The sequence below is a fragment of the Micromonospora sp. WMMD708 genome, assembly GCF_049315245.1.
GTDB classification, from domain to species: domain Bacteria; phylum Actinomycetota; class Actinomycetes; order Mycobacteriales; family Micromonosporaceae; genus Micromonospora; species Micromonospora wenchangensis.
Map to the genome: position 1 here is coordinate 2,928,587 of NZ_CP186060.1, position 88,914 is coordinate 3,017,500.

The window sequence follows — 88,914 nt, forward strand, 5'->3', positions numbered from 1 at the left end:
GGCGACCCCGTGCCGTCGGACCCGACATCGACGTCCGCGGTTACCGCCACGGTGGACATCCCGGCACCGCTGCCCTAGCGTTCAGGAGATATGCGCAGGATGCTGCTGGGGGCCGGACTGGCCCTGTCGCTCGTCGCCACCGGCTGTGCCCAGGCCACCCCGACGGATCGGGCCACCCCGACGGATCGGGCCACCCCGACGGAGTCGACCCGGACCGGCCCTGCGTCGGCGTCGGCGAGCCCGCCGCGCGCCTCCCGGCAGGACCCGGAGCAGGCCCGGCGGACGCTGGACAGCCTGCGCAAGGTCGACGACCTGCCGCTCTACGAGATGACCTACGTCGGCGGCTACGACCCGACGGTGGGCACCGACGCCCGGCCGGACACCGGCCCGTTCGGCTGCTCCCTGTTCGCCGCCTCCGGTGACCCGGCCCGACCGTTGTTCGCCCGCAACTTCGACTGGGACGCCAACCCGGCGATGGTGCTGCGCACCGACCCCCCCGAGGGGTACGCCTCGGTCTCCCTGGTCGACCTGTCCTACCTGGGGGTGGGCCCGGACCCGACCGGTGACCGCCGGCTGCTCGACGCGCCGCTGCTGCCCTTCGACGGGATGAACGAGCGGGGGCTGGCCGTCGGGCTGGCCGCCGACGACACCGCGACGGCGAAGCCGGTTCCGGGCCGGCCCACGGTCGGGTCGGTGCGCATCCTGCGGCTGGTGCTGGACCGGGCGGCCACGGTGGACGAGGCGGTGGCGATGTTCGGCCGGCACAACCTCGACTTCGACGGCGGGCCGCCGCTGCACTACCTGCTCGCCGACGCGGGCGGCCGGTCGGCGGTGGTCGAGTTCGTCGACGGGACGATGCGGGTGCAGCGGGGGCAGGGGCGGTGGCAGGCACTGACCAACGTGCCGGTGGTCGACGTACCCGAGCAGCAGCGTCGCCGCGACCACCGGTACGGCGTCCTGGCGACGGCGCTGGACGCGGCCGACGGCCGGGTGGACCCGGCGGCGGCGCTGCGGCTGTTGGGCCAGGTCCGGCAGGGGCACACCCGCTGGTCGGTGACGTACGGGCTGCGCGACGGTGAGGTCCGGCTGGTTCCCGTGGCCGGTGGCGGTCAGGAGCGCCGCTACCGGTTGCCGATCCGCTGACCCCTCACCCGACAAACGGCCCGGCCCCCCGACGCGCGGGGGCCGGGCCGTCGCCGGTCGGCACTACCAGCTGAGGTAGCCGGCCTGGGTCTGCGCGTTCAGTTCGGGCACCCGGACCAGGTCGGCCGTCCAGGTCCGCCAGTCGTTGAGCTTCAGCACGTCCAGGCCCTTCTGGATGTCGCTGGAGTAGATGTGCCCGTTGTAGTAGTACGTCGACCAGGCGCCGCCGGTGGTGAGTTGGGTGTCCGACAGCGGCCCGCGCTCCCAGAAGCCGATCTCCTTCGGGCGGGTCGAGTCGGTGAAGTCCCAGACCGAGACCCCGCCCTGGTACCAGGCCTGCACCATGATGTCCTTGCCGAGGACGGGGATCAGCGAGCCGTTGTGGGCCACGCAGTTCTCGGTGTCGGCGTTGGTCCGGGGGATCTTGTAGTAGCTGCGGAAGACCATCGTGCGGGCGTCACCCCGGCCGGTGATGTCGTAGACGGCGTCCGCGCCCCGGTTCGGGCCGACGACCTCGTTGCAGGTGGCCGCGCCGCCGCCGCCGAGTTCGTCGGTGAACACCACCTTGGTCCCGGCGTTGTTGAACGTCGCCGAGTGCCAGAACGCGAAGTTGACCGTGTCCCGCACCCGGTTGATCACCCGGGGCGCCTCCCGGTTGCGGATGTCCAGCAGGACGCCGTCACCCATGCACGCGCCGGCGGCCAGGTCCTTGGCCGGGTAGGCGGTGATGTCGTGGCAACCGGTGGTGGCCGAGGTCTGCCCGGGGATGCCCTCGTAGCCACCGTCGGGGAAGAGGTTCGGGGTGGCCACCACGGTCGCCTCGGTGGGCTTGTGCACCGGGACCTTCACGATGGAGATCGAGTCGTGCGGCGGTTGGCAGTCGGGGAAGTCGGCCCGTGGGCTGTACGACGACACGTACAGGTAGACCGTCCTGCGGTCCTTGCCGGGGACGAGGGTGTGGGTGTGTGAGCCGCAGGCGGTCTCCACCGACTTGATGTAGCGCGGGTTGGCCTTGTCGCTGATGTCGAAGACCTTGATGCCCTCCCATGACTCCTTCACCGTCGCCGGTTGGCTCGCGCTGGCGCACGAGTCGTCGGTGCGCGACGAGTCGGTGGAGAGGAAGAGCAGGTCGCCGTAGACGGAGATGTCGTTCTGCGAGCCGGGGCAGAGCACCTGCGACACGATCTTCGGGGCGCTGGGCCGGGCGATGTCGTAGACGACGAAGCCGTTGTAGTTGCCGACGAAGGCGTACCGGCCCTGGAAGGCCATGTCGGTGCCGAGCGCGCTGGTGGTGTCGAACGGCGCCTGCTTGGGCAGGTTGGCGACCTGACGCAGGTTGGGGCTGCTGGAGATCTCGTCGACGGCGAGGCCGGAAGCCGCCGGCGTCCCGCCCTGGGTCGCGGTGGCCGGTGCGGCGACGCCCGCCGGGCTGGTGGCGACGCTCGCCACCATCAGGCCGGCGGCGACCACGCTGACGATCTTCAACTGCCGTGCTCGGGGCAGGGAGAACCTGATCATCGGCGGAACCCTTCGAAAGGGGACGATGCGTACCAGGCACCTTACCGGGCAGTGATGAAAGTTGATGTGATTCGCATCACATCTATCGGTGGCAGTGAATGGATACGATCGCGGCGACCTCGACCGGAGGGGGAGTCGCATGACCGGCCGACGTGGGCGCATCCTGCTCGCCGTCACAGTCGTCGCCGCCGTCGCGGTGCCGGTCGGGCTGGCCCTGCGCCCCGACGCACCGCCGACCCCGACGGCGTCCGCCCCCACGACGACGCCGACCGCGACCGGGTCGCCCGACACCCCGGGGGTGATCGTGCCCGGCCGGCCGGGGGAGCCGGCCGCGACCCGGCCGGCGCAGGAGGTCCGCGCCCCCGGCATCCCCCGGTACAACACCCCCGACGTCTGGTTCGTGCGGATGATGATCCCGCACCACCAACAGGCCCTCCAGATGGCCGAGCTGGCCCCCGACCGGGCCGCCAGCGCCCAGGTCAAGGCGATCGCCGCCCGGATCAGGGGCACCCAGGAGCCGGAGCTCGGCCTGCTGCGCGGCTGGCTCGCCGCCCGGGGCTTGGCCGCCGTGGAGCCCGGCCACGACCACGGCCGGATGCCGGGCATGCAGACCCCCGAGGCGCTCCGGCAGCTCACCGACGCCCGCGGCGTCACCTTCGACCGGCTCTTCGTCCAGCTGATGACCACTCACCACACCGGCGCGGTGGAAATGGCCACCCAGCTGCTCTCCGCCGGCGTCGACCAGCAGCTCAACGAGTTCGCCAACGCGGTGGCGACCGAACAGACCGTCGAGATCGCCCGGCTGCGCGAGCTGGTCTGAGCCCCGGTCGACCCACGGGCCCGCATCGACCCCGAACGGGGCACTACGCTCGGTCACCGTGAGCCGTACCCTCTTCGGTCGCCCGCTGCGCAGCGTCGCCTTCGACGTCTGCGTCAGCGCGCTGGTGGTGCTCTTCACACTGGTCACGGCGGCGGCCCAGCCCGGCCTGTCGGCCCAACCAGGTGGCTGGCCGTCCGCGCTGGTCGGCCTGGGCATGGCGGTGGCCCTGCTGTTCCGGCGCGGCCACCCGTCGCTGGTCGCGACGGTCGTCGCCGGGCTGGCGTTGATCCAGGTGGTCGCGGGCTGGGGGCCGCTGGCCTACGACGTCGCCGTGCTCATCGCCCTCTACAGCGTGGTCAAGTACGCCGACCGGCTGCGCGACGGCATGCTGGCCGGGGTCGTCGCCGCCGTCGGGGTGCTGCTGGCCGCCTCGCAGGCCCGGACCGCCGTCGCCTGGTGGGGCCCGGCGATCTACTTCGGCCTGATCACCGGCGGGGTGTGGCTGGCCGCGCTGAACGTCCGCACCCGCCGCCTCTACGTGCTCAGCCTGGAGGAGCGGGCGGCCACCCTGGAACGGGAACGCGAGGCCGAGGCCCGCGCGGCCGTGGTCGGGGAACGCGCCCGGATCGCCCGCGAGCTGCACGACGTGGTGGCGCACAGCATGGCGGTGATGATCGTGCAGGCCGACGGGGCCCGGCTGATGTTCGACCGGGACCCGGACACCGCCAGGAACGCGGTCAAGGTGGTGGCCGACACCGGCCGGCAGGCCCTGGAGGAGATGCGCCGGCTCGTCGACGTGCTGCGCGAGCCCGACCCGCCGGAGCCGACGACCGGCCCCGGCGCGGACACCCCCGGCACCGAACCGGAACGCCGCCGCGCCACCGTCGCCGAACTGCCCGCGTTGGTGGGCCGGTTCCGCGACGCCGGCCTGCTGGTCGGGTACCGGGCCGGGGAGGTGCCGGCCGCCCTGCCACCCGGGCTCGACCTGACCGTCTACCGGGTGGTGCAGGAGGCCCTGACCAACACCCTCAAGCACGCCGGGGTCGGCGCGCACGCCACGGTCGTGCTCGGCGTCGACGACGGGCTGGTGGTCCGGGTGACCGACGACGGGCGTGGCCGGCCACCGGCCCGGCCGGCCCCCTCCGGCGGGCACGGCCTGGTCGGCATGCGCGAGCGGGTCGGCGTGTACGACGGCCGCCTCACCGCCGGCCCCCGCACCGGTGGCGGGTGGCAGGTCGAGGTACGGCTGCCGCTACCGTCGACCCCGGAGGCGGAGGTGATCGCGGCATGACCGTACGAGTGGTGATCGTGGACGACCAGGCGCTGGTCCGGGCCGGCTTCCGGATGGTGCTCGACTCCCAACCCGACCTGGCCGTGGTCGGCGAGGCGATCGACGGGGCGGACGCGCTGCGGGTGCTGGGCCGGGTCGAGGCCGACGTGGTGGTGATGGACCTGCGGATGCCGACCATGGACGGGGTGGAGGCGACCCGCCGGATCTGTGCCGCCTCCACCGACGGCCGGCCCCGGGTGCTGGTGCTCACCACCTTCGACACCGAGGCGGACGCGTTCGCCGCGCTGCGCGCCGGGGCCAGCGGGTTCCTGCTCAAGAACGTGCCGCCGGAGGAACTGCTGGCGGCCATCCGGGTGGTCGCCGAGGGCGACTCGGTGGTCGCCCCGTCGATCACCCGCCGGCTGCTCGACCGGTTCGCCGACCGGCTCGGCCCGGCCCCCGCGCAGGACCCGCGACTGGCCCAGCTCACCGACCGGGAACGGGAGATCCTGCTGCTGGTCGCGCAGGGGCTGGCCAACGCCGAGATCGCCGCCCGGGTGCACGTCGCCGAGGCGACAGTGAAGACCCACGTCGGGCGGATCCTGGCCAAGCTCCAGCTCCGCGACCGGGTCCAGGTGGTGGTCCTGGCGTACGAGAGCGGCCTGGTCACCCCGGGCGGCTGAACCCGGGGTACGACCTGGGTCGTACGGGTCACCCCGGTCGGGGTCGACCTGTGGCGCAGCCGGGTCGCGCGTGCGGGTGGACGCGGGCCGCCGGGGCGCTGCCTAGCGTCGGAGGGGACCCGTACCACGCCGACCGGGAGTCCCCATGTCCGTCCTTGCCGCGCCCCGCCCACCCCGCCGTCCCGCAGCTCCCCGGGCCGGCCGCCGCCGGTGGGGGCGGTGACCGGGATGTGGCGGTTGACCCTGCGTACGCTGCGCGCGGACGCGCTGCGCCTGCTGCTCTCCTCGGTGGCGATCGTGCTCGGTGTCGCCTTCGTCGCCGGCACGCTGATGCTCACCGACGGCATGCAGGCCGGGGCGTACGAGCGGGCCGGCGCCTTCGACAGGCACACCGACCTGGGCGTCTACGCCGACCGGACCACCCTGCCGCCGTCCCTGGTCGACCGGGTGCGCACGGTCGACGGGGTGGCCGAGGCAGCCGGGGAGCTGACCGCCCTCGTCGGGGTGGTCGGCATCGACGGCCGGCCGGTGCCCGGTGTCGGGATGCTCGCCGCGATCCCCACCGGACCCGCGTTGCGCTCCTACCACGTGGTCGCCGGTCGGCTGCCCGACCGTCCCGGCGAGGTGGTCCTCGACGCGCCCACGGTCGCCGCGCAGGGGTTCACGCTCGGCGGCCCGGTCGGCGTCGGCGGCGCGACCGACGCGGCCCGCCCGTACACCCTGGTCGGTACGGTCGACGTGGCCGGCAGCACGCGCGACGTCGGCGGCCCGTTCGTCGGGGTGGTCGGCACGGACGCGCTGGCCGTCAGCGGGAAACCGGGCTACGACCGGATCATGGTGGCCGCCGCCCCGGGGACGGCCGCACCGGCGCTGGCCGACCGGGTGGCCGCCGTGGCCGGTGGGGACGCCACGGTGAAGTCGCGGCAGCGCATCCTCGACGAGGCCGTCGAGGACGGGGTGCGTGACCTCGACCAGTTCCGCCTGGTGCTGCTCGTCTTCGCCGGGGTGGCGGTGGTGGTGGCGGGGTTCGTCATCGCCAACACCTTCGCCATCGTGCTCGCCCAGCGGACCCGGCGGACCGCGCTGCTGCGGCTGGTGGGGGCCCGTCGGGGGCAGGTCTTCCGGGCCGCCGTGCTGGAGGCGGCGGCGCTCGGGCTGGCCGGCTCGGCCCTCGGGGTGGTGTTCGGGGTCGGGCTGGCCGCCGGGGCGGCGGCCCTGGTGCCCCGGCTCGACCTGCCGCTTTCCGCCGCCGGCCTGACGGTGACCGCCCGGACGGTCGGGGTCAGCCTGCTGCTCGGCACCCTGATCACCGTCGGGTCCGCGCTGCTGCCCGCCTGGCAGGGCACCCGGGTGCCGCCGGTGGCCGCCCTCACCGCCGCCGCCGGGCACCCGGCCCGGGGTGCCGGGCGGGTCCGGCTGACCCTCGGCGCGCTGGTCGGCCTGGCCGGTATCGCCGCGCTGGCCGGGGCCGCCGCCGTCGGGCAGATCGTCCTGGTCGCCGTGGGTGGGGTGCTGTCCTTCTTCGGGATCGTCCTGTTCGGTCCGCTGCTGGTGCCGGTGCTGGTCCGGTTGCTCGGCCGGCCCCTGCGGCCGGTGTTCGGGGCCACCGCCGCGCTCGCCGTGGCCAACGCGGCCCGCAACCCGCGCCGGGTGTCGGCGACCGCCACCGCCCTGGTGATCGGCATCGGGTTGGTCTCGGCGTTCGTGGTCGGCGCCGGCAGCGTCAAGGTGGGTATCGAGCGGGCGGTCGACGCCCGCATCGGCGTCGACTTCGTGGTCACCGGCGTCGGTGTGGAGCTGCCCGCCCCGCTCGCCGGGGAACTGGCCGCCCGACCCGAGGTGGGGGTGGTGCACGAGCACCGCAACCGGGTCGTCGACGGCGTCGAACTGCGGTCGGCGCACCCGGCGCTGGCCCGGCGTACCGTCGACGGGGTCGACGCCGGGGACGTCGCGGACCTGCGGCCGGGGTCGGTGCTGGTGCACCGCGAACTGGCCGCCGCCCGGGGCTGGCGGGTGGGGTCGACGGTCACCGTCGGCGGGCGTCCGTTCCGGGTGGCCGCCGTGGTCGCCGCCGACGGCCCCACGTCGCAGGGGGTGCCCGCCGGGCACGTGGTCGACCTGGCCGACAGCGACTTCACCGCGCTCTACCCCGACGAACGCGGCCAGCTGGCCGAGGTCGAGCCGGCCGACGGGGTGTCCGCCGCGCAGGCCCGCGCCGCCATCGGGACGGTGCTCGCCCGGTACCCGACGGTGAACCTGCTGGACCAGGCGGCCTACAAGAAGATGCTCACCGGCACGGTGGACATGCTGCTCGCCTTCGTCACCGCGCTGCTCGGCCTGGCCGTGGTGATCGCCCTGGTCGGTGTCGCGAACACGCTCAGCCTCGCGGTGGTGGAACGGACCCGGGAGAACGCCGTGCTGCGCGCCGTGGGGCTGTCCCGGGGGCGGATGCGTCTGCTGCTGGCCATCGAGGCGGTGCTGACCGCCCTGGTCGGTGCGTTGCTGGGCACCGCGCTGGGGGTGGCGGTGAGTGCCGGCACGGTGGCCTTCGTCGCCCGGCTCGGTGGCGGCTTCACGCTGGTGCTGCCCTGGGGCCGGCTCGGGCTGACCCTCGCCGTGGCGGTGCTGGCCGCGCTGGCCGCCTCGGTGCTGCCGGCCCGGCGTGCCCTGGCCCGCCCGGTGGTCGAGGCGCTCGGCGAGCAGTGACCCCGGCCGTCGCCCCGCCGCCCGGCCTGCCCGCCGGACGGCGGGGCGACGGTCAGAGCCGCTCCACCATCGCGCCCCGGCACCGGTCCCGGGTGTCGAAGACGTACCGGGCGTGCCGGGTGACCAGGTCGTAGTCGAAGCTGTCGTGGTCGGTCACCAGGACCACCGCGTCGGCCGCCGCGACCTCCCGCGCGGTCAGGTCGACCAGCACCACACCGCCGGGGATGTGCTGCGGCTCGGCGTACGGTTCCACCGCGTGCACGTCCGCGCCGAGCGCCTGCAACCGGCGGGCCACGTCGACCGCCGGCGAGTCGCGCATGTCACCGGTGTTCTTCTTGTACGCCAGCCCGAGCAGCAGCAGCCGCGCCCCGTTGACCGGCCGGCCGATCCGGTTCAACCCGGCCATCACCCGCTGGGCCACGTGCTCGGGCATCTGGTGGTTGATGTCGTCGGCCAGCTCGATGAACCGGAAGGGTCGGCCCAGGGTGCGCTTGACCTGCCAGGACAGGTAGCACGGGTCGATCGGCAGGCAGTGCCCGCCGACCCCCGGGCCGGGCCGGAACGGCATGAACCCGAACGGCTTGGACGAGGCGGCCTCGATGGCCTGCCAGGCGTCGATGCCGAGCTGGTGGGAGGCCATCGCCAGCTCGTTGATCAGGGCGATGTTGACCTGGCGGAAGGTGTTCTCGATCAGCTTGGTCAGCTCGGCCACCCGGGTGGAGTCCACCGGCACGGTCCGCTCGACCAGCCGCCGGTAGAAGCCGTCCACCCGCTCCAGCGACGCCGCGTCCACCCCGGACACCACCTTCGGGGTGTTCTCCAGCCGCCACGTCGGGTTGCCCGGGTCGATCCGTTCCGGGCTGTAACCGAGGTGGAAGTCACCCGGGCTGCGCAGCCCGCTCGCCGCCTCCAGCAGCGGCCGGAGCAGGTCCTCGGTGGTTCCCGGGTAGGTGGTCGACTCCAGCACCACCGTGCAGCCGCGTCGCACGTACGGGCCGACGGCGGTACCGGCCTGCTCGACGAAGCTCAGGTCGGGGACCCCGTCGCGCAGCGGGGTGGGTACGGTGATCACGCAGATGTCGAAGCCCTCGGCGTCCGGGTACTCGGTGCTCGGCCGGTACCGTCCGCTGGCCAGGGCCCGGCCCAGCCGGTCGGCCGGAATGTCCTCGACGAATGACTCGCCGGAGGCCAGCCGCTTGACCCGGTCGGCGTCGACGTCCAACCCGACCACGTCCAACCCGGCCTCGACGGCGCGCATGGCCAGCGGCAGTCCGACGTATCCCTGACCGATGACGACCAGCTTCTGTGCGTTCATCCGGGCTCCCTGCATGCGTGTCCTTGCAGGGAGCCTAGATGGCGATATAGCGATCTACGTCCGTTTTGGTATTCCTGGGGCCTGCGGTGTTCCCGGTGGCCGGTGACGACCGGTCAGGTGCCGGCCGGCGGCGGGTTGTTGCCGCCCCCGCCGCCCGTCTCGGTCGTGGTCGCCGTCGGCTCGCCCGCGGTCGGCCCAGTGGTGGGCGTACCCGTCTGGACGGGCTCGCTGGTGGCCGGCTCCGACGGGGTGGGCGGCGTGGAGTTCGTCGGCGGCGTCGAGGGCGGGCCGTCCGGCAGCGGCGTCGGACTGACCGAGACCGACGGCGACGGCTTCTCGTACTGGTTGGTCGGCCGGGGCGGACGCGGCGCCTCGTCGGAGCCGGTCTCCTCGACCACCGCCGGGATCTCGGAGCGGTCGGTGGGCGCCACCGCCGGGCCGGTGCTGCGGATGTTCGGCACGCCGCTGTCGAGCGACTTCGAGGCGCCCAACGCGGCACCGAGCGCGGTCAGGGCCACCAGCACCGCGGCCAGCGCGCCGACCAGGGAACCCCGGCGACCCCGCCGTGACCCCGAGCCGACCACCGTCCTGGACGTCCCCGCCGGGTCGACCCGCACGCCGTCGGCCCGGGACGGGTGGCGCAGCGGCGGCGTCACCAGCGCGGTGGCGGCGGTGTCGTCACCGGCGGCGGCGCGGGCGGCGGTGGCCATCTCGGCGCCGGTGGCGAAGCGGTCCGCCGGGTCCTTCTCCAGCGCCCGCGCCACCAGGGCCCGGACCGCCACCGGGATGTCGGCGGGCAGCTCCGGCGGCTCGTCGTCCAGGTGCCGCACGGCCACCTGGAGCGGGTTGTCCCCGGTGAACGGCGGCTGCCCGGTCAGGCAGCAGTACGCCACCGCGCCGAGGGCGTAGATGTCGGTGGCGGCCGACACGGGCCGGCCGGACGCCTGCTCGGGGGCCATGTAGAGGGCGGTACCCGGCACCGCGTTCGTGCTGGTGATGCTCGTCACATTGGTGGAGCGGGCGACGCCGAAGTCGACGAGCACCACGGTGCCGTCCTCCTGCACCAGCAGGTTGCTCGGCTTGACGTCGCGGTGCACGATGCCGCCGGCATGCGCCGCGTGCAGGGCCTGGGCGGCCTGCGCCACGACCGACATCGTCTCGTCCACGTCCAGGTGGCCGGCGGACTCGATCCGCCGCGACAGCGGTTCGCCCTCGACGAACTCCATGACCAGGTAGTCGGCCCGGCCACCGTCGGCGAGCCGGTCCTCACCGCAGTCGAAGACCTGCACGATGCCGGGGTGGCGCAGCGCCGCCATGATCCGTGCCTCGGCGCGGAACCGGGCGATGAAGTCGGGGTCCGAGACGAGCGCCGGCAGCAGCACCTTCACCGCGACCTGGCGACCCAGCACCAGGTCGGTGGCCCGCCACACATCGCCCATGCCGCCGGTGGCGACACGTTCGTCCAGGCGGTAGCGACCGCTGAGCACGACCTCGGATGACAACACCCCCATACCGTACCCAGGGTCCTCCCGTCCGGCAGACGCCGATATCCCTTCCGGCTTTTCGTGGGACGAACTGTCCAGGTCCCGGTGGGGTCGGCCCACCGGCCGGTCGCCGCTGGTCGTCGTCCGGTCACCGAGGGTGCGTGGTGACGTCATGGTCGGGACGGGGGCGTCATGGGGAGCGTCCGGAGGGTGAGCGGTGTTACTCCGACGCGCCGCCAGCGAGATTGATCTATCTCACCTTTTCCGCCCCGTTGACCGCTTGCCTGCGCCCGGCTCCGGCTCCTAGTGTTGCCCCCTCTGGCCCGTCCCGGTGCCGGTACCGCGCCCAGACCCGACGCCGTACTCTCCCGGCGGCGTCCAGACGGGTCACCCGACCTCCGGCGTCGGGTGCGAGCGGGGCAGCGGGGGGGCTGAAGGTGCGCGAAGGGGTCCGCTGGTCGGGCCGGGGTGGCGGCGTGTCCGTCGGCCGCCGGTCCGGGTCGGTCGACGGGGCGGCCCGGCGGTGACCGATGACCTGACCGGGGCGGTCTTGGCGGCGCAGGCCGGCGACGAGGAGTCGTTCCGCGTCCTCTACCGCAGCCTCCAGCCGGGCCTGCTGCGCTATCTCACCGCGCTCGTCGGCGCGGACGCCGAGGACGTGGCCTCCGAGACCTGGTTGCAGATCGCCCGGGACCTGTCCCGCTTCACCGGCGGCGAGTTCCGCGCCTGGGCGGTGACGATCGCCCGGAACCGGGCCATGGACCACCTCCGCCGGCAGCGTCGCCGCCCGTCGCTGCCGGTTCCCGTGCAGGACCTCAGCGACCTCGCCGGCGACGCCGACACCGCCGAGCGGGCCGGCGAGTCGATCGGCACCGAGTCCGCGCTGGCGTTGATCTCCACCCTGCCGCCCCGGGAGGCCGAGGCGGTGCTGCTGCGGGCGGTGATGGGACTGGACGCGGAGACCGCCGGTCGGGTGCTCGGCCGGCGGCCGGGCGCGGTCCGCACGGCCGCGCACCGGGGGCTGCGCCGGCTGGCGGCGATGCTGGAACGCGGGGACGCCCCCCGGTCGTCCGACGACGAGCGGGTCGTCCCACCCCGCCCCCGGCCGACGCCGCACGCGTCGCGGGCCGAGCCGGCGGACGGCTGACATGAGGGGAGACTGGATGAACCTGCGCCGGTCGGCCCGTCGTCGGCCGGTGAGCCGGGCCGAGGCCGAGCGGCTGCTCGACTCGACCGGGTCGGGGACCGCGCCGTCCACCGACGATCCGCTCACCCGGTTGCTGGCCGCGGCCGCCGCACCCGCCCGGGTCGACGAACTCGCCGGTGAACAGGCGGCGCTGGCGGCGTTCCGGGCCGCCCGGGGCGCGGCGGCACCCGGGCCGGCCCCGGCCGCCCGGCGGCGTCCCCGGCTGTCCACCGGTGTGGTGGCCTGGATCGCCGCGCTGGCCGCCACCGCCACCGCCGGGGTGGCCTTCGCCGCCGCGGCCCTCGACCGTCCCGCCGAGCGGGCACCCGGACCTGTCCCGTCCACCACTGCCACGGCCACCGGTGACGCCACCGACCGGCCCTCCCCGTACCGGTCCGAACCGCAGCGGCAGAGCCCGTCGCGGCGGCCCGGCGGTACCGCGCCCGGGGGCGGCCCCCCGGCATCGCCCGCGCCGCCCGGACACGGCGGGCCGGCGAATACCGGCAAACTGGTCGGGCAGTGCCGGGCCTACCTGGCCAAGTCGCCCCCGCAGCGGGCGAAGGCGTTGACCAGGCCCGGGTACGCCGACCTGGTGGCCGCCGCGGGCGGAGCCGACCAAGTGGAGGCGTACTGCCGCACCCTGGTCCCGCAGCGCACGCCGGCCAAGCCGTCCGACGCCGCCGGCGCTCCGGCCAGCCCAGGCGGGGGGCCCGGCCCCAGGAACTAGTCGAAAAGGCTTCACAATTATTTCTTCCCGTCGGGTCTGCGGGATCGGTCCCCGGGGCAGAAGATGGAGGACGGGACGGCCCATGCCGGCCGTGCCCACCGGCCGGCATGGCCGGACCCTGCGTCGGGAGGAAACCGTCTCGTGGTGACGTCGCCCGGGCTGGACCGGTCGACCGTGCTCGGCGAAGTCGCCGGGGCGGCCGGGCATCTGGCCCGCATCTGTTTCAAAACCGGCCCACCCACCCTCACCGGCGTCGAACTGGAATGGACCGTCCACGACGCCGCCGATCCCGCCCGGCCACTGGACCGGGCGCGGCTCCGAGCGGCACTCGGGCCACACAGCCCACCCACCCTGGACGACACCAGCCCCGCCCGCCCCCTGCGGCACGGCAGCACCGTGACCGTCGAGCCGGGCGGCCAGGTGGAGGTGTCCACCGCGCCGCGATCCTCGGTCGCCGCGCTCGTCTCGGCCACCCAGGCCGACATCGACGAACTTGACGCCCTGCTCGCCCGTGCCGGCCTGGTGCGCGGGCAGACCGGCATCGACCCGTGGCGGGAGCCCCGCCCGGTGGTCGACACCCCGCGCTACCGCGCCATGCGCTGCGTCTTCGACCGGCGCGGCCCGGCCGGGCAGACCATGATGTACAGCACCGCCGGCCTCCAGGTCTGCCTCGACGTCGGCCCGGCCGCCGGCCTGGCCGAGCGCTGGGCGGCGGTGCACGCGGTCGGGCCGCCACTGGTGGCGGCCTTCGCCACCGCCGACCGGCACGCCGGGCGGCCCACCGGCTGGGCGTCCGCCCGGATGGCTGCCTGGCTGGACATCGACCCGGCCCGCACCGGCCCGGTCTGGTCGGCGCACCAACCGGACCGGGACCCGGTCGCCGCCTGGACGGAGTACGTCCTCGCCGCACCCCTGCTCTGTCTGCGCCACGACGGCCCGGACTGGACACCCCCGCGCGGGGTCACGTTCGCCGACTGGATAGCCGGGGCACTGCCCGACCCACCCACCACCGACGACCTGGACTACCACGTCAGCACCCTCTTCCCACCGGTACGCCCGCGCGGCTACCTGGAGGTCCGCTACCTCGACGCCCAGCCCGGCCGGGACTGGACGCTCCCCCTGGCCGTGCTGACCGTGCTGCTGGGCGACGAGCGGACGGTCCGGGCGGCCCGGACGATCGCCGCGCCGGTGGCCGACCGCTGGCGCACCGCCGCCCGGTGCGGGCTGGCCGACCCGGCCCTGGCCACGGTGGCCGCAGCCCTGCTCGACCTGGCCCGGGAGGCGCTGCCGACGCTCGACCTACCGACCGACGTCCACCACGAGATCGACCGCGGGATCCGCCGACGGATCGCCGCAGCGCAGAGGGGAGACCGGTGACCACCACCGAGCAACCGGGCGCGCAGCCTGAGGCGTTGCGCAGCCGGATCGCCGCCGAATTCGCCCGGACCCGGGCCCGCACCGATGCGTTGACCAGCGCGGTCGACGACGACGACCTGGTCCGGCAGCACTCGACGCTGATGTCCCCGCTGGTCTGGGACCTCGCCCACGTGGGCAACCAGGAGGAACTGTGGCTGGTCCGGGACGTCGGCGGGCGGGAGCCGGTGCGGCGCGACATCGACGACCTGTACGACGCGTTCAAACAGCCCCGTAAGGACCGCCCCTCCCTGCCGCTGCTGCCCCCGAGCGAGGCGCGGGCCTACGTGGCGACCGTGCGGGACAAGGTGCACGACCTGCTCGACGGGGTCCGGTTCTCCGAGCGGCCGCTGGTCGCCGACGGTTTCGTCTTCGGCATGATCGTGCAGCACGAGCAGCAGCACGACGAGACCATGCTCGCCACCCACCAGCTGCGATCCGGCCCACCGGTGCTCGACGCGCCCCCACCCCCCGAGCCCCGGGCCCGGGTCGCCGCCGAGGTGCTGGTGCCGGCGGGACCGTTCACCATGGGCACCTCGACCGACCCGTGGGCGCTGGACAACGAACGCCCGGCGCACACCGTCGACCTGCCCGCGTACGTCATCGACGCCACGCCGGTCACCAACGGCGCGTACCGGGAGTTCCTCGCCGACGGCGGGTACGACGACCCGCGCTGGTGGAGCGCGGCCGGCTGGCGGCACCGCACCGAGGCCGGGCTGACCGCGCCGATGCACTGGCGACGCGACGGCGACGGCTGGGCGTACCAGCGGTTCGGCCGGTGGGCCCCGGTACGTGACGACGAGCCGGTGGTGCACGTCTGCTGGCACGAGGCGCAGGCGTACGCGCGGTGGGCCGGTAAGCGGCTGCCGACCGAGGCGGAGTGGGAGAAGGCGGCCCGCTGGGACCCGGCGACCGGCCGCTCCCGGCGCTGGCCGTGGGGCGACGACGAGCCGACCGCCGAGCACGCCAACCTGGGGCAGCGGCACCTGTGGCCGGCACCGGTCGGGGCCTATCCGGCGGGGGCCTCGCCACTCGGCGTGCACCAGCTCATCGGTGACGTCTGGGAGTGGACGGCGAGCCCCTTCCACGGTCATCCCGGCTTCACCGTCTTCCCCTACCCGGAGTATTCGGAGGTGTTCTTCGGCGGCGACTACCGGGTGCTGCGCGGCGGCTCGTTCGGCACCGACCGGGCGGCCTGCCGGGGCACCTTCCGCAACTGGGACCACCCGATCCGGCGGCAGATCTTCAGCGGATTCCGCTGCGCCCGCGACGCCCGGCCCGAGGAGGCCCACGGGTGAGAGGCGGCCCACGGGTGAGAGACGGCGTCGCCTGATGTGCCGGCACCTGGCGTACCTCGGCCCCCCGGTGACCCTGCGGTCGCTGCTGTACGACCCGCCGCACTCGCTGGTCCGGCAGTCCTGGGCCCCCCGGGACATGCGCGGCGGTGGCACGGTCAACGCCGACGGCTTCGGCGTCGGCTGGTACCCCGGCACCGACGGGCCGGGCGGGGACGACGGTCGCGGCGGGGCCCCGGTGCGGTACCGCCGGGCCGGCCCGATCTGGTCCGACCCGACGCTGCCCGAGCTGGCCGCGGTGACCGCCTCCGGCGCGGTGCTGGCGGCGGTGCGCTCGGGCACGGTGGGCATGCCGGTGCAGGAGAGCGCCGCCGCGCCGTTCGCCGGGGGGCGGTGGTTGTTCAGCCACAACGGGGTGGTGCGTGGCTGGCCGGACTCGGTCGTCGGAGCGGCCGGCGGCCTGCCGGTGCGGGACCTGCTCACCCTCGACGCGCCGACCGACTCGGCGCTGCTGTGGGCGCTGGTCCGGCACCGGCTGCGGGCCGGCGCGTCGCCGACCGGGGCGGTCACCGCGACCGTCCGGGAGGTCGCCGCCGCGGCCCCGGGATCACGGCTGAACCTGCTGCTCACCGACGGCGTGTCGGTGGTGGCGAGCGTGTGGGGGCACGCGTTGTCGGTGCGCGCCGACGACGGTACGGCGCTGCTGGCCTCCGAGCCGGTGGACGACGCGCCCGGCTGGCGGGAGGTGCCGGACCGGCGGTGGGTCCGGGCGGGACCGGACGGCGTGCACGTAGGCGAGCTGGAGTGACAGGACCCTTTTCGATGCGGGAGAGGACGACATGAGCGCGGAACCGCTGGAGATCTACCTGGAGGAACGGGACCTCGACCGGGCGTTGCGGTTCGACGTGCGGACCGGGCTGGCCGCCGACCCCAAGTGGCTGCCCCCGAAGTGGTTCTACGACGCCCGGGGCAGCGAGTTGTTCGAGGAGATCACCCGGCTGCCGGAGTACTACCCGACCCGGGCGGAACGGGCGGTGCTGGCCGAACGGGCACCCGACATCGCGGCGGCGACCGGGGCGAAGACCCTGATCGAGCTGGGCTCCGGTTCGTCGGAGAAGACCCGGCTGCTGTTGGACGCGTTCACCCGGCACGGCGGGTTGGGAACCTTCGTGCCGCTGGACGTGTCGGTGAGCGCGCTGCGGCAGTCCACCGCGCAGATCGCCACGGACTATCCGGCGCTGCGGGTACGCGGCATCGTCGGGGACTTCACCCGGCAACTCGACCGCCTGCCGACCGGTGGTCGCCGGTTGGTGGTCTTCCTGGGCGGCACCATCGGCAACCTGGTGCCGGCCGAGCGGGCCGACTTCCTGGCCGCCATGCGCACCGCCCTGGAGCCGGGCGACCACCTGCTCGTCGGCACCGACCTGGTCAAGGACCCGGCGGTGATCGTGCCGGCGTACGACGACGCGGCCGGGGTCACCGCCGAGTTCAACCGCAACGTGCTGCGGGTGATCAACCGGGAGCTCGACGCCGACTTCGACCCGGACGCGTTCGCCCACGTCGCCCACTGGGACCCGGCGCGGGAGTGGATCGAGATGCGGCTGCGGGCCCTACGCCCGATGCGGGTCCGCATCGACGCGCTCGACCTGACCGTCGAGTTCGCCGCCGACGAGGAACTGCGTACGGAGGTGTCGGCGAAGTTCCGGCCGGCGGGGATCGGCGCGGAGCTGACGGCGGCCGGTTTCCTGCCGACGGAGTTCTGGACCGACCCGGACGGCCTGTTCGGGGTCACCCTGGCCCGCGCCGCCTGACCGCCGACCGGCCGGTGCGTCGGGGCGTCGACGGGCACCCTGGGGGGTGACCTGGCGCACCCGGCGCACCGGCCGGTCGGGCCGGTCGGTTAGGCTGGCAGGCGCGAAGGGGAGTAGCCCCCAATGTCGTGGTCGACACACTGGTGCGTTCCGCACCCGGCCACGCGGCCCCACCAGCGGTGGGGCGGGCGAGACCTTCGACTCAGGCTGTCACACAGCCGGGTCGAGGTCGCCCCGTCACCTCCTCCCGGCCTGATCGGGAAGGTTCCTCATGGACGGTTTCCTCGTCGCGCTGGTCGTCAGCTTCGGCGTCATCTTCGTCGCCGAGCTGGGGGACAAGTCCCAGCTCATGGCGCTCACGTTCGCCACCCGGTTCAAGACGGTCCCGGTGCTGATCGGCATCACCGTCGCCACCGCGATCGTGCACCTGGCCTCGGTGGCGATCGGGGTCGGCCTGAACGCGGCCCTGCCCACCGGGTGGATCTCGCTGGTCGCCGGCCTGGCGTTCCTCGGCTTCGGCGTCTGGACGCTGCGCGGGGACAAGCTCACCGAGGAGGAGAAGCGCAAGGCGGAGAAGACCGGCAAGTCCGCCATCGTCGCCGTCGGTGTCGCGTTCTTCCTGGCCGAGCTGGGCGACAAGACGATGCTCGCCACCATCACCCTGGCCACCAAGTACGGCTGGTTCGGCACCTGGCTCGGCTCGACGCTGGGCATGGTGGCCGCCGACGCGTTGGCCATCCTGGTCGGCCGACTGCTCGGCCGGCACCTGCCGGAGCGGACCATCCGGTACGGCGCGGCGGTACTCTTCGCCATCTGTGGCCTGTGGCTGATCCTGGAGGCGGTGCGCGAGCTGTCCTGACTGCACGCACCGGCCTGACCCCGACTAGCCGGGGTGCGGGCGGGTAACGCCACCCGGTGAGGGTGGACGAGTTGCTGCGCCACGGCGACGCGGTCGTGGTGGGGGTGGTGGAGACCATCGGGGCGACCGTCATCGTCGTCGGTGCGCTCTGGGCGGCGCTGCGGTTCGTGGTCGAGGGGCTGCGGCACCGCAGCGCCGCCGTGTTCACCCCGATCCGGCTCTCCCTCGGCCGCTTCCTCACCCTCGGCCTGGAGTTCCAGCTGGCGGCGGACATCCTGCGGACCGCGGTGTCGCCGACCTTCGCCCAGCTCGGTCAGCTGGCGGCGATCGCCACCATCCGGACCGCGCTGAACGTCGTGCTGCGCCGGGAGATCGCCCAGGAGAAACGGCAGGTGGACGCCGGTGACCGGGCGCACCCCGAGCCACAGCCGGTCCCGGTCGGGGACGGCGGCGGGCCGGCCCGGTGACCGGGGTCGCGGTGCTGCTCGCCACCGGGGTGAGCGCGCTCGCCCTCGGCGTCGGCGCGGTGGCGCTGCTGACCACCCGCTCCTGGCGGACCGCCCTGCGGGTGCTGCTCGACCTGCTGGTCGCCGCTGGCCTGCTGCGGCTGGCCGGCGGCCGGAGCTGGTCGGCGCTGGCGACGGCGGCGGCGGTCGTGCTGCTGCGTCACCTGCTCGGGGCCGGGCTGACCGCGCCACCGCCCACCGCGCCACCGACTACCGACCCCCGGACGTGGGTAAGCCGAGCACACCCCCACCGGGGGCCAGCAGGGCACGAACCGACCGTGACGGGAAGGATTCCCCTATGAGCCGGCACGACGAGCCGAACGAGTACGGCTTCGCGGGCGGGGCCACCGCGCCGCAGCCCACACCCGGTGGCCGCCCCGACGAGCAGGACCGGGCCGAGGCGGTCGCGGTGCCGGGTGACGACCTGACCGGGTCGGTCACCGAGGCCCTGGAGGAGACCGAACCGGACGGACGGGACGACGACGCCCGGCGTCACCGCTGAGCGCTCACCACCGTCCGCCCGGCGGGACGTCGGGCGGACGGTGGGTTCAGCGTGGTGACGGCAGGGTGGACAGCCGGGCGGTGTCGTCGACCCGCACGAGGCGGTCGTCGCAGCAGGCCGCCAGCCGTTTGACCAGCTCGTCCGGGTCGCCGTACGGGTCGAGCCCGGCCAGCTCCGCCGGGTCCAGCGCGGGGACCCGAACGTGGGAGATGAGCGGGTGCAGCGGCCGGCTGTCGATCTCGTCGACGCCGAACAGGTCCTCGTGCAGCTTCTCCCCGGGGCGCAGGCCGGTGTAGACGATCTCGGGTGGCTGGGCCGCCTCGGCAGCCAGCCGCTGGGCCACCTCGGCGATGCGTACCGGCTCGCCCATGTCCAGCACCAGCGCCTCCCCGCCCCGGCCGACGACGGCGGCCTGGAGCACCAGGTGCACCGCCTCCTGCACGGTCATGAAGTACCGGGTCACGTCCGGGTGGGTCACGGTGATCGGCAGCCCGGCCCGGACCTGGGCCTGGAACGCGGTGAGCACCGAACCCCGGCTGCTGAGCACGTTGCCGAAGCGGACGCTGAGGAACGCCCCGCCGTACCGCTCGGCGTAGTGCGCGGTCAGCCGCTCGGTGATCCGCTTGGAGTAGCCGAGGACGCTGATCGGGTTGGCCGCCTTGTCGGTGGAGATGTTCACGAACTCGGCGACGTCGCGGCACGCCTCCAGCACGTTGAGCGTGCCCTGGACGTTGGTCTTGACCGCCTCGCCCGGGTGCCGCTGCAACAGGGTGAGGTGTTTGAGGGCGGCGGCGTGGAAGACGATGTCGGGCCGCCGTTCGGCGATGATCCGGGCGATCCCGTCGGCGTCGCGGAGGTCGGCGAGGATCAGTTCCGGCCCGTCCAGCAGCGCCCGCCCGTGCAGGGACATCTGGAGCGCGTGCAGCGCCGACTCGTCCCGGTCGAGCATCATCAGCTCGCCGGGGTCGCAGCGGGCGATCTGCCGGCACAGCTCGGAGCCGATCGAGCCGCCCGCGCCGGTGACCAGCACCCGGCGTCCGGCGAGCCCGTTGCGCTCCACGGGTAGTTCGGCCACCCGCTGGGCCCGTCCGAGCAGGTCGGTGAGCTGCAGGTCGCGGACGGCGTGCGCGGTGACCGGGCGGTCCAGCAGCTCGCGTACGGGCGGCAGCACCTTGAACGCGGCGCCGGCCTGGAGGGTGCGGCTGCGCACGTCACGCATCAGCTCGGCGTCCGAGCCGTTGATCGAGAAGATCACCGTGCCGGCCCGGGTGGCGCGGACGGCCTGGATCAGTTGCTCCCGGCCGCCGAGCACCCGGAGCCCGGCCACCCGCAGCCCCTGCCGCTCGGGGTCGTCGTCGAGCAGCCCCACCGGCAGGTATCCGCTGGTCGGGTCGCCGAGCAGCACCCGGACGAGGCGTTCGCTGGCCGCGTCGACCCCGTAGATCAGGGTCCGGTCGGCCGAGCGGGCGGGCCGGGCGTCGCGGTCGCGTCGCCACCGGTAGGTGACCCGACCGGCCCCCATCAGCAGCAACGCGACGGCGGCGCCGAGGATCGGCACGCTGGCCGGGACGGGTCGTTCGGCCATCGGCAGCAGCGCGGCCAGCGCCACGGCGGCGGCCAGCACGACCGTCCCGCCCAGGTCGCGGGCCTCACCGACGCTGCCGACCGGGTGCCGGCCCCGGGCGGTGAACCGGACCTGTTCGAGCGCCGCGTGGATGACCGCGCACACGACGGCGGCGCCGAGGGCCAGGGCGCACTGCCGGGGGGTGATGCCGAACTCGTACCGCGCCCAGGAGGCGACCAGGAAACCCGCGCACCAGGAGGCGGTGTCGAGCGTTAGCAAGGACAGGGCCTTCGCGCGTCGCGTGACCCAGTCGCGCCGCTGGCTGGGGTCGTCGTCGGGCTGGGGGTCTACGTGGTTCATTGGCGTCCTCTGCTTTTTGATCCTTGATTGCGAGGATTCGGCACTGGCAAGCGGTTTGCATCGTATACGTTGTTTTTGCAACTTAAGGGGCTACTCGCAGCGTTTAGACACTCTCATGCGCTTATAGGAACCTAGGGAGACTTCGTGCTTTTTCACCAGCTGGCCGTTCCGCCGGAACGGAGGGTGTGATGGACGTCCGCACCTGCCTGCGCCTGGTCCGCCGACACTGGTGGATCGTCCTGGTCACGCTGATGCTGACGGTCGGCTCGGCGGCGCTGGTCACGGTCCGCACGGCGCCCCGCTACGTGGCCTCGGTGACCTTCTTCGTCACCGCCCCCAACCAGGGCGTGAGCAACGCCTACCAGGGCGAACTCTTCCTCCAGCAGCGGGTGAAGTCCTATGCCGACCTGCTGCGCAGCGACCGCCTGGCGCAGGCCGTGGTCGCCGACTCCGGCCTCGGCCTCACCGCCGACGACATCCAGCGCCGGGTCGCCACCTCCACCGAACCGGGCACCGTGCTGCTGCGGGCCAGCGTCACCGACACCGACCAGACCCGGGCCATGAAGGTCACCGAGGCGCTGTCGGCCAAGTTCGTCGATCTGGTCAAGAAGATCGAGACCACGTCGGACGGCAAGGCCGGACCGACCCGGATCGAGGTGGTGGGTGGCCCCCGGGTCAGTGCCAGCCCGGTCTCCCCGCAGCCCAACCGCAACCTCGCCCTCGGTGTCCTGGTCGGCCTCCTGCTCGGCGTGGCGCTCGCCGTGCTGCGCGGCATGGTCGACGTACGGCTGCGGGACGCCGCCGGTCTGCAACGCGCCACCGGCAGCCCACTGCTCGGCGACATCCCGTTCGACCAGGGGGCCAAGTCGGCGCCGCTGATCGTCGGCGCGGCGGCGACCTCGGCGCGGGCGGAGGCGGTCCGCAAGCTGCGGACCAACCTGCGGTTCGTGGACGTGCACGAGCCGGCCCGGGTGATCGCGGTGACCAGCGCGTTGCAGGGGGAGGGGAAGACCACCCTGTCCTGCAACCTGGCGATCGCGCTGGCCGAGGCGGGCTGGCGGGTGCTGCTGGTCGACGCCGACCTGCGTCGTCCCAAGGTCGCCGACTACCTCGGGGTCGACGGCGGCGTCGGGCTCACCGACGTGCTCGTCGGCGACGTCCAGGTCGGTGACGTGGTGCAGCGTTGGGGCGACAAGTCCCTGCTGGTGCTGCCCAGCGGCTCGACCCCGCCGAACCCGAGCGAGCTGCTGGGGTCCAAGTCGATGGCCGACCTGCTCCTGTCGCTGCGTGAGTCCGCCGACATCGTGGTGATCGACACCGCGCCCCTGCTGGCCGTCACCGACGGCGTGGTGGTGGCCGTGCAGGCAGACGGCGCGTTGCTGGTCACCCAGCAGGGGCGTACCTCGCGTGCCCAGGCCGCCGCGGCGGCCCGGTCCCTGCACTCCGTGTCGGTGCGGCTGCTCGGGTGTGTGCTCAACATGGCCAAGGTGGCCCGCGCGGACGCCTACCAGTACGAGGCGTACCGGATCGCCACCGCGTCGCCGGCCTCGGTGCCGGCCGACCGCGCCACCGCCGCCCACCGCGACGACCAGGGGCTGCACCCGGCCGGCGACCGGACCCAGGAACTCACCCGGCTGCCGCGATGAGTGTCGCCGCGGGTCCGTCCGTCCGTCCCGCCCTGTCCGCCACGGGCGGGGCGGCGACGGCGGCCCGCGGGTCGGGGGCGGCGGTGCGCCGTCGCCCCCCGGCCCTCGACCGCGTCGGTCGACGACCCGTCGGCGGTACGCGGAGGGGAGCGCGGCGATGAGGGTGGGAATCCTGTCGTACCACTTCCCGCCGGAACCGGCGTTCATCCCCGGCAGCCTCGCCGAGGAACTGGCCCGGCGCGGACACGAGGTGCGGGTGCTGACCGGCTTCCCGGACTATCCCGGCGGCCACGTCTATCCCGGGTGGCGGCAGCGCTGGCGGCATGTGACCCACAGCGAGCGGTTGACCGTACGCCGGGTGCCCCGCTACGCGGGCGGCGACGCCTCGCCCACCGCCCGGATGGCCGGCTACCTCTCCTTCGCCGGCAGCGCGGCACTCGCCGGACGGCGGTACCTGGCCGGCGTCGACGTGCTCTACGTCTTCCAGTTCCCCGCGACCAGCTTCGCCGCCGCCGGGCTGCTGCGGCTGCTCGGCCGGGTGCCCACCGTCCTGCACGTGCAGGATCTCTGGACCGGGGAGGTCGCGACCGATCCGCAGCGGCCCGGCCGGATCACCACCACCATGCGCCGGGTGCTGCGGGCGGCCGACGCGGTGGCGGTCACCGCCCCTTCGATGCGGGACCTGGTGCTCGCCGACGGGGTCGCCGGGGACCGGGTGCGTACCGTGCCCAACTGGACCGACGAGCGGATCTTCCAACCGGTGCGCGCCGGCCGGGCCGCCCAGGCGCTGGTCCGCGGGGACGCGCGCTGCGTCGTCATGCACGCCGGCACGATCGGCGAGCGGCAGGGCCTGGAGACCGCGGTCCGGGCCGCCGCGGCGCTGCCCGACCGGATGGACCTGGTGCTGGTCGGCTCCGGGGCGCAGGAGCGGCGGGTACGGGGCCTGGCCAGCGAACTCGGGGCCGGCAACGTGCGGTTCCTCGACCGGCGGTCGCCGGGGGAGATGCCCGAGCTGTACGCCGCCGCCGACTACCAGCTGGTGACCCTGCGGGATCTGCCGGAACTGAACGGGACGGTGCCGAGCAAGGTGCAGTCCGCGCTGGCCTGTGCCGCCCCGCTGGTGGCCTCGGCCGGGGGCGACACCGCGGCGCTGGTGGAGCGGGCCCGGGCCGGCCTGTCCTGCCCGCCCGAGGACTGGGCCGCGCTGGCCGACCGGTTCTGGCTGGCCAGCACGATCCCACCGCCCGCGCGGGCGGACATGGGGCGGCGGGGGCGGGAGACCTACCTGCGGGAGATGTCGCTGCGGGCCGGGGTGGACCGGATCGAGTCGCTGCTGCGGGACGTGGCGTCCCCCCGGGTGCCGACCCGGCAATCCCGCGCGAACTAATCCAAGTACGAAAATTCGGTAACAGCCTGACAGTGGTATTTGTCATGCTACAAAGCTCATGAACGGTCATATCGCCCGAAAGGGAGAGTGGAGCAGCGGGTGGCGGAGAGCGGTAGGTCGCGCAGCGGCCGACGGAGACTGCGGCGGCGGACCCGGCGACGGATCCGCCGGGTCCTGCTGGTCTGCCTGGTCGTCGGGTCGGTGCTGTTCGGTGCCGCCGGCTGGGTGGGGTTCCGTGGCTGGCAGGCGCGCGCCCACCTGGTCAACGCGGCCGGGCTCGCCCGGGAGTTGAGCACCCAGGTGCTCGGTGGCGACCTCGACCGGGCCCAGCGCACCCTGGCGGCGTTGCAGGAACAGGCCGGGGCGGCCCGTACCGCCACCGGGGACCCCGGCTGGGCGCTCGCCCGGCACGCCCCGTACGCCGGGGACGACGTCGCGGCCGTCCGCACCATCGCGGTGGCCATCGACGACCTGGCCCGGGAGGCGTTCCCGGCGCTGCTGCGCACCGACCTGACCACGCTGGTGCCGACCGAGGGACGGCTGGACCTGGCCCGACTGCGGGCCGCCTCGGCGGACCTCACCGCCGCCGACGCCGCGGTGCGCAGGTCCCGGGCCGGCCTCGAGGCGGTACCCGCCGAGGACCTGGTCAGCCAACTCGGCACGGCGTTGACCGAGCTGCGGGCGGAGATCGACCGGCTGGCCGGGCTGACCGGAGCGGCGGACCGGGGAGCCCGGGTGCTGCCCGCCCTGCTCGGCGCGGACGGACCACGCAGCTACCTGCTGCTCTCGCAGAACCTCGCCGAACTGCGCGCGACCGGCGGGATGTTCGGCGCGTACGCGGTGATCCACGCCGACGACGGGCGGATCCGGATGCGCGAGCAGGGCACCAGCGCCCAGTTCGGGCGGTTCACCCCCGCGCTGCGGGTGGACGAGGAGGTGCGTCGGCTCTACACCGACCTGCCGGGCATCTACCCGGCCGATGTCAACCTGAGCCCGAACTTCCCCGCCGCGGCGAAGCTCTACCGGGAGATGTACCGACGGCACAGCGGCGTGACCGTCGACGGGGTGCTGACTGTCGACCCGGTGATGCTGTCCTACCTGCTCCAGGCCACCGGCCCGGTGCAGGTGCCCGGCGACGCCACCCTGGTCAGCAGCCAGGTGGTGCGCACCCTGCTCAGCGACGCCTACCAGGGCCGCGACGACACCGGGCAGGACGCCTTCTTCGCCGCGTCGGCCTCCGCCGTGTTCGACGCCTTCCTCACGAAGAAGGTCAACCCAAGAGTGCTTTTGTCGGCTTTAGACCGCTCCATCACGGAAAGACGGATACTGTTCTGGAGTGCCCGATCCACGGAACAGCGGACGTTCGCCGACACCCGGCTCGCCGGTGCGCTCCCCGAACAGGAGGCCACCCCGACCGTCGGGGTCTTCCTCAACGACGGCAGCGGCGCGAAGCTCGGCTACTACCTACGGCCGACGGCGACCCTCACCACCGGCGACTGTGCCGACGAGGGGCGGCGGCAGCTCAAGCTGCGCTTCACCCTGCACTCCTCGGCCCCCGACTCGGGTCTGGCCAAGTCGGTGCTCGGCCTCGGCATGGCCGGCGACCCGTACACGGCACGGACCCTGGTCTCCGTCTACAGCCCGGCGGGCGGCACGGTGCTCAGCGCCCGGGTCGACGGAAAACCGACCCCGCTGGGCAGTGGGATCGAACGTCGCCGGCAGGTGGTCATCGCCACCGTCGACGTCGCTCCCGGGGCGACCCGGACCCTCGACGTGGACCTGCTGACCGGCAGGAACACCACCGGCACCGCCGAACTCTGGCACACACCGACCGCCACCCCATGGACCACCCAAGTAGTTCCCGCACCTAGCTGCAAACAGTAGGAGGAGACCATCATGCGGCTATCCCGCATTCTCATGGCGCTGACGGTCGGTCTGGCCATCGTGGCCGTGCCGACCGCCGCGGGGGCTGCTCAGCCGCAGCCACCCGCCGACAGCACGCCGCAGCCGCCACCGTACCCGCCCGTCACGCCCTCGCTGACGGCCAACCCGACGACCATCTTCCTCGGCGAGACGGTGGTGCTCACCGGCACCGGCTTCGGGCCGAACGAGATCGTCGACATCGACGTCACCGTGGCGCCCCTCGCCGCGGCCGTGCCGGGGCAGGCGCCGGCCCGACGCAGCGACGGCACCACCGTCGCCATGGTGAAGGTGGACTACTCGCAGCCGCAGCCCGCGCCGCGGCACTTCACGGCGCAGACGGACGCGAACGGCAACTTCACCGTGAGCTACCGGCCGAGCGACATCGGGCGGATCACCTTCACGGCGACCGGGCGCACCTCGGGGCGTACGGCCAGCACGACGATCACCGTGCTGCCGAAGAAGAAGCCGCACCCGCACCTGCCGGTGACCGGTGACAACCTGAGCACGCCGCTGAAGGTCGGCGGCGGCCTGGTCGGCGCCGGTGTGGTGCTGATGCTCACCGCGTTCGGCTGGCGGCGTCGCCACCGGTTCGGCATGACCCGCTGACCCGGAACCCCTGCGGTACCCGGTGCCCGTCGGACCCTGCGGTCCGACGGGCACCGACCGTTGCCGGTACGCCGCCGAGGGCCCCCGGGCGTGGATCGTCACCCCCGTCCGGTTCACTGGACGGGTGGACGAGGTGATCTGGAACGCGGCCCGCGCCGCCCGCGCCTGGCTGGACGCCACCAACGGCACCGACCAGACCGAGCTGACCTGCCGCATCCTCAAGCTCAGCGAGGAGGCCGGGGAGGCGGCCGGAGCCTGGATCGGCGTGCTCGGCCAGAACCCCCGCAAGGGGGTCACCCACACCCGTGCGGAGGTGGCCGCCGAGCTGGCCGACGTGGTCTTCACCGCCCTGGTCGCCATCGAGAGTCTGGGCCTGGACGCCCGGTCGGTGGTGACCACCTGCGCCGCGAAGGTCGAGTCCCGGATCACCCCGTGACGACCCGGCCGCCCCGGATGGGCGGAACGGCTCCCGGCACCGGTGCGACGGTTGTCCGGTGTCGCCCGGTCCGACCCCGGTCGCCGTGACCGGCGGCACCCCCCGGCCGGAATCCCGACCCCGCCCCCGGCGTTACACCCTCCGTACGACCGCAGCAGCGCCCGGCCGACCCCGTACTACCTGCGGGAATGGCCCCGGACCCCCGGTCGTTACACCTGACCCCGGCACGAGCGGCCACCACCCCGGCCGGGAACCCCCCGAACCTTCCCTCCCCCGCATGAGCGCCCCGACGTGGTGCCCACGCCCCCCTGCGCCGCCCACCCACCACGGGCACACCCAGCCCGCCACGGGCCAGGGACGGGGCGTCTACCCCCGAAGGAGCAACCCCTATGAACACCACCATCACGAACACCACCATCCTGCGTAAGAGCATCCTCGGCATCGCCGGTCTCGCCGTCGCCGCAGGACTGGCCGCCGGCCCGCTCAACCACGACACCCCCACCATCGACACCCACCCCGTCGCCGCCGTCCAGGCCGACAAGCCGGCCGTGGACACCGGCAAGCTGATCCCCCACGGCGTACAGGGCGACCAGTCCCACATCGACCTCGACGACGAACAGACGAGCAACGTCAAGGCGATCATCGCGGCGACGAAGAAGGCCGGCATGGACGAACGGGCCGCGGTCGTGTCGATCGCCACCGCCCTACAGGAATCGAAGCTGGAGAACCTCGGCCACCTCGGCGACCGCAACGACCACGACTCGCAGGGCCTGTTCCAGCAGCGCCCCTCCAGCGGCTGGGGCACCGTCGAACAGATCACCGACCCCGAGTACGCCACCCTGGCCTTCCTCAAGGGCCTCAAGCAGGTCGACGGCTGGCAGGACATGCCCCTGACCAAGGCCGCCCAGACCGTCCAGGTATCGGCCTACCCCGACCACTACGCCCAGTGGGAACAGCAGGCCGCCGACCTCGTCACCCAGCACTGGAACAGCTGACCCGCGTACCCCGGGTGAGCACCAACGCCCGAACTGGCCGGACCCCGCACCGGGGTCCGGCCAGTTCGGCGTCCGACGGCCCGCGCACGGGGTGTAGTCCGCCGTGCCCCGGTTGCGTACCCCGGCGAGGATGGGACCCATGTCTACATGGGACAGCTGGCGGTTCCGCCTGGGCACGGTCCTCGCTACGGTCGGGCTCTGGGTGTTCGTACCGGTCATGGCCCGGGCATCGTCGGGCAGCGGCGAGATCGTGGTGCGGGCGGGACAGAACGCCCGCCCCGCCAAGGCCGGGTTCGGGGGCTTCGACTGCTGCCTGATGGCGGTTTTCGGCATCGGTCTGCTGGTGGTGCTGCTCCTCAAGCTTGCCCGCCAGCGCCCGCCGGACTGACACCGCCATCGCCCACCCGCAGACACCACATCCGACATACCCGGCCTGCCGACGAGTGGCGGGGGTCACCGCAGGGCGGGGAAGGAGCGTGGGGGGTCCCGCGTTGTGCAGGGTGTCGGTGTGTCCGGTGTCCCCGGGCCTCACCTGAAATAGCCGTCGCGGAGTTCCGTTCGGCTGGAGCCGCGTCGCGCCACGCGCCGAGAGGCGACCCGCACATCGACGCGCGCCGCCCCCGACCCCGAAGGTCGGGGGCGGCGCGCTGTGTGCGTACCGGGCAGAATCACGGGGTGGACTGGTCCAGCACGGCCGGCGTGGTCACCCTGCCCAGCGGCGCGACCGTACGCGGGCGACGGGTGGCCGACGCGGTGTCTCCGGCCGACTTCGCCCTGATCCTGGCACCCGGCCCGACCCCCGCCTGGGCGCACCGGCGCATCCGGTGGCCCGACTTCTGGTTGCCGACCGACCGGGCCGACGCCCTGGACGCCTTCCGTGAGGCGTTGCGCCGCGCCCGGGCCGGCGACCGGGTGGAGGTGGCCTGCCGGGGCGGGATCGGCCGGACCGGCACCACCCTCGCCGCCCTGGCGATCCTCGACGGGGTGCCGGCCCGCGACGCCGTCCGCTGGGTCCGCGACCGCTACCATCCGAAGGCTGTGGAGACCCCCTGGCAGCGCGCCTGGCTGCGCCGGCTCCCCAGCCACTGACCGGCGATCCCGACCGCGCCGACCCGCCCCCGACCGCGCCGACCCGCCCCCGCCTGCGGCCGGCCACCGGCGGGGGCGGGGGAGCGGCCCCGTTCAGCGGGGGGCGACGTACTCGCGCAGGTGTCGGGCGGTGAGGGTGTCGCCGTGGGCGACCAGGTCGGCGGGGGTGCCGGTGAAGACGATCCGGCCGCCGTCGTGGCCGGCACCGGGACCCAGGTCGACGATCCAGTCCGCGTGCGCCATCACCGCCTGGTGGTGCTCGATGACGATCACCGTGTTGCCGGCGTCGACCAGCCGGTCCAACAGGGCGAGCAGTTGGTCCACGTCGGCCAGGTGCAGGCCGGTGGTCGGCTCGTCCAGGACGTAGGTGGCCGCCTTCTCCGCCATGTGCACGGCCAGCTTGAGCCGTTGGCGTTCCCCGCCGGACAGGGTGGTCAGCGGCTGCCCCAGCGTCAGGTAGCCGAGGCCCACCTCGGTCAGCCGGTCCAGCACCACCCGGGCCGGGCCGGACGGGAAGAAGTCCCGGGCCTCGGTCACCGACATGCCGAGCACCTCGCTGATGTTGCGGCCGCGCAACGTGTAGGCCAGCACCTCGGGGGTGTACCGCCGCCCCTCGCACGCCTCGCAGACGCTGGCGACGGCCGCCATCGTCGCCAGGTCGGTGTAGACCAGCCCGATCCCCTTGCAGGTCGGGCAGGCCCCCTCGGAGTTGGCGCTGAACAGCGCGGCCTTCACCCCGTTGGCGCGGGCGAACGCGGTGCGGATCGGGTCGAGCAGGCCCGTCCAGGTGGCCGGGTTGCTGCGCCGGGAACCCCGGATGGGGGACTGGTCGACCACCACGACGCCGTCGCGGCGGGGCAGCGAACCGTGGATCAGTGAACTCTTGCCCGAGCCGGCGACGCCGGTGACCACGGTGAGCACCCCCAGCGGCAGGTCGACGTCGACGTTCCGCAGGTTGTGCAGGTCGGCCCCCCGGATCGTCAGGTGGCCGGTGGGCCGGCGGAACGTCGTACGCAGGCTCGCCCGGTGGTCGAGGTGCCGGCCGGTCAGGGTGTCGGAGCGGCGCAGCCCGGCGACGTCGCCGGTGTAGCAGATCCGCCCGCCGGACGAACCCGCGCCCGGACCCAGGTCGACGACGTGGTCGGCGATGGCGATCGTCTCCGGTTTGTGCTCGACGACCAGCACCGTGTTGCCCTTGTCGCGCAGCCGCAGCAGCAGGCCGTTCATCCGGGCGATGTCGTGCGGGTGCAGCCCCACCGTCGGCTCGTCGAAGACGTACGTCACGTCGGAGAGGCTGGACCCGAGGTGGCGGACCATCTTCACCCGCTGCGCCTCACCACCGGACAGGGTGCCGGACTCCCGGTCCAGGCTGAGATAGCCCAGGCCGATCTCCACCATCGAGTCCAGGGTGTCGCGCAGGTCGGCCACCAGCGGGGCCACCGACGGCGCGTCGATCCCGCCGACGAACTCGGCCAGGTCGCTGATCTGCATGGCCGCGCACTCGGCGATGTTCCGGCCGGCGATCGTCGAGGACAGTGCCGCCGCGTTGAGCCGGGCCCCGCCGCAGGCGGCGCAGGTGGCGAAGGCGACCGCACGGTCCACGAAGGCCCGGATGTGCGCCTGCATGGACTCCCGGTCCTTGGTCAGGTAGAGCCGGCGGACCTTCACCACCAGCCCCTCGTACGTCCAGCTGTTGGCGCCGACCTTGATCTTCGTGGCCGGCTTGTGCAGGAAGTCCTCCCACTGCTGCGGGGTGAAGTCCTGGAGCTTCACGTCCGGGTCGAACAGGCCGGAGCCGACGATGGTCTGCCAGTACCAGGAGTCCACGGCGAAGTTCGGCACCAGGATCGCCCCGTCGTTGAGCGAGCGTTCCACGTCCACCATCGCCGACACGTCGAGGTCGGAGACCCGGCCCAGCCCTTCGCAGGTCGGGCACATGCCCTCGGCGAGGTTGAAGCTGAACGCCCCGGCCCCGCCGACGTGTGGCTCGCCGAGCCGGCTGAACAGGATGCGCAGCAGCGCGTACGCGTCGGTGGCGGTGCCGACGGTGGAGCGGGAGTTCGCCCCCATCCGTTCCTGGTCGACCACGATCGCCGGGGTCAGGTTCCGTAGCGAGTCGACGTCGGGGCGGGACAGGTTCGGCATGAACGACTGGAGGAAGGCACTGTAGGTCTCGTTGATCAGGCGGCGGGACTCGGCGGCGACGGTGCCGAACACCAGGGACGACTTCCCCGAGCCGGAGACCCCGGTGAAGACGGTGAGCCGTCGCTTGGGTATGTCGACGGAAACCCCGGTGAGGTTGTTCTCCCGGGCCCCCCGTACCTCGATCACGTCGTGGCGGTCGGCGGCGGACTGCGCTGGTTGCTCCATACCTTCGATTTTCTCATTAATGTTCCTATAGAGACTTTCTCCGCATGCCCGGCCTCAGCTGCTCGACTATGCGTGAGAAGTCTCAAACCACGTGACAACCGCTAGGGTGGGCGGGAACGCGAGTGGTGGGGGAGGGGCCCGGGTGACGGGGGAGCGACGGTGGCGGCTGGTCGACGTCGCGGCCGGCGCCGGCATCTCCACCCAGCAGGTGCGCAACTATCTGGCCGACGGGGTGCTGCCGCCGACCGACCGCACCCCGAGCGGTTACCGGATCTTCACCGACCGCCACGTCCGGGCCCTGGCGGTGGCCCGCCGGATGGCCGAGGGGCACGGCTGGGCGCGTACCCGGGAGGTGCTGGCGGCCGTGCACCGCGGTGAGCTGCCGGCGGCGCTCGCCGCGCTCGACGCCGGGCACGCCGAGCTGGACCGCGAGCGGGCCGAGATCGCCCGGGTGCTGGGCGCGTTCGAGACCGTGCTGGGCAGCCGGCCGGCGGCCGTGCCCCGCCGGGACGCCCGGATCGGCGAGGTGGCGGCCCAGGTGGGGGTGCGGACCTCGCAGCTGCGCCTGTGGGAGCAGCGTGGCCTGCTCCGCCCGCACCGGCAGCGGGGCACCGGTTACCGGGTGTACGACGTGGTCGAGGGACGGGCGGCGCAGGTGGTGGCGCTGCTGCGCCGGGGCGGCTATCCGTTCGACATCATCACGGCCGTGCTCGACGAGCTGCGCAGCACCGGCCGGCCGGACCGGGTGCGCGCCGAACTCGCCCGGCGGGAGCAGGAGCTGAACCGTCGCAGCCTGCGCCGGCTGCGGGCCTCCGCCGCGCTCTACGACTACCTGGACGCCACCGGCACCTGAACCGGGCGGTCCCGGGGACCGCCCGCCCGCTGCCGGGCACCTGCGCGCACAGCCGGACGGCCCGGCGGATCATCCGCCGGGCCGTCGGTGTGTGTCAGGGTCAGTTCAGCCCGCAGGCGGCGAAGTTGTCCAGGTTGGGACGCTGTGCGCCGACGCGGTTGAAGGCGATCTCGATGCGGTCGAGGGCGGCCTGGCGCTTGTCCTTCAGCGGGCCGAGGATGGCGTTGTTGATGAAGTTGGCGCCGCCCTGGGGGTTGGCGGCCTGCTGGGCGAGGCGGGCGTTGGCCTCGCTGATCTGCTTGTCGAGGTTGGCCAGTTCGGCCTGGACGTTCGCGGCGGCCTGGGCCGGCACGGCGGGGATCTGCGGCGTCGGGCAGTTCACCGTCCGGGCGGCACCGGCGTTGCCGTTGCCCGCGTTGCCGTTGCCCGCGTTGCCGTTCCCCGCGCCCGCGTTGCCGTTGCCGGCGTTGCCCGCACCCGCGCCGTTCAGCCCGCAGGCGGCGAAGGCGTCGAGGTTGGGACGCTGTGCGCCGACGCGGTTGAAGGCGATCTCGATGCGGTCGAGGGCGGCCTGGCGCTTGTCCTTCAGCGGGCCGAGGATGGCGTTGTTGATGAAGTTGGCGCCGCCCTGGGGGTTGGCGGCCTGCTGGGCGAGGCGGGCGTTGGCCTCGCTGATCTGCTTGTCGAGGTTGGCCAGTTCGGCCTGGACGTTCGCGGCGGCCTGGGCCGGCACGGCGGGGATCTGCGGCGTCGGGCAGTTCACCGTCTGCGCGGCGGCGGTGGTGTTGTTCCCGCCGGTGGCGGCGTTGCCGGCCTTGACGGAGCTGTTCAGCGCGCTGGCCACGCCCGGGGCGTTCAGGCCGCAGGTGGCCAGGCTGTCCAGGTTGGGTCGCTGGGCGCCGGCCCGGTTGAAGTTGATCTCGATGCGGTCCAGCACCGCGACCCGCTTGCTCTTCAACGGGCCGAGGATGGCGTTGTTGATGAAGTTCGCGCCGCCCTGCGGGTTGGCCGCCTGCTTGGCCAGCCGCTCGTTCTGCCGGGCGATCTCCTCGTCCAGATTGGCCAGTTCCCGCTCCACCCCGGCGGCGGCCGACGCGGGGATCGCCGGCAGCTTGTCCCGTACCGTCGGGCAGTTGACGGTCTGCGCGGCGGTGCTGCCGGTGTTCTCACCGGCGGAAGCGAGTTGCAGACCGCCGCCCAGCAGCAGCACCGCCAGGGCGCCCACTCCGCCGAGCTTGAGGACGGCATTCTTCCGCATTGGCCTGGCCATGTACCTCTCCTCTGATCTCCGGCGGGTCGTCGACGGCGTAGCGTCCGTGGCCCGACGGTGGCTGGGGTCAAGGCGGACCGGATGTCCGACGCCCGGCATTGGCGTCCGCCCCGATCCGTCCTTGCGGCGATGGATACGGGGACCGGCAGAAGATCGTTCAAGAATTTTCGTGAGCTTCCGGTTTCGCTCCGTGGCAAACACAGAAATTCGCAGCTCAGAGGGGGTGGGAGCGGTTCCGGCGGCGTGCGGCGGAGGCGATTTCAGCTACGGAAGGTCACTGATCGATTATCCGTGGTCATGAAAGGGTCGATCGCGCCCCTGGGGAACCCGGTTCCCGCCTCGGTAGGGTGCCTCACCATGAGAGCCCGGGTCCTGGCCGCCGGCGTCGCGGCCGTACTCCTCACCGGCGTGCCGGCCACCCCCGCCACCGCGGGCGGTGTGGCCCGCGCCGGGTCTGCCGCCGCCGTCGTGCCGTGCCCGAAGCTGCCGACGCCGAAGGTGACCCGACCGCCCCGGCCCACGCCGCCCCCGGCCGTACCCGAGCAGCAGCGGGTGGGCGGCGAGGCGCTGGCCACCCCCGGGCTGACCGTGCCGGCCGGGGCCCCCGCGCCGCCGCCGGTCACCGCGACCTCCTGGCTCGTCGCCGACCTGGACACCGGGGCGGTGCTCGGCGGCTGCGGCCCGCACGAGTACGGCACCCCGGCCAGCGTGCAGAAGCTGCTGCTGGCCGCCACGATGCTGCCGAAGCTGAACCCGAAGCAGGTGGTCACGGTGACCCGCGCCGACCTGGACATCGAGCCGGGCAGTTCCGCCGTCGGCCTGCTCGACCGCGGCCGCTACTCCGTCGAGACCGCCTGGCTCGGCCTGCTGCTCCAGTCCGGCAACGACGCGGCGAACCTGCTGGCCCGCCTGGGCGCGGGCAGCGCCGCCGCCGGGGTCCGTGAGATGAACGCCGAGGCCCGCCGGCTCGGGGCGTGGCAGACCCGCGCGGTCACCCCGTCCGGCCTCGACGGGCCCGGCCAGTTCACCAGCGCGTACGACCTGGCGCTGATCGCCCGGGTCTGCTTCGCCGACCCCACCTTCCGCCGGTACGCCCTGACCGAACGCACCCAGATCCCGGCCCAGCCGGCGCTACGCAAACCCGGCTTCCAGATCCAGAACGAGAACCAGCTCATCTACCGGTACCCGGGAGCGCTGGGCGGTAAGACCGGCTTCACCGACCTCGCCCGGCACACCTACGTCGGGGCCGCCGAGCGCGGCGGGCGACGACTCGTGGTGACCCTGCTCGGGGCGGAGGCCCGCCCGGTGCGTGGCTGGGAACAGGGGGCGCGGCTGCTCGACTGGGGCTTCGGCCTGCCCCGGGACGCCTCGGTGGGGCGACTGGTCGAGCCCGGTGAGCTGACCGCCGCCAGCCCGTCGGCTGCGCCGTCCGCCCCGGTGGCCGCCGCGCCCGCCGCGCCCCGCCCGACGCCCGGCGCACCGCACTGGCTCGGCGGGGCGGTGGTCGGCGGGGCGGCCGGACTGGTCGGCCTGCTGGCCGTCCTGCTCGCGGTCGGCCGTCGGCGGCGGACCCGCCGCCGGGTCCGGCGGCGGGTCGCCTGGGACTGACGGCGAACCGTTCCGCCCGGGACCGCCGGCGCCGCGCGTCGACGGTCGCGACCCGCCGGATCGGCCGGCGTCGACAACCGGTGCGAGCCTCCATAGACTCCGGTCGTTCCGGTACCCGCCGTCTCTCCGGTACCACGAGTCCAGGAGGACCATCAGTGTCGAGTGAACCCCGACCGTCCGCCGCCGGGTCGCGCCCCCACGGCCGGCTGGCCCGCCTCGCCGGGGCGGCCCTGGCCTCGGCCGCGCTGGTCGTCGCCGGTGGCACCGCCGCCGTCGCCGCACCCGCCGACGGGCCGACCGCCGCCCGGACCACGAAGGGACCCTGCGCGTACACGTCCACGCCCGACGAGCCGCCGGCCCGGCCGGTGCCGCTGCCGCCCGACCCGCGCCGGACGCCCGACGACGGCACGGTCCGGGTCACCCTGCGTACCAGCCAGGGACCGATCGGACTGACCCTGGACCGCGAACAGGCACCGTGCACCGTGCAGAGCTTCCTGCACCTGGCGAAGCACCGGTTCTACGACTGGACGCCCTGCCACCGGCTGACCGCGTACCCGACGCTCAAGGTGCTCCAGTGCGGCGACCCGTCCGGCACCGGCGAGGGCGGGCCGGGCTACCGCTACCGCGACGAACTGCCCACCGACCTGCCGCCCGCGCCGACCGACCCCACCGGGGTACGCCGGCTCTACGCCCGGGGCACGCTCGCCATGGCCAACGCCGGGCCGGACACCAACGGCAGCCAGTTCTTCCTGGTCCAGTCGGACTCGGCGCTGCGCCCCAACTACACCGTCTTCGGCAGCATCGACGCGGCCGGGCTGAAGACCCTGGACAGGATCGCCGCCGGTGGCATCGCACCCACCCCCGAGGACCCCGCGCCGGTGGACGGCGTCCCGGCCCTGCCGGTGCAGATCCACCGCGCGATCCGGGGCCACTGAACGACACCGGCCGGCCCGTTCGCGGGGCCGGCCGGGGTGACGCCGGGTGGGGGCGGTCAGCCGCCCCCACCCGACGGTCAGCCCTGCTCGCCTGCCGCCCGGGCCCGGTCGGCGTCCGCGTCGGCCGCACCGACCGGCACGCCGTCGCCGTCGCGGGCGACGTCGGACAGGTCCACCTCCGCGCCGGCCCGGGCGGCGTCGGCGCGGGCGTCGTCCGCACCCACCACGGGACGGGTGTCGACATCGTCGACGTCGACCAGGTCACCACCGGCCGCGAGGCCGATCGGGGCGTAACGGGGGTCGGTCATGGTCTCCTCCTTCACCGGGGCCTACCCTCCGCTACCCCCATCCACCCCCGTCGACACCTCCCGCCGGCCGGCGGCATGCTAGCGGCCGGTCCGCACCCACCGGGTGGGATTCGCCGGATCGCCGGACCGGCGGGGCGGGCGTCACTACCTTCGGCAGCGTGAGAGTTCGGGGACGTACCGCCGCCGCCATCGCCGCCCTGCTGCTGTCGCCGGTCGTCGCACCCGCCGGTGCGGCGGACGCCGCCGGGGCCGTCACCACCGGCCCGTGCGCGCCGGTGCCGGCGGTGTCCCGGCCACCCCGACCGGTCCCGCCCCACGCCGACCCCGCCGACCGCGTGGTCGGTGGCCCCGCCCTGGCCACCACGGGGCAGGTCCGGCCGGCCGGGACACCCCGACCGCCCGCCGTGCCGGCCGTCTCCTGGCTGGTCGCCGACCTGGACAGCGGCGACGTGCTCGGCGGCTGCGGCCCACACGAGTACGGCACCCCGGCCAGCGTCCAGAAGCTGCTGCTCGCCGCGACCGTGTTGCCGAAGCTCGACCCCCACCGGACCGTCACCCTCACCGACGGCGACCTCGACATCGAGCCGGGCAGTTCCGCCGTGGGCTTCGCCGAGGGCGGCCGGTACCGGATCGAGACCCTCTGGTTGGGTCTGCTGCTCAGGTCCGGCAACGAGGCGGCCAACGCGCTGGCCCGCCTCGGTGGTGGCCCCGACGGGCTGCCCGGTGGGCTGCGGGCGATGAACGAGCACGCCCGGCGGCTCGGCGCGTTGCAGACCCACGCGGTGACCGCGTCCGGGCTCGACGGTCCGGGCCAGTTCACCAGCGCCTACGACCTGGCGCTGATCGCCCGTGCCTGCTTCGCCGACGCGACCTTCCGCCGCTACGACACCACGCGGGAGGCGATGATCCCCGCCCAGCCGGCGCTCGGCGAGAAGGCGTTCCCGATCCAGAACGACAACCAGCTCCTCGACCGCTACCCGGGGGCGCTGGGCGGCAAGACCGGCTATACGGACCTGGCCCGGCACACCTACGTCGGGGCCGCCGAGCGGGGCGGCCGACGGCTGGTGGTCACCCTGCTCGGCGCGGAGGTGCTCGACAGGCGGGCTTGGGAACAGGGGGCGGCCCTGCTCGACTGGGGATTCGGGGTGCCCCGGGGCGCGTCGGTCGGCCGGCTGGTCAACCCGGGCGAGCTGACCGCCGGCCCGTCCGCGTCCGCTACGGCCACCCCGCCCGCGCTGGCCGCCGCCGGTGGGCCGGCCCGGCTCGACCCGGACGGTCACCCGTGGTCGCGTCCGCTGCTCGCGGTCTCCCTGGCCGCCGTCGTGGCCGGGCTCGCCGGGCTGCTGTTCGCCCTGCGGCACCGACCCCACCACGGACGCCGACAGCGGTGAGAGCCGGCGCGGACCGTCCACGACGGGTGCTGCTCCGGTTGCTGGTCGCGGCGGTGGTGCTCGCGACGGCGGGCTGTGGTCGGCCGCCGCAGCCCGCGCCGGTGCCGAGCGCCGTCGTGCCCAGCCCGACCGGGTCGCGCGCCCCCGCCGACGTGGTGCTGCTGTCCGAGGTCGACCCGAGCATCGTCGTGGACATCCGCTACGCCGGCCCGCACAACTTCGTCGGCCGCCCGGTGGACGGCTACGACGAGCCGCTGTGCCTGCTCGCCCGGCCCGCCGCCGAGGCGCTGCGCCGGGTGCAGGACGCCGCCCGCGCCCAGCGGCTGAGCCTGCGGGTGTACGACTGCTACCGGCCGACCCGCGCCGCCGACGAGTTCGTCCGCTGGGCGAAGGACCCCGCCGCGCAGCAGACGAAGGCGGAGTTCTATCCCCGGGTGGCCAAGTCGAGGCTGTTCGCCGACGGCTACCTCGGCACGCCCACCGCGCACAGCCGGGGCAGCACCGTCGACCTGACCCTGGAGCCCCGCCCGGCCCCGCCCCGCGCCTCGTACTCCCCGGGCCAGTCGCTGGTGGCCTGCACCGACCCGGCCGACCGGCGGTTCGCCGACGGCACCCTCGACATGGGCACCGGATTCGACTGCTTCGACCCGCTCGCGCACACCGCCGACACCCGGGTCACCGGGGCCGCCCGGGCCAACCGGCAGCTGCTGGAACGCCTGATGACCCAGGAGGGTTTCGTCAACTACGACCGGGAGTGGTGGCACTACCGGTACGCCGACGAGCCCTACCCCGACACCTACTTCGACTTCCCGGTGGCCCGCGCGTCCCTGCCCCGCTGACCGGCCCGGTCGACGCCTCCGGGGCGGTCCACCGCCGGTCGGTGAAACTCCGGTGGGTCGGCAGCCGCAGACCGCTAGGCTGCCCGACGGCTCCCGGCCGCCCGCCCGGGGCGACCCCGTCCCCCGGAGGACCCTCGCCATGACCACCGAACGGATCGGCCCGCCGCTGCGCGCGGGGGAGCGGGAGACGCTGCGCGCCTTCCTCGACTTCCACCGGGCCACCCTCGCGATGAAGTGCGAGGGGCTGACCGACGAGGAATTGCGCCAGCGGGCCGTCCCGACGTCGAACCTGACCCTGCTCGGCCTGCTGCGGCACCTCGCCGAGGTGGAACGCGCCTGGTTCCGGCGGGTGATCGACGCGCAGGACGTCCCGCTGCTCTGGTCGCAGGACGGCGACTACCAGCAGGCGTACGACCCGACCGGGTCGACCGGCGCGGAGGCGTTCGCGGCGTGGCAGCGGGAGGTGGAGCACTCCCGGCGGATCGAGCGGGCGGCGGCCTCGCTCGACGTCACCGGTCACCAGGCGCGCTGGGGCGAGGACGTGTCGCTGCGCCTGGTGATGCTGCACATGATGCACGAGTACGCCCGGCACAACGGCCACGCCGACCTGCTGCGGGAAGCCGTCGACGGCAGCGTGGGCGTCTGACCCGCCGACCCGGCCGTGCTCGCTCCCCGGTCCGGCTGTTCAGCCGGCGGCCGGCCGGGTGCACAGCGGCAGCCAGGCCAGCACGTCCCGGATCGTGGCGTCCCAGTACGGCCAGTCGTGGTCGCCGGGGGAGAAGTCCACGGTCACCGGCACGCCCCGGTCGCGGGCGGCGGCGACGAAACGCTCGTTGTCGTCGTAGAGGAAGTCCTCGGTGCCGCAGGCGACGTAGAGCGGGGGAGTGTCGGCCCCGGCCCGGCCCACCAACGCCACGGTGTCGTCGTCGGGGCCGGCCGTCGGGGCGTCGCCCCAGACGGTGTGCCAGACGTCCGGGTCGAGCGGACGGTCCGGGGCGTGCCGGCGGTGGGCGACGTTGAGCGCCCCCGACAGGCTGGCCGCGGCGGCGAACCGTTCCGGGTGCCGCAGCGCCCACTTCACCGCGCCGTAGCCGCCCATCGACAGCCCGGCGACGAAGGTGTCCTCCCGGCGGTCGGAGAGCCGGAAGAACGACCGGCAGACCCGGGGCAGTTCGTCGGTGAGGAACGTCCAGTACCGGTTGCCGTGCGTCTCGTCGGCATAGAAGCTGCGCCCCGCCTGGGGCATCACCACGGCCAGCCCCAGGGCCGACACGTAGCGTTCGAGGCAGGTCTGGCGGGTCCAGGCGGTGTCGTCGTCGCTGAGCCCGTGCAGCAGGTAGAGCACCGGCGGGCCCGCGTCAACCGGCTTCGCCGGGTCGGGTTGCGGCAGGATCACCGTCATCGACGTGCTCATGCCCAGGGCCTCGGAGTCGAACGCGCACCGCATCAATGCCATGGCCATGGACCGTACCGCCTGCCGGCCGTACCGGACACGACATCGCCGTCGGCGGCCCTAGGCTGTCGCCATGCCCGCCGAGGACGCCGTGATCGACCTGGACGCGCACCGGAACGAACCCGTCGGGCCGACCACCGGCCGCGTCCGGCGTACCGCCCGGCCCGGGGCAGTCCTCGGCCTGGTGGCCGCCTTCGCGGCCGGCGTCATGCTGGGCGGCTGGGGCGTCGACCGGTCGCGGGAGGCCCGTGCCCGGCAGGAGCGGGACGCGACGGTCGCGCTGGTGGCCGTCCCCGCCGGAACGGGCGGCGGCGGCGTGAACTCCGGGGGCCGGGCCCGGATCGAGGGGTCGCTGGCCGTGGTCAACGCCGGGCCGGCCCCGATCACGGTACGGTCGGTCCAGGCGGAGACCCCCACCGTGCTCGTCCGCGATCTCGGCCGGACCCGGCTGATCCGGCCCGGCGGCACCGGCTGGATCGACGTGGTGGTGCTGTTCCAGTGCGGGGAGCCGTTCGCCGCGGAGCCGCTTTCGGTGCGGTTCGCCGTGCAGACCGCCGACGGGCAGGTCAGGGAGGCCCGCTACCCGGTCGCCATCGTCGGCAGCACCTGGCTCGACATGCTCTCCGTGATCTGCGGGTCTCGATAGCCGGAACGCCACGCGAGCGTCGATATCCGTTTGCGGCGCTGCCGGTGTCCGCCTAGGTTCAACGGCAACGCCACACCGACCAACCGGGAGCACACCGTGTCGCCGTACCTCAGCACCGAGACCACGCGGCCCCTGCCGCGCGGCGGCGTGCTGTCGCCGGCCGGCGAACGAGCCCGGGGGTGTCGGTGGCGATCGGGGTGGCGGCGCGGATAGCGCCGGCGCGACTGCGCAGCCGCCCACCCCACCAGGGGACCGGGCGGCTTTTTCGATTCCCGACACCCGCCGAGGGGTGTAGCTCAACGGGTAGAGCACCGGATTCCAAACCCGACGGTCGCAGGTTCGAATCCTGTCACCCCTGCTCCCACGAACGAGGAGAACGACCATGGCATTCACCCCGCTGCCGGGCACCAAGGCGCCGGTACGGGTCTGGACCGACCCGTACGCCATCGAGCCGCAGGCCGCGCAGCAGTTGCGCAACATCGGCGCGCTGCCCTGGGTGCAGGGCGTCGCCGTGATGCCGGACGTGCACTTCGGCAAGGGCGCCACCGTCGGCTCGGTGATCGCCATGCGGCAGGCCGTCTCGCCGGCCGCCGTCGGGGTGGACATCGGCTGCGGGATGAGCGCGGTCCGCACCTCGCTCACCGCCGCCGACCTGCCCGACGACCTCGCGTCGCTGCGGTCGGCGATCGAGGCGGTGGTGCCGGTCGGCTTCGCCAAGCGGGACGACCCGGTCGACCCGCGTCGGGTGCGGGGTCTGGAGCAGCGCGGCTGGGACGACTTCTGGGCCCGGTTCGCCACCCTGGACCGGAAGGTGGCGCAGCTGGAGAGCCGGGCCCGGCACCAGCTGGGCACCCTCGGCGGCGGCAACCACTTCATCGAGGTCTGCGTCGAGCAGGACGGCCCGGACGCCGGGCAGGTCTGGCTGATGCTGCACTCCGGCTCCCGCAACATCGGCAAGGAACTGGCCGAGCGGCACATCGGGGTGGCCCGTGCTCTGCCGCACAACGCTGACCTGCCCGACCGGGACCTGGCGGTGTTCCTCGCCGGCACCCCGGAGATGGACGCCTACCGGCGGGACCTGTGGTGGGCGCAGGAGTACGCCCGGCGCAACCGGGCGGTCATGCTGGCCCTGCTGTGCGGCGTGGTGCGGGACGCCTTCCCGCAGGTCAGCTACGGGGAGCCGATCTCCTGCCACCACAACTACGTGGCGGAGGAGCACTACGACGGGGTGGACGTGCTGGTGACCCGCAAGGGGGCGATCCGGGCCGGCCGGGGGGACCTGGGCATCATCCCGGGGTCGATGGGCACCGGGTCGTACATCGTGCGGGGCCGGGGGAACCCGGACGCGTACTGCTCGGCGTCGCACGGGGCCGGGCGGCGGATGTCGCGGGCGCAGGCGAAGCGCACGTTCGACACCGCCGACCTGGTGCGGCAGACCGCCGGGGTGGAGTGCCGCAAGGACGCCGGGGTGGTCGACGAGATCCCCGGCGCGTACAAGGACATCACCGCGGTGATGGCGCAGCAGGACGACCTGGTCGAGGTGGTGGCCCACCTCAAGCAGGTGGTGTGTGTGAAGGGTTAGACCGGCCGACGCCCCCGGGCGTCGGCCGTGAGCCCCGGTGGCGCAGCGGACAGCGCGCCGGTCTACGAAACCGGAGAGCCCAGGTTCGAATCCTGGTCGGGGCACAGGTCGGTCACTAGGGGGCGAGGTCACGCCGCGTCGAGTTTGTAGCCGACCCCGCGTACGGTGCGCAGCAGCCGGGACGCGGCCGGGTCGTGGTCGACCTTGGCCCGCAACCGCTGCACCGCCACGTCGACCAGGCGGGAGTCGCCGAGGTAGGAGTGCCGCCAGACCCGGTCCAGCAGCAGTTCCCGGGTGAACACCTGGCCGGGCCGGCGGGCCAGCTCCGTCAACAGCCGGAACTCGGTGGCGGTGAGGGCCAGCTCCCGTCCGTCGCGGCGGGCCACGAAACGGACCGGGTCGACCTCCAGCGGCCCGACCGTCAGCACGGGCTCGGTGGGCACGGCGTGGCCCCGGCGCAGCACCGCCCGGACCCGGGCCACCAGTTCCGACAGGTCGAAGGGCTTGCGCAGGCAGTCGTCCGCGCCGCACTCCAGGCCGACCACCACGTCGATGGTGTCGGCGCTGGCGGTGAGCATCAGGATCGGCACCTGGCTGCTGCGTCGGATCTCCCGGCAGACCTCCAGCCCGTCCAGGCCGGGCAGCAGCGCGTCCAGGACGATCAGGTCGACCGGTCCGGCCCGCCAGGTGGCCAGCGCGGCCCGGCCGTCGGCGGCGGTGCTGACCCGGAATCCGGCCCGGCGCAGACCGAGGGCGGTGGCCTCCCTGATGGAGGCATCGTCCTCGACCAGCAGCACCCGGCCGTCCATGGTGTTTCCAGGGTAGCCCCGGGACGGCCGGTCCCGACCCGGCACAACGGCCCGTGCCGGGAGCCGATCGTCGTCGGCCCCGGCCCGTCGGGCGGTCACCGTCGCCGTCACTCCTGCCACTGGTGTGCCACGTCGAGGACGATCCGACTGTGCGTGCCGGGGCCGGCGAGCAGCAGCACCCGGAACGGCAACTGGGCCCGGACGCCCACCGCGAAGGTGCTGTAGCCCTCGAAGGTGCCCCCGTAGACGACGTCGCGCAGGGTGCGGTAGCCGAGCACCGTCGCCACGTGGTCGCCGGCCCGGTACGGGTAGCCGGTCGCCGGCTCCCGCAACTGCACCCGCAGCACCGCCCCACCCGCCGTGTACGGCGACACCGCCAACCCCTTCCCCTCGGTGAACACTTCGCCGTAGCCGACCGAGTACCCGTCGGCGGACCCGTCGAACTCGAAGACCAGCCGGTCGTAGCAGTCCTGCTGCCCGGTACGGGTGGTCAGCAGCGGAGCCGGGTTCAGGTCGCCCCCGGCCTTCCCGGCGCTGCCCCAGGTGATCCCGCAGTAGGGTGCGGCGGCGGTGCGGAGCCGGCCGGCGGCGGTCGCCGTACCGACGGTGGTGAGCAGCACGGCCAGCACGGCCGTGACCGCCATCAGGGTCCTGGTGGAACGCATCGTGTCCTCCCGGCCGACGGTGTCCGGCCACGGTGGCCGGTCGAGGTCGACGGTGCGCCACCCGTGCCACAGTGCCCGCACCGCGACGTAACAACGGAGCAACAACCGCCGGCGGGTGGTCGGTTTACCACACGGTGCCCTTCATGTCGATCCTCCAGACTGGAGTTGCGGGAGTAGCGCCTGCGCCACCATGTGCCGGCAGCAGGCTGGATCGTTCAATGTGGATCTGGTCAGCATGATCAGGGCAACCGGTTCCGGGGACGTCGTGACGTCCGCGGGCGGAGTGGGTCACCCGCTCCGTCCGTCCCGGCCGGCCGCCTGCTGCCGGAGTGTCAGCGGGCAATCGGGTACGTGCCCTGAATGGAGAACATCGTGCGTAAACCATCGGCACTGCGGCGGGTGGCCCTCGCGGCCATGCTGTCCCTGACCATGCTCGGCGGCGCCTTCGGCGTGGCCCAGCCGGCCAGCGCCGTCATCGGCGGGAATTCCGCCGGGCACCTGCGCGGCCAGGTGCAGATCTTCGTCAACGACTCCTACAAGTGCACCGGCACGCTCATCGCCAGCAACTGGGTCCTCACGGCCAAGCACTGTTTCGACAAAACGGGCGGCAACGTCAACAACAGCTATATCGTCGCAGGTGAACGCGCGTTCGGACGGGGCCACCTGATGGGAATCGCCGGAATCTACCGGGAGCCCTTCCAGGACGCGATGCTCCTCAACCTCTGGCAGGATGTCCCGAACTGGTCCCGCATCGTCGTGGGCTACTCGGGGGCGTATCCCCCCATCAACTCCACCCCGGCGATCAGCGGTTGGGGGAGCACCACCCGTGGGAGTTACACTACGCCCTCCACCCTGCAGATCTGCGGTATGCGGGTGACGGACTACGGCATTCACCACGACCTCGTGGGGGCCGGCAACAGCGCCATGCGCCTGGTCAGCTATGGAAGCGGCGTGACGGCGACCGGTGATTCCGGGGCGGGGGTCCACTGGGGCGACAAGATCTACGGTATCCACATCGCCGACAACGAGACGGACGTGGCCTACGCCCTGACGACCCACTTCATCACCGGGTGGATCCAGGCCGTGAGCGGCGTCGGACCCAGCTGATCGTCGGGGTGGCCGGTCCGGGCACCCGGGCCGGCCACCCCGGCCGCACCCGGCCACCCGGGGTTCCGACCCCGGACGCTCCCCGGCCCGGCACGCCCGGGGCGGACCCGGCTCCCCTGACCCGTCCGGTCAGGGGCGGGTCAGCCCGATGGTGGCGGCGAGGCGGGCGACGTCGGCCGGGGTGGGGCCCGCGCGGAGCACGGCGGTCAGGGCGACGCGGGCGGCCGGGCGGGTGCGGGTCTCGCCGGGGGCGGTGCGGTCGGCGGTGAGCAGGGCCCGCCCGGCGGCGTCGGGGTCGCCGAGGTCGAGGTGGCTGCGGGTGATGTCGATGAGGTGGGCGGCGCGGTGCTCGGCGGGGAGTCCTCGCCAGCCGTCATGCCCGGTGGCCCGGCGGTGCAGGGCGACGGCCCGATGGTGGTCGCCGAGGTGGGTGGCGGCCAGGGCGCGGGCAAGCTCGACGCTGGTCGGGCCGAACGTGATGCCGTCCGGGCCGGGTGGCTCGTCGGCGGTGGCGAGTGGGGCGGCACGCTCGGTCAGGTCGTGGGCGGTGGCGGCGTCGCCGTAGCTGGCGGCGGCGAGGGCGGCCTCGATCAGCAGCGCCCCGGTCAGGGCCAGCGCCGGCGGGTCGCCCTGCGCCGCCGCCGGGTCCAGCTGGCGTACGGCGGTGAGCGCGGCGGTCACGGCCAGCCGGCCCCGCCGCAGCGTCCGGAGTACCTGTGCCAGGGTCACCGCCGCCCGGCCGATCCGCACCGGGTCACCACGGGTGGCGGTCATCATGGCCCGGTCGGCGGCCAGCCAGGCCAGGTGGGCGTCCCCGAGCTTGACCAGCGTCTGGGCGGTGAGCCGGTGGACCCGCACCAGCAGATCGAGGACGGGCGGGTCCACCGGACCGCTGTGGCCGGCGTGGCGGCTGTCGGCGAGCAGGTCGGGCAGCATCCGCAGCACCTGGGGGTGCTGCCCGTTGCGGTACGCCGCCCAGGCATATCCGGCCTGGTCGTCGAGCCGCCGCAGCAGGGGGCCGGCCGGGACGGACGCCGGGGGGTCGTGCCGGGCCAGCGCGGCCCGGACCCGTTCCAGGCCGGCTCCGACGTCGGTGACCGGTGCCGGCGTGCGGCCGGCGAGCAGGAGTTGCGGCGCGACGCCGAGCGCGCCGGCCACGGTGTCGATGACGGAGAGCCGATCGAGGGTACGCACCCCCCGTTCGACCTTGTCGACCCAGCTCTTCGACTTGCCGATCCGGTCGGCGAAGACCTGCTGGCTCATGCCCCGGCGGGCCCGTAGCTCGGCCATCCGCCGTCCGATCGCCGGCTCGGTGCCGGTGCGCTGCCGCCCGGGGCCGGTCACCGGTCGTGCCCCGGCACGGGCATGGTGTGGGTGGACCCGCCGCAGCGGGGACACCACCGGGACTTGACCCGGAACGCGAGCAACCCGAGCAGGAAGCCCGGCACCAACCCCCCGAACAGGACCGACAGGACCTGGGAAATCATCTGCACTCTCGCCTTCTGACGCGCCTTCGGGAGGCAGGGTGACCATTGCGTCGGTCACTCGCTGTTCCATAGGGTCTACTCGCAGTAAACGGACATGCTGAGGTGCTCGGAAGTCGTACCGGGCATCGTTGGTGTTGAACGCGTGGAACGCAGCCGCAACGGGGAAGGCCACCGATGGCAGTACGGCGACGCAACGAAAAACTGCTGGCCCTCGTTCGCGAGTGCCGGTGGTCGTATGACGCCTGTGCCGCAGCGGTACGTGCCGTCGCACTGGAGAACGGGGGCGCGCTCCCGTCCTGTGACCGTTCCCATGTGGGGCACTGGATCGCCGGAGTGAAGCCCACCGAGACGACCTCCCGCTATCTGGCCGAAGCCCTCTCCCGTCGGTTGGGCCGGATTGTCGGTCCGGCCGATCTCGGGCTTGTCGTCGGCGATAGCCTGGACCCTGATCTGACCGGCCTGGATTGGTGGAAGCATGACCCGGCCACTGATCTCCTGACGCTCGGGAGAGCCGACGTGGAACGACGGGCGTTCGGATTCACCGCCCTGTACTCACTGGCTGCGCTTGCCGTTCCGCTGGACTCCTGGGAGGACATTGCGGAGCGGGGTCGACGGGCACGGGGCGGGGGCGCGGCGGTGGGCCGCCGCGAGATCGATGCCGTGCGCGACATGCTCGCGGTGTTCAGCAGGGCCGACGAGCGGTTCGGTGGCGGGCATGCGCGGCTCGCCGTGGTCCAGTACCTCACCTCCGACGTGGCCGGCTACCTCCAGGGCACCTTCGCGTCCGACCAGGATCGTCGGGCCATGTTCAGTGCCGCCGCCGAGTTGACCTATCTCGCGGGATGGAAGGCGTTTGACTCGTCTCTGCACGGGGTGGCCCAGCGGTACTACCTCCAGTCGCTGCGGCTGGCCAACGAGGCGGACGATCGGGCGTTGGCCGGTTTCACGCTGCGGGCGATGGCGCATCAGGCTGTCGACCTGGGACACGGTGCGGAGGCGTTGCGACTCGCCACCTCGGCCCTCGCCTGGTCGAGGGGAAGGGCGACCCCGGCGGCGACCGCGCTGTTCACCGTTCTCACCGCCCGGGGGCATGCCGCGACGGGCGACCGGGCCAAGACGTCGGCGGCGCTCAGGGCCGCCGAAGCCCACCTCGAGAAGGCGTCCCCGGGCGACGAGCCGACCTGGATCCAGACCAGCGGTTTCACCGCCACCTCGCTGGCGAGTCAGGCGGGTCAAGCGCTTCGCGACCTGGGCGATCATCCCGCTGCGGAAGCCGAGCTGCGCCGCTCGGTCGCCACCCGCGACACCGAGGCGTACCGGCGGATCCACACCCTGACGCTGGCCAACCTCGCCGACGTCCAGTGTGTCCGTGGACGGCTCCGTGAGGCGACCGAGAGTTGGAACGACGCCCTGGACTCGATGGTCGGCGTCCGGTCCGGCCGGGCCACCGTGGCCGTGAAGAACATCCGTACCCGGCTCAGCAGCTTCGGCCCACGCCTGCCTGCATTCGCGAAGCAACTCGACCAGCGGGCCGCAGCCCTCCTCGTCGCCCCTTGATACCGCCCCGCTCGGCCATCCGCTCGCGCGGGCCTGCCGGGTGGTCGCCCAATCCACCTGCCAGCACGGGTGCGGGGACAACCGCGCCCAGCGCACCCGATACCCGACGCACGAGCCGTCGAGCCCGTGAGGGTGAACCGGGAGGACCATCTGCACCGCACTCCTGGTCACCGCTCACCGTCCCCGGGTCGGTGGCCGTGCTCGATCGGAAGCCGGTGCCGGGCATGGCAGGGCAGGTCGGCTCCACACCGGCAGATGCGCCGCCATCGCCGAAGTTCGATACTCATCGTCATGTGGCCGACCCTCCGTCGTCAGGACGCGGAGGACATCTGTTGATGTGCCTCGTCCCGCGTCCGGCTCCAGTGAGGTTCAGCGTTACGCCCGGCTCGCCGCCGATCCAGAGGGTGAGCGTCCGCTAACCGGGTGTTCTGTCCGCTGGCGGCTACCGCCTGGGTGCGTATTCCAGGCACGCGTCACGCAATGTTGCCGCCTCTGGTGCTCCCGACTGCTCCACCTTGGCCAGCAACTCCGCAGCCCGCCACCAGTTCGACGGCACCACCCGGCCGGACGTCACCGCCTGCGTCCCCAGCGCAGCCGCCTCGTCCGACTGGCCGGCGGCGACCAGGGCGAGACCGAGGTCGAGGCGGGCCGACGCGGACCGGCGGGGCCGTGCTCCACCGTCGCCGTGCGGGTCCAGTTCGGTCAGCACCGCCCGCGCCACCTGCTCGGCGCCGGGGTCACCCGCCCATGCCAGAGTCGTGGCTGCATAGGCAACGGCCTTGGTGGGGTCGTAGCGATAGTGGTGCTCGGCCCGCTCCGGAACGGGCAGATTCGCCGTCAGCCGCTCCACCCGGTCCAACGCCCGCCGGGTCGCACCGACGTCCCCGATCCGCGCCCACGCGCGGGCCTCCTGAGCAGTCGCCTGAATGCGGGCGGAACTCCCCCTCGGAGCGACCCGCTGCGCTTGTCGGGAGAGATCGAGTGCTGCCCGGTAGTCACCTTGGGTCAACAAGTCCCAGGCCCGGGTTTCGAGACACCACGCCTGGATCTCGCCATGCTCAGCATGATCGGCAAGATCACGAGCAGCTCGCAGGTGAGCGACCGCAGCGGTCCGCTGCCGCAGGTCGATGTGAACCGTCGCCCGCAGCACCGCCAGCCAGCCACCGGCCACCAACAACCGTCGCTGCTGCGCGAGCGTCACCCGTCCGTCCAGCAGCCGCCCCACGTACGAAAGATGCCGCCGCACCAACGGCAGGAGATCCGCCGGGGCCATCGTCGGATAGGAACTGGCCAGATCGTCGACGCCCTGCTCTATCCGATCGAGCACGTCCCCGCTGACATCGCTGGCGGCAACTCTCGCTCGAAGCTCACCGGCCTCGGCCGCGTGGTCGACTGGCGCATCCGCCAACCGAGCAAGCACACCTCCCGCTTCGAGAACCCGGTCGAGGTGACGCGCAGTGTCGACCGTCGGAGCCTTGAGCGCCGCCTCCAACTCGTGCAGATGGCTCTTGCTCCGATGAGCAAGCTGTCCCAGGAGGCGAAGTGACAACCCTCGCCGCTGCCGAAACTCACGGAGAGCTGCGCCGAAACGCGGATCGACGGACGAGGCCATAGCGCCACTCCAAGATCACGAGATCCAGGCAACCGAACCGGCCGCCACCTCGTCGGACGGTACCCCGACATGCCGCGCGCCGTGTCCCCCCTCGCCTGCAACTTCCGGATGTTCCGTTGCGGTCCGTCCACGGACATCACTTGAAGTCGAGATGATCTACTCGGCCCGTCGAGTGCGCCGCACCCGATCGGCGTTGACCGCTGCATGGGGCACGCTGCGAGCACGGCTGGCTGAGTGCTTACGCTGATGCCCATGGAGGGCATCGGGGCTGTGGCCATGTTGCTGTGTGGCGCGGTGAGTTGCCTGTTCGTCTGCCTCATGCTTTGCGCCGCCGCTGCGGCTTGGGCTACTCGGCCCGAACGTGGGCGCTGACCCCACGGATCGACCTTCGCATCCCGAACGAATGATCCGGATCGATCAAGAGGAACTGTGCAAGCAGCCGAAGAACCAACCTCTATCGTCTACAGCCTGCGGGCAGACGGAGTCACCGGCACAGGGACGGGCAGATGAACGACGACCACGACGCCGCCGGAGCCATGCGCTTCATCTTCGAGGCCGGCGTTCTCAAGCGCGCCGCCCGCACCGGTTGGTGGTTCGTCGGCGTCAAGGACCCCGAGTCCATCGCGGACCACTCGTTCCGGACCGCGCTGATCGGGATGGTGCTCGCCGCCATGGAGGGTGCCGACCCGGCCCGGGTGTCGATGCTGTGCGTCCTGCACGACACCCAGGAAACCCGGATCACCGATATCCCGCACATCGCCAGGCGCTATCTCACCGCCGCACCCAACGCCACGGTCACCGCCGATCAGGTCGCAGCCTGCCCGCCGGCCGTCGCCGACCTGATCAACGCCGCCGTCGCCGAGTACGAAGCGGGCGAGACACCTGAGGCCATCGTCGCCCGCGACGCCGACAAGCTGGAATGCCTCGTCCAGGCGGTCGAATACCGCCACCAGGGCATCGGCGACGTCCAACGCTGGATCGACAGCTCACGCGCGGCACTGAAGACCGCCGGCGCGCACCGCCTGGCCGACGCCGCCCTCAGCGGAGAACCCCTCGGCTGGCTCACCCCGCCCCCGGTGTAGCCCCCAGGCATCAGCTGCGGGACGTGGTCGCGCAGCACGTGCTGTCGTCGTCGGCTGCGGGCGGGGTCGGCGCGGAGGTGCCGTACTGGTCGGAGTCGCCCTTGACCACGTACACCTCCCAGCGCTCGTCGCCGGGTCCACGGACCCAGACCTTGTCTGAGGACTGGAAACTCACCGACCCCGCCGGCCAGCCGCTGTCCGTCGTCCGCGAGGTCCGCGACGAGATCCGCCAGCACGTCGCCCGGCTCCTCGACGACCTGACCTGAGTGTTCAACCTGATCGATCTCGTTCACCGGCCCTAAATGGTTTGCCGGTGGTCGGCCGGCGTTGGGATGCTGCGGCCGACCGGGAGCGGGGGAGGGGCCAGCATGCCGTCGGAGTCCGAGCCGGAAGTCCGTACCGTGTCAGGTGTCCTGCGCGGCTGCCGGGAGGCGGGCCGGGCGGTGTTCCGGGGCATCCGGTACGCCGAGCCGCCCGTCGGTGCCCTCCGGTTCGCCGCGCCGCAGCCGGTACGCGGCTGGGACGGCGTACGTCAGGCGCTCGCCTTCGGTCCGCCGCCCCCGCAGCCCGGCGCGTTCGGGACCGCCCCGCAGGGGACCGGCGACGACTGGCTGACGCTCAACGTGTGGACGCCGGACCCGGACCCGGCGGCCGGGTTGCCGGTGCTGGTGTGGATTCCCGGCGGCGGCTACCTCGTCGGCTGTTCCGGCCTGCCGGAGTACGACGGCGGGCACCTCGCCGGCGGCGGCACCGTCGTGGTGACGCTCAACTACCGCCTCGGCTTCGAGGGTTTCGGGCAGCTCGACGGGGCCCCGGCCAACCGGGGGCTGCTCGACCAGGTGGCGGCCCTGGAGTGGGTGCGGGACAACATCCGCGCCTTCGGCGGCGACCCGGGTCGGGTGACGGTCGTCGGGCAGTCGGCCGGCGGCGGTTCGGTCGCCGCGCTGCTGGCGATGCCGCGCGCCGCCGGGCTGTTCCGGCGGGCGGTCGCGCAGAGCGTCCCGGGGACGTTCTTCTCACCCGACCTGGCCGCCGACGTCACCGCCGCCTGCGCCGCCGAGCTGGGGGTACGACCGACCCTGGCCGACCTGTCGACGGTGCCGCCGGACCGGCTGCCGGCCGTGGGCCAGGCGATCTCGGCCAAGATTCTCCAGTGGCGGGAGCGGTGGGGTCAGATCACCCACCGGCCGATCCCGTTCGCGCCGGTCGTCGACGGCGACGTGCTGCCGACGACCCCGTGGCGGGCGCTGGCCGACGGTGCCGCCCGCGACGTCGACCTGCTCGTCGGGCACACCCGCGACGAGCACCGGCTGTTCAGCCTGCTCGACGGCGTGCTCGGCCAGGTCACGCCGGAGCAGACCGGGACGGCGCTGCGGATGCTGGCCCCCGGCCCGGACGGTGCCCGCCGCTACCGGGAGGCGTTCCCGGCCGCCACCGACGAGCAGCTCTACGAGCTGGTCAACGCCGACTGGCTGTTCCGGATGCCGAGCCTGCACCTGGCCGGGGCGCAACTCGCCGGGGGCGGCCGGGCGCACCTCTACGAGCTGACCTGGCCGGCCCCGGGCCTGGGCGGTGACCTCGGTGCCTGTCACGGTCTCGACGTGCCGCTGGTCTTCGGCAACCTGACCAGCGGGCAGCCCGCCATGCTGATCGGTGATCCGCCTCCGCCGGCGGCGCACGAGCTGTCCGGGCAGCTCCGCGAAGCGTGGACGGCGTTCGCCGCGACCGGCGACCCCGGCTGGCCGTCGTACGACGCCGGTCGCCGTACCCGGATCTTCGACGGGCGGTCGACGGTGGCCGCGTATCCGGAGGACGCCTCCCGGCTGCTGTGGCGGGACCACACCTTCGGCGCGCTCCCGCTGCTCGCCTGACCGCACCGGGGCGGCGACGGAACCCGGCCGTCACCGCGCGGCACCACCACCGGTGGCGGTATGGGTGAACCGGTCGGCGAGCAGCGCGAACGCCTCGGTGAGGGCCGGCGGACCGACGACGGTGATGCCGGTGTCGTACCGGGCGACGGCGGCGGCCAGGCTCACCCAGGACCACGACCCGAGGGTGAGCCGGCACCGGCCGGGGGCGATCTCCTCGACGAGGCCGTCGCGGGTGTGCCGGGCCACGGCCGCCGCAGGCAGGTCGAGGAGCACCGTGCCCCGGCAGGGCCAGTCCGCCGACCCGCCGCCCGAGCCCCGGAAGACCCCGGTGAGGTACGTCGCGACGTCCCCGCCGGGCAGCGGCCTCGGGGTGAAGCGTGGCCCGTGCGGCGGGCGCAGGGTGATCCGGTCGACGCGGAAGGTCCGCCAGTCGGCCCGCTCGAGGTCCCAGGCGAGGAGGTACCACCGGCCGTCCCAGGTGACGACGTGGTGCGGCTCGGCGTGCCGGGCCGGCCCGGCGGTCCGGTCGGTGCCGTAGTCGAAGCGCAGGATCTCGCGGGCGTGCACGGCGCTGCCGAGCGCCAGCAGCACCTCGCCGTCGACCGGTTCGGCCGCCGTGGTGGCGGGTCGCGCGACGGCGGTCACGCTGAGCGTCCCAACCCGCTGCCGCAGCCGGGCAGGCAGCACCTGTCGTACGGTGTGCAGCGCCCGCGCGGCGGCGTCCGCGAGTGCCCCGTCGGCACCGGTCGCCGCGACCTGGAGCGCGACGGTCAGGGCGACGGCCTGTTCGTCGTCGAACAGCAGCGGGGGCAGCTCGGTGCCGGCGTCGAGCCGGTAACCACCGTCGGGGCCCTTGACGGCGGCGACGGGGTAGCCGAGTTCCCGCAGCCGGTCGACGTCGCGGCGCACCGTACGCAGGCTGATGCCCAGCCGTTCGGCCAGCACCCCGCCGGGCCAGTCCCGCCGGCTCTGCAACAGCGACAGCAGGGCGAGCAGGCGGGCGGACGTGGTCGGCATGAGGGGAGATTCTGCCAGCAGTAGGTGCCACAACCTGTCACCTACTGCTGCGAATCTTCCTCCTGACCAGCCCACTTCCGGGCGTCGAGCACCATCAGCAAGGAGTCGATCATGGCCATCTCCGCCACCACGCACCTCAACTTCCGGGGTGACGCCCGCGCGGCGTTGGAGTTCTACCGGTCCGTGTTCGGTGGCCGCAGCACCGTCGTCAGCTACGGCGACCTGGGCATGCCGAAGGACCTGCCGGACGCCGACCGGGTCGTCTTCGGCCAGGTCACCGCCGACAACGGCTTCGCCATCATGGCCTACGACGTGCCCGGCGGGGCCCCCGCCGCAGCCGCGCCGACCGCCACCACCCGCGAGAACGGGATGACGCTGACCGGCGAACGGTTCTTCGTCTCCGTCCGGGGTGACAGCGCGGAGGAGGTCGGCGCGCTGTGGCACCGGCTCGCCGAGGGCGCGGACCTGATCGAGGAGTACGGCCCGTCGCCGTGGGCCCCCGGGTTCGGGATGCTCACCGACCGGTTCGGCGTCACCTGGGTCCTCGACGTCGCCACCCCGCACGCCGGCTGACCGCCCGGTCCGGGTCGGCACCCGCCGCCGACCCGGACCGGCGGGTCATTCGGTACGCAGCCCGTCGGCGCGGGTGAGCCGCCACAGCAGGGGCAGGCTCAGCCCGGTGATCGCCAGGACGGTCGACGCGCCGAGTCCGACCGAGAAGCCGACCACCGGCCAGGCGACCGTGACCGGGGCCTGCACCATGCGCAGCAGGGCAGCGCCGAGGCCGAGCCCGAAGCCGGCGGCCAGCACCAGCCCGACCCCGACCGGCAGGGCGGTCTGCCACAGCACCGACCAGCCGAGGGTGCTGCGTCGGGTGCCCACCGCCACCAGCATGGCCAGCAGCCGGCGGCGTTCCCGCAACTGCTCCAGCGTGCCGACCAGCATGCTGGTGGCGATCAGCAGCAGCGTGACGACCGTGCCGATGGCCAGGCCGCGCCGGATGTCGGCGAACCGGGGCGACTCGATGGTCGAGGAGAGCACGGACACCGGCGTGGTCAGGTCGATCGCGGCGGCGGCGTTGCGGACGTGTTCGACCGCGTCGGGGGCGGCCGGGTCGAGCTGGAGGTAGACGGTCGTGCGCAGCGGACCGAGGGCCCGTGTGCCGACCGCGCCGGGGGTGACCAGCACCGCGTTCTGCATCCAGCCGGCCGGGTCGGGCCGGGCCTGCGCGGGTCGCGCCGTCGTCGGCACCCGCCACCGTGACCCGTCCTCGACGGTCAGCGTCGTGCCGGCGGGGACGACCGCCGGGTCGCGCGGATCGGACACCAGGAACGTGTCCCCGTCCACGCACCTGTCGAGGCGGGCGAACTCGGCCAGCGCGGCGCAGTCGCCGATCCGGACATCCACCGGCAGGCCGTCCGGCGAGCCGGCGTTGGCCCCGACGCTGAGGGTGCCGGTCGCGGCGGTCACCCCCTCGGCCCCGCCGAGCTGCCGCAGCACCCGGGCCAGGTCCGGCTGGTCGCGGAACTGCACCTGCACCTGAGCCCGGGAGGTGTCCTGCCCGCTGGCGGTGGTGAAGTCCCCGGCGATCCCGGCGAAGAGCATCTGCAGGCCGATCGTGCCGGCGACGGCGACCGCGATGCCGTTGACCAGCCGGGCGGAGGTGGCGCTGTCCAGCTGCACCCGGCGGACCGCCAACTGCCAGGACACCGGGCCGCCGTGCAGCCGTCGTACCAGCAGGTCGGTCAGCCACGGCAGCAGGGTGACCGTGCCGATCAGCAGCAGCACCGCCCCGGCCGGCACCAGCCAGCGGGTGACCCCGCCGTCGCCCTCGCGCAGACCGGCCACGGGCAGGAGCAGGGCCAGGCCGGCGGCGGGCAGCAGCAGCCGCCACCAGAGCCGGCGGCGGACCGGGGTGCCGCGCCGGGTGATCCCGAGCGGCTCCACCACGACCGCGCGCAGCGCCAGCATCGCCACCAGCACGGCCAGCGCCGGCACGGCCAGCACGACGGCCAGTAGCAGCGCGGTGGGCGGCCGGATGTCGGCGGCGTACACGCTGATGTTGTAGAGGGTGACCAGCGGAACCAGTTGGCGGCCGGCGAGCAGGAATCCGATGCCGACGGCGACCCCGAGCAGGGCGCCGGCGGCTGCCTCCCCGGCGGCGATCCGCCGGACCATGGTGGTGTCCGCGCCGACCAGCCGCAGCGCGGCGAGCCGCCGGTCGCGTCGTTCCCCGCCGTAGCGCACGGCGGAACCGAGGAACACCGCGATGGGCAGCAGCAGCACCACGAAGATGACCGCCACCAGCAGCATCAGCACCGGGCCCAGGCCCTCGCCGGGCAGCCCGCCGCCGAACCTGTCCAGCCGGGTCGCCCCGGACGTGTCGGTCAGCCGGTCGTCGCCCTGGTAGTAGGCCAGTTCGTTGGGGCCGGCGAGGCCCTCGTCGGCGATGGTCCCGGTGACCCGCGCGCCGCCGAGCCGGGGGGCGAACAGCGGGCCGTCGGGGGAGTCGAGCAGCTTGCGCAGGGCGGGGGAGACGACCACCTCGCCGGGGGCCGGCAGGGCGGTCAGCCCCGGCGGGACGGGCGCGGCCGGTCCCTCCGGCCGCAGCAGCCGGCCCCGGACCGGCCGGCCCCGGAACTCGGTGTCCACGCCGTGGACCAGCAGGGTGCCGGGCCCGGCCGCGACCTGTTCGCCCAGCCGCAGGTCGTCGCGGGCGTCGCCGCGCGCCTGCCGGGCGTCGAGCGCCCCCGGCACGGCGGTGGCCAGCAGCAGCATGGCCACCCCGATCCCGACGCCGACGGCGGTGAGCAGCGCCCGGGTCCAACCCTCCCGGCCGCCGGTGACGGCCATCCGGGCGCCCATCGCCAGGTCCGCGAGCGCGCCCCGACCGGTCACGCCGCGACCTCCAGGTTCCGGGTACGCCCGTCACGCACCACGACCTCCCGGTCGGAGTACGCGGCCACGCGTGCCTCGTGGGTGACCAGGACCACCGCCGCCCCGGTGTCCCGGGCGGCCTCGGTCAGCAGCCGCATGACCCGTTCGCCGTTGAGCGAGTCCAGCGCGCCGGTCGGTTCGTCGGCGAAGATCACCCGGGGGCGGGTGACCAGTGCACGGGCCACCGCGACGCGCTGACCCTGGCCGCCGGAGACCTCGCCGGGGCGCTTGCCGGCCACCTCGGTGACCTCCAGCCGTTCCAGCCACTGCCCGGCCCGCTGTTCGGCCTCGCGGCGGGGCACGCGGGCCAGCCGCAGCGGCAGGGCGACGTTCTCCAGGCAGGTCAGCTCGGGCACCAGCTGGCCGAACTGGAAGACGAACCCGAAGGACTCCCGGCGCAGGGCGCTGCGCTGGGCGTCGTTCATCTGCACCAGGTCCCGGCCGTCGAAGACGACCCGCCCCCGGTCGGGGCGGACGATCCCGGCCAGGCAGTGCAGCAGGGTGGACTTGCCGGAGCCGGACGACCCGAGCACCGCGACCACCTCGCCCTCGTCGATGCGCAGCCCGGCGTCGACCAGCGCGACCGTCTCGCCGAAGCTGCGGTGCAGGCCCTCGGCGACCAGCAGCGGGGCGCTCATCGACGCACCCGCGCGGCCAGCTCGTCGAGGCGGGCGGTGGTGAGTTCGAGCCAGCGCAAATCGGCCTCCAGGTGGAACAGCGCGTGGTCGCAGATCAACTGTTCGGCCAGGTCGCCGTCGCGCTTGCGGCGGGTCAGCTCCCGCATCAGGCGCAGGTGCTCGGCGCGCTGCACGTCGAGCAGTTCGGCCGCCGCCCGGCCGGTGAGCAGGGCGAGCACCACCTTGGTGTAGAGGACGCTCTGCAGGTAGGGCTCGGGCTGCTCGGGGCGGGCCAGCCACTGGGCCACGTCGGCGACGCCGGCCTCGGTGATGGCGTACCGCTTGCGGTCGGGGCCCTCGCCGGGCTCGACCGCCTCCACCTCGACCAGGCCGCCGCGCAGCAGCCGGGACAGGGTCGCGTAGACCTGGCCGTAGGCGACCGGGCGGGAGTGGCCGAAGTGTTCGTCGTAGCGCCGTTTGATGTCGTAGCCGTGCCGGGGGGTCGCCTCCAGCAGGCCGAGGAAGGTCTGGCCGATGGACATGCGGGGGACTATACACACTGCGTATACGCGCGTTGTCTACACCCCGCGCCGACGGCCTCGCGGCCGCGCCCCGGTCCCCCTCCCGGCGTCACCCGGGAATGTGACACCGTCCGACGGATTGACCCGCAGATTGATACATGTAAGTGTTTGCTTCCCCGGCGTCTCCGCCGCGACCCCACCCCCGGGTCGCGGACCCCCGTGCACCCCCATGCCGACCCCGGCACACGGAACGGCGACGCCCGGGCGGACGCCCCGCCGACCCCCCATGAGGAGCTCGCATGAAGCGCAGAACCCTGGCGATCGCCGCCGTCACCGCGGTGACGCTCGCCCTGGCCGCGCCACCGGCCTCGGCCACCCCGACCGCCCGGCCGGCCACCGCCGCGCCGGCCGTCGCCGCGCTCGCCGCCCCGGACGTCTCGGTCAGCAACGTCCAGGCGCACCTGGCCCAGTTCCAGAGCATCGCCACCAGCAACGGCGGCAACCGGCGGGCCGGCTCGGCCGGCTACACCGCCTCGGTCGCCTACGTGAAGTCCAAGCTCCAGGCCGCCGGCTACACGGTCACCGAGCAGACCTGCACCACCTGCACCTACCGGGGCAACAACGTGATCGCCGAGTGGCCGCAGGGCCCCGCCGACGACGTCATCATGTTCGGCGCGCACCTCGACGGCGTCGCCGCCGGACCGGGCATCAACGACAACGGCTCCGGCTCGTCGGTGCTGCTGGAGAACGCCCTGGTGCTGGCCCAGCAGAACCCGGGCATGACCAAGCGGGTCCGGTTCGCCTGGTGGAACGGCGAGGAGCAGGGCCTGCAGGGCTCCAAGTTCTACGTCAACTCGCTGACCACCGCCCAGAAGGGCTACATCAAGGGGTACTACAACTTCGACATGGTCGCCTCGACCAACGGCGGCTACTTCATCAACCGGGTCACCTCCACCACCGCCGCGCCGCTCAAGGCGTACTGGGACTCCCTCGGGCTGTCGCCGGAGGAGAACACCGAGGGCCAGGGCCGCTCCGACGACTACTCGTTCCAGCAGGCCGGCATCCCCACCTCGGGCTACGCGATGGGGGCCAGCGCCCGCAAGACCAGCGCCCAGGCCAGCAAGTGGGGCGGCACCGCCAACGCCGCGTACGACCCGTGCTACCACGCGTCCTGCGACACCACCAGCAACATCAACGCCACCGGGCTCAACCGCAGCGCCGACGGCGTCGCGTACGCCATCTGGGACCTCGCGGTCGGCGGCGGCACCCCGACCAACGACTTCTCCGTCGCGGTCAGCCCGACCGCCGGCGGCGTCGCCCGGGGTGGCTCCGCCACCGCCACAGTCAGCACCGCCACCACCAGCGGCAGCGCCCAGACCGTCGCGCTGTCGGCCTCCGGCGCGCCCAGCGGCGTGAGCGTCTCGTTCAGCCCGTCGTCGGTCACCTCCGGCGGCTCGGCCACCATGACGGTCAGCGCGTCGTCGAGCGCCGCCCTCGGCACCTTCACCCTCACCGTGACCGGAACCGGCTCGGCCACCCGGACGGCCAGCTACACCCTGACCGTCACCGGCGGCACCGGGAGCTGCACCGGCGGGCAGGTCGTCGGCAACGGCGGCTTCGAGTCCGGCACCAGCCCGTGGACGGCCACCACCGGCGTCATCACCAACTCGTCCAGCCAGCCGGCCCGCACCGGCTCCTACAAGGCGTGGCTCAACGGCAACGGCAGCACCAGCACCGACACGCTGTCCCAGTCGGTGACCGTGCCGGCCGGGTGCTCCTCCTACACGCTCGCCTTCTACCTGCACATCGACACCGCCGAGCGGACCACCACCGTCGCCTACGACAAGCTGGTGGTCCAGGTCGGCAGCACCACCCTGGCGACGTACTCGAACCTCAACAAGGCGACCGGCTACACGCTGCGCTCGTTCGACGTGGGCGCGTACGCCGGGCAGACGGTGACCCTGAAGTTCACCGGCACCGAGGACTCCTCGTTGCAGACCAGCTTCGTCATCGACGACGTGACGTTGCAGGCGAGCTGACCGACCCGGGTGGGGTGGACGCCTGGTCCACTCCACCCGGACCGTCATGACGGTAAATGTCATACCCGGGTCGGACCATGGGGACATGGCTGCCCCCGCGCTGTCCCACCACAGTGGTCAACCCCGATCCGTGCCGCTGCGCGAGCTGCGTACCCGGCTGACCCAGCTGATCGCGATGGCCGAGCTGACCGACACGGTCACCCTGGTCACCCGCGACGGCGACCCCCGGCCGGTCGCCGCGATCGTGCCCGCCCCCGCCGCCCGCAGCGCCGCCCAGGCCCGCGCCGACGGGGAACGCCTCACCACCGTGACCGCCGGGTGGGCCCGCCGGCTGGAGGAGTCGCACCGGCAGGGCGCCCTGCGGCACGCCGCCGAGCTGCGGGCCGTGACCGACGCCCTCGCCGAGGTCTGGGCCGAGCTGGACCGGCACGTCCCGCCCGGCACCGACGCGACCGTAGACCGGCTCCGCGCCGCCCACGCCGACCTGCGCCGCGACTGACCTACGGGGCCGACCCGCCTTCCGCCCTGGCCTTCCTCCGGCCCGATGCCCGGGTCGGTCCCCACCCGCACCGCGCCGGCACGCCCGCTGCCAGACGCGCCGGCCCACCTCACCGCGCCCTGGCCCCGTCCGCCCTGGCTCCGCCCCGGTCCACCTCTTGATCACTGGGAACAGAGGCCGGAGCGGGGGAGGGAGTCCGGGCCGGGGGAGGGGGCCAGGAGGGGGTGGGTCGGTCAGGCGACCGGGGTGGGGGTCTGTGCCGGGTGGGCGGGGGCGGTCGGGCGGGACATCGTGCGCCAGGGGCCGCCCAGCAGCGGGGTCAGTACCACCAGCAGGTAGCAGCCACCCACGGTGAGCAGGACGGGCGTGGTGCCGAAGCCGTCGACGGCCACCCCGGCGGCGAGCGCGCCCAGCGGGATGCCGGCCCAGCAACCCGCCCCGATCACCCCGAACACCCGGGCCCGCAGGTGGGCCGGCACCCGCTCCAGCTCCACCGCGCCGAGCAGCGGGTTGATCGCCCCGGCGGCGAAGCCGGACAGGGCGAAGACCACGACGATCCACAACAGCGGTGGCGCGGCGGCCAGCGCCCAGAAGGGTGGCCCACCGGCGACCGCGAAGGCGGTGACGAAGGTGGCCCGGCGGGGCAGCCGGTGGCCGACCGCGCTGAACAGCAGCGACCCGACCAGCGCACCACCGCCCATCGCGCCGACCAGCAGACCGAACGCGGTGGCCCCGCCGAGTTGCCGGTCGGCCACCACCGGCAGCAGCACGTTGCTCTTGGTCGCGTCGAAGAAGTTGGTCACCAGCACCAGCAGCACCACCGCCCGCAGCAGCGGCTCCCGGGTCAGGAAGCGCACGCCGGCGGCGAATTCCCGCCAGTAGCCACCGCCGGCCTGCTCGGGCTGCGCGTCCGGGCGCAGCGACCGGGGCACCAGCAGCGCCACGACCAGCGCCGAGACCGCGAAGGTGGCGGCATCCAGGGCCAGCACCGAGAGCGCGCCCAGGGTGGCGACGAGCAGGCCGGCCACCGGGGCGCCGATCAGCCGGGCGCCCCGCTCGCTGGCCTCGTACCAGCCGACGGCCCGTTCCAGTGGCACCCCGGCGGCCACGGCCGCCTCCGGCAACAGGGCGTTGCGGGCGGTCTGCCCGGGGGTGTCGAGCAGTCCGCTGGCGAAGACCAGCCCGAGCAGCGCCCAGAACGGCAGGCCGACGGTGGCGTCGAGCAGCGGCACGGCCGCCACCGTCAGCCCGGAGACCACGTCGGCCAGGATGCTGGCCCGCCGGTAGCCGATCCGGTCCACCAGCACCCCGCCGAGCGCGCCGCCGAGCACCACCGGCACGGTGGCTACCGCGCCGGTCAGGCCGGTGGCGGCGGGCGAACCGGTTTCGGCGAGCACGTAGAGCGGCAGCGCGATCAGGGTGAGCATGTTGCCGGTGAGCGAAACCGTGTGACCGACCAGCAGGCCGACCAGCGGAGCGCGGCGGCGCGGCGACGTCACCGCAGGTCCCGGAAGGCGTGGTAGATCAACGACACGGAGGCGGCCCCCGGTCGGCCCGGGTCGCTGCGGGCCTGCCAGCGGGCGGCCAGCGCCTCCAGGTCGGCCCGCAGTTCGATCAGCTCGTCGCTGGTCAAATGCAGCCACGAGTCGGCGCTGGCGGTGCCGCGCACCCACTGCGGGTCGAGGGTCGCCTCGACCTCGAGGTAGTGGCCGAGACGTTCCGCGTACCGGTCGAGCACGGCCCGGCGCAGCAGGTCGGAGGCCGCCCGGCGCTCCGGGTCGGCAAGCATCTCGACCGGCTCCCAGGACGTCCGGGCGTGGGTCGCCCGCCACCAGCGTTCCCGGCGGTCCCTGGCGTGCTCGGGGGCCTCCTCGACGAAGCCGTGCTCGGCCAGCTTGCCCAGGTGGTAGCTGACCGAGCCGACCGCCTCGTCGACGGCGTCGCTGAGCATGCCGACACTCTGCGGTCCCCGGACGCGCAGCTCGCCGAGCAGTCGCAACCGGGTCGGGTGGGCCAGCGCGCGCATCGCCCGGGGGTCGGTCAGGTGGCGGGTGGGTTCCTCCGTCATGTGACCACCCTAGAAGCACAAGACATGAAGTACAAGAAGTCTTGTTGAATCGGGGTGGCCGCCACGATGGTGACGCGCTGCGGCGCGCGGACGCGGCGGGGAGAATGCGACGGAGCGACGGCTGACGTGGACCCGGCCGGGACCAGGAGCAGAGGCGGTGCCGATGACCGAGCCGGGGACGACCACCGCAACCGGGCCGGCGGCGTCCACCGGGCCGGTTGCGGTCGATCCGGCCGGGGGCGGACCGTGACGTCCGGCCTGGCACTGGCATTCGCTCTCGGCGCGGCGCTCGGCTACGGCGTCGGCTCCGTCCTGCAGGCCGTCGGGGCCCGGCGGGGGGCCAGCACCCTGCGCGCCCTCGGTCACCCGCTCTACCTCGCCGGCCTGGCCTGCGACACGCTGGCCTGGCTCGCCTCCCTGGTCGCCCTCCAGAAGCTGCCCGTGTACGCGGTCCAGTCGGTCACCGCCGGCTCGCTGGCCGTCACCGTGGTCGTCGCCCGGATCGTGCTCGGCGCGCGACTACGCCGCCGGGACACCGGGGCGATCCTGCTCACCGTCGCCGCCCTCACCGTCATCTCGCTGGCCGCCGGCCCCGAACCGCCGGTCACCGCGTCCGCGGCGCTGCGGGTCGGCCTGGCCGGCGCGGCGGTGCTGACCGCGATTGCCGGGCTCGCCGCCCTGCGGGTCACCCGGCCGATCGTCGCCGCCACCCTGGCCGGCCTCGCCTGGGGCATCACCGCGCTGTGCGCACGGGCGCTCACCCCGCCACCCGACCCGCTGGGCCACCCCGGCGCGGCGGCCTGGGACCTGCTGCGGGAGCCGGTCGCCTGGGGACTGGTCGTCTCCGGGGTGGCCGGGACGGTCCTCTACGCGCACGCCCTGCGCCACGGGCAGGTCGGGCCGGTCACCGCCGTGCTCTGGGCGGTCGAGATCGTCGTCCCCTCGGTCGCCGGGGTGCTGCTGCTCGGCGACGGGGTGCGCGCCGGCTGGCTGCCCTGGGCGGTCCTGGCCACCCTGACCACCGTGGCCGCCGCGATCGTGCTCGCCAGCGCCCCCGGCACCGCCGCAGCGGACGACGCCCACGGCTGAGCCGGTGCCGCAGGCCGACTCCGGCTCAGCCCGGCCGGCGACCCTCTCCGGCCGGCCGGCGGCCCTTGAGCCGCCGACCCAACTCCCGGGCGATCTCCCGGTTCGCGTCGCGTTCGGCGAGCACCTGCCGCTTGTCGTACGAGCGGCGGCCCCGGGCCAGCCCCACCTCGACCTTGGCCCAGCCGTTGCTGAAGTACATCGACAACGGCACCAGGGTCACCCCGGGATCGCGCAGCTTCTCCAGGATGCGGGCGATCTCCACCCGGTGCAGCAGCAGCTTACGGGTCCGCCGGGGCTGGTGGTTGGTCCAGGTGCCGAAGCCGTACTCGGCGATGTGCAGGCCGTACAGCATGATCTCGCCGTCGCGTTCCTGGGCGAACGCGTCGACCAGCGACACCCGCTTCTCGCGCAGCGACTTCACCTCGGTGCCGACCAGCACGATGCCCGCCTCGTAGGTCTTCAGGACGGTGTAGTCGTGCCGCGCCTTCCTGTTGACGGCGATCAGCGTGCGCTCCGCGTCCCGCGCCACGACGATTACCTCCGCCCGGATCTGCCAGCGGCGTACACCCTACCGCCGGCGCCGACCCGGCCTCCGCGTGGCAGGATCACCGCATGTCGGAGTGGGCGGCGATCGTGCCGGAGGACCGGGACTGGACCGGCGTCATCGACGACGGGTGCGCCGAGTGCGGCTTCGTGCCGCAGCCGGCCGACACCACCGGGGACCGGCTGCGCGCCACCGTCCCGGTCTGGCGGGAGGTGCTGTCCCGGCCCGACGCGACCCGGCGGCCCGCGCCGACCGTCTGGTCGCCGGGGGAGTACGCCTGCCACGTGCGGGACACCTGCCGGATCTTCCGGAATCGGCTGGCGCTGATGCTCGACGAGGACGACCCGGTCTTCCCCGACTGGGACCAGGACGCCACCGCGGTCGAGGACGACTACTTCCACCAGTCACCGGCCCGGGTGGCCGGGGAACTCGCCGAACAGGCCGGGTCGACCGCCGCCGCGTTCGACGCCGTCACGCCCGCGCAGTGGGCCCGGCCGGGCCGGCGCAGCAACGGTTCGATGTTCACCGTGGGCCGCTTCGCCGTCTACTTCCTGCACGACGTGGTGCACCACGTGCACGACGTCACCCGCCCGACGACCCCCCGCTGACCCCCGGCGCGGCCGCCCGGCCGGTAGGGTCCGCGGCCGTGACCGACGCCGACTTCCTCGCCGAGACCCGGGCCTCCTACGACACGCTGGCCGCCGAGTACACCACCCGCAACCGTGGTGAGCTGGCCGCCCGCCCGGTCGACCGGGCCATGCTCGCCGCGTTCGCCGAGACCGTGCTGACCGGCGGGGGCGGCCCGGTGCTGGAGGTCGGCTGCGGCCCCGGACGGATCACCGGCCACCTGCGCGACCTCGGGCTGGCCGTCACCGGGCTCGACCTGTCACCCGGGATGCTGGCGCAGGCCCGGTGGGCCCACCCCGACCTGCGCTTCGTCGAGGCGTCCATGCTGGACCTGCCGGTGGCCGACGGCGTGCTGGCCGGCCTGGTCGCCTGGTACAGCGTCATCCACGTGCCCGACGAGTGGCTGCCCCGGGTGTTCGCCGAGTTCCACCGGGTCCTCGCCCCCGGCGGGCACGCCCTGCTCGCCTTCCAGGTCGGCGACGAGACGGTCCGCTACACCGAGGCGTGGGGCCACCCGGTGGCGCTGGCGTTCCGTCGCCGCCGCCCGGACCAGGTGGCGGCGCTGCTGCACGCCGCCGGGCTGCCGGAGCAGGCCCGGATGTGCCGGGCACCGCAGGAGTTCGCCGGTGCCACCGAACGCACCCCGCAGGCCAGCCTGCTGGTTCGTCGGGACGACGACCGGGCGTGACCGGGCCGCCACGGCACCTCGTATCCTGTTGCGCGGATCTGGCCCGCCCGTACGAGGAGGTTGGTGTGAGCAGTCGGACCGAGACGCTGGAGTTCCAGGCGGAGACACGCCAGCTGCTGCAACTGATGGTGCATTCCATCTACTCGCACAAGGACGTCTTCCTGCGCGAGCTGATCTCCAACGCCTCCGACGCGTTGGACAAGCTCCGGCTGGAGTCGCTGGTCGACTCCGACCTCGACGTCGACACCTCCGACCTGCACATCGAGCTGGTGACCGACCCGCAGGCCCGGACCCTCACCGTCCGGGACAACGGCATCGGCATGTCCCGCGAGGACGTCGTCTCGCTGATCGGCACCATCGCCCGTTCCGGCACCGCCGAGCTGCTGCGCAAGCTCAAGGAGTCCAAGGAGACCGCCGGCGGTGAGTTGATCGGCCAGTTCGGCGTCGGGTTCTACTCGACGTTCATGGTCGCCGACAAGGTCACCCTGCTCACCCGGCGGGCCGGGCAGGCCGAGGGCACCCGCTGGGAGTCCAGCGGCGAGGGCACGTACGTGGTGGAGACCGTCGACGACGCCCCGCAGGGCACCTCGGTCACCGTGCACCTCAAGCCCGCCGACGACGAGGACAACCTGCACGACTACGCCGACCTCGCCACGATCCGGCAGATCGTCAAGCGGTACTCGGACTTCATCGCCTGGCCGATCCGCACCACCGTGCCGGGCGTCGACGGCGGCGAACCCACCGAGGAGACCCTCAACTCCCGCAAGGCGCTCTGGGCGCGCCCGCGCGACGAGGTCGCCGAGGAGGAGTACCGGGACTTCTACCGGCACGTCAGCCACGACTGGACCGACCCGCTGGAGACCATCCACATGCGCGGGGAGGGCACCTTCGAGTACGAGGCGCTGCTGTTCCTGCCCGCGCACGCGCCGTACGACCTGTACCAGGCCGACGGCCGGCGCGGGGTGCAGCTCTACGTCAAGCGGGTGTTCGTGATGGACGACTGCGCCGCGCTGATGCCGAACTACCTGCGCTTCGTCAAGGGCGTGGTGGACGCCCACGACCTGTCGCTGAACATTTCCCGGGAGATCCTGCAGCAGGACCGGCAGATCCAGATCGTCCGCCGCCGGCTGGTCCGCAAGGTGCTCGCCACGGTCAAGGACATGCGCACCGGCAACCCGGAGCGGTTCGCCACCTTCTGGGGCGAGTTCGGCCGGGTGGTCAAGGAGGGTCTGCTGGAGGACCCGGACAACACCGAGACCATCCTCGACCTGGTGTCGGTGGCCTCCACCCACCACGACACCGAGCCCACCACGCTGGGCGGGTACGTGGAGCGGATGAAGGACGGCCAGACCGAGATCTACTACGCCACCGGCGAGAACCGCACCATGCTGGAGAACTCGCCGCACCTGGAGGCGTTCCGGGCCAAGGGCTTCGAGGTGCTGCTGCTCACCGACCCGGTCGACGAGGTGTGGGTGGAACGGGTCGGCCAGTTCGACGGCAAGCCGCTGCGCTCCATCGCCAAGGGTCAGGTCGACCTGGAGACCGAGCAGGAACGCAAGGACACCGAGGTCGCCCGGGAACAGCAGAACAAGGAGTACGCCGAACTGCTCACCTTCCTCGGCGGGGCGCTCGCCGACACGGTCAAGGAGGTCCGGCTCTCCTCCCGGCTGACCACCTCGCCCGCGTGCATCGTCGGTGACGCGCACGACATCACCCCGACCCTGGAGAAGATGTACCGGGCGATGGGGCAGGAACTGCCCCCGGTCAAGCGCATCCTCGAACTCAACCCGACCCACCCGCTGGTCACCGGCCTGCGTGTCGCCCACCAGCGGGGCGACGACAGCGCGGCGCTGACCGAGACCGCCGAACTGCTGTACGGCACGGCGCTGCTCGCCGAGGGCGGCGACCTGGCCGACCCGGCCCGGTTCGCGAGGCTGCTCGCCGACCGGCTGGCCCGTACCCTCTGATCCGCCTCCGCCTCCGCCCCCGGCCGGGCACCCATCCGGCCGGGGGCGACGCGTAGTCACCCGGCGATCGGCGGCCGCACCGGATAGGGTTGCCCCAGGTGTGCCGGGAAGTCTGGTCGGCGGTGGATGACGCGACCCCTGCCGACGAGGAGTTTCCGTGACCGACGCCACCCGGCGACGCCCCAGCCTGTTCGCCCGCCGCTCCTGGGGCGAGACCAGCCGGATCTCGGCCATCCTGCGCCGGGAGACCGTCGGTGGGGCGCTGCTGCTCGGCGGGGCGCTCATCGCCCTGGTCTGGTCGAACTCCCCCTGGTCGGGCGCGTACCAGACGCTGCGGGACACCACCGTCGGCCCGGCCGCGCTGCACCTCGACCTGAGCGTGGCGACCTGGGCCGCCGACGGTCTGCTGGCGGTGTTCTTCTTCGTCGCCGGCCTGGAACTCAAACGTGAGTTCGTCGCCGGTGATCTGCGCGACCCCCGGCGGGCGGCGGTGCCGGTGGCGGCGGCCGTCGGCGGGGTGATCGTGCCCGCCGTCCTGTACGCCCTGATCGCCGCCGGCGCCGGGGGAGACGCGGGCCGGGGCTGGGCCATCCCGACCGCCACCGACATCGCGTTCGCCCTGGCGGTGCTCGCCGTGGTGGGCCGTTTCCTGCCGTCGGCGCTGCGGACCTTCCTGCTCACCCTGGCGGTGGTCGACGACCTGCTCGCCATCATGATCATCGCGGTCTTCTACACCTCGGACCTGTCGGTCGTCCCGCTGCTGGGCGCGCTGCTGCCGCTCGCCGCGTTCGGGCTGCTGGTGCAGCGCCGCATCCGGTCGTGGTGGCTGCTGCTGCCGCTGGCCGCCCTCACCTGGGTGCTGGTGCACGAGTCGGGCGTGCACGCCACCGTGGCCGGCGTCCTGCTCGCCTTCACCGTGCCGGTGGTGCGCAGCGACGCGGCGGGCGGCCCGGACGCCGGACCCGGCCTGGCCGAGCACTTCGAGCACCGGATGCGGCCGATCTCCGCCGGCATCGCCGTGCCGGTCTTCGCGTTCCTCTCCGCCGGGGTCACCGTCGGTGGGCTCGCCGGGCTGGCCACCGCGTTGACCGACCGGGTCGCGGTGGGCATCGCCGTCGGCCTGGTCGTCGGCAAGCCGATCGGCATCCTGACCGCGACCTGGCTGGTGTCCCGGTTCACCCGGGCCGACCCGGACGAGGGTCTCAACTGGCTCGACGCGCTCGGGCTCGCGCTGCTCGGCGGGATCGGCTTCACCGTCTCGCTGCTGATCGGTGAGCTGGCCTTCGGCCTGGGCAGTGCCCGCGACGACCACGCCAAGGTGGCGGTGCTCGCCGGTTCGCTGCTGTCGGCCCTGCTGGCCAGCGTCATCCTGCGCGCCCGCAGCCGGGTCTACCGGCGGGTCCACGACGCCGAGAGCGTCGACCTGGACCGCGACGGCGTGCCGGACGTCTTCCAGCCGGAGCCGCCCCGCCCCGGAGCCGGCCCGTCCGTTCCGAGGTGACCGCCGGCCCGACCGTTCAGGGCCCGACCGGGTAGGCCCGGGTGTCGCCGGCCGCGACGCTCGCCCACACCCGCTGCCCGGGGAGCAGCCGCAGCCCGGCGGCGACGGCGGGGGTGACGTCGGCGACGGTGTCGAGCACCCCGGTGAGCTGCACCCGCACGTGGTCGCCGTGCCGGTGCACCCCGGCGACGGTGGCCGGCCAGCCGGGCCGGGCGGTGTCGTCGGGGCGGTGCGGGTGCAGGCGTACGACGGTGGGTGCGAAGACCACGAAGGCGTCGCCGTCGAGCCGTTCGGCGGTCGGCACGGCGAAAGCGTCGGCGAGCCGGACCCGCCGCCCGTCGGCCCGGCCCCGGTGCAGGTTCAGCCCGACCAGCCGGGCCACGTAGTCGGTGCGCGGCCGGGTGGTCACCACGCTGGCGTCGCCCTCCTGGACCACCCGGCCGTCCTCGACGATCACCAGCCGGTCGGCCAGCGCCAGCGCGTCCAGCGGATCGTGGGTGACCAGCACGGCCGCCCCGGCGTGGTCGGTGAGGTGGCGGTGCAGTTCGGCGCGGGTGTCCAGCCGCGTCCGGGCGTCGAGCGCGGCCAACGGCTCGTCGAGCAGCAGCAGGGTCGGGTGGACGGCGAGCGCGCGGGCCAGCGCCACCCGCTGGGCCTGCCCGCCGGAGAGCTGCCGGGGCCGCCGCCCGGCGTACCCGGCCAGGCCGACCCGGTCCAGCCACCGGTCGGCCCGTGCCCGGGCGGCCCGCCGGGGCAGGCCCTGCCGGCGCGGGCCGAAGGCCACGTTGTCCCGGGCGGTCAGGTGCGGGAAGAGCAGGTAGTCCTGGAACACCACGCCGACCGGTCGCCGCTCGGGTGGCACGAACCGGCGGGCGTCCGGGTGGTCCAGTTCCACCCCGCTGAGGCGTAGCCGGCCGGCGTCGAGCGGTTGCAGCCCCGCCAGGGCGCGCAGCGTGGTGGTCTTGCCGGCGCCGTTCGGCCCGAGCAGCGCGACCACCTCCCCGGCGGCGACGTGCAGCCGGACGTCCAGCCGGAAACCGGCCCGGTCGACGACCAGGTGCCCGTCGAGCAGTGGCGGTGTCACGGGCCGCCGATCCACCGGTCGCGCAGCCCGGCGAGGATCAGCACCGAGACGGTGAGCAGCACCAGGCTGAGCACCACGGCGGCCTCCAGGTCGGTCTCCAGGGCCAGGTAGACGGCGAGCGGCATGGTCTGGGTCCGGCCCGGATAGTTGCCGGCGAAGGTGATGGTCGCGCCGAACTCGCCGAGCGCGCGGGCCCAGCACAGCACCGCCCCGGCGGCGATCCCCGGGCCGACCAGCGGGAGGGTGACCCGGGTGAAGGTGGTCCACCGGCCCGCGCCCAGGGTGGCGGCGGCCTCCTCGTAGCGGTGGTCGACTCCGCGCAGCGCCCCCTCCACCGCGATGATCAGGAACGGCATCGCCACGAACGCCTCGGCGAGCACCACGCCGGTGGTGGTGAACGGCAGCGTGACGCCGAAGGTGGCGTCCAGCCAGCCGCCGACCGGCCCGCGCCGGCCGAAGACCAGCAGCAGCGCCACCCCGCCGACCACCGGCGGCAGCACCAGGGGCACGGTGACCAGCGCCCGGACCAGCCGCCGGCCGGGGAACTCCACCCGGGCCAACAGCCACGCCAGGGGTACGCCCAGCGCCAGGCAGAGCAGCGTGGCGAGGGTGGCGCACTGCACCGACAGCCGCAGCGCGGTGAGCACGCCGGGTGCGGTCAGTCGCGGCCCCAGCGACGTCCACGGGGTACGCAGCAGCAGGCCGCCCAGCGGCAGCACCAGGAACAGCAACCCCAGGGCGGCCGGTACGAGCAGCGCGACCGGCACCCGTTGACCGGTGCCGCGTCGGCGGGTGGACGTGGTCACGGGCCTGCCGGCGGCTGGAACCCGGCATCGGCGAGGACGGCCCGGCCGGGCGCGGAACGGACCAGCGCGACGAAGGCGCGGGCGGCGGTGGGGTTCGGCGCGTCGGTGAGCACCACGATCGGGTAGTCGTTGCCGGCGCGGGCGGACTCGGGGAACTCGATGCCGTCGACCTCCCGGTCGGCCGCGCGGGCGTCGGTACGGTAGACCAGCGCCGCGTCGACCTCGCCGAGTTTCACCTTGGCCAGCGCGCCCCTGACGTCCTGTTCGAGGGTGACCGGGGTGACCCGTACGCCGGCCGCGTCCAGGGCGGTGGTGGCCGCCGCCCCGCACGGCACCTGGGCGGCGCACAGCGCGACCTTCAACCCCGGCCGGGCCAGGTCGGCCAGCCCGGTCAGGCGCTGCGGATTGCCCTGCGGCACGGCGATGACGAGCTGGTTGCGGGCGAAGACGGCGGGGGCGTCGGCGGCGTGCCCGGCGTCGGTGACGGTGGCCATGTTCCTCGGGGCGGCCGAGGCGAACACGTCGGCGGGCGCACCCTGGGTGATCTGGGTGGCCAGGGCGGAGCTGCCGGCGAAGTTGAAGGTGACCGTCGTGCCCGGGTGGTCGGCCTCGAACCGCCGGCCGAGGGTGGTGAACGACTCGGTCAGCGACGCGGCGGCGAAGACGGTCAACGTGCCGCGCGGTGCACCGTCGGCGGCCGGCGCAGCGCGCCCGCCTCCGCATCCGGCCAGGGCGAGGAGGGTCGCCACGAGGGGGACGACGACGGCGCGGCGGGTCACGGGTCGGTCCTTGCCCTGCCGGGTCCGGTGGGCGCGGGCCGCTCCACCACGACGGTGGTGGACTTGATCACGGCGACGGCCACCGAGCCGACCCGCAGGTCCAGTTCGTCGACGGCCTCGCGGCTCATCAGCGACACGATCCGGAACGGCCCGGCCTGGATGTCGACCTGGGCCATCACGGTGTCCCGGACGACGGCGGTGACTATCCCGCGCAGCCGGTTGCGGGCCGAGGAGAACTCGGCCCCCTCGTCGGGGGCGGCGGACTGGGCGCGGACGAAGCCGGCCAGGTCCACGCCGTCGACGATCCGGTGGCCGTGGGCGTCCCGCCGGGCGGGCAGCCGGCCGGCGTCCACCCAGCGCCGCACGGTGTCGGCGCTGACCCCGAGCAACTCGGCGGCCTCGCTGATCCGGAACACGCTCACCCGGTCACCCTAGCGACCCGCATCTGCTGAGAGGAAGGAGATATATCCCTCGCAGAAGCGAACGGTGAGGCCGTCTGCGGCCCGCAGTCGCGGTAACCAGTGGGAAGCCGGCCCGCGTCGGGTCGGCCGGGTCGGCTGTCGTCGGGTGGGCCTGCGTCGGCTCGCCGGGTGGGGCCGCGCCGGCCGCCGGGCTGCCGGGGGAGCGGTGGGGCGGACACGCCGACGGCCGGCCGTCGCGGGTGGCGACGACCGGCCGCTGCCGGCGGTGGGAGGCTCAGCTCAGGGTGAGCGCGGTGTCGTCCACCACGAAGGACGTCTGGAGGCTGCTGTCCTCCACCCCGCTGAACGAGATGGTGACGGTGCTGCCCGCCAGCGCGGACACGTCGAAGCTGCGCTGCACGTAGCCGCTGGCGGCGTTGACGTTGGAGTACGTCGCCAGGGTGGTGCTGCCGGCCTTGACGGTCAGCTTGTCGTACGCCGTGCTGCCCGACTCGGCCGTGTCGATGTGCAGCCAGAAGGACAGGGTGGCCCGGCAACCGGCCGGGATGGCCACCGACTGGGTGACGGTGTCGGTGTGGGTCGAGCCGTAGCCGTTGAGCCACGCCTTGTACGAGCCACCGTGCGCGGCCTGGCTGGCCGACGAGGTGATCACGCCCGAGGTGGCGGTCCAGCCGGTGGCGCCGGACTCGAAGCCGGGGTTGGTCAGCTTCTGGCCCGAGCAGCCGCCCGAGGTCGGGGTGGGCGTCGGGGTGGAGGTCGCCGTCGGGGTGGGCGTCGGGGTGCCGCCGGTGCAGGTCGGGTCGCCGGACTGGGCCGGCACGCTCACCGCGTCCCAGGCGGCCTTGACCGTGTTGAACTCGGTGCAGCTGCCCGGGTAGAGGGTCTTGGCGGCCTGCAACGTCCAGGTGCGGTACTTCAGGTACGACGAGCTGGTCGTCTTGAGCAGCATCGCGTTGTACATGATCTTGATGGCCTTCTGGATGCCGAGGCCGGTCACGGTGCTGCTGTTGCAGGTCGGGCTGGTCGGCTGCCCGTTGGTCGGGTTGCTGCCCATGGCCAGCAGGTAGAACCAGTGGTTGCCCGGACCGGCCGCGGCGTGCACCTCCTGGCTGGGGATGCTGCTGGAGTAGCAGTTCGCGTCGCCGAGCGCGGACGGGTTGTACATGTTGCGGATCGGGCCGCTGCCGACCAGGTTGATCTTCTCGCCGACGAGGAAGTCCGGCGCGTCGTAGGTGGACGGCTCGTTGGCGAACCACTCGGTGGCCGCGCCGAAGGTGTCGGCGACGAACTCCTGGGTGTTGCCCCGGGAGATGCCGCCGGGGGTGGTGTCGTCGATGCCGTGGCCGATCTCGTGGGCCACCACGTCGAGCGAGCCGATCCACTGCCCGGCGGTGTTCTTGCCGATCTGCACCTGGCTGCCGTCGTAGTAGGCGTTCTGCTGGTTGAGGCCGACCCGGATGGGCCACGCGCCACCGCTGCCGTTCGCGCCGTTGCGGCCCAGCCACTGCGTCAGCATCTTGTGCTCGGTCTGCGCCGAGAACAGGGCGTCGACGCAGCCGGTCTCCTTGCTGGTGCCGGTGCCGTTGCCCCACACGTCGTCCGAGCCGGAGAACGTGGTGTTGTTCGCGGCGTCCTGGCAGCTCAGGTTGGTGATGCTCGGGTCCTTCAGCGAGTAGGTGCCGCCCGACTGGGTGGTGTTGAGGGTGACCGGGCCGTTCCACGCCCCGGTGCCCGTGCCTTGCACCACGTGCTCCTGGGTGTCCAGCACCGCGCCGGTGGCGGCGTCCACGTCGACGGTCAGCCGGCTCGGGCCGTCCGCGCCGGTGCCGGTGACGGTGGTTTCCCAGGCCAGCGTGGGCCGTGCGCCGAGGGTGTGCACGACCAGTGTGGTGCCCTCGACGCCGCTGACCTTGCGCAGTTGGGCACGGGCGGTCCGCTGCGCGGCGGCGGCGGTGAGCTTCGGCGTGGTCGACAGGTTCCCGATGCTCTGCTGCTGGGCGACGGAGGCGTAGGTGACCTCGCCGGTGGCGGTGGTCGCCAGGACGAAGTCGCCGCCGACCACGCGCAGGCCCTTGTAGGTGCGTTCGTACGGGACGTACTGGATGCCCTCGGAGGCGATGACCGGTCGCTGCACGAACGCGTCGTCGGCGCTGGCGTGCAGGTAGGCGGGGCGGCTGGCGACCAGCGAGCTGGCCGCGCCGACGGCGGCGGCCCGGGCCTGGGCCGGGTCGGGGGCGGGGCGGGACGGCGCGGCCTGGACGGCCGCGGCGGTACCCGCGGCGATCAGGCCGGCCGCGACCGCGCCGGAGAGCGCGACGAGGCGGGGTGAGAGCGTCAAGGGGGTGCTCCTGTTCTCGGGCGGCGTCGCGGTGCCCGGTGGGGTCGCGCGCCGGTGCTGCGTGAGGCGTAGCCGCGACGGGTGGTCTCCGGGCTGCCGGCGGGCCCGGTGGGGGTGACTGTCCGTCGCGTGTCGCCGGGGGTTGGCGACCGCTGGAGGCACGATCACACGGGCAGGCACCCATATCAATGGGTTGACCCAGGCAACCACAGCCGCGGGCTGCCGAAACCCCTGTTGCCGGGTGGTGAACGCCCCCGGCCACCCCGTTCTGAACAGGTCATCCCCGTCGATTCCGGTCCCGCCGGCCGCCCCAGTTGCGGGTTTTCGCCGGAACGCGCGCCGGATGCGCATACACCCTCCGACCAGCGGTACGACGCCCCCGCGGGGTCCGTCCTGCCCGGCCCGGCGGGGTGCGTGCCCGGCCCCGGCGGGTGCGGGCCGGACGGGCGTCGGTCGCCTACCATTCCGGCTGTGCCGGACATCGACGGATCGCTGGCCGCCGGGCAGGTCTGGCGGGGGCAGGGCGACTGGTCGCAGGCCGCCCGACGGGCCAAGCGACGGATCACCACCGGGCGGCGGGCGGTCGCCGCGCTGACCGCCACCGCTGCCGTCGCCGGCACCGCCGCGGCCCGGCTGGCCACGTCCGCACCCACCGCCGGCCGGGTGCTGGCGCTCGTCGCCGCCGTGTCGCTGCTGCTGGTGCCGGTGCTCGGCCGCCGTGCCTCCCGCGATGCGGTGGCCGTCTGGACCCGGCTGCGGGCGGTCTCCGAGGCGTCCAAGGCGGAGCTGTACCGCTACCTCGCCCGCGTCGCCCCCTACGCCGGTGCCGACGCCGACGCCGTCCTGCTGCACCGCTACGGGCAGCTCGTGGACGGCGTCGGCGACCTGGTCGGGCACACCCTCGACGGCACCCCCGTCGACCGTCCACTGCCGCCGGTCACCGACCTGCCGAGCTACCTCGTCGAACGGGTGCAGCGGCAGATCGACGGCTACTACCTGCCGGCGGCCCGGCAGGCCGCCCGCGCCGCCACCCGGATCGGCCGGGCGGCGACCGCGTTGACCGTCCTGGCCGCCGTGCTCTCCGCCGTCGTCGGGGTGTTCGGCGACGCGCTCGGCCTGACCGCGTGGGTGCCGGTGGTCGCGGCGGTCACCACCGCGCTGGTCGGCTACGGCGCCGCCGAACGCCACGAACAACAGCACCTGGAGTACGCCCGGACGGCCGACCAGCTCACCCGGCTGCGACTGACCCGGGACGCCGGGGTGGGCTGGACCGACGACGCGGCGTTCGTCGCCGAGGCCGAGCGGATCATCGCCCAGTCCAACGCGGCCTGGATGGCCAAGATGATCGAGGACGATGGCGCTGCGCAGCAGTGACATGACGGGCTGTGGCGGATAGCATCATCGACATCCGTGATTGGTCGTCGACGTGGACGGACGTCCGTCCACCTCCGACACAAGATGGGGGCCCGACGTGGACCGCACCCAACGCCCGTCCGATCCGTTCCCGACGCCGATGAGCGACGTGCGACGCACCCCGCTCGGTCAGATCCCGGTCGAGCGGGCCGTCGCCGTCGCCCGCATCGACGACCGCCGGGCCGCCCACCCGACCCGGGTCGATGTCGCGTCCTTCAGCTCGCACGTCTGACCCGGCCACCGCGCTGCGCGCCCCGGTCACCCCGCTCAGCCAGTACGTCCTCAAGCTGACCAGCCGGTGCGACCTGGCGTGTGACCACTGCTACGTCTACGAACACCCCGACCAGTCGTGGCGTCGTCAACCCCGGCTGATGACGCCCGACACGGTCGAGGCCACCGCCCGGCGGATCGCCGAACACGCCGCCACCCACCGGCTCAGCACGGTCCGGGTGGTCCTGCACGGCGGGGAACCCCTGCTCGCCGGCGCGGCCCGGCTCGCCGCCACCGCCGCCGTCCTGCGCCGGACGATCGACCCGGTGACCCGGCTCGACCTGCGGATGCAGACAAACGGCGTGCTGCTCACCCCCCAGATCGCCGACGTCCTCGTCGCCCACGACGTCAAGGTGGGCGTCTCCCTGGACGGCGACCGGTCGGCCAACGACCGGCACCGCCGGTACGCCAACGGCGCGAGCAGCCACGACCAGGTACGCCGGGCACTGGCCCTGCTGCGCCGCCCGGCGTACCGCAGCTCCTACGCCGGGCTGCTGTGCACCGTCGACCTGGCCAACGACCCGCTGCGGGTCTACCGGGCGCTGCTCGCCGAGGAACCGCCCCGGATCGACTTCCTGCTGCCGCACGCCAACTGGGACCGGCCACCCGCCCGCCCCGACGGGGTCACCACCCCGTACGCGGACTGGCTGCTCACCATCCACCGGCGCTGGCTGGCCGACGGGCGGCCGGTGCCGATCCGGCTGCTGGAGTCCCTGCTGGCCACGGCCACCGGCGGCAGCACCGGCACCGAGGCGGTCGGGCTCGCCCCGGCGGACCTGGTCGTGGTGGAGACCGACGGCAGCTTCGAGCAGGTCGACTCGCTCAAGTCCGCCTTCCACGGTGCCGCCGCCACCGGCCTGGACGTGTTTCGGCACGCCGTCGACGAGGCGGCGGCCCACCCGGGCATCGCCGTCCGGCAGACCGGCCTGGCCGGCCTCTGCGCCACCTGCCGCTCCTGCCCGCTGGTACGCCGCTGCGGCGGCGGTCTGTTCGCCCACCGCTACCGCTCGGGCACCGGTTTCGACAACCCGTCGGCGTACTGCGCGGACCTGGCCGCGTTGATCCGGGCCACCGCCGTCCCTGCCGGGTCGCCGCAGCAGCGGCCGGTCGACACGTTGCCCCCCGCCGTCCTGGCCGACCTCGGCTCCGGGCGGGGCGGCCCGGGTTCGGTGGGTCAGCTCGCCGCCGTCCACCACGGCATCGCCCGCGCGCTGACGGTCGCGCTCAGCCCCGCCGCCACCGCCGACCCAGTCGCGGCGGCCGGCTGGCACCTGCTGGTGGCGCTGGACGTGTCCGCGCCCGACGCCGTCGACCACGTGCTCACCCACCCGTTCGTCAGGCGGTGGGCGCAGCGGTGCCGGGCCGGGGCGACCGGCGACCTGTCCCACCTCGCCGCCGTCGCCGCCGCCGCGGCGGTCCGGGCCGGCGTCGACGCCGAACTCGTGCTGCCGGTGCGGGCCGGCGCGGTGCACCTGCCGACCCTCGGCGCGATCATGGTGGACACCGACGCCGCCACGGTGCCCGTCACGATCTCCGCCGGCGGCGTCGCGCTGCGGGCCGGCCGGCGACGCGTGCGGGTCCGGCCGGCCGTCGGACCCCACCCGGACCGGTGGCGGCCCACCCGGGCGGCCGACACCGGCGACGGGACGGTCCTGCTGGAGGACACCGACCCGTACCGTGACTGCTTCGACCTGCCGGTGGCGGCCCGGCTCACCCCGGCGGTCGCGGACCGCTGGACGCGGCAGGTGCACCGGGCGGTCGACCGCCTCGACACCGAGGCCGCCGGATACGCCGCCGGGGTACGCGCCCTGCTGCGCGCGGTGGTGCCGCTGCGCCCGGACCCGTCCGGCCGTTCCCGCAGTGCCACCGCCCGGTCCGCGTTCGGCGCGGTCGCCGTCACCCCCGTCGCCGACGACGCCGCGTTGGCGGTGCTGCTCGTGCACGAGGTGCAACACCTCAAACTGGACGCCGTGCTCGATGTCTGCGAACTGTTCGACCCCGCCGACGCGCGAAGGCTGCGGGTGCCCTGGCGCGACGACCCCCGGCCGGTGGAGGGCGCGCTGCACGGCGTCTACGCCCACCTCGCCGTCGCCGACGTGTGGCGGCACCGCCCCGGAGCCGAGGCGGCGGCGCACCACCGGCGCTACCGGGAGTGGACCGACGCCACGGTCGATGCGCTGCTCGACCTCGGCAGCCTCACCGCCGACGGCGAGCGGTTCGTCCGCCGGATGCGCGCCACCCTGGACGGGTGGCGGTGAACGACAGGGCCGTCCTCGCCGCCGACCTGCGGGCGCTCGGACTGTCCACGGGCGCGACCGTGCTGGTGCACTGCGCGCTGTCCCGGGTCCGCCCCGACCCGGCCGGGCCGGCCACCCTCCTCGCGGCGCTGCGCGACACCCTCGGCGACGGCGGCACGGTGGTCGTGCCGACACAGACCGCCGGCAACTCGGTGACCTCGCCGGCGTTCCGGGCCGCCACGGCGGGGATGACCCCGGCCCAGGCCGCCGCCGTCGAGGCGACCATCGAGCCGTTCGATCCGGCGCACAGCCCGGCGCAGGGGATGGGGGCGTTCGCCGAACACGTCCGCCGGCAGGCCGACGCCCGGCGCAGCGCCCACCCGCAGACCTCCTTCGCCGCCCTCGGCCCGGCCGCCGCCGCCCTGACCGCCACACACGACCTCGACTGCCACCTCGGCGACCGGTCCCCGCTGGGCGCGCTGTACGCCGCCGACGCCCTGGTGCTGCTGCTCGGCGTCGACTGGTCGGTGTGCACCGCGTTCCACCTCGCCGAGTACCGGTGCGCCCGGCCCGCCCCGCACCGGGCGTACCGCTGCTACCTGCGCGACCCGCAGGGCCGCCGGGTCCGCCGGGACTTCCGCGCACCGCACCTTCACGACGGTGACTTCCCGCGGATCGGGGCGGCCGTGGTCGCCGACGGGGCGGTCCGCTCCGGGCCGGTGGGCGCCGCCGACGGTCACTGTGTACGGCTGCGCCGCGCGGTCGACCTCGCCCAGGGGTGGATGGATGAGCACCGACTGGCGTGAACGGGACAGCGCAGGGTTGGCGTCTGTCGATACTGTGGTCGGCCGGGAGCGGCGACGCCGGGCGGGAGCGGTAGGTGGCGGAGAAAGAGTTCTGGGAGGACGAGAGCGCCCCCGTGTTCTTTCTCAGCTACGCCCGCACCCGCGTCCGACCCCGGGCGGTGGCGCCCCCGCGGGACAACAACGAGAAGGTCTTCCAGCTCTTCGTCGACCTCTCCGACCACGTCGTCGAGCTGCTCGGCCTCGACCCGGGCCGCACGGCCGGCTTCATGGACCGGGTGCTCGACGGAGGGCAGCTGTGGACCGACGATCTCGCCTTCGCCGCCGGCCACTGCCAGGTCTTCATCCCACTCGTCTCGTCGCAGTACCTGCGCAGCCAGTGGTGTGCCCGGGAGTGGGACGCGTTCACCAGGCGGCGGGTCGTACCCCGCCCGGACGCCGATCCGTCGGCGGGGGAGACGCCGGTGATCCCGGTCAACTGGTCGGTGGTGGACCGCCGACGGGTGCCCGAGGTCGTGTCGCGGCGGCAGATGTTCACCCCCACCCGGTTACCCTCGAACATCGCCCCGATGTACCGCGAGGAGGGCATCTACGGCCTGTTCAGCCTCGGCAGCAACGGCAAGGACGCCTACGACGCGGTGGTCTGGCGGCTGGCGCAGCGGATCGCCCACGCGTACCGCACGCACTGGGTCGAGCCGGCGGTCACGACCGACCTGCGGCAGCTGCGCGACCGGTTCGAGGAGGACGGGCATGACGTGGGCTGACCCCTCCCCGGCCGGGATCCCCGGGCCGGAGACCTACTTCTTCCTCAGCTACGCGCACTCGGTCCCGCTGTCCGACGCCGCCCGACCGGACACCGACTACTGGGTCGGCAAGTTCTTCCAGGACCTCGCCAGGTCGGTCCGGGAGCATCCGCGGCGCACCGTCGAGATCGAGGCGGGCTTCTTCGACGGCCAGGTCGTCCCCGGCGCCGACCTGCGTCGCACCCTCACCGACGCGTTGAGCCTCGCGCACGTGTTCGTGCCACTCTATTCGCCGAACTACTTCCGCAACGCCTGGGCGCTCGGCGAACGGCACTCCTTCCGCAGCCGGCTGGCCCGGCTGCCGGCCGGGCACGCCGACCGGCACGTGCTGCCGGTGCTGTGGATGCCGCTGCCGTCCTGGGAGGACCGCCCCGAGATCGTCCAGGCGCTGGCGGTGACCGACGACCCCGACGACCGCGCCGACTACGCCGACAACGGGCTGCGCGCGCTGTGCAAGCTCAGCGCCTACGACCCGCTGTACCGGCGGCTACGCGAGGCGCTGGCCGACCGGATCGTCACGGTGACCGAGCAGCAACCGCTCGCCCGATCCCGCGCGGCGACCCTGACCAGCCGGCCGGTCCCCGACGGTCCGGGCGCCGTCCTGGTGGTCACCACCCTCACCGCCGACCGGGCCCACTGGCGGCCCTACGGCGACCAGCACCAGTTGGCGGTCGCCGACTACGTGGCCGCGACCGCCGAGCGGCTCGGCCTGCCCACCCGGGTGGTCGGCCTGGCCGAGGCCCACGACCGGGCCCCGCACAGCCCGGCTGTGGTGCTGGTGGACGCCGGGGTCGGGGTCGAGGCCGCCCGCGCCGCGCTCGCCGGGCTGCCACAGTGGGTGGTCCCGCTCGTCATCGCCGCCGACCATGCGCGTGGCGAACCGACACCCGAGGAGATCGCCGGTACCTTGCAGGACGCCCGGTTCCCCCGGGTGCTGCCGGTGCGCACCATCGACGAGTTCGAGCGCTGCGCGCCGCTGCTGGTCACCGAGGCACGCAAACAGTTCCTCCGGCACGGGCCGGTCGATCCGCCGGAGGGCCCGCACGATCCGAAGCCGAGCCTGGGGCCGGTCGGACCGTTCGACGTACGGCGAGGGAAGGCAGAACGATGACTCCACCCGACGGCCAGGTCGTCACCTTCTACTCGTACAAGGGTGGTACCGGTCGCACCATGGCGCTGGCGAACACCGCCTGGATCCTCGCCGCGAACGGTCACCGCGTGCTCGTCGCCGACTGGGACCTGGAATCCCCCGGCCTGCACCGGTTCTTCGCGCCGTTCCTCGACCCGGACCAGGTCGCCTCCACCGGCGGCGTGATGGACCTGATCCTGGAGTACGAGTGGGAGAACGCCCGCCGTCGGCGCGAGGGCGAGGACACCCGCCCCGGCGACTGGCACCGCCAGTACGCCCGGGTCCACAAGTACGCCTTCTCGGTGAGCTGGGAGTTTCCCGGCGGCGGCACCCTGGACCTGCTGCTCGCCGGCCGGCACAACCCCGACTACGCCACCAGCGTCACCGGGCTGAACTGGGACAACTTCTACAACCGGCTCGGTGGCGCGCAGTTCTTCGACGCGCTGCGGGCGGACATGAAGCGGCACTACGACTACACCCTGATCGACAGCCGCACCGGCATCAGCGACGTCGCCGAGATCTGCACCATCCACCTGCCCGACGTGCTGGTCGACTGCTTCACCCTCAGCGACCAGGGCATCGACGGCGCCGCCTCGGTCGCCACCCGGGTCCGCGGCTACGAGGGCCGCCGCGCCCGCCGGGTGCTGCCGGTGCCGATGCGGGTCGACGAGGGGGAGAAGACCAAGACCGACGCCGGCCGGGCGTTGGCCATGCAACGCTTCGCCGGGTTGCCCAGCGGCATGACCGAGCTGGAACGGCAGGACTACTGGCTCTCCGTCGAGGTGCCCTACCGGGCCTACTACGCCTACGAGGAGACCCTGGCGACGTTCGGTGACGTGCCGGGCAGCCGGGGGCTGCTGTCGGCGTACGAGGCGTTGACCCGGCACATCACCAACGGCACGGTCGCGGGGCTGCCCCGGATGGACGAGGGGCTGCGCCGGCAGACCTTCCAGCGCTTCGAACGCAAACCGGTGATCGTCGACGAGCTGATCGTGCTGCGGTACGTGCCGGAGGACCAGGCGTGGGCGGAGTGGGCGCAGTCCGCGCTGCACGCCGCCGACCTGCGGGTGCTGGCCGCCCCGCTGGGTGCCCCGGCGACGGTGCCGACCGGCACGGCCTCCCGCGAGCTGCACCTGGTCTCCCGCTCCTACCTGGCCGCCCGCCGGGCCCTCGGCGGTACCGCGGGTGCCCCGTTGCTCGCCCTGCACCTGGACGACACCACCCCGTCGGTGGACACCCCGCCCGGCAGTTGGGCGACCGTCTACGAGCGGGGCGCCGCGGCCGCCGCCGAGCAGGTGTGGGAGCTGGTCGGCCGGCCCACCGACGGCCGGGACCGGCCGGTGCCGGCGACCCGCTACCCGGGGGTCGAACCGCTGGTCTTCTACGCCCCGGCGCGCAACGTGCGGTTCACCGGCCGGGACCGGCTGCTGCTGACCCTGCGCGAGGAGCTGAAGACGGCGGCCCGGGAACGGGTCCCGGTGGCGCTGCGCGGCGGGGCCGGCATCGGTAAGACCCAGCTCGCCACCGAGTACGCCTACCGCTTCCATGGCGCGTACGACGTGATCTGGTGGGTGGACGCCGACCCGGTGCAGTTCATCGACGTCCGCTTCGCCGACCTGGGTCGCCGGCTCAACCTGCCCGACCTGCAGAGCGTGCCGGACAACGCCCGGGCGGTGCGGGACTGGTTCAGCCACGGTGGCGGCCGGGGCGCCGACGGGCCACCCCTGCGCTGGCTGATCGTCTTCGACAACGTCGACCAGTACGAGCACGTCCGGGACTACCTCCCCCAGGGCGAGGGGCACGTGCTGGTGACCACCCGCAACCCGGACTGGGGTGACCTGGCCCGCGCGGTGGACGTGGACGCCTTCCAGCGCGGCGAGAGCGTCAGCCACCTGATCGGCCGGACCAGCCGCCGGGGCATGACCGTCGCCGAGGCGCAGCAGGTCGCCGAGGCGGTGGAGGACGTGCCGATCCTGGTGGCGCTGGCCGGCGCGTGGCTGGCGGAGAGCCCCGACTCGGTCGCCACCTACCTGGCCGGGCTGGCCCGCACCGGCCCGGACAGTGACGTGTGGGGCCGCTCCCTGGCCGGTCTGCGGCAGCAGTCCCCGGGCGCCTACCGGCTGCTGCAGCTCGGTTCGGTGCTCGCCCCCGACATCGCCCTCGACCTGCTCTACGGCGACCAGGTGGCGAAGGTCATCGCCCCGCACGACGAGTTGGTCGCCGCGCAGGTCGCCGACCGGGTCTCCGAGCGGGACATCGCCGCCGCGCTGGTCCAGCGGATCAACCGGCTCGCCCTGATCAAGGTGGACCAGCACGCCCAGCGGGTGCAGATCCACCGGCTGCTCCAGGCGGCGTTGCGGTCCCGGATGTCCGAGCAGGAACTGGCCGAGGTCAAGCACGACGTGCACCGCATCCTCGCCGGTTCCCGTCCCTCCGGCGAGGTGGACGACCCGGCCTTCCAGTCCGGCTACCGGCACCTGTGGCCGCACCTGGACGGATCCGAGGCGGTGTCCTGCCACGACGACACGGTCCGGCAGTTGGTCATCGACCGGGTCCGGTACATCTTCCTCAACGGCGGTTTCGAGCAGGGTGCGCAGTACGCCCAGGACGCGGACAAGACCTGGACGACGATGCTGGAGGGGCTGTCCCCGGAGACCGGCGCCCACCGGTCGCTGCGGGTGCAACTGCTCAACCTGCGCTTCAACCGGGCCAACCTGCTGCGCAGCCTCGGCCAGTTCGAGCAGGCCCTGACCCTCGACGAGGAGACCCTACGCCAGCAGAGGGAGCTGATCGGCGAGAGCCACCCGTACACCCTGATGACCGCCGGCGGGTACGCGGCGGACCTGCGGGCACTCGGCCGCTACCAGGAGGCTCTGGAGCAGGATCTGCGAACCTACGAGTCGTCCGTGGAGGTGTTCGGGGAGGACCACCGGCGCACCCTGAACGCGGCCAACAACCTGGCCGCTTCCTACCGGCTCTCCGGCGAGTTCGCCCGCGCGCTCGACATCGACCAGACGACCTACCGCAGGCTGCGGGTCGTGCTCGGCCCGGATCATCCCCGGACCCTGCTCTCGGCCAACAACTACGCGCGTGACCTGCGGGAGACCGGGGACTACCGCGCCTCGGTGGCGTTGCTGGGCGAGGTGGTCGAGGCGTACCGCCGCGTCTTCGGCGAGGATTTCCGCCCGGTGCTCACCGCGCAGGCGAACCTGGCGACCTCGCTGCGCAGCACCGGCCGGATCGCCGAGGCGGGCCGGCTGCTCGACGACGCCTACACCCGGCTGCGCTCCACCGTCGGGCCGACCAACCCGGACACGTTGCTGTGCCGGTTGAGCCGGACGGCCAACCTGATGCTCCAGGGAGAGGGGGCGCAGGCCCGCTCGGAGTTGGAGGAGGTGCAGCAGACCCTCACCCAGGTGTTCGGGGCACGGCACCCCTACACGCTGGTGTGTGAACTCAACCGGGGGGTGGCCCTGTGGGACGCCGGGGTGCAGGACGAGGCGTACGCGTTCACCGTGGCGGCGGCCGACGGGCTGCGGGAGGTGCTCGGACCCGAGCATCCGTTCAGCATGGGCGCGGACAACAACGCCGCCGTCTTCACCCTCCTCACCGGGCAGGCCGAGGAGGGCCTCACCCGGTTGCAGGCCGTGGTGGCCCGGCTGACCGCGGTGCTGGGGGCCGACCACCCGGACACGCTACGCAGCCTCGGCAACGTGGAGACGGCCCGGCAGGCGGCGAGCGGGGGAGTGGTCAGCATCGGGCGGATGCGGCTGGCGGACCGGCTCGCCGACCGGATCGGGCAGGAACACCCGAGCGTGGTGGTGCTGCGCGACGGGCGCTACGTGCGGCGGGTCCTCGACCCGCACCCCTACTGACCGGGCTGGGCGCCGATGAGCACATCAGAGTTCGTCGGCGTCCCCGCTTCGCTGAGCCAGCGCAGGATACGGGGGAGTTGTTGCATGGCGTCGAAGTGGGCTGCGCCCGGCTGCACCTCGATCTCGGCGCCCGGAATCCGGTCGGCCAACCAGCGGCCGTGGCTGGCCGGGGCGAAGGTGTCCTCCGCGCCGTGCCACAGCCGCACCGGGGTGGCCCTGGTGTCGATCGCGTCGAGGTCGAACTTCCAGTTCCGGCGTAACGCCAGCACGTCGTCGATCCAGCCGTACGGGCCGGTGCGCAGCGCCTCCTGGTAGGTGTCGAAGATGATGCCGCGCAGCGCCGCGTCGTTGATCGCCCGGCGGTCGGGGAGGCCCATCTGCGTCATCAGGTCCCGCAGCAGGAACCTGGGGTCCTCGGCGGCCCGGGCGGCCCGCTGCCGGATCTCCTCCACCACGGCGTCGGTGTCCGGCCGTTCGGCCCCGAAACCCCGTTGGTTGTCGGTGTTCATGCCGTCGAACCAGTCCAGGCCGGTGGCGTCGGAGGGGGCGAGGCTGACCAGCACCGCGACCCGGCTCACCCGGCCGTGCAGGCGTTCGTCGGCGGCGCAGGCCAGCGCGTGCGGCCCGCCACCGGAGCGGCCGGCGACCGCGAACCGGTCCAGGCCGAGCTGGTCGGCGATGGCCTCCACGTCCCGTGCGGCGTCGGCTACGTCCCGACCCTCGAACCGCTCGGAGTCGCCGTAGCCGGGGCGGTCGTAGGCGATCAACCGGATGCCCATCCGGTAGAGCACGATGCCCCGGGGTTTCGGCCCCCGCCGACTGCCGGGTGTGCCGTGCATCAGGAAGACGGGGAACCCGTCGGGAGCACCGGTTTCCTCGTACGCCACCCGCTTGTTGTCCGCGCGGTGGGCGTATCGCGGCCCAGGCTCACCTTCTCGGGTCACTCCAGCCTGCCTTCCGGTGCCACTACCAGCAAATACTCGCAACCCGCATCGAGCGAAGACGATGTTTTCGTCGTCCCCGTTCAGCCTTTGAGCCTAACGGTCGGGCCCGCCGCACCGCTATGGCGAGCCCGAACAACGGGCCGGATCTGTCGGAAACGACACCTGTCGGCCCGTCCGTTCGGAACGTCCGGACGAATGGGCGGCGGCGCTCAGCAGGCCAGGGGTCGGATATCCGACGGGGCGTCGACCAGGGCGGCACGCGGATCGGCGTAGCGCCACTCCACCCGGTACTGCGCCCGCAACCGGGGCCGCGACACCACCCACTCGTACGCTATCCGCCCCTGCCGTTCCCGACCGTCCGGGCGGACCTCGGCGGTGCTCTCCGCGGTGAACGAGGTCTCGTTGCCCCAGACGGTGGGGCCCGTCTCGGCCGGGAAGTCGAGCCGGATCACCAGGTTACGGGTGGGCAACCGGATGTCGCGTTGCAGCCAGTCGCCGAACTTCCACGCCGGCACCCGGTAGGAGTAGTCCACCACGGTGCGCTGGCCGGGATAGAGCGGCACCGGGGTGCCCCCGCCGTCGAGCAACAGCACGATCTTGAGGAAGGCGTCCCGGCTGCGCCCGACCCGCCACCGCATCGGCTCCGGTTGGTCGACGCCGATGGTCGCCCGGAAGTCGACCTCGTCGATGGTGAGCGGATGGCGACCGTGGAAGGCCGTCGACCGGGCCGGATCGTCGGGGAACCGGTCGATGTCGATCTGCACCGTGTGCCGGGTGATCGGCTCGGTGCCCACGCTGTGCAGCACCCGCCGGAACCGGCACTCGTACACCCCGTCGACGAGGGAGAGGTTGGCCTGCTCGTCCTCGATCACCAGATGCGACCCGGCCGGGGGCGGCACCGCGGTCGGGCCGAGCGGGGAGCGGCGGCCCCCGGCGCCACGGCTGTCGGCGAAGGCGACGTACTGCTGCCAGATCCGGTTGCCGCTGTCCAACACCAGCTCGACCCGCCGGGCGAACTCCTCGGTGGGTTGGTGCCGGCCGTTCTCGATGTGACTGACGTACGACGGGTCGAAACCGGTGCGTTCGGCCAGCTCCTTTTTGGACATGCCCCGCTGGTGACGCCAGTGGGTCAGTTCCCGCACGAATTCCGCCGCCGCATCGTCCTGTGTGGAGCCGCCCATGCCCCCGTCCTCGCTGTCGGGCCTCAAGTCTGTCCCACCCGTGGCGTCCGCGCCAGGGGTCCCCCCAACCCGACGCCGCCCGGCGGCCCTCATCCCGACCCACCGGGGCCCGCACCCCGACGGCCGCCGGCGCGGGCGGCAGGATGACCGGCATGGACACGACCGTGCACCGCTACCTGGTCGCCGCCGCCCGGGACGTGCTCGGTTCGGATCTGGTGGGCGCCTACGCCGCCGGATCGGTGGCGCTGGACGCTACACCGCGGCCCGCGCCTTTCAACAGCGGGTGCTCGACGAGATCACCGCCGGCTGACCGGGCGACGCCCGCCGGTGCCGCTCCGCGCTACCCCGCGACCCAGCCGCGGGTTTGCGCAGCCCGCGGCGGTGCGGGCCGCCCGGTCCACGTCGCCACGGGCAGCCGGGCCGGGGGCGGCCCGGACCGGACCGCCCCCGGTCGGGTCAGCGCCGGAGCAGGGCGAAGACGCCCCAGCCCAGGTACTCCCGCCGGTACCGGACGTGCCGCAGCGGGTCCCCGGTCAGCTCCCGCCGGAACGACCCGGCGAGCGCGTCGTCGGGATGCGCGTCCAGCCAACGGCGCAGCGTCAGCCAGTGCGCTGCGGCGTACCGGTCCCAACTGTCCTGGTCGGCGAGGACCATCTCGACCACGTCCCAGCCGTGCCCCTGCATGCGGCCGATCAGCCCGGGAAGATCGTCGAAGTCGTCCCGCACCGTGGCGTGGCACGCGGCGACGGTCTCCTGGTCCGGTGGCTCCCGCCGCCAGTACGGCTCCCCGACCAGCAGCATCCCGCCCGGACGCAGCGCCCGTGCCAGCAGGTCGATGGTGCCGGTGACGCCCCCGCCGATCCAGGTCGCACCGAGACACACGGCCACGTCTACCGGTACCGGATGGACGTGGCCGGCGGCGTCGTCGTGGACGAAACGGACCCGGTCCGCCACGCCGAGTGCTTCCGCCCGAGCCCGGGCGGCGGCGGTGAACGCGGTGCTGATGTCGACACCGGTGCCCCGGACCCCGTGCGCGCGGGCCCAGGTGCACAGCAGCTCACCCTTGCCGCTGCACAGGTCGAGCAGGGTGTCGTCGTGACGTAGCCGGATCACCCGGCCCAGGGTGGCCAGCTTGTCGGCGTCGAACGGGTTGAGGATGCGAAGGTCGCCTTCGCGGATGACGAAACTACGGTCGAGATCCATGTCGATGACTCCGGAGGTGCGTGGACGGACGCGGAAAGCGGACGGTCGGCACACGGAGCACGGGCACGGGACACACCTCGTTCGCCGGTCGTGGAGACGGGGCCGTCAGGCTACGTCCCCACCCGGCCCGGGGCACAGCGAATTCGCCCCGGGCCGCACCCGCACGTCAGACGTTGGTCGGCACCTTGCCGGCGGGCGGTTCGGTGGCCGCCTCGACCGGCGCTTCGGCAGCCGGCCGGGCCGCCACCGTCGGGTACTCGGCGGTCTCCCCACCCCCGGCGGCAGCCGCCATCACGGCGGCGGCAGCCAGGTCGGCGACCCGCTTCGCCTCCCGCTGCACCCGGGCCCGGACGTCCTTGGCGTGCCGCTCCACACTCTCGGCGGCCTGCCGGGCCTCCTCCAACCGTCGGTTCTCGGCGGTCAGGTCGCGACGCACCTCCTCCAACCGCTGCCGGGAACGCGCCAACTCCCGCTCGGTGGTGTCACCCTCCTGCTGGATCTCGGCCAACTGCGCCCGGGCCGTCTCCAGCTCACCCTGCACCTCGGCGAGGGCCTTCTGCCGGTCGCCGATCTCCCGCTGCACCGTGACGAGCTGCTCCTGGTGGCTGCTGATCTGCTCGTCGGCCCGCTGGCGGACCTCGGTGGCGTACTGCTGCGCCTCGGCGATCAGCGCGGCGATCTGCTGCTCGGCGGCGCTGTGCTGGTTGGTCAACTCCCGTTCCGCCGCCGCGCGCTGCTCGGCCAGCTCCTGCTCGGCCGCGGCCCGCCGCTCGCCGACCTCCCGCTCCACCGTGGCCTGCCACTGGGCCAGTTCCTGCTGGCTC

The 88,914-nt window shown here is 73.8% G+C and carries 80 protein-coding genes and 2 tRNA genes (1 of these 82 running past the window's edge); 53 read left to right on the top strand and 29 right to left on the bottom strand.

The genetic code is table 11. The annotated features are described in order from the left end of the window. The first annotated feature begins 90 nt into the window (after positions 1 to 90). The gene (locus tag ACN260_RS12875) at positions 91 to 1,143 is read left to right on the top strand and encodes a linear amide C-N hydrolase (RefSeq protein WP_422756181.1); all 1,053 of its coding nucleotides are present in this window, start codon (positions 91 to 93) and stop codon (positions 1,141 to 1,143) included. A 63-nt stretch (positions 1,144 to 1,206) separates the two neighbouring features. On the opposite strand, the gene ACN260_RS12880 is transcribed toward ACN260_RS12875, so the two are convergent. After that, the gene (locus ACN260_RS12880) at positions 1,207 to 2,595 is read right to left on the bottom strand and encodes an LVIVD repeat-containing protein (protein WP_422756705.1); all 1,389 of its coding nucleotides are present in this window, start codon (positions 2,593 to 2,595) and stop codon (positions 1,207 to 1,209) included. A 205-nt stretch (positions 2,596 to 2,800) separates the two neighbouring features. Between ACN260_RS12880 and ACN260_RS12885 the strand changes: the two genes are divergently transcribed. The 4 genes from ACN260_RS12885 (at position 2,801) to ACN260_RS12900 (ending at position 8,140) form a co-directional block, all read left to right on the top strand. Next, positions 2,801 to 3,481: a DUF305 domain-containing protein gene (locus tag ACN260_RS12885; protein WP_422756182.1), complete on the top strand. Its 681-nt coding sequence runs from the start codon at positions 2,801 to 2,803 to the stop codon at positions 3,479 to 3,481. Between the two features lie 58 nt (positions 3,482 to 3,539). Further along, on the top strand, positions 3,540 to 4,772 hold the full coding sequence (locus ACN260_RS12890; protein ID WP_422756183.1) for a sensor histidine kinase: 1,233 nt from the start codon (positions 3,540 to 3,542) through the stop codon (positions 4,770 to 4,772). Beyond that, on the top strand, positions 4,769 to 5,434 hold the full coding sequence (locus ACN260_RS12895) for a response regulator (protein ID WP_204960658.1): 666 nt from the start codon (positions 4,769 to 4,771) through the stop codon (positions 5,432 to 5,434). The genes ACN260_RS12890 and ACN260_RS12895 overlap by 4 nt, the downstream gene beginning before the upstream one ends. Positions 5,435 to 5,662: 228 nt before the next feature. Further along, complete coding sequence (locus ACN260_RS12900) at positions 5,663 to 8,140, top strand: FtsX-like permease family protein (protein ID WP_422756706.1); 2,478 nt, start codon at positions 5,663 to 5,665, stop codon at positions 8,138 to 8,140. Positions 8,141 to 8,192: 52 nt separating this feature from the next. Here ACN260_RS12900 and ACN260_RS12905 read toward each other — a convergent pair whose 3' ends face one another. Together ACN260_RS12905 and ACN260_RS12910 are read right to left on the bottom strand one after the other, a co-directional pair. Further along, entirely contained in the window at positions 8,193 to 9,455 is a 1,263-nt protein-coding gene (locus ACN260_RS12905) for a nucleotide sugar dehydrogenase (RefSeq protein ID WP_422756184.1), read from the bottom strand. 113 nt (positions 9,456 to 9,568) lie between these two features. Further along, on the bottom strand, positions 9,569 to 10,966 hold the full coding sequence (locus tag ACN260_RS12910) for a serine/threonine-protein kinase (RefSeq protein WP_422756185.1): 1,398 nt from the start codon (positions 10,964 to 10,966) through the stop codon (positions 9,569 to 9,571). A gap of 496 nt (positions 10,967 to 11,462) precedes the next feature. Here ACN260_RS12910 and ACN260_RS12915 point away from each other — a divergent pair, with 496 nt between their 5' ends. The 10 genes from ACN260_RS12915 (at position 11,463) to ACN260_RS12960 (ending at position 19,238) form a co-directional block, all read left to right on the top strand. Then, positions 11,463 to 12,086, top strand: a complete 624-nt coding sequence (locus ACN260_RS12915) for an RNA polymerase sigma factor (RefSeq protein WP_422756186.1) — start codon at positions 11,463 to 11,465, stop codon at positions 12,084 to 12,086. Positions 12,087 to 12,102: 16 nt separating this feature from the next. Further along, entirely contained in the window at positions 12,103 to 12,852 is a 750-nt protein-coding gene (locus tag ACN260_RS12920) for a hypothetical protein (protein ID WP_422756187.1), read from the top strand. Positions 12,853 to 12,993: 141 nt separating this feature from the next. After that, positions 12,994 to 14,229 (top strand): ergothioneine biosynthesis glutamate--cysteine ligase EgtA, encoded by a 1,236-nt coding sequence (gene egtA, locus ACN260_RS12925; protein WP_422756188.1) that lies wholly within the window; start codon positions 12,994 to 12,996, stop codon positions 14,227 to 14,229. Then, positions 14,226 to 15,563 (top strand): ergothioneine biosynthesis protein EgtB, encoded by a 1,338-nt coding sequence (gene egtB / locus ACN260_RS12930; protein WP_422756189.1) that lies wholly within the window; start codon positions 14,226 to 14,228, stop codon positions 15,561 to 15,563. Before egtA ends, egtB begins: the two co-directional genes overlap by 4 nt. 34 nt (positions 15,564 to 15,597) lie before the next feature. Continuing rightward, positions 15,598 to 16,368, top strand: coding sequence for an ergothioneine biosynthesis protein EgtC (gene egtC, locus ACN260_RS12935; protein WP_422756190.1), 771 nt, complete (start codon positions 15,598 to 15,600; stop codon positions 16,366 to 16,368). 31 nt (positions 16,369 to 16,399) lie between these two features. Beyond that, positions 16,400 to 17,371 carry an L-histidine N(alpha)-methyltransferase gene (egtD, locus tag ACN260_RS12940; RefSeq protein WP_422756191.1) on the top strand — a complete coding sequence of 324 codons (972 nt, stop codon included), beginning with the start codon at positions 16,400 to 16,402 and terminating at the stop codon, positions 17,369 to 17,371. 271 nt (positions 17,372 to 17,642) lie between these two features. Then, positions 17,643 to 18,230, top strand: a complete 588-nt coding sequence (locus tag ACN260_RS12945; protein ID WP_204960667.1) for a TMEM165/GDT1 family protein — start codon at positions 17,643 to 17,645, stop codon at positions 18,228 to 18,230. Between the two features lie 56 nt (positions 18,231 to 18,286). Continuing rightward, positions 18,287 to 18,697, top strand: coding sequence for a DUF1622 domain-containing protein (locus ACN260_RS12950; protein WP_422756192.1), 411 nt, complete (start codon positions 18,287 to 18,289; stop codon positions 18,695 to 18,697). Then, a complete protein-coding gene (locus ACN260_RS12955) occupies positions 18,694 to 19,038 on the top strand; it encodes a hypothetical protein (protein WP_422756193.1) in 345 nt (114 codons plus the stop codon). The genes ACN260_RS12950 and ACN260_RS12955 overlap by 4 nt, the downstream gene beginning before the upstream one ends. Continuing rightward, entirely contained in the window at positions 19,035 to 19,238 is a 204-nt protein-coding gene (locus ACN260_RS12960) for a hypothetical protein (protein ID WP_422756194.1), read from the top strand. Before ACN260_RS12955 ends, ACN260_RS12960 begins: the two co-directional genes overlap by 4 nt. Before the next feature lie 46 nt (positions 19,239 to 19,284). Here ACN260_RS12960 and ACN260_RS12965 read toward each other — a convergent pair whose 3' ends face one another. Then, positions 19,285 to 21,162 (bottom strand): polysaccharide biosynthesis protein, encoded by a 1,878-nt coding sequence (locus tag ACN260_RS12965; RefSeq protein WP_422756195.1) that lies wholly within the window; start codon positions 21,160 to 21,162, stop codon positions 19,285 to 19,287. Between the two features lie 188 nt (positions 21,163 to 21,350). Here ACN260_RS12965 and ACN260_RS12970 point away from each other — a divergent pair, with 188 nt between their 5' ends. The 8 genes from ACN260_RS12970 to ACN260_RS13005 all read left to right on the top strand — a co-directional run bounded on the left by ACN260_RS12970 (position 21,351) and on the right by ACN260_RS13005 (position 29,244). Next, a complete protein-coding gene (locus ACN260_RS12970; RefSeq protein ID WP_422756196.1) occupies positions 21,351 to 22,808 on the top strand; it encodes a polysaccharide biosynthesis tyrosine autokinase in 1,458 nt (485 codons plus the stop codon). 157 nt (positions 22,809 to 22,965) lie between these two features. Then, a complete protein-coding gene (locus ACN260_RS12975) occupies positions 22,966 to 24,195 on the top strand; it encodes a glycosyltransferase family 4 protein (RefSeq protein WP_422756197.1) in 1,230 nt (409 codons plus the stop codon). A 99-nt stretch (positions 24,196 to 24,294) separates the two neighbouring features. Next, on the top strand, positions 24,295 to 26,079 hold the full coding sequence (locus ACN260_RS12980; protein WP_422756198.1) for a DUF4012 domain-containing protein: 1,785 nt from the start codon (positions 24,295 to 24,297) through the stop codon (positions 26,077 to 26,079). A 12-nt stretch (positions 26,080 to 26,091) separates the two neighbouring features. Further along, positions 26,092 to 26,724 (top strand): hypothetical protein, encoded by a 633-nt coding sequence (locus ACN260_RS12985; protein WP_422756199.1) that lies wholly within the window; start codon positions 26,092 to 26,094, stop codon positions 26,722 to 26,724. A gap of 124 nt (positions 26,725 to 26,848) precedes the next feature. Next, positions 26,849 to 27,160, top strand: a complete 312-nt coding sequence (locus ACN260_RS12990; RefSeq protein WP_422756200.1) for a MazG-like family protein — start codon at positions 26,849 to 26,851, stop codon at positions 27,158 to 27,160. 389 nt (positions 27,161 to 27,549) lie between these two features. Further along, positions 27,550 to 28,155 (top strand): hypothetical protein, encoded by a 606-nt coding sequence (locus tag ACN260_RS12995; RefSeq protein ID WP_422756201.1) that lies wholly within the window; start codon positions 27,550 to 27,552, stop codon positions 28,153 to 28,155. A gap of 139 nt (positions 28,156 to 28,294) precedes the next feature. Further along, positions 28,295 to 28,543, top strand: coding sequence for a hypothetical protein (locus tag ACN260_RS13000; protein WP_422756202.1), 249 nt, complete (start codon positions 28,295 to 28,297; stop codon positions 28,541 to 28,543). Between the two features lie 287 nt (positions 28,544 to 28,830). Next, positions 28,831 to 29,244, top strand: a complete 414-nt coding sequence (locus ACN260_RS13005) for a protein-tyrosine phosphatase family protein (protein ID WP_422756203.1) — start codon at positions 28,831 to 28,833, stop codon at positions 29,242 to 29,244. A gap of 93 nt (positions 29,245 to 29,337) precedes the next feature. Here ACN260_RS13005 and ACN260_RS13010 read toward each other — a convergent pair whose 3' ends face one another. After that, a complete protein-coding gene (locus ACN260_RS13010; RefSeq protein ID WP_422756204.1) occupies positions 29,338 to 31,614 on the bottom strand; it encodes an ATP-binding cassette domain-containing protein in 2,277 nt (758 codons plus the stop codon). Between the two features lie 142 nt (positions 31,615 to 31,756). On the opposite strand from ACN260_RS13010, the gene ACN260_RS13015 reads away from it, so the two are divergent. Further along, positions 31,757 to 32,467, top strand: a complete 711-nt coding sequence (locus ACN260_RS13015; protein WP_422756205.1) for a MerR family transcriptional regulator — start codon at positions 31,757 to 31,759, stop codon at positions 32,465 to 32,467. Between the two features lie 100 nt (positions 32,468 to 32,567). Here ACN260_RS13015 and ACN260_RS13020 read toward each other — a convergent pair whose 3' ends face one another. Beyond that, a complete protein-coding gene (locus tag ACN260_RS13020) occupies positions 32,568 to 33,737 on the bottom strand; it encodes a hypothetical protein (protein ID WP_422756206.1) in 1,170 nt (389 codons plus the stop codon). A gap of 357 nt (positions 33,738 to 34,094) precedes the next feature. On the opposite strand from ACN260_RS13020, the gene ACN260_RS13025 reads away from it, so the two are divergent. Continuing rightward, positions 34,095 to 35,345 carry a D-alanyl-D-alanine carboxypeptidase family protein gene (locus ACN260_RS13025; protein WP_422756207.1) on the top strand — a complete coding sequence of 417 codons (1,251 nt, stop codon included), beginning with the start codon at positions 34,095 to 34,097 and terminating at the stop codon, positions 35,343 to 35,345. 155 nt (positions 35,346 to 35,500) lie between these two features. Further along, positions 35,501 to 36,280, top strand: a complete 780-nt coding sequence (locus tag ACN260_RS13030; RefSeq protein ID WP_422756208.1) for a peptidylprolyl isomerase — start codon at positions 35,501 to 35,503, stop codon at positions 36,278 to 36,280. 77 nt (positions 36,281 to 36,357) lie between these two features. Here the strand turns inward: ACN260_RS13030 and ACN260_RS13035 are convergent, their stop codons facing one another. After that, positions 36,358 to 36,588, bottom strand: a complete 231-nt coding sequence (locus ACN260_RS13035) for a hypothetical protein (protein ID WP_422756209.1) — start codon at positions 36,586 to 36,588, stop codon at positions 36,358 to 36,360. Positions 36,589 to 36,746: 158 nt separating this feature from the next. Between ACN260_RS13035 and ACN260_RS13040 the strand changes: the two genes are divergently transcribed. The 3 genes from ACN260_RS13040 (at position 36,747) to ACN260_RS13050 (ending at position 39,464) form a co-directional block, all read left to right on the top strand. After that, complete coding sequence (locus tag ACN260_RS13040) at positions 36,747 to 37,979, top strand: D-alanyl-D-alanine carboxypeptidase family protein (protein ID WP_422756210.1); 1,233 nt, start codon at positions 36,747 to 36,749, stop codon at positions 37,977 to 37,979. A gap of 26 nt (positions 37,980 to 38,005) precedes the next feature. After that, on the top strand, positions 38,006 to 38,818 hold the full coding sequence (locus tag ACN260_RS13045; protein WP_422756211.1) for a M15 family metallopeptidase: 813 nt from the start codon (positions 38,006 to 38,008) through the stop codon (positions 38,816 to 38,818). Positions 38,819 to 38,957: 139 nt separating this feature from the next. Next, positions 38,958 to 39,464 (top strand): DinB family protein, encoded by a 507-nt coding sequence (locus ACN260_RS13050; RefSeq protein ID WP_422756212.1) that lies wholly within the window; start codon positions 38,958 to 38,960, stop codon positions 39,462 to 39,464. Between the two features lie 39 nt (positions 39,465 to 39,503). Here the strand turns inward: ACN260_RS13050 and ACN260_RS13055 are convergent, their stop codons facing one another. Continuing rightward, positions 39,504 to 40,274 carry an alpha/beta hydrolase gene (locus ACN260_RS13055; RefSeq protein ID WP_422756213.1) on the bottom strand — a complete coding sequence of 257 codons (771 nt, stop codon included), beginning with the start codon at positions 40,272 to 40,274 and terminating at the stop codon, positions 39,504 to 39,506. A gap of 70 nt (positions 40,275 to 40,344) precedes the next feature. On the opposite strand from ACN260_RS13055, the gene ACN260_RS13060 reads away from it, so the two are divergent. The 4 genes from ACN260_RS13060 (at position 40,345) to ACN260_RS13075 (ending at position 42,603) form a co-directional block, all read left to right on the top strand. Then, positions 40,345 to 40,917, top strand: coding sequence for a hypothetical protein (locus tag ACN260_RS13060; protein ID WP_422756214.1), 573 nt, complete (start codon positions 40,345 to 40,347; stop codon positions 40,915 to 40,917). 285 nt (positions 40,918 to 41,202) lie between these two features. After that, a tRNA-Trp gene (locus ACN260_RS13065) sits at positions 41,203 to 41,275 on the top strand. Positions 41,276 to 41,299: 24 nt separating this feature from the next. Beyond that, positions 41,300 to 42,499, top strand: coding sequence for an RtcB family protein (locus tag ACN260_RS13070; protein ID WP_422756215.1), 1,200 nt, complete (start codon positions 41,300 to 41,302; stop codon positions 42,497 to 42,499). Between the two features lie 31 nt (positions 42,500 to 42,530). Continuing rightward, a tRNA-Arg gene (locus ACN260_RS13075) sits at positions 42,531 to 42,603 on the top strand. A gap of 24 nt (positions 42,604 to 42,627) precedes the next feature. On the opposite strand, the gene ACN260_RS13080 is transcribed toward ACN260_RS13075, so the two are convergent. Together ACN260_RS13080 and ACN260_RS13085 are read right to left on the bottom strand one after the other, a co-directional pair. Next, positions 42,628 to 43,308 (bottom strand): response regulator, encoded by a 681-nt coding sequence (locus tag ACN260_RS13080; protein ID WP_422756216.1) that lies wholly within the window; start codon positions 43,306 to 43,308, stop codon positions 42,628 to 42,630. Positions 43,309 to 43,415: 107 nt separating this feature from the next. Beyond that, entirely contained in the window at positions 43,416 to 43,973 is a 558-nt protein-coding gene (locus ACN260_RS13085; protein WP_422756217.1) for an AMIN-like domain-containing (lipo)protein, read from the bottom strand. A 360-nt stretch (positions 43,974 to 44,333) separates the two neighbouring features. Between ACN260_RS13085 and ACN260_RS13090 the strand changes: the two genes are divergently transcribed. Then, the gene (locus ACN260_RS13090) at positions 44,334 to 45,080 is read left to right on the top strand and encodes a trypsin-like serine protease (RefSeq protein ID WP_422756218.1); all 747 of its coding nucleotides are present in this window, start codon (positions 44,334 to 44,336) and stop codon (positions 45,078 to 45,080) included. 129 nt (positions 45,081 to 45,209) lie between these two features. Here the strand turns inward: ACN260_RS13090 and ACN260_RS13095 are convergent, their stop codons facing one another. After that, the gene (locus tag ACN260_RS13095) at positions 45,210 to 46,424 is read right to left on the bottom strand and encodes a helix-turn-helix domain-containing protein (protein ID WP_422756219.1); all 1,215 of its coding nucleotides are present in this window, start codon (positions 46,422 to 46,424) and stop codon (positions 45,210 to 45,212) included. Then, positions 46,421 to 46,567, bottom strand: a complete 147-nt coding sequence (locus tag ACN260_RS13100; RefSeq protein ID WP_169733102.1) for a hypothetical protein — start codon at positions 46,565 to 46,567, stop codon at positions 46,421 to 46,423. Before ACN260_RS13100 ends, ACN260_RS13095 begins: the two co-directional genes overlap by 4 nt. A 174-nt stretch (positions 46,568 to 46,741) precedes the next feature. Between ACN260_RS13100 and ACN260_RS13105 the strand changes: the two genes are divergently transcribed. Then, positions 46,742 to 48,124, top strand: a complete 1,383-nt coding sequence (locus tag ACN260_RS13105; RefSeq protein ID WP_422756892.1) for a Tat pathway signal protein — start codon at positions 46,742 to 46,744, stop codon at positions 48,122 to 48,124. A 442-nt stretch (positions 48,125 to 48,566) separates the two neighbouring features. Here the strand turns inward: ACN260_RS13105 and ACN260_RS13110 are convergent, their stop codons facing one another. Continuing rightward, positions 48,567 to 49,736 (bottom strand): helix-turn-helix domain-containing protein, encoded by a 1,170-nt coding sequence (locus ACN260_RS13110; RefSeq protein ID WP_422756220.1) that lies wholly within the window; start codon positions 49,734 to 49,736, stop codon positions 48,567 to 48,569. Positions 49,737 to 50,242: 506 nt separating this feature from the next. On the opposite strand from ACN260_RS13110, the gene ACN260_RS13115 reads away from it, so the two are divergent. From ACN260_RS13115 to ACN260_RS13125, 3 genes are all read left to right on the top strand, one after another. Beyond that, the gene (locus ACN260_RS13115; RefSeq protein ID WP_422756221.1) at positions 50,243 to 50,818 is read left to right on the top strand and encodes an HD domain-containing protein; all 576 of its coding nucleotides are present in this window, start codon (positions 50,243 to 50,245) and stop codon (positions 50,816 to 50,818) included. 23 nt (positions 50,819 to 50,841) lie between these two features. Then, positions 50,842 to 51,084, top strand: a complete 243-nt coding sequence (locus ACN260_RS13120) for a hypothetical protein (RefSeq protein WP_422756222.1) — start codon at positions 50,842 to 50,844, stop codon at positions 51,082 to 51,084. Positions 51,085 to 51,186: 102 nt separating this feature from the next. Next, positions 51,187 to 52,689, top strand: a complete 1,503-nt coding sequence (locus ACN260_RS13125; protein WP_422756223.1) for a carboxylesterase/lipase family protein — start codon at positions 51,187 to 51,189, stop codon at positions 52,687 to 52,689. 30 nt (positions 52,690 to 52,719) lie between these two features. Here the strand turns inward: ACN260_RS13125 and ACN260_RS13130 are convergent, their stop codons facing one another. After that, positions 52,720 to 53,706, bottom strand: coding sequence for a helix-turn-helix transcriptional regulator (locus tag ACN260_RS13130; RefSeq protein WP_422756224.1), 987 nt, complete (start codon positions 53,704 to 53,706; stop codon positions 52,720 to 52,722). A gap of 111 nt (positions 53,707 to 53,817) precedes the next feature. Between ACN260_RS13130 and ACN260_RS13135 the strand changes: the two genes are divergently transcribed. After that, entirely contained in the window at positions 53,818 to 54,279 is a 462-nt protein-coding gene (locus ACN260_RS13135) for a VOC family protein (protein WP_422756225.1), read from the top strand. Between the two features lie 45 nt (positions 54,280 to 54,324). On the opposite strand, the gene ACN260_RS13140 is transcribed toward ACN260_RS13135, so the two are convergent. From ACN260_RS13140 to ACN260_RS13150, 3 genes are read right to left on the bottom strand one after another with little or no spacing between them, the layout of a single operon-like run. After that, positions 54,325 to 56,604 (bottom strand): FtsX-like permease family protein, encoded by a 2,280-nt coding sequence (locus ACN260_RS13140; RefSeq protein ID WP_422756226.1) that lies wholly within the window; start codon positions 56,602 to 56,604, stop codon positions 54,325 to 54,327. Then, entirely contained in the window at positions 56,601 to 57,281 is a 681-nt protein-coding gene (locus ACN260_RS13145) for an ABC transporter ATP-binding protein (protein ID WP_422756227.1), read from the bottom strand. Before ACN260_RS13145 ends, ACN260_RS13140 begins: the two co-directional genes overlap by 4 nt. After that, on the bottom strand, positions 57,278 to 57,802 hold the full coding sequence (locus ACN260_RS13150) for a PadR family transcriptional regulator (protein ID WP_422756228.1): 525 nt from the start codon (positions 57,800 to 57,802) through the stop codon (positions 57,278 to 57,280). The genes ACN260_RS13145 and ACN260_RS13150 overlap by 4 nt, the downstream gene beginning before the upstream one ends. 278 nt (positions 57,803 to 58,080) lie before the next feature. Between ACN260_RS13150 and ACN260_RS13155 the strand changes: the two genes are divergently transcribed. Both ACN260_RS13155 and ACN260_RS13160 read left to right on the top strand, forming a co-directional pair. Next, positions 58,081 to 59,820, top strand: a complete 1,740-nt coding sequence (locus ACN260_RS13155) for a M28 family peptidase (protein ID WP_422756229.1) — start codon at positions 58,081 to 58,083, stop codon at positions 59,818 to 59,820. Positions 59,821 to 59,905: 85 nt separating this feature from the next. Next, the gene (locus ACN260_RS13160; RefSeq protein ID WP_422756230.1) at positions 59,906 to 60,319 is read left to right on the top strand and encodes a type II toxin-antitoxin system Phd/YefM family antitoxin; all 414 of its coding nucleotides are present in this window, start codon (positions 59,906 to 59,908) and stop codon (positions 60,317 to 60,319) included. A gap of 233 nt (positions 60,320 to 60,552) precedes the next feature. On the opposite strand, the gene ACN260_RS13165 is transcribed toward ACN260_RS13160, so the two are convergent. Both ACN260_RS13165 and ACN260_RS13170 read right to left on the bottom strand, forming a co-directional pair. Continuing rightward, the gene (locus ACN260_RS13165) at positions 60,553 to 61,818 is read right to left on the bottom strand and encodes an MFS transporter (protein WP_422756231.1); all 1,266 of its coding nucleotides are present in this window, start codon (positions 61,816 to 61,818) and stop codon (positions 60,553 to 60,555) included. After that, complete coding sequence (locus ACN260_RS13170) at positions 61,815 to 62,387, bottom strand: helix-turn-helix domain-containing protein (protein WP_422756232.1); 573 nt, start codon at positions 62,385 to 62,387, stop codon at positions 61,815 to 61,817. Before ACN260_RS13170 ends, ACN260_RS13165 begins: the two co-directional genes overlap by 4 nt. Before the next feature lie 246 nt (positions 62,388 to 62,633). Between ACN260_RS13170 and ACN260_RS13175 the strand changes: the two genes are divergently transcribed. Beyond that, on the top strand, positions 62,634 to 63,476 hold the full coding sequence (locus tag ACN260_RS13175; RefSeq protein WP_422756233.1) for a hypothetical protein: 843 nt from the start codon (positions 62,634 to 62,636) through the stop codon (positions 63,474 to 63,476). 25 nt (positions 63,477 to 63,501) lie between these two features. Here ACN260_RS13175 and smpB read toward each other — a convergent pair whose 3' ends face one another. Then, positions 63,502 to 64,005 (bottom strand): SsrA-binding protein SmpB, encoded by a 504-nt coding sequence (smpB, locus tag ACN260_RS13180; protein ID WP_422756234.1) that lies wholly within the window; start codon positions 64,003 to 64,005, stop codon positions 63,502 to 63,504. Positions 64,006 to 64,088: 83 nt separating this feature from the next. Between smpB and ACN260_RS13185 the strand changes: the two genes are divergently transcribed. The 4 genes from ACN260_RS13185 (at position 64,089) to nhaA (ending at position 68,803) form a co-directional block, all read left to right on the top strand. After that, positions 64,089 to 64,628 (top strand): DinB family protein, encoded by a 540-nt coding sequence (locus ACN260_RS13185; RefSeq protein ID WP_422756235.1) that lies wholly within the window; start codon positions 64,089 to 64,091, stop codon positions 64,626 to 64,628. A gap of 38 nt (positions 64,629 to 64,666) precedes the next feature. Further along, entirely contained in the window at positions 64,667 to 65,335 is a 669-nt protein-coding gene (locus ACN260_RS13190) for a class I SAM-dependent DNA methyltransferase (RefSeq protein WP_422756236.1), read from the top strand. A gap of 65 nt (positions 65,336 to 65,400) precedes the next feature. Beyond that, the gene (gene htpG / locus ACN260_RS13195; RefSeq protein ID WP_422756237.1) at positions 65,401 to 67,302 is read left to right on the top strand and encodes a molecular chaperone HtpG; all 1,902 of its coding nucleotides are present in this window, start codon (positions 65,401 to 65,403) and stop codon (positions 67,300 to 67,302) included. 157 nt (positions 67,303 to 67,459) lie between these two features. Continuing rightward, positions 67,460 to 68,803 carry a Na+/H+ antiporter NhaA gene (gene nhaA / locus ACN260_RS13200; protein WP_422756238.1) on the top strand — a complete coding sequence of 448 codons (1,344 nt, stop codon included), beginning with the start codon at positions 67,460 to 67,462 and terminating at the stop codon, positions 68,801 to 68,803. 16 nt (positions 68,804 to 68,819) lie between these two features. On the opposite strand, the gene ACN260_RS13205 is transcribed toward nhaA, so the two are convergent. From ACN260_RS13205 to ACN260_RS13225, 5 genes are all read right to left on the bottom strand, one after another. Continuing rightward, positions 68,820 to 69,887: an ABC transporter ATP-binding protein gene (locus ACN260_RS13205; RefSeq protein ID WP_422756239.1), complete on the bottom strand. Its 1,068-nt coding sequence runs from the start codon at positions 69,885 to 69,887 to the stop codon at positions 68,820 to 68,822. Beyond that, positions 69,884 to 70,693, bottom strand: a complete 810-nt coding sequence (locus ACN260_RS13210; protein WP_422756240.1) for an ABC transporter permease — start codon at positions 70,691 to 70,693, stop codon at positions 69,884 to 69,886. The genes ACN260_RS13205 and ACN260_RS13210 overlap by 4 nt, the downstream gene beginning before the upstream one ends. Continuing rightward, positions 70,690 to 71,472, bottom strand: coding sequence for a molybdate ABC transporter substrate-binding protein (modA, locus tag ACN260_RS13215; RefSeq protein ID WP_422756241.1), 783 nt, complete (start codon positions 71,470 to 71,472; stop codon positions 70,690 to 70,692). The genes ACN260_RS13210 and modA overlap by 4 nt, the downstream gene beginning before the upstream one ends. Then, on the bottom strand, positions 71,469 to 71,894 hold the full coding sequence (locus ACN260_RS13220; protein WP_422756242.1) for a TOBE domain-containing protein: 426 nt from the start codon (positions 71,892 to 71,894) through the stop codon (positions 71,469 to 71,471). Before ACN260_RS13220 ends, modA begins: the two co-directional genes overlap by 4 nt. A gap of 274 nt (positions 71,895 to 72,168) precedes the next feature. Further along, a complete protein-coding gene (locus ACN260_RS13225) occupies positions 72,169 to 74,232 on the bottom strand; it encodes a M4 family metallopeptidase (RefSeq protein ID WP_422756243.1) in 2,064 nt (687 codons plus the stop codon). A 471-nt stretch (positions 74,233 to 74,703) separates the two neighbouring features. Between ACN260_RS13225 and ACN260_RS13230 the strand changes: the two genes are divergently transcribed. The 7 genes from ACN260_RS13230 (at position 74,704) to fxsT (ending at position 84,762) form a co-directional block, all read left to right on the top strand. Further along, complete coding sequence (locus tag ACN260_RS13230) at positions 74,704 to 75,606, top strand: DUF4231 domain-containing protein (protein WP_422756244.1); 903 nt, start codon at positions 74,704 to 74,706, stop codon at positions 75,604 to 75,606. A gap of 139 nt (positions 75,607 to 75,745) precedes the next feature. Next, positions 75,746 to 75,877: a hypothetical protein gene (locus tag ACN260_RS13235; protein WP_422756245.1), complete on the top strand. Its 132-nt coding sequence runs from the start codon at positions 75,746 to 75,748 to the stop codon at positions 75,875 to 75,877. Continuing rightward, positions 75,849 to 78,173, top strand: a complete 2,325-nt coding sequence (locus tag ACN260_RS13240) for an FxsB family cyclophane-forming radical SAM/SPASM peptide maturase (protein ID WP_422756246.1) — start codon at positions 75,849 to 75,851, stop codon at positions 78,171 to 78,173. Before ACN260_RS13235 ends, ACN260_RS13240 begins: the two co-directional genes overlap by 29 nt. Next, complete coding sequence (locus ACN260_RS13245; RefSeq protein ID WP_422756707.1) at positions 78,170 to 78,958, top strand: aminoglycoside N(3)-acetyltransferase; 789 nt, start codon at positions 78,170 to 78,172, stop codon at positions 78,956 to 78,958. The genes ACN260_RS13240 and ACN260_RS13245 overlap by 4 nt, the downstream gene beginning before the upstream one ends. 74 nt (positions 78,959 to 79,032) lie before the next feature. After that, positions 79,033 to 79,719: a TIR-like protein FxsC gene (locus ACN260_RS13250; RefSeq protein WP_422756247.1), complete on the top strand. Its 687-nt coding sequence runs from the start codon at positions 79,033 to 79,035 to the stop codon at positions 79,717 to 79,719. Next, positions 79,706 to 80,869, top strand: coding sequence for a TIR-like protein FxsC (locus ACN260_RS13255; protein ID WP_422756248.1), 1,164 nt, complete (start codon positions 79,706 to 79,708; stop codon positions 80,867 to 80,869). The genes ACN260_RS13250 and ACN260_RS13255 overlap by 14 nt, the downstream gene beginning before the upstream one ends. Continuing rightward, the gene (gene fxsT, locus ACN260_RS13260; RefSeq protein WP_422756249.1) at positions 80,866 to 84,762 is read left to right on the top strand and encodes an FxSxx-COOH system tetratricopeptide repeat protein; all 3,897 of its coding nucleotides are present in this window, start codon (positions 80,866 to 80,868) and stop codon (positions 84,760 to 84,762) included. Before ACN260_RS13255 ends, fxsT begins: the two co-directional genes overlap by 4 nt. Here the strand turns inward: fxsT and ACN260_RS13265 are convergent. From ACN260_RS13265 to ACN260_RS13280, 4 genes are all read right to left on the bottom strand, one after another. Beyond that, the gene (locus ACN260_RS13265; protein ID WP_422756250.1) at positions 84,756 to 85,706 is read right to left on the bottom strand and encodes an alpha/beta fold hydrolase; all 951 of its coding nucleotides are present in this window, start codon (positions 85,704 to 85,706) and stop codon (positions 84,756 to 84,758) included. The genes fxsT and ACN260_RS13265 overlap by 7 nt on opposite strands. Positions 85,707 to 85,915: 209 nt before the next feature. Then, complete coding sequence (locus ACN260_RS13270) at positions 85,916 to 86,887, bottom strand: helix-turn-helix domain-containing protein (RefSeq protein WP_422756251.1); 972 nt, start codon at positions 86,885 to 86,887, stop codon at positions 85,916 to 85,918. Between the two features lie 456 nt (positions 86,888 to 87,343). Next, positions 87,344 to 88,090, bottom strand: a complete 747-nt coding sequence (locus ACN260_RS13275; RefSeq protein WP_422756252.1) for an SAM-dependent methyltransferase — start codon at positions 88,088 to 88,090, stop codon at positions 87,344 to 87,346. 166 nt (positions 88,091 to 88,256) lie between these two features. After that, positions 88,257 to 88,914, bottom strand: partial view of a DivIVA domain-containing protein gene (locus tag ACN260_RS13280; protein WP_422756253.1) — the 3' portion only. 689 nt of this gene lie beyond the right edge of the window; 658 of the gene's 1,347 nt are visible here — the last part of the coding sequence; its start codon lies off the right edge, out of view; its stop codon occupies positions 88,257 to 88,259.

Coding starts and splice junctions, on each gene's coding strand:
- ACN260_RS13150 (WP_422756228.1), bottom strand. CDS start 57,802: ATGTCCATCGGCCAGACCTTCCTCGGCCTGCTGGAGGCGACCCCCCGG.
- ACN260_RS13270 (WP_422756251.1), bottom strand. CDS start 86,887: ATGGGCGGCTCCACACAGGACGATGCGGCGGCGGAATTCGTGCGGGAA.
- egtD (WP_422756191.1), top strand. CDS start 16,400: ATGAGCGCGGAACCGCTGGAGATCTACCTGGAGGAACGGGACCTCGAC.
- ACN260_RS12885 (WP_422756182.1), top strand. CDS start 2,801: ATGACCGGCCGACGTGGGCGCATCCTGCTCGCCGTCACAGTCGTCGCC.
- ACN260_RS13255 (WP_422756248.1), top strand. CDS start 79,706: ATGACGTGGGCTGACCCCTCCCCGGCCGGGATCCCCGGGCCGGAGACC.
- ACN260_RS12900 (WP_422756706.1), top strand. CDS start 5,663: ATGTGGCGGTTGACCCTGCGTACGCTGCGCGCGGACGCGCTGCGCCTG.
- ACN260_RS13035 (WP_422756209.1), bottom strand. CDS start 36,588: ATGACCGACCCCCGTTACGCCCCGATCGGCCTCGCGGCCGGTGGTGAC.
- ACN260_RS12920 (WP_422756187.1), top strand. CDS start 12,103: ATGAACCTGCGCCGGTCGGCCCGTCGTCGGCCGGTGAGCCGGGCCGAG.
- ACN260_RS13010 (WP_422756204.1), bottom strand. CDS start 31,614: ATGGAGCAACCAGCGCAGTCCGCCGCCGACCGCCACGACGTGATCGAG.
- ACN260_RS13090 (WP_422756218.1), top strand. CDS start 44,334: ATGGAGAACATCGTGCGTAAACCATCGGCACTGCGGCGGGTGGCCCTC.
- ACN260_RS12880 (WP_422756705.1), bottom strand. CDS start 2,595: ATGGTGGCGAGCGTCGCCACCAGCCCGGCGGGCGTCGCCGCACCGGCC.
- ACN260_RS13060 (WP_422756214.1), top strand. CDS start 40,345: ATGCCCGCCGAGGACGCCGTGATCGACCTGGACGCGCACCGGAACGAA.
- ACN260_RS13135 (WP_422756225.1), top strand. CDS start 53,818: ATGGCCATCTCCGCCACCACGCACCTCAACTTCCGGGGTGACGCCCGC.
- ACN260_RS12985 (WP_422756199.1), top strand. CDS start 26,092: ATGCGGCTATCCCGCATTCTCATGGCGCTGACGGTCGGTCTGGCCATC.
- ACN260_RS13050 (WP_422756212.1), top strand. CDS start 38,958: ATGACCACCGAACGGATCGGCCCGCCGCTGCGCGCGGGGGAGCGGGAG.
- ACN260_RS13275 (WP_422756252.1), bottom strand. CDS start 88,090: ATGGATCTCGACCGTAGTTTCGTCATCCGCGAAGGCGACCTTCGCATC.
- fxsT (WP_422756249.1), top strand. CDS start 80,866: ATGACTCCACCCGACGGCCAGGTCGTCACCTTCTACTCGTACAAGGGT.
- ACN260_RS12945 (WP_204960667.1), top strand. CDS start 17,643: ATGGACGGTTTCCTCGTCGCGCTGGTCGTCAGCTTCGGCGTCATCTTC.
- ACN260_RS13025 (WP_422756207.1), top strand. CDS start 34,095: ATGAGAGCCCGGGTCCTGGCCGCCGGCGTCGCGGCCGTACTCCTCACC.
- ACN260_RS13110 (WP_422756220.1), bottom strand. CDS start 49,736: ATGGCCTCGTCCGTCGATCCGCGTTTCGGCGCAGCTCTCCGTGAGTTT.
- ACN260_RS13070 (WP_422756215.1), top strand. CDS start 41,300: ATGGCATTCACCCCGCTGCCGGGCACCAAGGCGCCGGTACGGGTCTGG.
- ACN260_RS12995 (WP_422756201.1), top strand. CDS start 27,550: ATGAACACCACCATCACGAACACCACCATCCTGCGTAAGAGCATCCTC.
- ACN260_RS13085 (WP_422756217.1), bottom strand. CDS start 43,973: ATGCGTTCCACCAGGACCCTGATGGCGGTCACGGCCGTGCTGGCCGTG.
- ACN260_RS13000 (WP_422756202.1), top strand. CDS start 28,295: ATGTCTACATGGGACAGCTGGCGGTTCCGCCTGGGCACGGTCCTCGCT.
- ACN260_RS12875 (WP_422756181.1), top strand. CDS start 91: ATGCGCAGGATGCTGCTGGGGGCCGGACTGGCCCTGTCGCTCGTCGCC.
- ACN260_RS13130 (WP_422756224.1), bottom strand. CDS start 53,706: ATGCCGACCACGTCCGCCCGCCTGCTCGCCCTGCTGTCGCTGTTGCAG.
- ACN260_RS12960 (WP_422756194.1), top strand. CDS start 19,035: ATGAGCCGGCACGACGAGCCGAACGAGTACGGCTTCGCGGGCGGGGCC.
- ACN260_RS12895 (WP_204960658.1), top strand. CDS start 4,769: ATGACCGTACGAGTGGTGATCGTGGACGACCAGGCGCTGGTCCGGGCC.
- ACN260_RS13100 (WP_169733102.1), bottom strand. CDS start 46,567: ATGATTTCCCAGGTCCTGTCGGTCCTGTTCGGGGGGTTGGTGCCGGGC.
- egtC (WP_422756190.1), top strand. CDS start 15,598: ATGTGCCGGCACCTGGCGTACCTCGGCCCCCCGGTGACCCTGCGGTCG.
- ACN260_RS13185 (WP_422756235.1), top strand. CDS start 64,089: ATGTCGGAGTGGGCGGCGATCGTGCCGGAGGACCGGGACTGGACCGGC.
- ACN260_RS13145 (WP_422756227.1), bottom strand. CDS start 57,281: ATGAGCGCCCCGCTGCTGGTCGCCGAGGGCCTGCACCGCAGCTTCGGC.
- ACN260_RS12975 (WP_422756197.1), top strand. CDS start 22,966: ATGAGGGTGGGAATCCTGTCGTACCACTTCCCGCCGGAACCGGCGTTC.
- ACN260_RS12905 (WP_422756184.1), bottom strand. CDS start 9,455: ATGAACGCACAGAAGCTGGTCGTCATCGGTCAGGGATACGTCGGACTG.
- ACN260_RS13235 (WP_422756245.1), top strand. CDS start 75,746: ATGAGCGACGTGCGACGCACCCCGCTCGGTCAGATCCCGGTCGAGCGG.
- ACN260_RS13155 (WP_422756229.1), top strand. CDS start 58,081: ATGAAGCGCAGAACCCTGGCGATCGCCGCCGTCACCGCGGTGACGCTC.
- ACN260_RS12910 (WP_422756185.1), bottom strand. CDS start 10,966: ATGGGGGTGTTGTCATCCGAGGTCGTGCTCAGCGGTCGCTACCGCCTG.
- ACN260_RS13125 (WP_422756223.1), top strand. CDS start 51,187: ATGCCGTCGGAGTCCGAGCCGGAAGTCCGTACCGTGTCAGGTGTCCTG.
- ACN260_RS13105 (WP_422756892.1), top strand. CDS start 46,742: ATGGCAGTACGGCGACGCAACGAAAAACTGCTGGCCCTCGTTCGCGAG.
- ACN260_RS13055 (WP_422756213.1), bottom strand. CDS start 40,274: ATGGCATTGATGCGGTGCGCGTTCGACTCCGAGGCCCTGGGCATGAGC.
- ACN260_RS12970 (WP_422756196.1), top strand. CDS start 21,351: ATGGACGTCCGCACCTGCCTGCGCCTGGTCCGCCGACACTGGTGGATC.
- ACN260_RS13160 (WP_422756230.1), top strand. CDS start 59,906: ATGGCTGCCCCCGCGCTGTCCCACCACAGTGGTCAACCCCGATCCGTG.
- ACN260_RS13240 (WP_422756246.1), top strand. CDS start 75,849: ATGTCGCGTCCTTCAGCTCGCACGTCTGACCCGGCCACCGCGCTGCGC.
- ACN260_RS13170 (WP_422756232.1), bottom strand. CDS start 62,387: ATGACGGAGGAACCCACCCGCCACCTGACCGACCCCCGGGCGATGCGC.
- ACN260_RS13020 (WP_422756206.1), bottom strand. CDS start 33,737: ATGGCCAGGCCAATGCGGAAGAATGCCGTCCTCAAGCTCGGCGGAGTG.
- ACN260_RS12965 (WP_422756195.1), bottom strand. CDS start 21,162: ATGAACCACGTAGACCCCCAGCCCGACGACGACCCCAGCCAGCGGCGC.
- ACN260_RS13080 (WP_422756216.1), bottom strand. CDS start 43,308: ATGGACGGCCGGGTGCTGCTGGTCGAGGACGATGCCTCCATCAGGGAG.
- ACN260_RS13115 (WP_422756221.1), top strand. CDS start 50,243: ATGAACGACGACCACGACGCCGCCGGAGCCATGCGCTTCATCTTCGAG.